This window comes from Bradyrhizobium sp. 192 (assembly GCF_023100965.1).
GTDB classification, from domain to species: domain Bacteria; phylum Pseudomonadota; class Alphaproteobacteria; order Rhizobiales; family Xanthobacteraceae; genus Bradyrhizobium; species Bradyrhizobium symbiodeficiens.
Window position 1 is genome coordinate 5,475,669 of sequence record NZ_CP064690.1, and the last position, 109,489, is coordinate 5,585,157.

Consider the following 109,489-nt stretch of genomic DNA (forward strand, 5'->3'; position numbering starts at 1 on the left):
ACGGCTCGATGCCGATGATTTTTTCCCGCGCGGCGATCTCGCCCTTGATCACCCAGTAGAGCGACCCGCCCGCGAGGATCTCGGCGTCGCGCTTGGGCACCATGCGGGTGATGTGGATGTGATGTTGCGGCAGACCCTTCTTCTTGGCGGTCTGCATCCTTTCGGCGATCCACTCCTTCAATTCCTTGACGGATTCGCAGCCAACGGCGAGCTTGATCAGATGTAGCGGCATGCCCAAGCATTAGCCGGGCAGCACCGCATTTGGAATGCCGATCTACTCGTTATCCGCAGCCGCGGGAGCCGCAACCGACGCCGGCGGCGGTACGAGCGGAACCGGTGCTGCAGGGGCACGCGCAGCCTTCGGAGCCGGCGGCTTCTTCGCGGCCGGCGCGGCGGCTTGTGCCGAAGCGGCTGCCGGCGCGCGCGGTGCCGGCGCCGCCTGACGCGTCGTCGCGGTGGGCTCCGGATTCATGATGCTCACCGGCGGTGTCGACGCGGCGCTCGGGAACTCAGCGCTGGTCGGCTTGCCCGTCGGCATCGAGGGCGGCAGCCCGGCGAACGCGGCAGTGGCCGGCACCGTTGCAGGCGCGTTCCAGGTCGGCGCATGGCGCGCGACCAGCGTGTCGTAGAGATGGGAATCCATGTTGGCGGCAACCTGCTGCTGGTCGGTCAGCGAGCGGAACGCGGCGCAGTCGAACTGCGTGCAGCCGTCCCGCACGACCAGCACCTGCGCCACGAGGCCGTAGCGATCGTGCTCCAGCGCCTTGCGCAGCACTTTCAAGTCCGTCGTCAGGCTCTTCTCGGCGGTCGCGGCGTCACCGAGCGCGGTCAGCCGGTCGATTCGGGCCGCGGTATAGGAGACGGCCGCAGCCGCGGCATCCGGCGAGCCGAACAGGGCCTTCTCGCAACCAATGGCGACCGTATCGCCGGCGAGATCGTCGAGACAGGACAGAGCCGGCAGGCTCGCGATGACGGTGTTGTTTTGCGCGCGCGCCTCGGTCGGTGCGTCCTGCCCCGACGGTCCGTAGACGCGCATGGTGGCCGCTCCGGCGATCGCGATGGACAGCAGCGTGATCACCGTCAGCGCACCATTGGCGATCGACCTGTCGGCGCGCGACAGCGTGATCAGCAGGATCAATCCGAAGAATCCCGCAGCCGCCAGCGTCATCCACATCGGAAAGGCCGGCGAGCGCCAGATTTGGTCGAGCGAAGTGGCCCAAGCCCAGTTCATGCGCGACGTCCCCTCACGCGAGCAGAGAGCAAATGGTCAAGCGAGCACCGCGAGTCGGCAACTGCCCCCACGCCCACCTTGCGAAGGTGAAGCTGGCCTTTTGACGGCGGCAGAACACAATTTCCGCAGGAGGCGCGAATGCGCGGGGCGCATCAGTCTTCAGGAGAGCGCGAGCTGGCTTTCCTTGGCGACGCGTTCGAAGGCTTCGGTCGAGCTCTTGATCCGGTACTGGCAGTCGTCGCCGTCGGTCGGCAGCAGGCGGATGACCTCGTACGAGCCGCTGGCAGCTGGGCGCGCGACGTTGCTTGCCGTGAACAAAACGCGCGTTCCAATCGGAAATTTGTGCTTCAACACCCTCTCCATCACTCAAACAGCGCCTGCCTCGCCCATGGTCCCACTGCGACGGCCGACTAGAAACCCACGTGCTGTATAGCACGCAGCCAGCCGTTTTGGCCAGTGCGATGCCAGCATGGCAAACGCGCAAATCCTGCAGTCTTTTCAGAATGATAGGGATGCAACCGGCGGGCCGATGATACCGTCGGGAGCCGCATGTTAAGGCCGCATGTCGCAGGGCCGGTCGCAGCCCGGGTATCCCATGGCACCGTCGATGTCTGGAACCCGAGCGCCGCCAGCGGGCACACAGCCAGCGGCCTCGTTCGGAACCGGCGGTCAGGCGTCCTCGAACTTCGCGATGACGAGGGTTTCGGCCAGCCCGTCGCGGGTCCATTCCTGGAACGCCGGCAGCGCCATCATCGTCTCCATGTAGGCCGTGGTGTCGGGCGCGACGTCGATCGCATAGGTGCGCAGGCGATGCACCACCGGCGCGTACATCGCGTCCGCCGCGCCGAAGCGGCCGAACAGGAATGGACCCTTGGCGCCGTAGCGCGTGCGGCATTCGCGCCAGATCTCCTCGATACGCGCGACGTTGGCCTTGGCGTCGGCCGACAGCGCCACGGGCCGGATCGGCCGGTGCAGGTTCATGCCGCATTCATTGCGCAGGGGCACGAACCCGGAATGCATCTCGGCGCAAACCGACCGTGCATGCGCGCGCGCGGCGACATCGCCGGGCCACAGCTTCACTTCGGGATAGCGCTCGGCGATGTATTCGATGATGGCAAGCGAGTCCCACACCGTGACGTCGCCGTCGACCAGCACCGGCACCTTGCCGGCACGGCTGAAGGACAGGATCTGCTCCTTGTCCGCGGGGTCGTCGGTGTAGAGCGGGATCAGCGTCTCCACGAACGGGATGTCGTTGGCGCGAAGCGCGAGCCAAGGCCGCATCGACCATGACGAGTAGTTCTTGTTGCCGATCGCGAGTTTCAGCGCAGCCATGTCATCAGTCCTTCCCGAAACGTGCTGGAGCGAGCCGCTTTTAACGCCATCGCCTGCCGCCAATCAATCGTTGCTGCGCCCCGCCGTGCGTGGCAATCGTTGCCGTCCTCGCCAAGAGACGGACATGAGACAGACATGAGCAGGCATTGGGTCGACATCACCGCCGTCGGCTTCTTCATCATCGAATGGCTGGTCTATGCCTTGACGCTTGAGCATTCGGCCTACGGCCGCGACAGCCTGTCGGCGCGCATGAACCGCTATCGCGAGGTCTGGGTGCGCCGGCTGCTCGATCGTGAGACGCGCATGGTGGACATGCAGATCATGGCCTCGCTGCAGAGCGGAACCGCCTTCTTCGCCTCGACCAGCCTGATCGCGCTCGGCGGCGCGCTGGCGCTGCTGCACGCCACCAACGACGCCATCATGATTTTGAGCAAGCTGCCTATCGACCTCAGCACTTCGCCGGCGATGTGGGAACTGAAATGCGTCGGCCTCGTGCTGATCTGCGTCTATGCCTTCTTCAAATTCGCCTGGGCCTATCGCCTGTTCAACTATGTCGCGATCCTGTTCGGCGGCATGCCGCCGGCCGAGCGGCGCGACACACCGGAGGCCGAGGCCCATGTCATCCGCACCGCGCGCCTGTTCGAATCCGCCGGCCGCCATTTCAACCGCGGCCAGCGCGCTTTTTTCTTCGCGCTCGGCTATCTCGGCTGGTTCGTCAGCCCCTGGCTGCTGTTCGTGACCACGGCCGCCGTGGTGGTGGTGACGTGGCGGCGGCAGTTCGCGTCCAGCGCATGGGCGGCGATGGCGCCGGAGGTGGCGGATGGCGATGCGGGAATGAAGCGCGGTCATTGAGGCGTCCGTCGCGCACGCGTTCTCCACATCGTCATTGCAATGCTCCAAATGCAGATCCCAGCAGCAATTGCCGTAGGGGGCAAAGGCGCATAGCGCCGTGCCCACGATCTCCCTCCATAGGAAACAAAGACGTGGGCACGCTTCCGCTTTGCCCACCCTACGAGATCCGGCTTGTGACAAGCAGCTCGGCTTGCAGACACGCCTTCGCGTCCTCGCGGCGCAATTCGCCCGAGCTTTGTTTCATTTTTCACCCTCTAAATCCAAGAGGGCACAGGGAAGGCCGGGTGCCGGCTGGCACCCGCGGTCCGCTGCGCGAAAGGCACGCGCAAAAAAGACCGCACAGCAGCATACAGGTGTCGCCGATCACTCGGCCTTCCCTGCGCAGTGGTCGGACGGCTTATGCCGTGATCTCCCGGGAGCCGACCATTCCTTCTGGCCTCCCTCGCCGTTCGAATTGACGATGCCGTCCACCCGGTTGGGCTCGCGCACATCTTCGAACAGCTTGACCGTGGCAACGACGGCCAGGACCACACGGTTTTGCCGTACGCACGGCCCGCCATGTCGCCGCAGTATTCCCGAACTCCGTCGACAGAGCCGGAAACTTACGAGCGAGACGAAGCCTGACAGCGCCGTCGTCCGCACGCGGTTACGGACTCACAGGGACTACCCGCCCTGCCCGCACCTCTCGTGCCGACGCTGCCGCGTCCACCGCAAGCCCGGCTCGCGAACATGACGACGACAAGTCGCCCCTCTTGGGTGAGCCGGGATGAGCGACACATACGCCGAAACCGAATTTCGGTAAAGTGGAATATTTTTGCGCGCGTGGATTGACAGCGGGCGACACAGGCAACGGTCAGTAGCCCGGATGAGCCAACGGGTCGGCGCGAAGCGCCGCCCGATGACAGGCTCCGCGACATCCGGGATTTCGACGGGCACTGTCCCGGGTATCGCTGCGCTCACTCGGGCTACGGGAGCTACCCGCCGAAATCGCGCGGGCTGAACGGCAGGTCCATGACCTTCCATTCGCCGTACAGATTGGCGGGCAGCATCTTGTAAGGCTGGCAGTCCTGGAGCGCGCTCATGGCGGACTTCATGAGCGCCACGCCTTTCGCGGACGGCGGCGCCTCGATCAGGATCGGCTCGCGCGCCAGCGTGCCGTCGGTCGCAAACACCGCGCGCAGCTTGATGCGAACGGCGTCGGTGGGGCTTAGTCCGGCCGGCAATTTCGCACAGCTGCGCAAATGGCGACGAAGCTCGGCGATGACTTCAGCCGGCAGCTTGGCTGCGATTGAATCCTTGGCATCGCCGCCATCGTCCTTGGGGGATTCCTTCGGCAGCTCCGGCGGCAATTCCGGCGGCAGGCCTAGCATGACGCCGTACTTGACGGTGACGTCAGGTTGCGCAGCCTGATAGGCCGGCGGTGGCGCGGACTGGGGCGGCGGTTGCTGTGCCTCCGGCTGCGGCATCGCCTGAGGCGGTTGCGGCAGCGGCTGAGGCTGTTGTTGCTGCGGCGGCTGCTGTTGCGGCGGGGACTGTTGCGGCTGCGCGGCGGCCTCGCGCAGCTTAGGCGTCTGCGCGGGCTGCGGCTGCTTCTGCTGCGCCGGCTGCTGCGACGATTGCGGCGAAGCCTGCGGCTTGTCCGCGGGCTTCGCCGCCGGGTCTGCCTTGTCGGTGACGTCCAGCTTCGGCAGCTTGAACTCGGGCTCCGGCGGCTTCTCCTTGGCCGCCTCCTTCGCCTCCTGCTGCTTGATCTCTTCCTTCACCTGCTCGGGCGTGACGATGTCGACGGTCACGGTCTCCGGCTGCTGGCTGCGAAACGGATGGACCTCGCTGATCACGATGATCAGCGCCACCAGCGTCAGATGCGCGATTGCTGACGCCGCAATGTCCGTCCGTATGATCTTCCGCAGTTCCATCGACCGATCTTGGGTTGCCGTCGCGGTCCTAGCATACCCCAGCCCCCTCTCAATCCCATTTTGGGGCGAAGCCGAAGTCGGTCAGGCGCCCCTTCGGACTGGCGAGTGCGGCGATCCGGCTCATCTCGTCTTCCGACAGCTCGAAATCGAAGATCTCGATGTTCTCGGACAGGCGTTCGACGCGCGAGGTGCGCGGGATCGCAGCGACATTCTGCTGCACCAGCCAGCGCAGGCAGACCTGGGCCGGCGATTTGTGGTGGGCGCGTCCGATCTCGGCGAGCGTCTGGTCGGACTTGATGCGTCCCCTGGCGATCGGGCTGTAGGCGACGAGTGCAAGCCCGTGCTGGTCGCAGGCCGCCCTCACCTTCGCCTGGTCCAGATAAGGGTGGTATTCGACCTGGTTGCAGACCAGCGGCTCCGGCGACAGCGCGACCGCCTGCTCGATCAGCGCCACCGTGAAATTGGAGACGCCGATGTGACGGGTCAGGCCCATCGTCTTCGCATGCGACAGCGCGCCCAACGTCTCCGCCAGCGGCACGTGCGAATTGGGCCAGTGCAGCAGCAACAGATCGACGGAGGGAAGCCGCAACCGGGCCAGGCTCTCCTTGACCGAGCGCTCGAGATCGTGCGGCGCGAAATGGTTGGTCCAGACCTTGGTGGTGAGGAAGACATCGTCGCGGCGCACGCCCGAGGCGCGCAAGCCGTCGCCGACCTCGCGTTCATTGTCGTAGGCCTGCGCGGTGTCGATGTGGCGATAGCCGAGCCGCAGCGCCTGCTCGACCACGCGGGCCGCAGGTCTTCCGCTCAGCTCCCAGGTCCCGAGCCCGATCGCCGGGATCCGTGCGCCATTGGCCTCGACGAACAGCATGAGGGCTCCTTTTCTGTTGCGCAGCCCCTGACGTCATCAGGCCTCACTATGGACCCGGCCCACGACGCTGCCAACGGAAGGCCGCGGCAGTTCAGCGGGATATTTGCCGCAATGCTAACGGGAGGTTCGCGTCGGGCCTGGCAGCCCTCAACGTCAGGGCTTTGGCGTCAGGCTTTGGCGAGCGCCTGGAACACCGTATCCGGGGCGTGCGCGATCACCGCGAGCAGCGCGCGGGCCGGTCCCCGCGGAGCGCGCTTGCCCTGCTCCCAGTTGCGGATGGTCTCGACGGGAACGCCGAGCTTGGCGGCGAACTCCATCTGGGTCAGGCAGGCGCGGCGGCGCAAATCGCGCACCGCGAGCGAACAGGTGTCGGCCGGCGCTGCAGTGACCGTGGGCTCGACCGGAGACGGCTGGACCGGAAATTCCTGTCCGTTCCGCATCTCGACGACCCGTCCATCCGCCTTCAACCGCAACCGCATGTCCAGTCCCCCAAGCGCGGGCGATGATGCGGCAGGTCGCTTAAGTTCGGATTAAAGATAGTTGGCGTCATTCCGGGGCGCGCGGAGCGCGAGCCCGGAATCCATCGTGAACCGGAGTACGTCGACAAATGGATTCCGGGCTCGTGCCAAGTGGCGCGCCCCGGAATGACGGTGGGGTGAGACCTACCTCAGCCCGAACCAGAGCGTTGCAATCCCCAGGAACGAGAAGAACCCGACCACATCCGTCACCGTGGTGACGAACGTCCCCGACGCCACCGCCGGGTCGGCCCTGACGCGTTCGAGCGCCATCGGGATCAGGATGCCGCCGAGCGCGCCGGCGATCAGGTTGCAGACCATCGCAAGCCCGATGACGATGCCGAGGCCCGGAATCCTGAACCAGGCCACCGCCGCGATCCCCGTGATGACGGCAAAGGCGAGCCCGTTGACGAGACCGACCATGCCTTCGCGCATCACCACGCGCCAGGCGTTGGAAGCGCCGAGTTCGCGCGTCGCCAAAGCCCGCACCGCGACCGTCATGGTCTGGGTGGCGGCATTGCCGCCCTGGCTCGCGACGATCGGCGCCAGCACGGCGAGCGCGACCATCTTCTCCAGCTGCCCCTCGAACAGGCCGAGCACGGAGGACGCCAGGAAGGCGGTGGCGAGATTGACCAGCAGCCAGTTGAACCGCGCGCGCGCAATGGTGAACACGGTGTCTGACAATTCTTCGTCGCTGGTGACGCCGCCGAGCGCCTTGAGGTCCTCGTCCGCCTCCTCCTCGATGACGTCGACGACGTCGTCGACGGTGATGACTCCGACGAGGCGGTCCTGGGTGTCGAGCACGGGAGCCGCGACGAGATTGTACTTGCCGAACATGCGCGCCACCTCCTCCTGGTCCTCCAGGACGGAGACGCGTCGGCGGTCCTCGTCGGTCAGTTCGGTGAGCGGCACCGGGCGGCGCGCCCGCAGCAGCACGTCGAGCGAGACCGCACCCTGCCAGTGCTGGTCCTTGTCGACGACGTAGATCTCGTAGAAGCGGTCCGGCAGATCCGGCGTCTCGCGCATGTAGTCGATCGCCTGGCCCACCGTGAAATCCTGGGGCACCGCGATGAACTCGTTCTGCATCCGGCGTCCGGCCGAGTTCTCCGGATACAGCAGGCTGCGTTCGAGCGCGACACGCTCCTTGAGCGGCAGCTTCTCGAGGATCTCCTCCTGATCCGCCTGGTCGAGGGTTTCGAGCAGCTCCACCGCGTCGTCGGATTCGAGCTCGCGAACGCCTTCGGCGACGGTCTCCGGCGGCAGTTCCTCGAGGATGTCCTCGCGCACGCCCTCGTCGAGCTCGTTCAGTGCGGAGAAGTCGAAATCGCGCCCGGTCAGTTCAACCAGGCGGACCCGGTCGTCGGGCTCGAGGGCGCCGATGAGATCGCCGAGATCGGCCTCGTGCAGCTCGGCGACGCAGGCGCGCAGCGAGGCGCTGTCGCCGGCCTCGATCGCATGGGCGATTTCCTCGACGAATTCGTGCCTGATATCGCCGTCTTCATTGCGCATCGGCACGTGGTCGAGTACCGAATCCGCAGCGGTCGGGGCACCGTCCATATGTTCATCCATGGTGCGCCTCGCCGTTTGACAGGTTGGATCTGGTGGCCTGAGCTGACGGTCAGGCAATACCCACAAGGCAAAGCCGAGCGCAATGACAAAGATGCTTCGACGGAGGTGGACCTCGATGTCATCGGGCGCAGCCCTCGCTGTCTTGATCGGCATCGCTTCGGCCGTGGCCGCCGAGTGTCCGCGCAAGGACGCGCTCGGCACCTCGCGCGTGCTGAGCGTCGATGCCAGGACCACGCCGCGCGTGGGCCTGAAGAGCTTTCCGCAGACGCTGCCCCTCGCCGATCACGAGGTCGTGCTGACCTTCGACGACGGACCGAACCCGCCGACGACGTCGAAGGTGCTGGCGGCGCTGGCGCAGGAATGCGTGCGCGCGACCTTCTTCCTGATCGGCCTGCACGCCAGCCAGCAGCCGGACATGGTCAAGCGCATCGCCCGCGAGGGCCACACCATCGGCCACCACACCTTCTCGCATCCGTTCATGGCGCGGATTCCGTTCGACAAGGCCAAGAGCGAGATCGACCGCGGCATCGCGGCCGACGAGATGGCGCTGCACGGCGCCTCGACGACGACGCCCTCGACGCCGTTCTTCCGCTTCCCCTATTTCGATGCGACGCAAGCGCAGCTCGACCTGCTCCAGTCGCGCGGCATCGTGGTATTCGGCGCCGACCTCTGGGCCAGCGACTGGAACGAGATGACGCCGGAGCAGGAACTGAAGCTGGTCACGGAGCGCCTTGCGGCGGCCGGCAAGGGCATCATCCTGTTTCACGACCCCAAGGCGCGGACCGCCGCGATCATGCCTGCCTTCCTGCGGTATCTGAGGGAGAACGGATATCGGGTGGTCCACATCGTGCCGGCCGGCGCGCCTCAGAAGAACGCCGATGCGCGCTGATGCCGGAAAGTCACGCCGTCGCAAAATGGGGTGATCCGAGCCCTATTAACACTCCGTTCATGCTACCCGATGCAAATGGAATGGGACTTTGCAATGGGAAAGGCTCTTGGTGCCTGAACCGTTTCATGCTGTCTCCGACCTACTATGGTGGCAATCGCGTATGAGGCAGACGGGTTCATGATCGGAAGTGGCGTTGTCTTGCGGACGCGATCGTGGATCGTCCTTTGCCTCGGATTCTTGACGGTCGGTGCACCGGCGGCGCTTGCGGCCGACTGTCCCGGCCATCCAGACGCGCTCGGGACCTCCCGCACCCTGGTGGTCGATCCGCGCGAGCATCCGCGGATCGGCACCATGCAGTACCGCGAGACGCTGCCCCTGAAGGACCATGAGGTCGTCCTGACCTTCGACGATGGTCCCCTGCCGAAATATTCCAATCAGGTCCTCAAGATACTCGACGACGAGTGCATCAAGGCGACCTTCTTCATCATCGGCAGCCAGGCCAAGGCGAACCCCGAAGGCGTGCGCAAGCTGGTGGCGGCGGGCCACACCGTCGGCACCCACAGCATGAACCATCCGCTGACCTTCAACCGGATGCCGGCCGAAAAATTCGAACCCGAGATCAACGGCGGCATCGAGTGGACCTCGGCCGCGATGACCGATCCGTCCAAGCTGGCGCCGTTCTTCCGCATTCCCGGCCTGATGCGCGCCGAGGGCGTCGAGGACTATCTGATCTCGCGCGGCGTCCAGGTGTGGAGCGCCGACTTCCCGGCCGACGACTGGCGCCATGTGTCGTCCGACCGCGTCTATCAACTCGCGATCCAGCGGCTGGAGGCCAAGGGCAAGGGCATTTTGCTGCTGCACGACATCCAGGCCCGCACGGTCGCGGCGCTGCCAAAAATCATCCGCGACCTCAAGGCGCGCGGTTATCGCATCGTCCATGTTGTGCCGGCGACCCCCGAGCGGCCGGCGACGCCGACCACGCCGGTGGAATGGCTGCTGCACCCGCCGACCGAGACCGTGCCGATCGCGCGCTGGCCTTCCGTTCCGAGCTTCGTGTTCACGCAGACCAGGACGCTTCCGGCGCCCGCGCTCGCCGACCTCAATGCGCAGACCGGGCATCAGCCGCTGCTGCCGCGCCGGACCAAGGGTCAATTAGACGTCGCATCCGCCCTGCCCGTGCCCGGCCGCGCCCTGTTTGCGATTCCGGAAGGCTCGGTCGAGGTGCTGCTGTCGACGACATTGTCGCGGCGTGCCGCGGCGCGGCTGGCAATGGCCGCCGAGACGCCGCATGCGGCCAGGGGCAAGACGGCAAAGGGTAAGATAGCCAGGCTCCAGGGCCGGCACATCGCGCATGCGGCAGCGGCCGCGCCAAAGCCTGCCGCGCCGGCCAAGAGCGCGACGCCGCGCTCGATCCGCGTCGCCACCAGCGCGAAGAAGCGCGCTTAAACCCTCACTGCCGCATGATGGCGGCAACGCAGAGCAGCACGATCAGCGCCAGGAAGAACAGATCCATATAGGATTTGAGCTCGCCGTCGCGGCGCAGCCGGGCAACGTCGGCGATCACCTGCTTGCGCGCGTTCGTTCCTCCGGAGCCGTCATTGATCGGGCCCTGAAGGCGCCGCGTCTCCGCTTCCAGCTTCTCGATCTTCTGGAAGAAGTAGAACGCGCGCAGCGTCGAGGCGGCGCGCATCGCGGCATAGACCAGCACCAGGATCGCAAGTATGGCCCGGTTGGGATACTTCTCCATGAAGTTCAGGCTGAAATAGACCACCGCCATGAACGCGAAGTTGGTGAAGAAGCGATAGACGAAGCTGAGGAAAACCATGCTGGCTGGGGCCTTGAACGGTACGCAGCCGGATGGTGCTGCGAATGCGGGATCGGGACCCAGACCGGGGGCTGGGTTGAGACGGCCCGTCTACGCCAACTTTGTTTCAACAAAGATACTGCATGTCGCCGCCTTTTAGCCACACGTCGCCATAATGCAAGCCGGAGATGCCTTGCAGCGCGCCCGCGACCTCTCAATGGCGATTTGGCGGAAGTCGCGATAGACTGGACGTTGCAGCCACATCCGGGGTCCGCCGATGCCGAAGAAGGGAATCACCGGCCACGACGACTGGGTTCTGACCGAGGCCCTCGCGACCGCCCTGGTCGCGCTGGAGCAGCTCGAACCGAAGCACCAGCCGAACGCGCATATGGACGACATCCGCAAGATGCTCGCGAACGGCAAGGAGCCCGCGGCGGTGAGCCTGCACCTCGCCCAGGCCAAATGCCGCCTGTTTCCCGACCTCGACCCGCTGGAGATCTACCGGGAATACGGCATCGGCGAGGAATATGGCTGACGGGGCCGGCCGCCCGCCCTGTCCTTATGCTAGTTTCGTGACGTCTTGAGCAACGGGCATTCGCTCTCGCTCAGCGGCATGAAGGCGTCCGCGGCAGGTATCTTCTCGACGACGTTGTAATAGTCCCAGGGCGTCTTCACGTCCGCGGGCTTCTTGACTTCGACGAGATAGAAATCGTGCACCAGCTTGTTGTCGGCGCGCAGCCGCGCGCCGCGGGCGTAGAAATCGTCGACCGGCATCGCGCGCATCTTGTCGAGCACCGCGTTGGTCTCGTCCGTTCCAGCGGCCACAGCCGCTCTCAGATATTGCAGCACGGCGGAATAGACGGCGGCCTGCGGCGCGGTCGGCATGGCCTTGTGGAGCTTGTAGAATCTCTCGCCGAACGCGCGCGTCTCGTCGTTCAGGGCCCAGTACCAGGCGGTCACGGTCGTCAGCCCCTTGGCGGTTTCGACGCCCATGGCGTGCACGTCGGTCAGGAACATCAGCTCGGCGACCGGCTTCTGCGTCCCGACGTTCATCCCGAACTCGTGCCATTGCTTCATCACGGTCACGAGCTGCTCTCCGGCATTGGCAAAGGCGACGACCTTGGCCTTCGAGGCCTGGGCTTGCAGCAGGAAGGAGCCGTAATCGGCGTTTCCGAGCGGATGAAAGACGGCACCAAGCGACTTTGCCTTTCCTTCCGCAAGCACACGCTGGGACACCTCCACCATATTGCGTCCGAACGCGTAATCGGCCGCGATGAAGAACCAGCTGTCGTAGCCTTGCGACACCAGCTTTCGGACCGATCCGGAGACGAGATTGTAATTGTCGTGCAGCCACATCAATCCGGTCCGCGCACATTGCTTGCCGCCGATTTCGGTGGTGCCGACCGCCGAATAGACGACGATCTTGTTCTTGTCGCGCGCGATCGACTGGATGGCGAGAGCCACCGCCGAATTGCCGACGTCGGCAACCATGTCGACGCCGTCAACGTCGAACCATTTGCGGACGATCTGGGCCCCGATGTCCGGCTTGTTCTGATGGTCGGCGAAGACGATCTCCACCTTGACGTCCGGGCTCGCCTTCTGGAAATCCTCGATTGCGAGCTTTGCGGCGACGACGGAGCCTGGTCCGGAATTGTCCGACAGTGGGCCCGACTGATCGTTGACGATGCCGAGCTTGATGACCCCGCCGGAGAAGTCGGCCGCTGCACCCGGCTCCGCCAGCGCGGCCGAACCCAGCGCCAGGATGAGGCCGAAGCTCATGCGGCAAAGCCAGCCGCGCGACGATAGCAATTCTCCAACACGACAAGGCGCCATTGCCCCCTCCGCTGTGACATCGCGACGGCATGTCGACGATGATCGATCGATGTCCCCTCGCCGACAGCGCACCGTGCGCCGATCCCGCGGCGGCTCGGCCGGTCGAAGCTGGCTCGCTATCCCTGCCGCTGGAGGGCCTTCCTGACGAACTCCAGCCGCCGCGCCTGCGCAGGCGCAACCCGTTCCTTCATGGCAGCGACGATCGCGGCCGGCGCCGTATCAGGCGAGCCGGCGGCAAAGGGCGGTGCGGGATTGTACTCCATGCGCAGCTGGATCATCTCCGCCGCGTCACGGCCGCGCAGCATCGCCACCAGCGTGAGCGCGAAATCGATACCGGCGGTGATGCCGCCGCCGGTCATGCGATTGCGATCGATGCAGACCCTCTCCAGCGACAGCTCGGCTCCGAACAACGGCAGCGCATCCCTCGCCGTCCAGTGCGTCGCCGCGCGATATCCCTTCAGCAGACCGGCCGCACCCAGCACGAGCGAACCGGTGCAGACCGAGGTCACGTATGTCGCACCCTTCTCCTGCTTTCGCAGAAAGGCGAGAACGTCGTCGTCCAGCATCAGCTCGTCAGTGCCGTAGCCGCCGGGAACGCAGATCACGTCGAGCTGCGGGCAATCGGCAAAGGTGACGGTCGGCGTCAGCGCGATCACGGAATCGCTCGGCACGGGCTCGATGCGTTTCCAGACCAGATGCACTGTCACGTCGGGCAGGCTGGAGAAGACCTGGGCGGGACCGGTGAGATCGAGCTGGGTGACACGCGGAAAAACCAGAAGACCGATCTGCAACGGGCCCGACATGTCCAACCTCGACAACGCGCTTGACGGTTGCAGCCTGCCATGTTGGCCTTGCGGTCGAAATGGCTTAATTCCCTCAATTCTGGACACGCCCATGATCGGCTTCCTGATCTTTCCCGAATTCCAGTTGCTGGATGCGGCCGGTCCGATCTCGGTGTTCGAGATCGCCAGGCGTCACACGCCGGACGCGCCGCGCGTGATCACGGTCGCAACGAAGGCGGGCGCCGTTCGCAGCTCGTCGGGCATCGAGATGCTGGCGCGCAATCTGCGATCGGCAAGCGCGGTGACGACGCTGTTCGTCGCGGGTGGAGAGGGTGTTGAGGCCGCGGCACGCTGCAAGACGACGATCGCCTTCATTCAGCGATTGGCGAGCCGCGGCGTGCGCATCGCCAGCGTCTGCAACGGCGCCTATCTGCTCGCGCAGGCCGGACTGCTCGACGGCCGCTGCGCGACCACGCACTGGTCCTGCACCCGCGACTTCATCGGACGCTACCCGAAGGTGAGGCTCGAACCGGACCAGATCTTCATCCGCGACGATCGAGTGTGGACGTCGGCCGGCATCACGGCCGGGATCGATCTGGCGCTCGCCATGATCGCACAGGACCACGGCGAGGAGGTCTCGCAAGCGACCGCGCGGCAGCTGGTGCTCTATCATCGCCGCAGCGGCGGACAATCGCAGTTCTCGACCTTGCTCGAGCTCAAGACGCCGAACGGCCGCTTCGGCAGCCTTCTTTCATGGGTGCGCGAAAATCTGGACGCGCATCTCACGGTCGAGGCGCTGGCCGAGCGCGCCGGATTGAGCACCCGCCATTTCGTCCGCTCCTTCATCGCCGAGACCGGATCGACGCCGACCAAGGCGGTCGAACGGCTGCGGGTCGAAGTGGCGCGCGAGCGGGTGCAGTCCTCCGGAGAGGCCATCGAGCGCGTCGCCCAGTCCACGGGCTTTCGCGACCCCGAGCGGATGCGCAGAGCCTTCATCCGCGCTTTCGGCCAGCCGCCGCAGTCGCTGCGACGCTCGGCGCGAAGCGCAGGAGAAGCGGCCGGTCGAACCTAGGGTCACGCCAGGCGGCGCGGCAGGCTGTGGTGGATCGTGCAGGCGGCAAGCGCGGCGTGGCCGAATGCGACAGAGATCTGGTGCAGGTCGGTGACGACATCGCCGATGCCGTAAAGACCGTCAACCGAGGTGCGCAAATGGTCGTCGACCTTCAGAAAGCCCTCCCCGCTATGCTCGGCGCCCAGCGAGACCGCGAGCTGCGAACGCACCTCGGCCCCCATCGCCGGATAGACCACGTCGAACTGCATCGTCCGGCCACAGGCCAGGACAGCCTCGAGGCCTCCCACCCTCCGCCGCAGACGCAGGTCGGGCGCGGACACGATCTCGACGCCGGCCTCGGCCAGCTCCGATCTCGCGCTCTCGTCGTGGTCTTCTCCGGTTGCGAGCAGCGTCACCTCGCGCGAGTAGCTGCGAAGGAACAGCGCCTTGCCGGCGGCCCGGCGAAGCGGACCGACGATGCCGATGCGGCGGCCGATCGCCTCAAAGGCGTCGCAGACGGGACAATAGCGCAGCAGTCCGTCCGCGACCGCGGCGCGCCACTGCTCGAACGGAGGATGGATGTCGACGATGCCGCTGGCGAGGATGACGGTGATGGCTTCGTGCGCGCCGCCGTTCCAGATCGCCTGAAAGCCGCCGTCGCGTCGCTGCAGGGCGGTGACCTCGGCTTCCACGCGCACAACAGCGAGCTCGCCCAACTGCGCCGACATGCGCGCGATCAGGTCCGTGCCTGATAGTCCGTGGACGAAGCCCGGAACATTGTGGCTGCGCGGGATCAGCGCAGCCCGGCTGGCGCCGGCGTCCACCACACAGACGCTGCGGCGGAAGCGCGCCAGATAGAGCGCGGCCATCAGCCCCGCGGGGCCGCCACCGACGACCAGGCAGTCAAACCGCGCGGGCATCATTTGGGATTCGGGTCCGCGAGACCGCGGCCGGGCTCCTGCAGGTGTCCGCCCCGCGCCAGCCGGACGGCGTTGCCCAGCGCGCGCGCCGCGTTCTGCACCTCCTGCTGGAATTCGCAGTCTTCATCAAGTGCGTGATGCGCGGTGGCGTAGGGCTCCATGTAGCCGACATAGCCGTCGAGTTCGGCGAAGCGGCCCGCCGAGATCAGCTGCATGTCGGTCAGCCAATCCGACAAGCCGCGGCGCACGCCCTCGGCACCGACGGCATCGCCGTGAACGACGACACCGAAATGACGGCCGGCGAGATGACGCGGATAGGGCCATCCCTTCAGCTCCAGCGCCTGGGCTTCATCGGCCTTCTTGCCGTGCGTCGAGGTCGGGTCGGGATTGCCGCCATCGGCACAGACCATGCGGTCAATCATCGCCTTGAGCCCCGAGGGCACGTGATACCAGTTCACCGGCGTCACGATCAGGATGCCGTGGGCGGCGACCCACAGCGGATAGATCTCGTTCATCCAGTCGTCGGTCTGCCCCAGCGAATAGTTCGGATAGCAGCTGCAGGGCCAGTGGCAGAGCGGCATCGCGGTCGAGACGCAGGATTTGCAGGGATGGATCCTCTTGCCGAACTCCGAGGCGAGACGCGACAGATCGAGGATATCGACGGCGAACCCCATCTCGACGAACACAGGTTCGGCCAGCTTGACCAGGCGCCAGGTCTTGGACATCTCGCCGGGACAGGTGTGCTCGCTGCGGGCCGAGCCGTTGATGATCAGGATTCGCGGCGTCTCGTTCGCATCGTCGTGCCGTCGCTGTGCCTGGAGAATCCTGGCACGCGCGTCGAGCCAGTCGATGGCGATGTCGTAGTCGGGATCGGAAAAGCCTGCGCCCGCCTTCCGCGTCAACGGCGCCTTGCGCGAATGGCTGTAGTCGTCCCAGGCGGCTTCGGTGATGGCATCGAGCTCACGCTGGAGCGGGGCGAAGGCGGGATCGACGAACTGGCCCTTGTAACGCTGTTCGAATTCACCGCGCGACAGCTTGACGGGCGGCATCCCTTTGCGAATTTCGGCATCCGTCATGCTGGCTCCCGGCAAGGTGGGTCCTGCGACCAACCCGGGGCGCCCCGCGCGGTTCCTTGGCCTTACTGGCGGACCGCTTCCAGTGGCGCGTCGAATTTCGCGATGCGCTGGTCCAGCCGCCACAGCTCGATGCGGTGCGCCAGCACGAGTGCGGCGGCCTCGCGCTTGGCCTGCTCGTCGTCGTCGCAGACGAGATTGATGCATCCGAACACGTGCCCGTCCGGATCGATCTGGAACGCGCGGTAGTGCTTGAAGCTCTGCATCGTCATCATCCGCGTTTCGGGCAAACCGGTGCGCTCAGCCAATCCGTCAGGTTCGAGGTCACTTCGTTCTGCTTGGCGCGCTGCAGCAGCAACTCGCGCTCCTTGCCGGGCGGCAGGCTGAGTGCGCGCTTGCGAGCGTTCTCGGCGAATGCGGCCAACCGTTCCTGAAGCGATTGGGTCTGTTTCCTGCGGTTGCGTGTGGCGGTCATGGTCTTTCACGGCTTTGCTTTTTGATGGGCGGACAGCGGCAACCCGCTGCTGATGTCCGTAGCTTCCGCCGCGCCCGACGGTTCCGGCATTTCAATATGATAACGCCGCGGGATTTTGCCCGAAACGCGCTGCGACGGAACCGAAATACCGATTCGTATGTTCAAGAACGAGTTGCAGAAGCGACTTGAAGGAGAAACGTCATGGCCAAGACAGCATGGAAACGGCCGGGATCACCGATCGGCCGCAAAGGGCCACGTAAGGCCAACCCCGAATACAAGCGCCGCTCGCGCCAGCCGTGGACGCCCGCGGATGTGAGCAAGCTGAAGCAGCTCGCGAAGGGCAACACGCCGACGGGCGTCATGAGTCTCAAGCTGCAGCGTCCGGTCGCAGCCATTCGCAGCAAGGCGCAGCGCGAGGGGATTTCGTTGCGTCCGGTCAACCGCTCTCCCTACAACCGACGGGCCAAGACGGCAAAGCGGCGGTGACGGAAGTGGCCGCCGGGCCGGCTCCCACGGCGGCCGCCTAGTCCGGCGGCTGCAGGCCGGGCGAGCGCAGCCACTCGCTCATCTGCGACCCCGTTTCCGCCTGACGCGCCCTTCGCAACATCTCGTCGCGAGCTACTCCGGGCGGAAGCGACTTGGCTTCTTCGCGGAGTCTCTCGGCCTCAGCGGCGAGCCGCACCTCGAGAACGTCTCTCTGCTTGAATCGATGGCGTGTCGTCACGAAGCGTCCTCCCCTGTGCATGAGGCCGAGCGCGCCGTTGCGTTGCATTCCGTTAAACTGGCTCTCGGCCAATCCGAGCAGACGAACGATAAACGTCTCCGACGCCGGTCGGTTGCGCGGCGGCGACGAAAAAAATCATCGCAGCTCGTCTCGACGCACTGCTTGACCCCAGTGCAAATCACCGAACATTGTCGACGAAATGGCGCGCCGCGAAGAACGCGACCGGTATTGCCCTAGGACTTCGCCGTGCCCGGCTCCGCCATCTCGCGGTGCTGCCTGGCCAGCAGCTCGTTCGGCGTGACGTTGGCGACCGTGGTCTGGATCTTGTTCTTCAATCCGGTGACGATATCGGACTCCCCGCGCAGCATCGCATCGAATCCGGCCTTGGCGACGCCGTAGGCGCCGTCCTTCTTCTCGGTGCCGACCTTGGTGTCCATCATTCCGGCGCGGCGGAAGAACTCGGTGTCGGTGGCGCCCGGCATCAGGCAGGTGACGGTGACGCCGCTGTCGCGCAGCTCCTCGCGCAGCGCGAACGAGAATGAGTCCAGGAATGCCTTGCTGGCATTATAAGCCGCCTGGAAACTCCTGGGCACGAAGCCGGCGATCGAACCGGTGATCAGGATGCGCCCCGCCTTGCGCCGAAGCATCTCGTTGCCGGCGCGATGGATCAGATACAGCGTGCCGGTGATGTTGGTATCGATGAGGTGCTTGATGGCAGCGAAGTCCTGATCGAGGAATGCCTTGCCGAGACCGACGCCGGCATTGGCCAGGAGCGCATCGATCGGCCGGTCGCCGACCGCGGCGCAGAGCTTGTCGACGCCTTCGGTGGTGGAAAGATCGGCTTCAACGGCCTCCACGCCGACGCCGAGCCTGCGCAGATCGACCGCCACCCGCTCGATCATCGGCTCGTCAGCGGCGATGACGAGGTTGAAACCCGCCTGGGCACAGCACCGTGCGAGTTCCAGGCCGATACCGGTGGCGGCACCGGTGACGATTGCGAGTTGATTGGCGGACATGAGCTATCCTTGCGATTGGGATGATGACGCCCAATCATCGCTCGGCGCTCTCGTTCCTATTTGCTTTGCCGTTTGCGCGAGCCGGTGCAGTGCGAAGAATTGCACATCGCCTAGCAACCATCGTCTACCCCTCGACTTAGATGCCAACTGGTTCAGTCGGGAGAATGCAAGATGAAGGCGCTGGTTTGGCACGGCAAGGAGGATATCCGCTGCGACACCGTCACCGATCCGGAAATCCAGGACCCACGCGATGCCATCATCAAGGTCACGAGCTGCGCCATCTGCGGCTCCGACCTGCATCTCTTCCACAATTTCATTCCGGGCATGCTGCCCGGTGACATCATGGGGCACGAGACCATGGGCGAAGTGGTCGAGGTCGGTTCCGGCGTCGACGGCAAGCTGAAGAAGGGCGACCGCATCGTCGTGCCGTTCACGATCATCTGCGGCGAATGCGACCAGTGCAAGCGCGGCAATTTCTCGGTGTGCGAGACCACCAATCGCAAGCGCCATCTCGCCGACAAAGCTTTCGGTCACACCACCGCGGGCCTGTTCGGCTACACCCATCTGACCGGCGGCTATCCCGGCGGCCAGGCCGAATATCTCCGCGTGCCCTATGCCGACGCAACCCACATCAAGGTGCCGGCAGGGATCCCCGACGAGCAGCTGCTGTTCCTCAGCGACATTTTCCCGACGGGCTGGCAGGCCGCGGCGCAATGCGACATCGAACCGACCGACACGGTCGCGATCTGGGGCTGCGGCCCCGTGGGGCAGATGGCAATCCGCAGCGCCATCCTGCTCGGCGCCAACCAGGTGATCGCGATCGATTGCCTGCCCGAACGACTGAGCATGGCGGAAGCCGGCGGCGCCACCACCATCAACTTCGAGACCGAGAGCGTGCTGGAGCGGCTCAACGATCTCACCGACGGCAGGGGACCGGAAAAGTGCATCGACTGCGTCGGCATGGAATCGCATGTGATGGCCTCGCTGCCCGACACGCTGCTCGACCGCGCCAAGCAGATGGTGATGGCCGAGAGCGACCGGCCCCACGTGCTGCGTGAGATGATCTATGTGTGCAGGCCGGGCGGCATCATTTCGGTGCCGGGCGTGTACAGCGGTCTGTCCGATATGCTGCCGATGGGCGCCTTCATGAACAAGAGCCTGACGATGCGGACCGGCCAGACCCACGTCAATCGCTGGACCGACGACCTGCTCCACCGCATCGAGGAGGGCGAGATCGATCCGTCCTTCGTCATCACCCACACCGTCCTGCTCGAGCAGGGTCCTGAGATGTACCAGGTGTTTCGCGACAAGCGCGACTCCTGCGTCAAGGTCGTGCTGAAGCCCTGAAGGAGCAAGCCATGTTTCATTTCTCCAACATCGTCCGCACCAAGGGTGACCCGAAGATCGTCGAGGGTGGACCGAGCCTGAAGCGGCCGGAAGACCAACTTGCCCGCGCGCTTGGCTGGTTCAGCATCGGCCTTGGCGTCGTCGAATTGTTCGCGCCGCGGCGCGTCACGGAGACGCTGGGCATGGAAGGCCATGAGACCATGGTCCGCGCCTTCGGCGTGCGCGAGATCATGGCAGGGATCATGTCGCTGTCGGTCGACAAGAATGCAGGTCTGTGGGCCCGCGTCGGCGGCGACGGGCTCGATGCCGCCGCGCTGCTATCGGGGCTGACGGCCGACAATCCCAAGAAGGGCAACATCGCGCTGGCGCTGCTGGCGGTCGGCGGCATCGCGCTGCTCGACTATCGCGCCGCCCAGGATACCAAGCCGAGGCGGCCGGCGCGGGATGCACGGCGCAAGCTGTATCCGAACCGCAGCGGCTTCCCCAAGGGCATCGAGGGCGCGCGAAACGCGGCCAGGCGGATCGCAGCGCCCGCCAAGGCGTGACCTCAGGCTCGATCCGCGCAGAGGCCGCGAGGAACCATCCGCGCGTCGGCGCGTCTGATCATCACCTCCGACGTCCCCCCTGCCGGAGGCAGACTACGCGAAACCGCGACCCCGGCGTCACCGCCCCTTCAGGCGCCGGGGTCAGCGGCGTGGGTCGGGAGGCAGGTTCACGACATGCTCGCCGACAACGTCAATTAGACACCCCTACTCGCGCCAGAACTCCGCAAGCTCTTCCGCGGTCATCAGGTCGACCTGGCCGTGAAAGCGGGTGCGATACATCGTCATGAGCGCGTCGTGCCCGACGTCGGACGAGCTGCACAAAGCGTCCTCGACGATGACGATCCTGAAGCCGAGATCGACCGCACTCAGCACCGTCGAGAGCACGCAGACGTCCGTCTCCGCGCCCGAGATCACGACCGTGCCGACGTTCTTGTCGACCAGCAGGCTGGCGAGAGCCGGATTGCTGAACGCGGAATAGGCGGGCTTGTCGATGATGGCAGCCGGCGGAACGAACTTGCTCAGAGCGGGCACGAGCTCGAGTGCGGATGGCGGAAGCTGCCTGCGGGTCGCCTGGCTCCAGCGGCGAAAATAGTTCTGCCACTGACCGGGCCGATCTTCCGGATCCTGCGGCGTGATGAAACGCGTAAAGATCGTCCTGGCCCGATGGTGCGCGACGATCGAGGCGATCGTCGGCAGAACCCGCTCCATCCACGGCGTTGCCCACAGACCGCCGGGGGCGAAAATGTTCTGCATGTCGATGCAGAGGTGAACCGCCTCCCTGATCTCGGCCACTTCCGACGTGCTATCCCTCATCGTCCTCCACCGTCAGGCGCATTCGGCTGTTCATAGCGAATGCGAAGGCGAAGGTTTTGGTTCCGAACCGCCGCCGCGGCCGGGATCGAGCCGCAATAGGCCAGCGTCAAATCATGGAGCTGGGAGCGGAGCGATCCGAAGGTGTGCACGCTGTTCGTCGAGCAGGGCAGACCTTGAAATTGATGCACACGGTCAGCGTATTGGATCCATTCGACGCGCGAACCGCTGGTGTTATTGAAGTGATCGGCAGGCAGATCAGAGCAATGCCACCACATCGTATCTTTGCGCCGGACACCGAGGTTCTCGGACGCGCTGCGCTGTTGTCGGGGATACTCTGCCGTCTCCAAGGCTACGAGAAGGACGCCAAGCTTCGCGCGCTCCAGGATTGCGTGCTATTCCTTCAAGCGCAAAAGCTAGGTCTGGTTGTCCTGACCGCGAACGTCGGCGACTACGATACTCTACTAGCTCATTCCAGCAGGGCGCGCGCTGTTCTATCGCGCGAAATGAACTCTTCTCCGAGCGAGAAGCCGCCGAGCTTGTGACGCGTGCCAAGGTGTACTTGCCGCAATCATGCGCAACCGGCTTGACGTTCAATTCGATTTCTACGCTGGGCTGCTCCGCCCGTCCTTCGGGCGCACCGCGGGTCCGGAATTTTGCCTGCCACGACCGCTCCGTACGGGGCAAAGAACAATCACTTGAACGTTCGTAACTCCGGCTGAAGCGCAAAGCGGCTTGACGACGCCGCCGATAACGAATGTAATGTTATAACATTACATATCCGGTGCCAATGCCTCGCCCTCCCCGTATCCCCTTGAAAAGACTGTTCGATCTCCATGCGAAAACTCCCCGTCACCGTCTTGTCCGGCTTCCTCGGGGCTGGAAAGACCACTTTGCTGAACCACGTCCTGAACAACCGGCACGGCCTGAAGGTGGCGGTGATCGTGAACGACATGAGCGAGGTGAACATCGATGCGGATTTGATCCGCGATGGCGGTGCGAACCTGTCCAGGACAGATGAGAAGCTGGTCGAGATGACCAACGGCTGCATCTGCTGCACGCTGCGCGACGACCTCCTGAAAGAGGTCCGCGCCCTCGCCGAAAACGACCGGTTCGATTATCTGCTGATCGAATCCACCGGCATCTCCGAGCCGCTGCCGGTTGCGGCGACCTTCGACTTCCGCTCCGAGGATGGCGAAAGCCTCTCCGACGTGGCACGCCTCGACACCATGGTCACCGTGGTCGACGCGGTGAATTTGCTGAGGGATTATTCATCGACGGATTTCCTTGAGCAACGCGGCGAAGCGCTGGCGAACGACAAGCGCACGCTGGTCGATCTCCTCGTCGAGCAGATCGAGTTTGCGGACGTGATCGTGCTCAACAAGGTCGATGACGCCTCGCCGGCGCAACGCGAAGCCGCACGAAGGATCATCCGGGCGCTCAATCCGGAAGCAGAGCTGATCGAAGCCAACCACAGCCGGGTCCCCTTCGATCGCATTCTCGACACCGGCCGGTTCGACTTCGAAAAGGCGCAAGCGCATCCGCTCTGGTTCAGGGAACTCTACGGCTTCGCCGATCATGTGCCGGAGACGGAGGAATACGGCGTCACCAGTTTCGTCTATCGCGCGCGCCGGCCGTTCGACCCCGAAAAATTCGACAAGTTCGTGCGAGAACCCTGGCCCGGTGTCATTCGCGGCAAGGGACATTTCTGGCTGGCGACGCGCCCGCAATGGCTTGGCGAGATCAGCCAGGCCGGCGCGATCACGCGCACCGAGGCCCTCGGATTCTGGTGGGCGAGCGTGCCTGCGGAACGCTGGCCGGACGACCCGTTTTGGCGCAAGCGGTTGCGCGAGAACTGGAACGACGTCTATGGCGATCGTCGCCAGGAAATCGTGTTCATCGGCGCAGGCATGGACGAAAGCGCACTTCGCGCACGCCTGGACGCCTGCCTGGTCCCGGGCAAGCCGGCCATGAACGTCGCGGAATGGGCGAAGCTTGCGGACCCGTTTCCAGTCTGGCGGCGCGCGAACGAAGTCGTGGGCCGCGAATGACCAAAATCGTCCGCTTTGCCTCCAAATCAGAACTCGAACGGCAGCGCCTCATCCGCGAGGCGCGCGCGATCTACGACAGCATCTTCCCACCGGACGTCCCTGCCGGCGACTGCGCGCATGATCGATCGGATCAACCGGCGGCGCACGAGGCGGCCGCCGAAATCCAGTCCAAACAACGATAAAATGAAGGTGGTGCGCTCGGAGGGACTCGAACCCCCACGATTTTACTCACTGCCACCTCAAGGCAGCGCGTCTACCAATTCCGCCACGAGCGCTTTGGGGATGCCGGCTTGAGGCCTGAAGGCCAGCCGGATCAACGGCGCCGATCTAACAAATCCATCAGAGGGGTACAAGCCTGCAAAGGCCCTGAATTCCACAGCTTTGCAGGAAAGTTCCGGCTCCTCCCCCGAATCGGCCCTTGCTGCAGGCCCAGGCCGCTGCCGTGCCCTATCGGATCCCCGGGCCGCTACCGCGTGCCCCGGCCGCTACCGCGTGCCCCGGCCGCTACCGCGTGCCCGGCGTGCGCGGCAGCATCTGCTTGACCTCGACCGCGATCCGGTTGCGGTCGACCAGCACGACGCCGGAGGCGACCGGCAGATTATTGGCCAAAACCTTGACCTCGTCGGCCTCGGTTGCGTCCAGCTCGATGATGGCGCCGCGGGAAAGACGTAATACCTGATGGATCGGCATGGTGGTCGTCCCGAGGACGACCATGAGATCCACGGTGACTTTATCGAGAGTAGGCACTGTCAGCACCGCCGCAACAGGGACTAAGGACCAAGGACTTCGGACAAGGACTTGGCATTTGCACCTGCAATGATCACCACGTTATGGTTAGCCAATGGTTAATTTACCCCAAAACCCGCGCCAAGAGCTGGATTTGACGTCGTTTTCGGCGTCCCACGGCCAGCCCGTGGAGTGGCGGATCTCGGACGCGCCGGTGCCCTATCCGGAGGCGGTGGCAGCCATGGAAGCCCGGGTCGCCGCCATTGCGGCGGGCGAGGCCCCGGAGCTGGTCTGGCTGCTCGAACACCCCCCGCTCTACACCTCCGGCACCTCTGGGAAGGAAGCCGACCTGCGCGATCCCCGATTCCCGATCTTCGCCACCGGGCGCGGCGGCCAGCTGACCTATCACGGGCCCGGCCAGCGGGTGGCCTATGTCATGCTCGACCTCAAGCGCCGCTGGCCGGACGTCCGGGCCTATGTCGCGAGCCTGGAGGAGCTGATTCTGCGCACGCTCGCTGCCTTCAACGTCCGCGGCGAGCGGCGCGAGGACCGGGTCGGCGTCTGGGTGAAGCGGCCCGACAAGGGGGTGGAGCACGAGGACAAGATCGCGGCGATCGGCGTGCGGCTGAAGCGCTGGGTCTCGTTCCACGGCATCGCCATCAATGTCGAGCCGGAGCTGTCGCATTTCGACGGCATCGTGCCGTGCGGCGTTACTGACGCCCGCTATGGCGTCACCTCGCTGGTCGATCTCGGTCAGCTCGTGACCATGGCCGACGTCGACATCGCGCTTCGGCAGGCGTTCGAGGAGCTGTTCGGACCGACCAAAGCGTTAGTGCCGGAAGCGGCCGTCTAACAATTTTCTCCCCGAGCCTGATCGCGCCTGCTCTCCCCTCCTCGCGGAATCGGCTATGCTCGCCTCAGGCGTCGCCCACGCCTCCCCCCTCCGCCGGGAAAGCAGAATTCATGCCGGGCGAGTTGATCATCGGCCGACTGTTCGAGCGCCAGGCATAAGGAGGGATTGCGCTTTCTGCTCGCATGGGAGGTTTCGACGATGAGATTGTCTGCACCGATCTACCAACTGAAGCGCAAGGCGAAGCGCCTGTCCCGCGAGGAAGGCATTCCGCTGCACGATGCACTTGACCGCATCGCGACGACGGAAGGGTTTTCCGCCTGGAGCATGCTCGCAGCGAAAGCCGCTGCCGTCACGCCGGCCAACAGGCTGTTTCCGCAATTCCGGCCGGGCGATCTGGTGCTGGTCGCCGCGCGGCCCGGCCATGGCAAGACGCTGATGAGCCTCGAACTTGCCGTGGAAGCCATGCGCTCGGGCCATCGCGCTGCGTTCTTCTCGCTCGAATACACCGAGAAAGATGTGCTGGAGCGCATCCGGGCGATCGGCGCGAGCCCTGCGCAATTCGCTGACATGTTCGAGGTCGATTGCTCCGACGCCATCAGCGCCGATTACATCGTCAAGGAGATGGCCGCGGCGCCACGCGGCACAGTCGTGGTGATCGACTATCTGCAACTGCTCGACCAGCGGCGGGAAAACCCCGACCTCTCCGTTCAGGTCCGCGCGCTGAAGTCCTTCGCACGCGACAAGGGGCTGATCGTCGTCTTCATCTCGCAGATCGACCGGTCCTACGATCCCGCAGTCAAGCCCTGCCCCGATCTCGACGATGTCCGCTTGCCAAATCCGCTCGACCTGAAGCTGTTCGACAAGACGTGCTTCCTGAACAATTCCGAGTTCCAGTTCCGGGTAGCAAGCTGACGGTCAGGCCGCGGGTGAGATGTCTCACCCGCGGCTTGCAGCCTCACGCCGCCTGCAGCGCAACGTCGAGCTTGCCGGCGATGTAGCGGCGCTCCTGGGTGAGGCCGCCGAAACCGTAGGCGTCGCCCTTGACCTCGTCGACATGCAGATAGGTCTCGGGATGCAGCGGCCCCAAAATCTCGGCCATGCGCTTGAACATGGCGGCGAGATAAGCGGCCTTCTCGTCCTTGGTGTTGGTGCCTTCGGTGACGTGGATGTCGATCCAGTAGCTTGCAAGCTTCTGCTCGGCGAGCGACTTGCCGCCGGCGAACCAATCGCCGGCCTCGACCGACTTCACGATGATGGCGGTCACCTTGGGATCCTTGTGCAGAATCTTTGCGGTGAGCTCGGACACGGCGCTGGCGATGTCGGCCCTCAGCGAGGGCGACTGGCGGGACGAGGTGTAGGACACGGTGATCAGGGGCATGGTGGCTCTCCTCGAGATGCAGCGCGGGATTTGCGCGGCGTTGATGAGAAGCTAGACCTCCTCTCGTCATTTTGGTATCTTATGTATGTTGATACCAGTGATAACTATTCATAATGACAGCCACCCTCGACATCGCCACGATCAAAGCCTTCCTGCTGGTCGCCGACCTCCACAGCTTCACCCGCGCCGCGGAAGCGCTCGGCACCACGCAGGCCGCGGTCAGCCTCAAGCTGCAACGGCTGGAGACGTTGCTGGCAAGACGCCTCGTCGAGCGCTCGCCGCGCGCCGTCAGGCTCACCGCCGACGGCGCCAGCTTCCTCGACCGCGCCCGCGCGCTGATGGCAGCGCACGATCGCGCGCTGTCGGGCGAGGCCCCCGCCGCACAGTCGCTCTCGCTCGGCATCTCCGACCACGCGGCGGGGCCCGAACTGGTGCCGCTGCTCGAACGGCTGCACGCGATGTCGTCAAACCTCACCCTTGCCGTGACCATCGGCTTCTCGCGCGAGATGCAGGACGCCTATGACGCGGGCGAGCTGGATGCCGTGATCGTCCGCCAGGAAGGCAGCCGCCGCGGCGGCGAGAAGCTCACCGAGGACGATTTTGGCTGGTTCGCATCACGACGCCTCACCTTGCCGAAGGGCGAGCCGCTGCCGCTCGCGACCCTCGCCCCGCCCTGCGGCGTCCGCGCCGTCGCCGTGCGCGCCCTCGACAAGGCCGGCATCGCCTGGCGCGAGCGCTTCGTCGGCGGCGGCGTTACGGCGGTGGTCGCCGCCGCGCTTGCCGGACTTGCGATCGCGCCGCTGGCGCGGCGGATCGCACCTTCCGGGCTGATCGACATCGGGCCAGCGCATAAGCTGCCAAAGCTCGGCAGCTCGAAAGTGATGCTGCATTCCAAGGTCAGCGATCCCGCAAAGCTCGCGGCGCTGCGCGCGGTGGCGGCGACGTTCCGGAGCGCGGCGACCGCCTGATACTTCACAAGATCGCTTCGAACGCGCTCCGCAGCGTCTCGTGCCGGAACACAAATCCACGACTCAGCGCCTTGTTCGGCAGCACGCGCTGACCGCCGAGCAGGAGTTCGTCGGCGAAACCGCCGCCGATCCGGCGGAGCAGACCACCGGGAATGCGGAACACCGCGGGCCGACGCAGGCGGCGGCCGAGCTCTTCGGTGACCACTCCCTTGTCAGGTTGGCTTCGCCCCGTATACGGAGGCGGACATATGCCTAAAAATGTTCCACCGTCGGGGAACCATCTCCCCCTTGCGGCGTTTGCCCCCGTTGAGGCAGGGTCCGGGAATGGTCGAAAAATTTAGTCAACAGAGAGACTTGTTCGAGAGCGAGCGCAGTTTCCGGCTGTTGGTTGAGGGAGTTGCGGACTACGCCCTCTATATGCTCGATCCCAGGGGGATCATCACCAGCTGGAACATCGGCGGCGAACGCATCAAGGGCTACTCGCCAAACGAGATCCTCGGCCAGCATTTCTCCCGCTTCTACACCGAGACCGACCGCGCCAACGGCAAGCCGGCCCGCGCGCTCGGCATCGCCAGGGAAAAGGGCCGCTACGAGGAGGAAGGCTGGCGGGTCCGCAAGGACGGCACCTTCTTCTGGGCGAGCGTGGTGATCGACCCGATCTACGAGGGCGGCGAGCTGGTCGGCTTCGCCAAGATCACGCGCGACATCACCGAACGCCGCAATACCCAGCTCAAGCTCGAGGCGATGCAGAAGCAGCTCGCCGAGTCCCAGAAGTTCGATGCGCTGGGACAGCTCACCGGCGGGGTCGCCCACGACTTCAACAACCTGCTGATGATCATCAGCGGCAGCCTGCACATGCTGAAGCGGGGTGCCGACGACCCGACCAAGCTTCAGCGCGCGATCTCGGCGATCGAAACCGCCACCAAGCGCGGCGCTGCGCTCACCAACCAGCTCCTCACCTTCGCGCGGCGGCAGAGCGTCAATCCGCAGGCGATCGATTTTGCCGAACGCATCGCGGCGATCCGCGAGGTGCTCGATGCCGGCGTCGGCAGCTCCGTGCGCCTGGACTTCGAGATCGGCGGCGACGTCTGGCCGCTCAAGACCGACGCCTCAGAACTCGAGACCGCGCTGCTCAACCTCGTCATAAATGCCCGCGACGCGATGCCCGACGGCGGCACGGTGACGATCGGCGCGCGCAATGTCGTGCTGGACGAGGCGCCGCGCGCCGGCGACTTCGTCGCAATCGACGTCACCGACACCGGGCTCGGTATTCCCTCCGACGTGCTCGGCAAGATCTTCGAGCCCTTCTTCACCACCAAGCCGATCGGAAAAGGCACGGGCCTCGGCCTCTCCCAGGTCCACGGCTTCGCCCATCAGGCCGGCGGCACGGTGAAGGTCGCAAGCGAGCTCGGCAAGGGCACGACGTTCACCATCCTGTTGCCGCGCGGGAACGAAGCACCATCACAAGAGATGACGGGAGAACCGGCATTCCACGGCAGCGGCACAGTGTTGCTTGTGGAGGACAATCCGGACGTCGCGCTGGTCAGCATCGGCCTGCTCGAACAGCTCGGCTACCAGGTGCGCCGGGTCGCGGACGCCGAAGCCGCCTTGCGTGAGATCGAGAGCAACGGCGTCGACTTCGTGTTCTCCGACATCGTCATGCCCGGCAAAATGGACGGCCTCACCCTCGCCCATCATCTCCGCGAGATCCGCCCTGGCCTGCCGATCCTGCTCGCCACCGGCTACAGCGAGGTCGCCGCCGGCGTGCGCGGCGATTTTCCGATCCTGCGCAAGCCGTATGAAATCCACGAGCTGAGCGAGGCGATCGCCAAGCTGCCAAGGTGAGGTTCTCGAGAGGTGAACCCTTCGTAGGGTGGGCAAAGCGAAGCGTGCCCGCCATTTTACGACGATCGCGAAAGTCGTGGTGGGCACGGCGCAAGAGCGCCTTTGCCCACCCTACGAGACAAACTTAGCCGCTCGGCATTTACCTGTCCCATACGGCCGGAGCACAGACAGCACCTACACCGTCGGCAACACCGAAAACGCTTCCCCTGCCCTGCGCAGGTTCAGCTCATCCGCGTTCGCCGTCTCGCTCGTCACGCTGTCCACGCGTGAGGACGGCGGGCCGTGGCGGCACAGCGCGACCATGTCGGCAACTTGCTTCGGCGCTCCCGCGAACAGCGCTTCGACGCAGCCGTCGCGGCGATTGCGCACCCAGCCTTCGAGGCCGCACGCAGTCGCCTGGTACTCGACCCAGGCCCGATAGCCGACGCCCTGCACGCGGCCGCGGATCATGACCTGGAGGATCGCCCGGCTCATTTTTTCAGCCCGAGCAAGTCGGCGCTGCGCGCCTTGACCTCGGCCTCGCGCATGACGCGGTTGGTCAGGTCCGCCGACGGCAATCCCTTCAGCTCCTTCGGCGCCGTGCCTTCGCGCAACGCTTTCAACGTGTCGTAGACGGCCCGCGTTGCCGCCGCGATCGGCGCGTGACCCTGAAGCGCGATGCGCACGCGCTGGCTGGCGAGATAGTCGAGCGTATTCAACTCGTCCGGCGCACCACCGAGCACGATGGGGAGACGCGTTGCAGAGGCGATCGCCTCGAGTTCGGCGCGCGACTTGATTCCGGTGAAGAACAGCGCATCGACGCCCGTCGCCTCATACGCCTTGGCACGCTTGATCGCGTCCTCGATCGAGGTGATCGAGGCAGCACCCGTGCGACCGATGATGACCAGCGAAGGATCGCTGCGACCATCGAGCGCCGCCTTCATCTTGCCGACGCCTTCCTCGAGCGAAATCAGCTGCGCCTTGGCCTCACCGAAGGCCGCCGGCAGCAGCGTGTCCTCGATGGTGAGGCCGGCGGCGCCCGCCGCCTCCAGCTCCTGCACCGTGCGGCGGACATTGAGCGCATTGCCATAGCCGTGATCGGCATCGACCAGCACCGGCAGGCTAGCTGCGCGCGACATCCGCCGCATTTGCTCGCAAAGCTCGGTGAGCGTGATCAGCGTGATATCGGGATCGCCGAGCACCGCGAGCGAAGCGACCGAGCCGCCGAACATGCCGAGCGGAAATCCGAGATCCTCGGCGATGCGGATCGAGATCGCGTCATAGACCGAGCCGGGATGGACGCAGGCCGAGCCCGACAGGATGAGGCGCAGTTTCTCGCGGCGGGTACGAAAGGCCATGGGTGCCTCACTCTCAATTCCTCATCCTGAGGAGCGCGCTCTTGCGCGCGTCTCGAAGGATGCAGGCCCGGCTGTGGCCTCGCCCTTCGAAACGCCGCGCAAGCGCGGCTCCTCCGGGTGAGGGTCGACTGTCGTACTTGGAGCGCTTTACGCAAATTCCAGGATCAGCGCGTCCACCGCGAGCGTCGCGCCGGCACTGGCATGGACCTTCTTCACGGTGCCGTCCTGCTCGGCGCGCAGCACGTTCTGCATCTTCATGGCTTCGACCACCGCCAGTGTCTCGCCGGCCTTGACCTCCTGCCCTTCCGTCACCGCGATCGAGACGATGAGCCCGGGCATCGGGCACAGCAGCTTCTTGCCGGTGTCGGAGGCCGTCGTCACCGGCATCAGCCGCGCCGAAGCCGCCTCCGCTTCGGTCCAGACATAGACCGGGACCTCGACGCCCTGATGCGCGAGGCGGATGCCGTTGGGTATCGGACGCACCTGCACTGCGACCAAATGGCCGTCGATCGTGCCCTGCCAGACCGGATCGCCCGGCTTCCACGGCGAGGCCAGCAGATGCGAATTGCCGGCCTTGCCCTCGGCGTCGATAAAGCGCACCGCGATGGCGTCGCCCTCACGAGCGACCTCGAGCTGGATCTCCTGACGGTCGAGCCAGACCGCGCGGCGGCGCTCGCGCTGCACGACGCGGCCGCCCATCTGGCCCGAGATCTGCCGCTTGCGCTCACCCAGCACGTGATCGATGGCGGCGCCGACCGCGGCGATGCGCCGGGCGACCTCGCCTTCGGGTACGCGCACCGCAAAGCCCTTGGGGAATTCCTCGGCAATGAAGCCGGTCGACAGCCGCCCCTCGCGCCAGCGCGGATGATGCATCAGCGCCGACAGGAACGGGATGTTGTGGCGGATGCCGTCAACGTAGAACGAGTCCAGCGCGGTCGCCTGCGCCTCGATCGCGGCCGCGCGCGACGGAGCATGCGTGACGAGCTTTGCGATCATCGGATCGTAATGGATCGAGATCTCGCCGCCCTCCTGCACGCCGGTGTCGTTGCGCACGGTGATGCCGTCCTTGCTCACTTCCGCCGGCGGTCGGTATTTCACCAGCCGCCCGATCGAGGGCAGGAAGTTGCGGAACGGATCTTCGGCATAGAGGCGCGATTCCACCGCCCAGCCGGTCAGCGTGACGTCCTTCTGAGCGATGCCGAGCTTCTCGCCGGCGGCAACACGGATCATCTGCTCGACGAGGTCGATGCCGGTGACGAGCTCGGTGACGGGATGCTCGACCTGAAGGCGCGTGTTCATCTCCAGGAAGTAGAAACTCTTGTCCTGCCCTGCGACGAACTCGACGGTGCCGGCGGAATCATAGTTCACGGCCTTGGCCAGCGCGACCGCCTGCTCGCCCATCTTGCGGCGGGTGGCCTCGTCGAGCAGCGGCGACGGCGCCTCCTCGATGACCTTCTGGTTACGGCGCTGGATCGAGCACTCGCGCTCGCCGAGATAGACGACGTTGCCGTGCTTGTCGCCCAGCACCTGGATCTCGATGTGGCGGGGATCGACGATAAACTTCTCGACGAAGACGCGGTCGTCGCCGAACGAGGCTTTGGCCTCGGCCTTGGCGAGGTTGAAACCTTCCGCGACCTCGGAGGTCGAATGCGCGATCCGCATGCCCTTGCCGCCACCGCCGGCGGATGCCTTGATCATCACGGGATAGCCGATCTCGTCGGCGATCTTGACCGCGTGCTTGTCGTCCTCGATCACGCCGAGATAGCCGGGCACGGTCGAGACGTTTGCTTTGGCGGCGGCCTTCTTCGACTCGATCTTGTCGCCCATCGCCGCGATCGCGCCCGGGTTCGGGCCGATGAAGACGATGCCGGCGGCTTCCAGCGCGCGCGGAAACGCCTCGCGCTCGGACAGGAAACCGTAGCCGGGATGCACGGCCTGCGCGCCCGTCTTACGGCAGGCCTCGACGATCTTCTCGATGACCAGGTAGCTCTCCGCCGCGGCCGGCGGGCCGATCAGCACGGCCTCGTCGGCCATCTCGACATGGAGGGCGTCGCGGTCGGCTTCGGAATAGACCGCAACCGTCTCAATTCCCATGCGGCGCGCGGTCTTGATGACCCGGCAGGCGATTTCGCCGCGATTGGCGATCAGAATGCGTTTGAACATGCTTCTCTTGAGTCTCGACCTTGGGCGGGACCCTTCCCTGGCCGTTGGGGCCTATGGGGGACGGGCCGTGTGGCTCCCGTGGTACATCAAAATGGGCTGGAGGCAACGGTCTAAATCCGGGCCATCTGGCGTACCAGCGCAAGACCGAAACGGGCTCGGGAACGGGCTGGCGGCGCCCGGGGCGCCCTACCCCTTCCCGATCGCGGACGCCGATTTGGCCACGTCCCGAACCAGGCTGTGAATGAAGTCCAGCTTGGCGACCACGGCCTGCGACAGGATGAAGGGATAAAGGTCGCGCGCGCCCATGGCACGGTTGACGCTGTTCATGGCGAAGGTGAAAGGCAGCCATGCGTTGACCAGGGCCTGGACGTCCCTCGCCTCGTAAGGGTTGAACCGGATGCGGGCCGTCAAGTCCCCGTCGCGGTCGACCTTGGGACGCACCTCCATGCCGAACTCGGCCGCCATCTCCAGGGTGTCGACGATGTGGAGGTAGTGCGCCCAGGTCTCGGCGAAGTCTTCCCAGGGATGCATGGTGGCGTAGGCCGAGACGTAGCTCTGCTGCCAATCCGGTGGCGCGCCTTCGGCATAGTGACGCTGCAAGGCCTGGCCGTAATCGGTGGAATCGTCGCCGAATACCGCGCGGCATTCATCGAGCTTGCCGCCGCCCTGCACCAGTACGTCCCAGAAATAGTGCCCGACCTCGTGGCGGAAATGCCCGAGCAGTGTCCGATAGGGCTCGCCCATCTCGAGCCTGCGCCGCTCGCGCTCGATCTCGTCGGTCTCGGTCAGTGCGATCGTGATCAGGCCGTTGTCATGGCCTGTCATGACCCTCTCGCCGCTCTGCGGATCGTCGGCGAGGAAATTGAAGATCAGGCCATGCTCGGGGTCGTCCTGCCGGGTCCGGAGCGGCAGCTTCCAGCGGATCAGGGAGTAGAACAGGCGGTGTTTCGCCACCTCCAGCTCGCGCCAGCCGGCAAGCTGGGCGGGATCGGACAGATCCGGCACGATGCCGTTGTGACGGCAGGCGCGGCAATAGCCGGTGGTATCGCCCGTGTCCGTCAGCCAGTTGCAGGCATCGTACTCGGCATTGCGGCACAGCATCCGGCTTTCGCCCTTCTCGGCCAGGATCTTCCAGGCCTCGCCGTCGGGCTCGATCGCCGACATCGTCTCCTTTTCCGGCAGGAAGGCAACCTGATGGCCGCAGCGTTCGCAGGCACGGTTCTCGAAATAGAGAACGTTGCCGCAGGACTGGCAGACAAAGAGCTTCAAGATCTATCCTCTTCGGAAAGGGAGCCTTTATCAAAAAAGGCATTGGTGGCGCCTCGCGAAAGACGCGCCCGCCGGCCGATCGTTCCAGTCTCCGGAACAAATTGCCAGACGCGGCGTTTGATTGATACGCATCGCCGCCCGTTCAGTGGTGTCTTTCCATACCAATCCCTTTAAGCAATGGCCATCACGCTCTGTCTGTGTGAATATCGGTCCGGCACGTGCGCTCCCGCATGACAACGGCCGATGCCTTGAACGATCCCCTGCCCGAGACCATCGCCGCCGAAAGGCTGCGCCAGCACCTCGAAGACGTCGCGCGCGAGCGCGACAACGCCTATCGCGCGCTCCAGGAGCGCGAGGCCGAGCTGGCGCGCATCCAGCGCATCGCCAAGGTCGGCGGCGTCGAGGTCGATTTCCGCGACGGCTTCAAGAACCGCCGCTCGCCCGAATACCTCATCATCCACGGCCTGCCGCCGGAGGCGGCCGGGGAATCGCACGAGGATTGGGTCAATCGCATCCATCCCGACGACCGCGACGCCGCGGTCAAACACTTCATCGATGCGCTCGCCGGGACCAGCGAAGACTACACCGCAGAGTACCGCATCGTCCGCCCCAATGACGGCGAGACCCGCTGGATCCGGGTCGTCGCCAAGATCGAGCGCGACCAGGATGGCCGCGCCATCCGCCTCGTCGGCGCCCACATCGACATCACCGACCAGATGCTTGCGCGCGAGACCCTGCGCGAGAGCGAGGAGCGATTTCGGCTGATCGCCGACAGCGCGCCCGTGCCGATCTGGGTGACCAAGCTCGACCGCAAGCGATCCTTCGCCAACCAGGCCTATGTCGACTTCGTCGGCTTGCCCTACGACCAGGCGATCGACTTCGACTGGCGCAAGGTGCTGCATCCCGACGACCTGCCGCGCGTACTGCAGCAATCCGTTCAGGGCGAAGCGTCGCTCAAGCCTTTCGTGCTGGAGGCGCGTTACAAGAACGCCGACGGCGAATGGCGCTGGCTTCGCTCGGAATCGCAGCCGCGCTGGGACCCGACCGGCAGGCATATCGGCTTCATCGGCGTCGCCCACGACATCACCGTCGCCAAGCAGGCCGAGATCGAGCTGCGGCAGCTCAACGAGACGCTGGAAGAGCGCATCGCCGAGCGCACCGCCGAGCTCGAATCCAATGAAGCGCGGCTGCGCGCGATCCTGGAGACCAGCAACCAGTATCAGGGCCTGGTCAATCTCAGGGGCGAGCTGCTTTACGCCAACAAGACCGCACTCGACGGTATGGGGGCGAGCTCTTCGGATGTCATCGGAAAGCCGTTGTGGGAGACGCCGTGGTTCAGCGCGACGGAGGGCATGGGCACGCTGGTGCGCGAGGCCTTCCACACCGTGCTGAAGGGCGACGCCGTGCGGCTGGAGATGCGCCTCCGCCTTCCCGTCGGGGAGCGCGATTTCGACTTCGGCATGCGCCCCGTGCTCGACCGCCACGGCAACATCACCGGCGCCGTGCCTGAAGCCGTCGACATCACCGAGCGCCGGCGCGGCGAGGAAGCACTGCGGCAGTCGCAGAAGATGGAGGCGATCGGGCAGCTCACCGGCGGCGTCGCGCACGACTTCAACAATCTCCTCACCATCATCCGCTCGGCCACCGATTTCCTGCGCCGCCGCGAGCTGCCGGAAGAGCGCCGCCGCCGCTATGTCGATGCCATCTCCGATACCGTGGAGCGCGCCTCAAAGCTGACCGCCCAGCTGCTGGCGTTCGCGCGCCGGCAGCCGCTGAAGCCCCAGATCTTCAACGTCGGCAGCCAGGTCGAGGGCGTCGCGCAGCTGGTCCGGCCGCTGGTCGGCGGGCGTATCGACATCGCGGTGGAGATTCACGATCCCGACTGCTTCACGGTGGCCGACATCGCCCAGTTCGAGACCGCGCTGATCAACCTCGCCATCAACGCCCGCGATGCCATGGACGGCGAAGGCCGCCTCGTGATCGGCGTGCACAAGGTCTCCGGCATCCCGAGCCTGCGCGCGCAATCGGCGCGCGGCGGCGACTACGTCGCGATCTCCGTCACCGACACCGGCAGCGGCATCGCGCCGGAACATCTCGACTCGATCTTCGAGCCCTTCTTCACCACCAAGGAAGTCGGCAAGGGCACCGGCCTCGGCCTCAGCCAGGCCTTTGGTTTCGCCAAGCAGTCCGAGGGCGACGTCGCAGTGACGAGCACCCAGGGCAAGGGCGCGACCTTCACCATCTATCTGCCGCAGGCACAGAGCCCCGTCGCCGAAAGCCAGGCGGCGGCACTCACCAGTGAGACCGCGACCACCGGGCGTGGATATCGCGTACTCGTGGTCGAGGACAATGACGATGTCGGCCAGTTCTCGACCGAGCTCCTGGAAGATCTCGGTTATATCGTTCGCCGCGTCGCCAACGCCAATGCGGCGCTGGCGATCCTTGGTGAAAACGAATTCGCCGTCGACCTCGTATTCTCCGACGTCATCATGCCCGGCATGAACGGCGTCGAGCTCGCCGGCATCATCCGCGAGCGCTATCCCGGCCTGCCCGTGGTGCTGACGTCCGGCTACAGCAACGTGCTCGCCGAGAACGCCCATCGCGGTTTCGAATTGATCCAGAAGCCGTATTCGGTGGAATCGCTGTCGCGGATTCTGCGAAAGGCGATCAGCGAGAAGATTTCGATGGCACGGTGATTCACTCGCCACCTTCGTCCCGGACAAGCACAGCTTCAGACAAAGCGTAGCGCCGGCAGATCCGGGACCGATACTCCCGGGAGGGAGTTGTATCGCCGGCTGATAGGCGCATGTCATCGTAAAATGTGACCCTGCGGTCATGAGGCCGGGTCCGCGTTAGACTTGTCCGCGACGGCCGCTGAGTCTTTGAAAGGCTATGGTCTACACAAAGGACGATCGAGAAACTGATGTCGACCCAAGACCCCGATCTGACCAGGCGAGCCGGCCGCGCGCTGGATGCGGCCAATTTCTTCCTCGCCGACGTCCGCGACGGGCTCGGTCCGTACCTTGCCGTCTATCTGCTGACCGAGCAGCACTGGGACGAGGCGCGGATCGGCCTCGTGATGTCGGTCGCGACCATCGCAGGCATCCTCGCCCAGACCCCGGCCGGTGCGCTCGTCGACGCAACCCGCGCGAAGCGGACAGTGATGGCGGTGGCAGCGATCCTCGTGACGCTCGCGTCATTATCGCTGCCCTTGTTTCCGAGCTTCCTGCCGGTCGCGATCTCGCAAGGGATCGCGCAGGCGGCCGGCGTCATTTTTCCGCCGGCGATCGCCGCCGTCTCGCTCGGCATCTTCGGACATCGGGCCTTCACCAGACGGATCGGCCGCAACGAGACCTTCAACCATGCCGGCAACGCCGTCGCGGCGGGCCTGGCCGGATTGTCGGCCTACTGGTTCGGACCGACGGTCGTGTTCTATTTGCTCGGCGGCATGGCCATCGCAAGTCTCGTCAGCATCCTCGCCATTCCCGAACGGACGATCGACCACGATCTCGCGCGCGGGCTGGACGGAGCGAACGATGCCGAGCACCACGACCAACCTTCGGGGCTGAAAGTGCTGCTGACCTGCCGCCCCCTGCTCGTCTTCGCGATCTGCGCGTTGCTGTTTCACCTCTCCAACGCTGCGATGCTGCCGCTGGTCGGGCAGAAGCTGGCATTGCAGGACAAGAATCTCGGCACCAGCCTGATGTCCGCCTGCATCGTCGCCGCGCAGCTCGTGATGGTCCCGTTCGCAATGCTGGTTGGCGCCAAGGCCGACACATGGGGACACAAGCGCTTCTTTCTCGCCGCTCTGCTGATCCTGCCGATCCGCGGCGCGCTCTACACGCTGTCCGACAATCCGTTCTGGCTGGTCGGCGTGCAGCTTCTCGACGGCGTCGGCGCCGGCATCTTCGGCGCGATCTTTCCCGTCATCATCGCCGACCTCATGCGCAACACCGGCCGCTTCAACGTCGCGCAGGGCGCCGTCATCACCGCACAGAGCATCGGCGCTGCGCTGTCGACCACTCTGGCGGGCTTCGTCGTTGTCGGCGCGGGCTACAGTGCGGCGTTCATCACTCTCGGCGTTGTCGCCGCGATCGGCGCCGTGATCTGCCTTCTCGCGCTGCCCGAGACACGACATGGCGGCCCACGCCGACGGGGGGAGACAGCGGCGCCGGCATCCGCTATCGCTGCCGAATGACCACACTTCACGTCAAGGACTGACCGTGCCGTCTGACGCCATCTGGGCCTGGAGCATCATCGTCGTCGCGACCGCTTGCGTCATCATCCGGCCGTTCCGCCTGCCCGAGGCGATCTGGGCCGTGATCGGTGCGGGCGCCCTGGTGCTGTCAGGCCTGCTGCCGTGGCGGGACGCGCTCACCGGCATCGAGAAGGGCCTCGACGTCTACCTTTTCCTGATCGGCATGATGCTGATCGCCGAGCTTGCACGCCTCGAAGGCCTGTTCGACTATCTCGCCGCGCTCGCGGTGGAATATGCGGCCGGCTCGCCGCAGCGGCTGTTCCTGCTGGTCTATCTCGTCGGCACGCTGGTCACGGTGCTGCTCTCCAACGATGCCACCGCGATCGTGCTGACGCCCGCCGTCTACGCCGCGACACGCGCGGCCGGCGCCAAACCGCTGCCCTATCTGTTCGTCTGCGCCTTCATCGCCAATGCCGCGAGCTTCGTGCTGCCGATCTCCAATCCCGCCAATCTCGTGGTGTTCGGCGCGCGCATGCCCGAGCTCACCGAATGGCTGCGCATGTTCGCCCTTCCCTCAGCGGCGTCGATCCTGCTGACCTACATCGTGCTGCGCCTGACTCAGCACCGCGCCCTGAAGGAGGAGACGATTGCGTCCAGCGTGCCGCATCCCAAGCTCGGCCGCGGCGGCAAGCTGACGGCAATCGGCATCGTCGCGATCGGCATCGTGCTGGTCACGGCGTCCGCGCTCGACAAGCAACTGGGCTTGCCGACCTTCATCTGCGGCGGCGTGACGGCTGCGATCGTGCTGCTGATCAGCCGCCAGTCGCCGCTACCCGTACTGCGCGGCGTGTCTTGGAGCGTGCTGCCGCTGGTCGGTGGTCTGTTCGTGATGGTGGAAGCGCTGGTCAAGACCGGCGTGATCGCGCAGCTCAGTGCGCTGCTGCATGAAGCGGTCGCGCAGTCGGTGCCGAAGGCGGCCTGGAGCGTCGGCATTGCCACCGCGATCGCCGACAACATCGCCAACAACCTGCCCGTCGGCCTCGTCGCCGGCTCGGTCGCCGCCAGCGACCATTTGCCGGCGCCCGTCGTCAGCGCCATCCTGATCGGCGTCGATCTCGGCCCCAATCTGTCGGTGACAGGCTCGCTCGCCACCATCCTCTGGCTGGTCGCACTGCGCAGGGAGAAGATCGAGGTCGGCGCCTGGCCGTTCCTCAAGCTCGGCCTGCTGGTGACGCCGCCCGCCCTGGTCGCGGCGCTGGCGGCGGCGATCCGATAATCTTCCGCTTTTTGCGGCGCATCAATGTCGCCGCTGGTGCGGGAGCTAGACTTTACCTTGTCGCGCGGCTCCATCGCGCGTGGCAAGGAGGTTCATCATGCAGATCCAGTCGAAGGCGTTGCCGCAGAGCTTTTCCCTGCGCCGCTCGTTTCAGAGCTTCATCGCACCGAACCGGAGCCGGACGGAAACGGCCCACCCGTTGCTGCTCGTTGCGGCCGTGGTGCTGCTGACCCTGTTCGCAATGGTGGAGGTCGATGTTCACAGCGCCCAACTCCAGGCGATCGGGCTGCTCGGCCACGGCACCGGGATCGATCCCGTCTTCCTCAGCCCGTAGCCCGATCGGGGACAGCCCCGATCGCGGCCATGGCCGCGCCGGGGCTGCGCGTTATCAGTCGTTCTCGTAGCCGTAGACTTCCGGCAGGATGAAGATTGCGGCGAGCAATCCGATCAGCGGGAAGATCGCGACGAACAGCGTGGCGTTGGCCTGTCCGATCGCCGCGAACAGCGACGGGAACAGGAAGATCGCCAGGAACGACGGCAGCTTCACGAACATGTAGGCGAAGCCGCTGGCGGTGCCGCGATATTGCGGCTTGGCGACCATGGTCGGGATCGTCATGCAGTTCGAGGCGTCCCAATAATGCCCCCACAGCATGGCGGCCGCCGCGAACGGCAGCAGGATCTTGTTGTCGGTGTAGAGCGCGAAGGCTGCGACCAGCAGCGAGACCAGAACGATCGAGAAGCCCGCGATCGAGATGCCGCGGTGGCCGATCTTCGGTGTCAACAGCGGACCGACCCAGCCCGACACGGCGGCGAAGGAGAATAGCGCCATCGTCACCAGATTGATGCCGAGCACGCTCGACACGCCGACCATGACGAAAAGCACCGGCAGATAGAACGCGAAGGTCGAGAACTCGCTGGCTTGCGCGAAGCAGGCGATCCAGCCGTAGATCGTGGCGCGCCAGCGGATCGGATCCTTCTTGAGGTCGGCGAGGAACGCGCGGGTGGAGACCTTGGGCACCTTGACGTCATGGTCCGGCAGCATGGCGAGATCGTCGTTGAACATCTCGCGCGCGACCTGCTTGGCCTCGCGGTAGCGTCCCTTCTGCACCAGCCAAACCGCCGTCTCCGGTACGTCGTGGCGCATGATCAGGATGATCAGCGCCGGCACCGCGCCGAGGCCGAGCGTCACGCGCCACAGCGTCTCATGGTGGATGTCGAGCAACAGGAAGATCACGATGACGCCGATCGTCAGCACCTCGCCGACGGCGAACATGAACTGCCAGCGGTTGCCCATGACCTCGCGCTCACCCTTGGCCATGGATTCCATGATGTAGGTGTAGCCGGTCGAGATGTCCGAACCGAGCGGAATGCCTAGCAGGAAGCGGACCACGACGAGCCAGAACACATTGGGCACGAAGGCCTGCGCCAGTGCGAGCACGATGAACAGCACCATCGTGGCCAGGAACATGACGCGGCGGCCGATCTTGTCGGAGAGCCAGCCGCCGAGCAGCGCGCCGATCAGGGCGCCGCCTTGCGTGCCGGCAGCGGCGAGACCGAGCATCAGCGGATCGGGATTGTACTGCTCCTTGATGAAGATCAGCACGAAGGCGATCGAATAGAGGTCCCAGGCTTCGACCAGGATCGAGGCCATCATCAGCCAGCCGACCTTGTTGCCCTTGGGACTGTAGTTGGTGATGAGGTAGCGGACCGCAGCTTCGCTCGCGGTCGGTTGTGGCATTGCCATCGTTGACATTTTCTTGGGTCCTCTCTTCGAAACTCTCTATGCACCCAGCAGCGGCTCGATGCTGCAATCGAGCAGGCGCGGATCGATCCCCGCCTCCATGCCCGTGAACATCTGGTCCATGTAGTCGATCAGCGCATCGCTCGCCGTCACCGCGTCCTCGACGTGGCGGCCGGCGACCGCACTGAGAATGGCGAGATGACGGTCGATCGTGCCCGACAGGTCGGTCTGTCCCGGCATGAAGCGGTGATGGATGTAGCCGATGCGGCGGTACAGCGTGTGCAGCGGCCGCAGCGTATGCACCAGGAAGGGCTCGCCGGCAGCTTCCAGCACCAGTGCGTCGATGCGGCGGTCGATGCTGTTGAATTCATCGAGAGTCAGGCTGGCACGGCGTTCGCGCAGGACGCGCTCGATGTGAAGCGCCTGGTTGCGATGCGAGAGGCTGGCGCGATCGGCCGCAAGGCGGACGACGAAGCGCTCCATGTCGCGGCGCAGGGCCAGCAGCATGCGCTCACGCGCGAGATCGATCGGCGCGATGTGCAGGCCGTGACGCGGACGGATGATGATGAGCGTGTCGGCGGACAGACGATTGATGGCGTGATGCACCGGGGTGCGTCCGAAGCCGGTGATCTGCTGCAACTCCAGCATCGTCATGAATTGTCCGGGCTTGAGCTCGCAGTGCACGAGCAGTTCTTCGATCTTTTGATAGGCCAACTCGAAGAAGTTGAGCCGGTTTCGTCGCGAGGGCTTGCCCTCGACGTCTTCGTCGTTTTTGACCACCTCGAGTGCGCGCTTGCGTGCCATGCCGTTCTCTCCCCGTCTGCCCGCGCTCTCGTTGCTTGATGGCGCTTTGATTGTCGGCTCCTTAAAACATGTTGTGATATATTACAAGCAGCGGTAAGACGTCCGCGCGTTCTGCAACATGTTGCAGCGCAAAATGAGACGGCGGGTGCGAGGCGCCTGTGACGGGAGGAAATTGCCGTGAAGATCACGTCGATCGAGACGCTGCGTACCGAGGAATTCTCCAACGTCATCTGGGTGCGCGTTCACACCGACACGGGCACGATCGGTCTCGGGGAGACCTTCTACGGCGCGGGCGCGGTCGAGGCGCAGATCCACGACACCTTTGCCGGCCGCCTGCTCGGCCGCAATCCCCTGCACATCGAAGCCATCCACCGCGACATGCTGAACCTGCCGATGGCGCAGTCCTCCACCGGCGTCGAATATCGCGCGGCGTCCGCGATCGACATCGCGCTGTGGGATCTGTTCGGCAAGGTCTGCAATCAGCCGGTGCACCAGATGCTCGGCGGCCTCTGCCGCGACAAGCAGCGCATCTACAACACCTGCGCAGGCACGCAATATGTGCGCTCGACCAATATCAGCCCGGTCGCGAACTGGAATCTCGGGGCGGCCAAGGGTCCCTATGAAGACCTCGACGGCTTCATGCACCATGCCGATGCGCTCGCCGAAAGCCTGCTGGAAAGCGGCATCTCCGCGATGAAGATCTGGCCGTTCGACCCCGCCGCGCAGGAGAACAAGGGCCTCTACATCACCGCCGCACAGATGAAGCACGCGATCGAGCCGTTCGAGAAGATCCGCAAAGCCGTCGGCGACAAGATGGAGATCATGGTCGAGCTCCACTCGCTCTGGAACCTGCCGACCGCCAAGCAGATCGCGCGCGCGCTCGAGCCCTACAAGCCGACCTGGTACGAAGACCCGATCCGCATGAACTCGCCGCAGGCGCTGGCCGAATATGCACGTTCGACCGACGTCTGGGTCTGCGCCAGCGAGACGCTGGGCTCGCGCTTCCCCTACAAGGACATGCTCGACCGCGACGCCATGCACGTGGTGATGGCGGATCTGTGCTGGACCGGCGGCCTCACCGAGGGGCGCAAGATCGCGGCGATGGCCGAGACCTACCACCGGCCCTTCGCGCCGCACGATTGCATCGGCCCGATCGGCTTCATCGCCGCCATCCACATGTCGTTCAGCCAGCCCAACACGCTGATCCAGGAATCGGTGCGCGCCTTTTACAAAGGCTGGTACAATGAGCTCGTCACCACGATGCCGACGATCAAGAACGGCTTCGTCTATCCGATGGAAGGACCCGGCCTCGGCGTCGACCTTCTGCCCGCGGTATTCGACCGCTCCGATCTGACCGTGCGCCGTTCCAACGTCTGAGGATTTCTCGAGATGAGCACCGCCTTGTTCGACCTGTCCGGCCGCACCGCCCTCGTGACCGGCTCCTCCCGCGGACTCGGCCGCGCCATCGCCGAAGGCATGGCCAAGGCCGGCGCCAAAATCATCGTCAACGGCGTCGATCCCAAGCGCGTCGAGCAAGCCGTCGCCGAGTTCCGTGCCTTCGGTCATCAGGCCGAAGGCGCAGCCTTTGACGTCACCGACGAGCCCGCCATCGTCGCAGCCTTCGAGCGCTTCGACCGCGAAGGAATCGAGGTCGACATTCTCGTCAACAATGCCGGCATCCAGCACCGCAAGCCGCTGGTCGAGTTCACCACCGACGAATGGCGCAAGGTGATCGAGACCGACCTCACCAGCGCTTTCGTGATCGGCCGCGAGGCCGGCAAGCGCATGATCCCGCGCAAGCACGGCAAGATCATCAATATCGGCTCGCTCGGCAGCGAGCTTGCGCGCCCAACCATCGCGCCCTACACGGCGGCAAAAGGCGGCATCAAGAACCTGACCCGCTCGATGGCGGTCGAATGGGCCCAGCACGGCATCCAGGCCAATGCGATCGGCCCCGGCTACATGCTCACCGACATGAACGAGGCGCTGGTCAACAACACCGATTTCAACAATTGGCTGATGGGCCGCATCCCCAGCAAGCGCTGGGGCAAGCCGGACGAGCTGGTGGGCGCGGCAATCTTCCTGGCGTCGGACGCCTCGACCTATGTCAACGGCCAGATCATCTATGTCGATGGCGGCATGATCGCCGCGATGTGATCGCAAACAGGGAGCAAGCCATGCGCGCCGTCGTCATCCACGCCCCGAAGGATCTGCGGATCGACAACTACCCCGATCCGGCCCCCGGCCCAGGCGAGGTCCGCGTCAAGATCGCCAATGGCGGCATCTGCGGCTCCGATTTGCACTACTACCACCACGGTGGTTTCGGCGTCGTGCGCATCCAGCAGCCGATGGCGCTGGGGCACGAGATCGCCGGCGTCGTGGCGGCCGTCGGCGACGGCGTCACAGGCGTGAAATCAGGCACGCGCGTTGCGGTCAATCCGAGCAGGCCTTGCGGGGCGTGCCTCCATTGCCAGGAAGGCATGCGCAACCAGTGCCTGGACATGCGCTTCCTCGGCAGCGCGATGCGTTTTCCCCATGTGCAGGGCGGCTTCCGCGAGTACATCACCGTCGATGCCACGCAAGCCGTACCGATTGCGGACAAGCTCTCGCTGGCGGAGGCTGCGGTCGCCGAACCGCTCGCGGTGTGCCTGCATGCCGGCAGGCAGGCCGGTCCCCTGCTCGGCAAGCGCGTGCTGATCACCGGTTGCGGCCCGATCGGCGCGCTGATGATTTTGGTCTCGCGCTTCGGCGGTGCGGCCGAGATCGTGGTAACTGACGTGGCCGACGCGCCACTGGCCGTCGCCCAAAAGCTCGGCGCGACGCACGCCATCAACGTCGCGACGAACGCCAATGCGCTCGATCCCTGGCGCGCCGGCAAGGGCGTGTTCGACACGCTGTTCGAAGCTTCCGGCAATCAGGCCGCGCTGCGCACAGCTCTCGACGTGCTCAGGCCCGGCGCGACGCTGGTACAGCTCGGCCTCGGCGGCGAGATGACGCTGCCGATCAATACCATCGTCGCCAAGGAATTGCAGCTCCGCGGCACCTTCCGCTTCGACCCCGAGTTCGAGCTGGCGGTACGGCTGATGGGCGAAGGCCTGATCGACGTCAAGCCGCTGATCACGGCGACCATGCCGTTCGAGAACGCGGTCGCCGCCTTCGAGCTCGCCAGCGACCGCTCGCAATCGATGAAGGTCCAGCTGACTTTCTAGGCTGTGAACGCATAGATCTGCTGGATTGACCGTCTGCCGGAGTCCGGTCAGCTCCGAACAAGCGGACGCATTGCTGCGTAGTGACGTAAGCTTTCCGCCGAACAAATCGATATCGAGGCATTTCGCAGCCATGGCATTGAGCCGCTGAACTATCAGCGGGCTCGCCAGTACACATCGAAAAGCGATTACTGGACCTACTTCTCCTGAATCTGAGCTAAATACCCAACGACATCGAGGATGCGATTTCGGATCATCTGCTCGGAATCGCACGGCATATCCAACAGCGCATCGACGGGTTTGGGTTGACTTGCTTTTCTCTGCGAACTTGGTGGCGGACTTTGTCGACAGCCCCAGATCGGCATTGCGGAACCACCGTGCGACTTGATGGCATTTCTTCCATCCACAATCCGGGCGACCGCATCCGCTGAAAACTCCCCGTTGTTTCTCTTGGCGAGGAGCGTCAAGTCGGCTGGCTTGATCTTGAGCCTGCCGCTGGCCGGTCCGGCCCCCTTGCCATCAACACCATGGCATACCGCACACTTCGACAAAAATTCGGACTGTCCTTTGCCGGGATCTTGCGCCCACACCGACGCATTCGTGGCGATCCCGACAAGAGCTGCCAAGGAATGTCGCACGAATGAAGCCTGGCGCAACATCTCTCACCTATCGATAGTGGTCGAGTTCATCAGGAGCAATTGGGGTCACCCAGGCCAGGCCATCTTGATCTGCATCAAGTCAATTGCGACTCTGGAGTGGTCGCGCGCGTGTCGCGACCAGATACGACAAACTCGCGGCCAACTATCTGGCGTTCGTCAACTAATGAGTCCACTACTTAAGTGCGTCGGTGGCCTGCCGGCTCTCGGTCAGCCGGTCCTTGACCAGCCGCACGGCGCCGCGCTTCCAGGAATAGTCTGCACCCAGGCGCAAGCCGCTGTCGCCGCGCGCCAGCACCGCGCCGGTGCTGGCATCGCGAACCTGGAAGCCGAGCGTGTATTCGGTGCGGCTGACCCGGCGCACCACGCCGATCAATGACTGATCAGCACCGAGCCCTTTCGCAATCGCAGCCTCGCATCCGCCGCAGTCACGCAGCGCGCCCGCCGTCGCCGCCTCCCGGCCGACATCGACGATCCGGTAACGGCCGGATTGGCCGAGCGCCTCACGGACGCCGCCGGTGACCTCGGCGAGGTGTGATGCGTCCGACGCGGCTGACGCGCCCACCGAGGCCGCGGTCGTGTCCTCGAGCTCGAACTCGAACACTGCCAACGTCACCGGCGCGGGCGTCGCAAGCGCCGCCATGACCTCGCGGGAGACGAATATCTCGGCGCGCTCCCAGGATTCGTCGTTGTCGCCGCGGAACGTGTAGAGCTTGTCCATCAAGAGCTTCCTGGTGCCGACGTCGATCACCGCGACCTTGGCCCATTGCACCAGCGTGCTCGTCTTCTGGATGCCGCCGATGACCTTGAACGCGGCGCCGTCCTTTGCCGAGGGCACCAGCCGATAGCGGCCGCTCTGCCCGATATCCCGCCTGAGCGCGGCCATGAATGCCGACAGCCGCCGCTCATGGGCCGCGGTCTGGTTGGCCGGCTCGGCCGACGTATCGGTATAGCTGAAATCGTCCATGGCAACGCCGATGGCCGCCTCGGCTGCAGCCGGCGAGCAGGACAGGACCACCAGCAGAACAGCCGAGAGAGCCAGCCGGGAGAAGAGCATGCGCGGTGCCTCGCGAGATGGAGCAGTGCGCAAATCTCGGCGGCAGCCCTCGGCCTGGCAACGGGGAGCATCCCGGCGAGCGCCGGGAAAATTTCACGCCATTGCACTGCAGTAAAGCCTGGCGCTATCCGAGGCCGGCGTTCTGCCGTTTAATGCGGCGGCGACAAACCCGTTCGCGCAAGGTGCCCGCCCGATGTGGAACCGCCCGAGATTCGACCTCAAGGTCCGCTTGACGTTGCGCGTGGCCGCGATATCGGCCGCCTGCTTCGCCGCAATCTCCGCCTATTTCCTGATCACCGCCGATCGCGAGGCTCATGCGCGCATCGATAGCATCGCGGCGATCGTGGCGAAGTCGCTGGAGCTGCAACAGGGCAAGATCCAGTGGGCGGCGAGCCCGCGCGACTTTCCCAACCTCGATCCCGTCGCGGCCTATGTGATGACGCCCGGCCTCTGTCTGGCATTTCGTGGCCCGAGCGGCGAGATGCTGCAGCGGTTCTGCAGCGGTGCGCCTGCCCCGGCGAGCCCGTCGCCGCAGGTCTTCGCGGCCTTCTATCGCAGCCTATTCGATCCCGGCCGCGAAGCGACACGGCCCGTGATCGTACGCGGCACCAGGCTCGGCGAGACCGTGGTCTCGGTCGATCCGGCGGTGCAGACGGCGGAGGCCTGGCACGAGGCCGGCCGGCTGATGATCGCGCTTGCGATCGCGCTGCCGCTGTTGTGCTTGCTGGTTTACGCCGCGCTGGCGCGCGCGCTGCGCCCGACCCGCCTGATCCGCACCGGACTCGAGCGGATCGCCGCCAACGACCTCTCGGCGCGGCTGCCGCCGTTCGATCTCGCCGAACTCTCCGCGATCCGCGACGGCTTCAACCATCTCGCCGAAAGCCTCGACAATGCGCTCGCCGAACGCAGCGAGCTGACGCGCAAGTTGATCGCGCTGCAGGACGACGAGCGCCGCCATCTGGCGCGCGAGCTGCACGACGAGTTCGGCCAGTCGCTCGCCGCCATCCGCGCGCTGGCCTCCTCCGCCCGCCAGACCGCGGTGCAGGACTGCCCCGCTTTGCTTTCCGAGTGCGACGGTATCGCGCGGACAGCGACCGGCATGATGGAGACGCTGCGCGGCACACTGTTCCGGCTGCGCCCGCCCGACGTCGAGGAGCTCGGGCTGGTTGCGAGCCTGGAAGGCCTCGTCGCGGGCTGGAACGGACGCAGCCGCGGCGAGACGCGCTTTTCGATTCGATTCGACGGCGCGTTCGAGACCCTGCCCGCCGCCATCAGCGCCAACCTCTACCGCATCGTCCAGGAGGCGCTCACCAACGCCGCCAAGCATGCCGGCGCCACCAAGGTCGACCTGCATTTGACGATGGGGGCAAACGAGATCGCGCTTGCCATCGACGACGACGGCCGGCCGAACGATGCCTCCAGCAAATCCGGCATGGGCCTGCTCGGCATGCGCGAGCGCGTAGCGGCCTTGCGCGGCCGGATGAGCTTCGAAGTCGGCGCCAACGGCGGCTCGGCGCTGCGCGTCGTCATTCCGCTCACCGCTGCCGAGCGACACCCGCTGGAGCATGCGGCATGAGCGCGGCCGATGCCTCGATCCTGCTGGTCGACGACCATTCCGTGGTCCGCGAGGGCTATCGCTCCGTGCTGCAGAAGCAGCCGGGCCTGCGCGTCATCGCCGAAGCCGCCGACGGCGAGGAGGCCTATCGCCTGTACAAATCCGAGGCGCCCGACCTCGTCATCATGGACCTGAGCATGCCCGGCATCGGCGGCATCGAGGCCGTCAGGCGGATCCGGCAGTGGGACAAGGGCGCAAGGATCCTCATCTTCACCATGCACCAGAATGCGGGCTTCGCCGTGCAGGCGATCCGCGCCGGCGCCAGGGGTTACGTCACCAAGACCAGCCCGCCGGAAACGCTGGTAAGGGCCGTGATGGACGTGCTCGCCGGCAAGATCGCCATCAGCCCCGACATCGACCACGAGCTGGCGCTGAGCCGGCTCGGCGGCGAAAGCTCGGCCGCCGACGTCCTCACCGCCCGCGAGTTCGAGGTGCTGCGGCTGCTGCTCGCCGAGAAGACCACCGACGAGATTGCGGAGACGCTGCACGTCAGCCCGAAGACGGTGGCGAACCTGCATTCCCTGATCAAGGACAAGCTCGGCGTCGGCTCCGACATCGAGCTGGTCCGCCTCGCGTTGCGCCAGGGACTGTTGACGGAGCCCGATCTCGGCGAGGCCTGATCGCGCACCTGCCGTTAAGGCGCAAGATTCGTTCCGTCAGGCGCAAATGCCTCAACCATATCGCCGATCCTGAACGACATCATGTCACGGCCGACGAGCAGAGGTCCTTTATAAGTCGCGCGTGTGCGCAGGATCAGCGGCTCTTCCGGAATGTCGGGCGCAGGCTTCACCGTTCCGAACACGATGTGGGAGTAAACGGCGAGTTTCGGCCTCGCGGTCGCAAAGATCCGGCCGGCCTCCTCGGGCGAGGTGTGGTGCGCCTGAATGTCCTTGTAGACAGGATTTTTGACCAACAGCTCCGGCTCGATCACCGCGACCTCGTGGATCAGCAGATCGGCGCCTTCGGCCGCCTTCGCGATCCGCTCGTCATATTTGGTGTCGCCCGACAGCACGACCTTGTGGCCGCCATATTCGACGACGTAACCGAACGACGGCTTGATCTTCTCGCCGTGATTGACCTCGATCGCGGTGACCTTGACGCCGTTGCTGTCGTAGACGGTCCCGGCCTCGATATCCTTTGCGGCAAATGTGATCCCGACGGGATCGAGGTGCTCATCATCGATACGAATGCGGATGTCGTCCGCAAAGGCCTTCGTCAGGTTCTCCGTCATCGCAACGGTGCCCTTGGGTCCGTAGAGCTTCATCGGTCCTTTGCGGGACGCCCAGGGCGTGGCGAGCCAGCCGGTCAACCACATGTCGGGAAGGCCGACGAGGTGGTCGGAATGCAAATGGGTGATGAAATTGGCGGTGATCGCGCCGAGCGGGATCTTCAGCTTGTAGAGCTGCATGGTCGAGCCGCGGCCGAGATCAAACAGCAGCTTCTCGCTCCCCGCCTCCACCAATGTCGACGCACTGAAGCTGGTCGGCCGCGGCGTCGGCACGCCGGTGCCGAGCAGCGTGACCTTCATCGGTTCGGCCAAAGTAGACGTACTGAACGCGAGCAGCACGAGGCCTGCCCTCACGAGGGTTGTGAGCATGTCTTTCTTTCCTTCGATGTCAGATCATTGCCGTGCGGCCGCGGATCATTCGCGCGCGATCACCTGGTCCAGCCACGCGCAGTTGAGTGGCGGCACGCGGGGATCGGCGACGCGCACGCCGCGCGCTGCTGCATCGAGCCGCATGTCACGCAGGCGCTTGCGCTGCTCTTCCGGCATATGAAGCCGCTCGTGACCCCACAGCGACGGCCCATCGAACGTCTCATGCGGCTGCCAGGTCTCGGGATCGATCACGCGCGCGCCCCAGCCATATTCGATGAAGAAGCCAGAGGGGGTGTTCACGTAGAACGAGGTCATGTGGTCGTTGGTGTGTCGGCCCAGCGTATAGGCGATACGGCCCTCGTCCAGCTGCGCGAGGTCGTAGCCTTGGCCGACATCGTCGAGGCTACCGAGCTCGACCATGAAGTGATGTATTGCCTTGCGCCCCGAGCCGACCATCGCAAAGCTGTGGTGGCGGCCGTTGACGTGGAAGAAATACAGCCCATAGGGCTTCAATCCGAAATCCGAGACGTGGAAGCCGAGCACGTCGCGGTAGAACGGCAAGAGCGGCTCGACATCCTCCACATTGAGCACGACATGCCCCATGCCGAGCGCGCCGGTGCGAAAGCCCGAGATCGGCCGGCCCGGGCTGAAGGGCTCGCTCGCAAGCTCCGGCTTGCAGAAGGCCTCGAGCCGGTTGCCGGCGGGGTCGGCAAACGAGATCAGCTCGGCGACATGCCGCTCGTCGGCGAGCGCGCGCGAGCCGCGCTTCACCTCGACGCCATGACTTTCCAGCCGTGCGGCCAGTTGGTCCAGTGCGGTCAAGGAGGGAACTTCCCATCCCATCACCGCAAGGCCCGCGTCGCTGCTGCCGTCGACGATCAGCCGCTGCTTGCGATCGTCCATGCGGAAGGCGCGCATCTTGCCGCCGCGATCGACCTGCTGCATGCCGAGCAGCCCTGTCGCCATCCGGCCCCACTGGTCGAGCTGCGATGAGTTGATCCCGATATAACCGAGCGCGGTGATTTCCATCGAATTTCTCCCGAAAGCATCGCGTGTGCCGCAATGCGGCGAACTTGATACCGGCCGCGCACGATCTTAACGTGGCGTTCCGCAATCGCTTCGCGTTCGCAACGATAATCGCGAGACCGTGCGCCACAAGGGAGGAAATGCGAAGTGTCCAAGGAGCGGACGGACAAGACTGTCCCCCGGCAGTCGGAAGGCGTCCGCGCCTTCAAGCGCGGGCTCGACGTGCTGCGGGAGGTCAACCGCTCGGGCGGCATCCGTGCCGGCGACGTCGCCCGCGCACTCGACCTGCCCCGACCCACCGTCTACCGCCTGCTCGAAACGCTGGAGGAACTCGGCTATATCGCCCGCAGCGCCAGCGACGACCGCTTTCGCGTCACCCGGCGCGCGCTGAGCCTCGGCGACGGCTACGATCCCGGCGTGGTGATCTGCCAGGCGGCGGCGCCCTATCTCGCCGAGCTCAGCAAGACTCTGGTCTGGCCGGTCGATCTCTCCACGTACGAGAACGCGGCGATGGTCGTGCAAGAGACCACGCATTCACGCAGCCCGCTCTCGATCGACCGCGGCATGATCGGCAAACGCCTGCCGATGCTGCGGACCTCCGCGGGCCGCGCCTATCTCGCCGCCTGCCCCGCCCGCGAGCGCGAACTGATCCTCAATCATTTGCGCCGCATCGACGAGGCTGACGACCGCCCCTTTCTCGACGAAGCCCGCCTCGACCGCATGATCGCCGAGACGCAGGCGCGAGGTTACGCGATCCGCAGCGAGGGCGAATTCAATCCCAAGACGGCTTCGATCGCCGTGCCCATCGTGCGCAACGATGCCGTGTTCGGCTGCATCTCCATCATCTGGATCCGTTCGGCATTGGGAATCGAGGAGGCCGTCGCCACCTTTGTCGAGCCGATACGCAGCGCCGCGGCAACCATCGACGTGGGGAGCTGAATTGGTGCCTCACTTGGCCAGGGGTCGACAATCGCGCCCGGCGTCAGCTACGCCCGCACGACCTGGACCGGTAGCGACGCCAGACCGCGCAACACGTTGTTCATCGCGAGCACGGGTTCGCCAATCCGGAAACCGGCGACGCGTTCCACGAGAACCTCCAGCAGCGCCGTCATCTCCAGCCGGGCCAGATGCAGGCCTGCGCACATATGCGTGCCGTTGCCGAATCCGAGATGATCGTTGGCGCGGCGTTTCACGTCGAATTGCTCGGGATCCTGCCATTTTCGCTCGTCGCGATTGGCTGACGCGTAGAGCAGCAGCACCCGGCTGTCGCGCGGGACCGTCAGACCGCCAATCGTCGCGTCGGCCACGAGGTGCCGTGTAAAGCCGCGGACCGGGGATTCCAGCCGCAATGCCTCGTTGATCGCGTTGGGGATCAGGGCCGGATCGTTGCGAACGATATCCCATTGCGCGGGATGGCGGCCGAACAGCAGGATGAGGTTGGCCGTTGCGAAGATGGTCGTATCCAGACTTGGTCCGAGATAATCCCGCATCAGGACCGGACAGCGTTCAGCTTCGACCTCGCCCCGATCCGCCGCTGCAAAGATCCGGTCGCCCCAGCTGCCGGGCCGCAGACGGGTCCTGATCTGCTCTCCGCCGAGATAGGCTCGCATATCGTGAACATCCTTGAGCGCCGCGCACGCCCGTGCGTTCATGCCACCCAGCACGTTGAAGGTCGCCGCAGCCCATCGCAACATGCTGCTGCGGCCGTAATCCTCCAGACCGACGAGTTTTGAGACGATCGTCAGGGGCAGGTGCTGGGCCAGATCGGTGACCGCATCGAACTCGCCGCGGGCGACGAGATCGTCGATCAGCAGGCCGGCCTCCGCCCTGATCTGCGGTCCGATGTCCTCCAGGGCCCGCGGCAGCAAGGGCGCCGCGATGATGGCACGCAACCGGTCATGCAGAGGCGCATCGCTCGCCAGCGTCGTGCCTCGCGAGATCTCGTTGACATGATCGTTCGCCGCAACCCCCTGGGCCGACGAGAACACGGACGGGTTCCGCAACGCGGCACGGACGTCGTCGAAGCGGGCGACCACATGGAGCCCGTTTCGGGGCAACCAGACCACGGGCCCCAGTTCGCGCAGGGCGCGATAATGCGGATATGGGTCGTGCAAGACCTCATCGCTGTAGAGATCGACGTCATAGACCGGTTGTCCGGGAACGGCCGGCATCCTCTATCCTCCCTGATCAGCCAAGAGCATGCCTCGGGGCACGTCCCCGGGCATGCCTCAGTGCACCGCGACCCATTCGCCCTTCTCGAGCCGACCGAGCGTCAACGCGCTCTGGTCGAGGCCGGTGTGGTCGTTGGCTCCGTAATTGTAGACGCCACGCGAGCCGGCGACGCCCTTGAGCCCTTCGATGGCACTGCGGAGTCCTTCCCGGAATTCGGCGGTGCCGGGCTCTCCCGCCTTGAGCGCAGCGGGAGCGGCGCGCTCGATCAGGAGCAGCGCGTCATAGGCGGAGCCCGCAAAGATGTTGCGGCTTCCCGGACCGAACCTGGCCTCGTAGCGCCGAATGAATTCCAATGCAGCCTGCTTGGCGGGATGCTCATCCGGCAACGAGGCCGCCCCGACCGCCGGGCTCAGCGGCACGAAAATCCCGTCGCCCTGAGCGCCGGTCAGCTTGCGAAAATCGCCGAAGGTCGCACCGAGCGTGCCGTACACCTTGCCCTCATATCCCTTTTCGCGAAGCTGGAGCAACGGCAGCGCCGCAGGCGCGCCGGAGGCTGCAATGAGAACGGCGTCGGGATTGGCGGCGACGATCTTGAGCACCTGTCCGCTGACGGTGGTGTCCGTGCGTGCATATTTCTCGTCGGCAAGCAACTTGATCCCATGGGCCGCAGACATGTCCGCGCCGACCTTGCTCCAGGCATCACCGTAGGAATCGCCGAAGCCGATCAGGGCGAGCGTCTTGACGCCGTTCTTCTTCATGTGGGCGAACAACGGTGTCGCTTCGTGATCGTCGTTGGTGGTCGTCTTGAAGATCCAGCGCTTGCGCGCATCGACCGGCGCGACCAGCGCGTTGACGGGCGCCAGAGTGATGACGGGAAGACGGTATTCGACCGCCGGATCAATCACGGCAAAGGACCCTGGCGTCGCGGTCGGTCCGACGAGGATGTCGATCTGGCTGCCTTGGAACAGTTTGCGCAGCGCGGCGACCGCCGCGGTGCTGTCCGAGGCCTCGTCGAGAAACAGATAGTTGACCTTGTGGCCCGCAATTTCGGTCGCGCCAAAGCTGGTCCCGTTGCGCTCGGCATTGCCGATCGCCGCGGCCGGGCCGGTGGCAGACAGCAGAATTCCAACATTGATGTCCGCGGCCAGAGCCGGCGACACCAACAGTCGGATCGCAAGACAGGCCGCTCCCGCGTATTTCAGCATCGTCGTTCCTCCGCGGCTGCCTCATTCGACAACCTGCACTTTTTTTCCTGCCGTTAGGTAGCCGGGCCGAACCTGTTCAAGACAGCCCAATTGCCGAAATGTCCGGCTGGCGGACAGGGTGTGTTCGCAGCTCGTCGTCCGCAGGGCGGACACTTGGCGCGGCGGCGTTGATGCTGCGGCGCGGCTCGGCGAAGAGATACCCCCATGCAAGATATATCCGCCCCTGAAGATTATGACGTCGTGATCGTCGGCCGCGGGCCGGTCGGCGCCACGCTCGCCAATTTGCTCGGTCTTTGCGGCGTTCGCACGCTGGTGCTGGAGCGCGAGGCGCGGACCTATCATTTGCCGCGCGCGGTGCATTTCGACGACGAATGCATGCGGGTGTTCCAGACCATCGGTCTCGCCGAGGCGATCCTGCCGCAGACAATCCTCAGCCCCGGGATGCTGTTTCTGGATGCCGACGGCAAGATGCTGCTGGACTGGTCGCGGCCGCAGACCCCTACGCCGATGGGCTGGAATCTCAGCTACCGCTTTCACCAGCCCGACCTGGAGGACGTGCTGATCGGCGGCCTGGCCCGCTTTGCCCACGTCACCTTGCAGAGCCGCTGCGAGGTCTTCGCGCTCGACCAGGACGAGCACGGCGTGCGCGTCCGCTACGAGGATCTGTCCAACGGCAAGCTGCGTGAGGTCCGCGCGGCCTATGTCGTCGGCTGCGACGGCGCGCGCTCTCTGGTTCGCCGCTTCATCGGCCCCGGCATGGACGATCTGGGATTCCACGAGCGCTGGCTGGTGATCGACGTGCTGCTCAAGCGCGCGCGAGAGGACCTTGGCGACTACAGCATTCAGCATTGCGACCCCGCCCGGCCCGCGACTTACGTGCGCGGCACCGGAACGCGGCGGCGCTGGGAGATCACGGTGCTACCGCATGAGGATTCCCAGGACGTTGCCCAGCCGGCGAAGGTGTGGGAGCTGCTGTCGCGTTGGGTCACGCCTGATGACGCCGCGCTGGAGCGCGCCGCGGTGTACACGTTTCATTCCGCGATCGCGCAGTCCTGGCGCGGCGGACGGCTGCTGCTGGCCGGCGATTCCGCGCACCAGACCCCGCCCTTCCTCGGCCAGGGCATGTGCGCCGGCATACGCGATGCCGCCAACCTTGCCTGGAAGCTCGCCGCGATCATTCAGGGCGGCGCCGCGCCCGATCTGCTCGACACCTATCAGAGCGAACGTCAGCCGCATGTGCGCGAGTTCATCGAGCTCGCCATCCGGCTCGGCGGCATCATCAACACAAGGGCGATCGAGGCCGGCCTTGCCGTGGGCGAAGCGCGTCCGAATGCGCCGGCTAAACTGGAGGTGAAAAAGCCCCTGCTCGGCCCTGGACTGGCGCTGGGGGACCTGCCGCTGTCTCGCCATCTCGCTCCCCAATTCGTGCTCGGCAATGGAGAGCGCAGCGATGACCGCACCGGCTACCGCCACGTGCTGCTCGTCGAGACCGCGGCCGCCCTGCCGTCGCGCCCCGCTCTGGCGCAGGCCGGAATCGAGATCCTGACCGCCGACGATGCCGATGGCATCGGCAACTGGCTGCGCGAACACGGCATCGTCGCCGCACTGGTTGGTCCCGACCGCTACATCCGTGGCACCGCCCGCAACGAGATCGAGCTTGAACGGCTCGCTGCCGCCGCCATTCCCCCCAACCCCGTGCCGTCCGCGGCCTGATCCTAGGGATACCCCATGAAACTGCTCTCTTTCATCGCCGACGGCCGCGTCTCCTTCGGCGCCGTCAAGGACAACGGTGTCGTCGATCTCGGCGCGCGCATGGCGCCCTGCACCTCGCTCCGGCAGCTGCTCGAAGCCGGTCGCCTCGCCGAGGCGGCGAAGCTGGTCGCATCCGCTGCGCCTGACCATCCGCTCGACAAGATCAGCTTCGCCCCCGTGATCCCCGATCCCGGCAAGATCATCTGCGTCGGCCTGAACTACCGCGACCACGTCGCCGAGACCGGACGCACCGTCACCGAGAAGCCGGCGTTGTTCGTGCGCTTTCCCTGCAGCCAGGTCGGCCATCTCCAGCCGATCGTGAAGCCCAAAGTGAGCGACGATTTCGATTATGAAGGCGAGCTCGCGCTGGTTATCGGCAAGCAAGGCCGGCACATCCCGGCCGGCCACGCGCTCGATCACATCGCCGGTTATTCCTGCTACAACGAGGGTAGCATCCGCGACTGGCAACGCCACACCAGCCAGTTCCTCTCCGGCAAGACCTTCGCGGAGAGCGGCAGCTTCGGTCCGTGGCTGGTGACGGCGGACGAAATTGCCGATCCGTCGAAGCTCACCTTGCAGACCCGCCTGAACGGCGCCGTCGTGCAGGATACCACCACCGATCTCCTGATCACCGGCATCTCCGAGCTGATCGCCTACATCTCCACGATCTGCCCGCTCGTCCCCGGCGACGTCATCGTCACGGGCACGCCTGGCGGGGTCGGCGCCAAGCGCACGCCGCCGCTGTGGATGCGTCCCGGCGACACCGTCGAGGTCGAGATCTCAGGCATCGGAACCTTGCGCAACAAGGTCATCGCCGAACCGGCCTGACCAAATCCTCGAACAATCAAAAACGACAAAACCGGGAAACGCCATGGCCAACCTCCGCACGACATCCGCCGCCACCCTGCTGGTCACGCTGGCGCTCGCGGGCCCGCCTGCGCGCGCCGAGATCAAGGGCGACGCCATCCGCATCGGCGTGCTCACCGACATGAACGGTGTGTTCGCAACCGCGATGGGCCCGGGCTCGTTCGAGGCCGCCCGGATGGCCGCGGAGGAGTTCGGCGGCAAGATCAACGGCAAGCTGATCGAGATCCTGCAGGCCGACCACCAGAACAAGCCGGACCTGGCGGCCTCGCTCGCCCGCAAATGGTTCAGCGAGGGTGTGCAGGCCATCGCCGACGGCGGCAGCTCCGGCGCCGCGCTCGCCGTGCAGGAGCTGGTGCGCGGCAACGGCAATATCTTCCTCGTCTCCGGCGCCGGCGCCAATCAGCTCACCGACGAGGCCTGTGCGCCGACCAGCGTGCAATGGACCCAGGACGCCTATTCCACGGCGACCGCCGTGGTGTCCGGCATCATGCAGACCAGCAAGGAGCCATGGTTCTTCATCACCGGCGACTACGCCTTCGGCCATTCGATCGAGGCGACCGCCCGCGCGCACATTGGCGAACTCGGCGGCAAGGTCGCTGGCAGCGTCAAGGCGCAGCTCGGCACGCCCGATTACTCATCGTTCCTGCTTCAGGCGCAGTCCTCAGGCGCCAAGATCCTCGCCCTCAACGTCGCCGGCGACAACGCCACCGCGATCAAGCAGGCCGAGGAATTCGGCCTTGCCGACCAGGGCATCAAGATCGTGCCGATGTCGTTCCAGAACGTCGACATCGCGGCGGTCGGGCTGAAGGCGACGCGTGGCGACCTCATCGTCACCTCGTTCTTCGAGGACGTCTCACCGGCCGCGCGAAAATTCTCCGATGCCTTCTATGCGCGCCGCAAGGCGATGCCCTCGCAGATCCAGGCCGGCGTCTATTCCGCCGTGCGCCATTATCTGCAGGCGATCAAGGACACCGATTCCGACGACAGCGCGACCGTGATGGCCAAGATGAAGGTGACGCCGGTGTCGGATGCCTACACGCCCAAAGGCCACATCCGCGAGGACCAGCGCATGGTGCACGACCTCTACCTGGTGCAGGTCAAGACGCCCGAGGAATCCAAAGGCCCCTGGGATTTCGTCAAGCTGGTCGCGACGATCCCGCCCGACCAGGCCTTCCGTCCGCTCGACCGCAGCAAGTGCGGTTTGGTGGGGAAGTAGTGCCGAGCGTGGACTCGTGAATCCAGATCACACGCATTCGATGCCCGCTGGGCGCATGACTGCGCCGCGAAAGCCGGAATTTGGCAGGTGCGAGAGGGCCCAACAGCTGCTGACGATCGTACGGCTCCTCTCGCTCGCATCGCCAACGGGGCGGCCACCCCGCCCAGTCCGCTACCGACGGATGGCAGTTCGCTCCCGTCAAGACCGCGAAGGAGGCTTCGGTCGGAGGTTTGGAATTTGCCAACCGCCGGGCCATGCGTATCGCCCGCTTCCTGCCTCAGGTTGATCGCGGCCCGAACTGTTCCTCGAGTTCGATGAGAGCCAAAGCCGACAAAAGGAGCAATCCTGCCTCATCGGTGACGTCGATCGCGATTGGGCCTGCCTGCCCGGATAGCGTCACTTCGCGGGCAGCTTCGCCCAACGCAACCAGCGCCGCGCTGCGTGCTGCACTGACGCTCCCGAATTCCACTCCGACCTCGTCTCGCGTGAGGCCTTGTGAGTTCCTGAAATTGAAGTAGAAGCGCGACATCGGCAGTAAAGTGAGTGCGGCGCCAAGCGTTCCTATGTGATGGGAAAGTTCCAAACGCTACTCGTGAGGCCGGTCAAGTCCATGAAGATAGGCGGCGTCGAATTCAGCAACCTCTTCGAACTCTTGGCGCTGCAGCAGTTCCAATGTTCGGCCGCGCCAATCGATGAGTCCGCGGCGCCTCAGTTCTTGGATGGTCCGGTTCACGTGCACGATGGAGAGCCCGCAGGCGTTGGCGACGTCCTCTTGGGTCAGAGGACAATTGAAGGAGTTCTGCTCGACAAGACCGACGAACTCGAGGCGCGTGGCGATCTCACAAATGAGGTGAGCAACTCGTGGCAGCGCCTGCCGCGCGCCTAGATTATCCACCCATTCCCTGTAGACGGCCCCCTGAATCAGGGTTTCGCGCCAAAATGCGTTCAACAGTCCCGTCGATTCTTGAAGCATCGCCCTGACGTCGGAGTGCTTCACTAAAGCAATCGTTGAGGGGCCCACGCTGCAAAGGTCATGATCCATGACTGGCAAGTGCAGGGAGGGGAGATCCGGCATATCCCCAGCCAGATAGAAGGAAGAAATTTGCATTCGGTCTGACACAACCCTCTGGCGAGATAGAAAGCCCGCCAACACGATGGTGCAACTCGATGGCCGGTCCCCCACCCGCACTGCGTACTCAGCGTCCGCCAAGTTCCTTACGCTATAGCGCATGTTTCTGAGGGCGTCGCGGTCCCGCTCGGAAACCGGACCAACGGCGAGTAGACGGGCGATCAGCTTGTGATGTGGCATGGAGGCTCCCCGGGTTAACGGCGGGAGCACTGTCATCTCTCAGCCATCGGCGCCTTGCTGGACCTGCCCGATGATGAGACATTGTGCATCAATCTGGCTGATGCACCTAGCTATTTCGAGCGCGTAGGCGCCCGCCGGGTTTGGTCCATTTCCATCAAGGCACCGTTTCTTTAGCCGATGGAGCGGGATGCCAAGTCTCCGGCACCTGGCATGTGCGAAGCAGCTCGTAGGCGTGCGCGAGCTGCTTCCTTGACTGCTCGATCATTTGCTTGGTGAGATCGCCGCGCTGTCGTCGAAAAATCGGCTGAGCAGCGGCGTAAGCCTCGAAAGCCTCTCGCTGTTCAGGTTTCATGAGAGTTACTCATCGAGCTTGGAATTCTGATCAATGAGAAGAGGGTACTTTGGTTCCAGTACGCTCCCCATCTGCTGGCTTCAGGGGCGCCGGTCCGCTCCCGTCAAGGGAGTGGCGTTCCGGTCAATCTTCCAAGCCCCGTAAAACGTTAGCCGCTACGATGTGAAAGAGGATGCCTCCGCTGATGCCCGTACCCATGACAATCAGCGTTGCCCGCTGAAAAATCAGGTGTAGGTAAGACGAGGTGAATGACGTCATTTCGGCGTTAGGCTCAGCGGCTTTGGCGACAATGGCTATTAGAGGCGTCGCGTATGCTGCCACCAGCAATGCAACACCGACATTGTTGAGGAAGGTAGCAAGGAGCTTGCACGTTTCGTTACGCGCCAATTTTCCTGAAACACTAGGCATATCGAGCAATTGCACGCGACGCCAAAAAGTGTTGGCTGTCGTGCGGGTAGGCTCTGGGCCTGCGAGTAGAAACCACAGCGATGCCAATACGCCGAACGTCCAAAGAAATCCTGCCATCCTCGCATCCCAAAAATCCGGATCAAATCTCCACAGGGAGCGGAGTGTCCGCTAGAGCAGCCGTCGAGGACAGAACGGCAGCCGCAATGATGGACATCAAGTACTTATTCAATGGAATCCTCCCTGGACAAAAAGGCAAATAGCTTCCTGTGGTATGGCACAATCGTCAATTGTGCGTCGTCGACTTATCCACTCCCTTCAGGGTGGCTGGCACACACCACCAACCGTTAGGCGTTGCTCCCGGCGATCATCTATTTGGCTTTAGCGGGTGGCGGTCTTTTCTGACTTATGCGGCGACTAGCTTTACGTCCCGCATTTGATCTCGCAAACGTATGATCCCGACGCCGATATCTGCGCTCCTGCCCTACGCCAGATACCGCACCACATAACCTTCCATCGCATAGAGCGCGCAGAGCGCCAGGCTCGACCACACCGCGGCGCTGAAATACAGGAACATCCAGGTCAGCTCGCCCTTCCAGTGTGCGATGTCGTGGGTCACCACCCAACGCGTCGAGACGTCATGCAGGCCTTCGAGGAAGCCCAGCAACCTGTTGCCCTCGGCGTGCCCGGCCCGCCAGCGGCTGAGATACATGGGAACGTCGACGGTGACGAGGAAGGCGAGGAAGCAGGCGATGCCGACGATGCCCGACATCAGCGCCCAGCGCACCACGCCCTGGAATTCCGGCATCAGGCGGCACAGCGCGAGGCCGGCGAGGAAGAAGGTCACCGCCCACAGCGAGTTCTCGATCGCGTTGTAGAGAAAATTCGTCGTCACCACCGCGTACCAGGAGAAGCACTCCGCGATGATGATGATGGGCACGATCACGAGCGCGATGTTCACCGCGGTCTCCGCGCCCGTCATCTTGCCGAGCTGATGCAGGATGATGGCCCATTGCGCGACGAAGCAGAGCTCGGCCACGGTCGCGACGGTGCGGCCGACGACGACGCTCGACAGCCAGGTGTCGAACAGGCAGATGCGCTGCACGTCGGCGCGCGGCAGGAACGAGCGGAACGCGCAGCCGAACACATAGCCGGCGCACAGCAGCAACATCAGCCCGATGTCCGAGCCGCCGCTGAGGCTGCCCGCAGGCGTCGGGTAGAATTCGCGGTACAGCATGAACCACACCAGGATGTTGGCGCCGCTCACGAGCGTGAGGGATCCCCACCACCACGCGAGGGGATTTGACCGCGCCTGCCACTGCAACATGAACCGCTCCGAAAATTATCGATCTGACATGTCGTCGTAATAATCCTGTCACAGGAAGACATGCAATCACGACAAAAATCCGTGTGTTGGGCGCGCCCGGCGCGTCCTCCAACGGAAATATCGACGCGATACTGATGTCCACATATCGGACAATTTTTTGATTTCTGTCGAATCTATTGGACAGACGCAATTTCGCCGTCTGATATTCGGGAATGGCCCCGAGAGATCTATCCAGACCGCGACATCCGCCCTCCTCCGCCGCCGCAGTGCTGGCAGAAAGCGTCGATGACGCCGCCTTCGCCACGACGCTGGCGAAGGGGCTGGTCGTGCTCGAGGCGTTCAAGGCGGGCAGCACGCTGCTGGGCAACATGGAGCTATCGACGCTGACGGGCATCCCGCGGCCGACGGTGGCGCGGCTGACCCACACGCTGGCCGAGCTCGGCTATCTCCGTTACGACGCCGAGCGGGCCAAGTACCGCGTCGGTGCGCGGGCGCTGCGGATCGCCCATCCCCTGCTTGCCGGAATGCAATTCCGCCAGATGGCGCGGCCCATGATGCAGGAACTGGCGCTCAGCGTCCGCGGCACGGTCTCGATCGGCCTGCTCGACGCGACATCGATGATCTATGTCGAGACCGCGCGCTCCGGCGACGTCGGGCCGCACGCGCCCGACATCGGCATGCCGATTCCCGTGGTGATGACCGCCATGGGACGCGCCGCGGCAGCGACCTTGCCGCCGGCCGATGCGGACCGGCTCGAACGGGTCATCGCCGCCGAAGACGGCGAGCTGTGGTCGGCGTTTCGCGACAAATACCGGGCCGGGATCGCGCAATGCAAAAGCCGCGGCTTCGCCACCTGCTGGGGCGAGTACATGGCCTCGATCCATGCCGTCGCCGCGCCGCTGTTTCACGCGGGCGAATCGAGGCAGTCGTTCTCGATCAATTGCGGCATCCCCGCCTTCCGGCTCCAGCCGGGCCAGCTGGAGGCCGAGATCGGTCCGCGCATCGCCGCGCTCGCCGACAGCATCCGCGCCATCGTCGGACAGGCAGAGCTCGCGCCGCCGCGCAAGGCCAGGAAAATCACGAGCGGCAGGGCATAAGATGGCTGGTCCGCTCGAAGGTTTGAAGGTTCTCGATATCGCAACCATCATCGCCGCGCCCTTTGCCGCGACGCTGCTGGCCGACTACGGCGCCGACGTCCTCAAGATCGAGATGCCCGGGAACGGCGACGGCGTGCGCTCGTTTCCGCCGTTCAAGGACGGCAAGCCGCTGTGGTGGAAAGCAGCCAACCGCAACAAGAAGTTCGCCACGCTCGACCTGCGCATGCCGGACGGACTTGCACTGTTCAAGCAGCTGCTGCCGCGCTTCGACGTGCTGATCGAGAATTTCCGTCCGGGAACGCTCGATCGCTGGGGCCTGTCGAGTGAGGTACTGTGGTCGATCCAGCCGCGCCTCGTGATCCTGCGCGCCACCGCCTTCGGGCAGAACGGGCCCTATCGCGAGCGGCCCGGCTTTGCCCGCATCTTCGAGGCCATGGGCGGGCTCACCTACATCACCGGCGAGAGCGACGGCGAACCGACCCATCCGGGATACCCGATCGGGGATTCGATCGGCGGCCTGTTCGGCGCCGTCGGCGTGCTCGCAGCGCTGTGGAAACGGGCGCGCGACCCCGATGCGCCCGGCGAGGAGATCGATCTTTCGCTCACTGAGGCGACCTTCCGCCTGCTCGACGTCCTCGCCATCGAGCACGATCAGCTCGGCACCGTTCGCAGCCGGATCGGCAATGCCAACGGCTATTCGGCGCCGGCCGCCGTGTTCCGCACCAGCGACGATCACTGGGTGACGCTGGCGGGGTCGACCAACGCGCTGTTTGCCGCGAACTGCCGGGCGATCGAACGGCCCGACCTGATTACCGATCCGCGCTTTGCCAGCAACGACCGGCGCGTCGCGCACGCTTCCGAGCTCAACAGCATCTTCGCCGGCTGGTGTGCCGCCCATCCCCTCGAATTGGTCCTCGCGCGATTCAATGCCGCGCAGGGCACGCTCGCTCCGATCTATTCGATCGACCAGATCGCCGACGACCCGCAGGTGAAAGCGCGCGAGGTCATCACCCGCGTCCCCGACCGGGATTTCGGCACGGTTGCGATGGCCAACGTCGTCCCGCGCTTCACCAATGATCCCGCGCAAATGCGCCACGCCGCCGGCGACGTCGGCCAGGACAATGACGAGGTGTTTCGCAACTGGCTCGGCCTTTCCGACCAGGAGGTCGAAAGGCTCACCGAGCGAAAGGTGATCTGAGCGCAACAACAAGACCAATAAAAAGCAGACAAGAAAATAAGGGAGGAAGAAGACAGTGACATCATTCAAGGTCACACGCAGAACCCTGCTGGGCACGCTCGCAGGCGGACTGGTCGCGGGCTCAAGCCTGACGGCCCAGGCCGAAGACGCATGGCCGACGCGCCTGGTGCGGCTGATCTCGCCCTATGGACCCGGCGGCTCCAACGACATCTCGCTGCGCCTGCTGGCCGAAGAGTTCGGCCGCAGCCTGCGTCAGCAGTTCATCGTCGAGAACAAGCCGGGTGCCGGCACCCGCATCGCCAACGACATGGTCGCCCATGCACCGGGCGACGGCTACACCCTTCTCTACGTCGCGGCCCCCTATGCGACCGCCGAGGCGCTGTTCGGCAAGCTGACCTATGACCGCAAGGATCTGCAGCCGGTCGCGATGGTCGTGGTCGCGCCGCTGTTCCTCATCATCAGCGCCGATGCGCCGTTCAAGACACTCCCCGAGCTGATCGCCTATGGCAAGTCGAAACCGGACGGGCTGACCTTCGCCTCTCCCGGCGCCGGCTCGCAGCCGCACCTCGCCGGAGAGCTGCTGTTCCGAGACGCCGGGGTCAAGGGTCTCAACATCCCGTTCCGGGGCGATGCCGCCTCCTACACCGAACTGCTCGCCGGCCGCGTCGACGCCACGCTGACGGCGCTGCCGACCGCCCTGCCCTATATCCAGAGCGGCAAGTTCACGGTGCTCGGCGTCGCCTCAGCCGAGCGCAGCGCGCTCTATCCGCAGGCCCTGACCCTGCGCGAGCAGGGGTTTCCCAACGTGGCGGCGGCGGGCTGGTACGGCTTCATGGCGCCCGCCACGACGCCGCGCGCGATCGTCGACAAATTCCAGGCCGAGATTTTGCGCGCGCTCGCCGAGCCAGCGATCAAGGACAAGCTGACCGCCCAGGGCCTCGAAGTGCGTGCTGGCACCGGGGCCGAGTTCGGCCAGTTCATCGACGCCGAGACCAAGAAATGGACCAAGCTGATCCGCGATGCTGGTCTCAAGGGCGAATGACAATCGGGAAGGACCGGACATGACAAGCGTTTCTCTCAGACACATCGCAGCCTCCGCCTTGCTTCTCGCGCTGTCGATCCCAGCAGCGCAGGCGCAGAAGAAATACGATGTCGGCGCGTCCGACACCGCGATCAAGGTCGGCCAGACCGTGCCGCTCAGCGGCCCGGCCTCGGCCTATGCCGTGATCGGCAAGACCCAGGCCGCCTACATGAAGATGATCAACGACGAGGGCGGCGTGAACGGCCGCAAGGTCGAGCTGATCCAGTACGACGATGCCTATTCGCCGCCGAAGACCGTGGAGCAGACCCGCAAGCTGGTCGAAAGCGACGAGGTGCTGCTGACGTTCCAGATCATCGGCACCGCGCCGAATGTCGCCGTGCAGAAATATCTCAACGCCAAGAAGATCCCGCAGCTGTTCGCGGCGACCGGCGCGGCGCGCTTCACCGATCCCAAGAACTTTCCCTGGACCATGGGCTTCAACCCCTCCTACCTCGTCGAGGGCCGGATCTACGCGCAATATTTGCTGAAGAACCATCCGAACGCCAAGATCGGCGTGCTCTACCAGAACGACGACCTCGGCAAGGATTATCTCGCCGGCCTCAAGGTTGGCCTCGGCGACAAGGCGGGGAAGATGATCGTGGCCGAGACGTCCTACGAGATCACCGAGCCGACCATCGACTCGCAGATCCTGCGGCTGAAGGATGCCGGCGCCGACGTGCTGTTCAGCGCCACGACGCCGAAGCAGGCGGCGCAGGCGATCAAGAAGGTCGCCGAGATCGGCTGGAAGCCGCTGCACATCATCGACATCAACGCCTCCTCGGTCAGCGCCGTGCTGAAGCCGGCGGGCCTGGAGAATTCCAAGGGCGTCGTCAGCGTCGGCTACGTCAAGGATGCCGCCGATCCCGAATGGAAGGACGATGCCGGCATGAAGCGCTACCTCGCCTTCATGGCGAAATACTACCCCGAGGGCGACAAGGATTCGAACCTGAACGTCTACGGGTACATCACGGCCCAGCTCCTGGTGCAGGTGCTGAAGCAATGCGGCGACGATCTGACCCGCGACAACGTGATGCGGCAGGCCGCCAACCTCAAGAACGTCGTACTCGACCTGACACTGCCGGGAATCTCCGTCACGACCTCGCCGACCGACTACCGCGTCAACAAGCAATTCCAGATGGTGCAGTTCGATGGCCAGCGCTGGCAGAAGCTCGGCGACATCGTGACCGACGAAGCCAGGGAGTGATGCGGCGCGAGGCCTAATTCCGCTGCGGCGCTCATCGCCCTCTCGCGAGGCGGCTGCCGCTGCGGATGTCGCCGTCGCGTTGATCGACATGGCGCTGATATTCGGAGATGGCTTGGTTGGCCATGCGGATCCGGTTCGTGTGCCCCTGCTCGACCATCGCGCTGATGCGTTGCGCCAGGAACACACAAGTCTCGAACTCCTCGCCGACGGCACCCGTGCGCAGCAGGAAATCCCAGGCGATCTCGTAGGCCTGTTCGGCGGCGGGGTTGCGGTAATCGCTGAAGATGATGTGCGTCATCATCGGTAAAGCCGGAGCAGCGCGATCGTTCCTTTTACGAGCGCCTTGCCGCACCGGGACATAAGAAACCACCGGCCGCCCTGGCGTGCCGGTGGTCCGTGTTGACAAGGATTGCGTGGCTATGCCGCCTGGCGCTGATGCGACAGGAACACCGGAAGCGCCTTGTTCGCCGCGCTCGGTATGGGTGATGCCGCCACTGCCGCGCTCAAACGGCACCACACTGCAGCGCTAAAGCGGAATTGGCTTCAAGTGTGCGAAGGCGGTCCCGGTCGCCGGGACCGCCCGGCTCCTCAACGCTTCATGCCCGCTACATAGGCCGCCAGCTTGTCCAGCGTCTGATAGCCGTATTCGACGGCGCCGAAGCCGATCATGCCGTCGCGTTGCGCGGTGCTCGATGCCAGCTGGCGCATCATCAGCACGGTCTTGCCGTTGCTCTGCTCGGCAAAGGTGACGGTGAAGCGGAACATGCCGGGATCCTCGTCCTGGTCGACGCCGTGATCCATCTCCATCAGCGACGGCCGCTCGATGCGGCGGAAGCGCATGCGGTTCGGATAGACCGTGCCGTCGGGGCCGATCATGTTGAAGCGCCAGACGCCGCCGACGCGGACGTCGATCTCGAAGGTCTCGACCTTGAACCCCTTCGGCCCGAACCATTGCGGCAGATGCTTCGGGTCGGACCAGGCCTCGAACACCAGATCGCGCGGCGCGTCGATCACGCGCGACATCACGATCTCGCGGTCGAGCGACCATTGCGCCAGAGCGGGATTGGCAGAACTCGTCATCATCAAGAACCTTTCCGTTTGGTTGTACGGGACGGCCGCCTGGCGGCCGCCCTCTCCTTCTCTTTCTTGAGCTTCATCACATAGGCCTCGAACCGGTCGAGCCGCGCCTCCCAGATCGCGCGCTGCTGCTGGAACCAGTCCTCCGCGCCGAGCAGCGCATCCGGGCTGAGGCGGCAGGTGCGCACGCGGCCGGATTTCTCCGACAGCAGGAGCCCGCTCGTCTCCAGCACATGGATGTGTTTCATGAAGCTCGGCAGCGCCATGTCGAAGGGATCGGCGAGCTCGCCGACGGAGGCCTCGCCGCCACACAGCCGCATCACGATCGCCCGCCGCGTCGGATCGGCAAGCGCTGCGAAAACCTGGTCGAGGCGGGACAATTGGTTAGCCATGAAGCTAACTATAGACCCGTCGTGCACCCGCGTCAATAATTGTTAGCCGGCCAGCTAAGTGAATTCCGGATAGTGCATAATTCCAAGCTCCGAGTCTGCCAGCTTGGACCATAGGCTCTGGCCTCCACAACGGTCGCGGCTTGTCATTCCAGCGTGCGTTTTGTGAGCTGAACCAAGAAAGCCAGGCGCCTTAGTTTGGCTTGTCAAGCTGCCGCTTGATCTCCCCGATTAACGCTCCCAGATTCCGGTCCTCCGGCGTAATGATTGCGAGCCTTTTGGCGTAGCCCAGTGCCGCCTTCGCATCGCCTGTCGCGCGGTTGAACGAAACCAGAGCCGACAGCACATCCCTATCATTGGGATGGCGTTCCAGAGCTTCCTTTGGGACCTTCATTGCCTCGTCGGCACGCCCGCCGGAATGCAGTGCCACGGCGTAGACATAGGCGTAGCGCGAGCGATCAGGCTCTAATTCGGTTGCTCTCCGCAACTCGGCGAACGCCTCGTCGGGTCGTCTCATCCGGGTCAAGGTCAGGCCGAGCGCGTGATGCGCCGCCGCGTCGGCTGATGATGCCGCAATAGCCTTGCGGAGAACGCTTTCGCCGTCGCCGTCGCGGCCAGTTTGGCGATAGAGGTCGGCCAGATTGATCGCTGCGGTCGCGTATTGCGGGCTGAGTTTCAGCGCCGCCTTGTACTCGGCTTCGGCATCGGCGGTCTGCCCCCGTTGAGATTCTCGTTCCGCAGGTCAGAGCAGCGGCCCCTACCGAAGCGGTTCAACCTTCGCAGCCATATCGGGCGCACGGCTCACCCGATAATTCGCGTTATTGCATTTGAGGACCCAGACGGCATGATCGGGTTTGGAGCGCCTTGCGTCTCGCGTCGCTCCGAGCGACTTCTCGCAGACAAAGCCTTGCGACCGGATTTGCGCGGCGAGCATGCTTCGCACGGTCTCGCCGTCACCCTGCGCGCAAACTGCGCCGGGAGCCAGGACGGCGGCCAGCATGAGTGCCGGGATGCCCGTCGGACGACCGATTTTCATGATTTCCTCCAAATGCGGCATCGAGTGAGAAGGGGCTCCGAAGCGCCCCTTCCGAGCCGTTACGCGATGCATCACTGCAAGCACGTTTTTACGAACTGGATACGTTCAATCGGACCGAGCTTTTTCGCATCAGCCTGCTTGCGGCAATCCTCTCTCTTGTCGAACCGCGCTTCCAGTTTCTGCACGACGGTCAGGTCTTCCGAGACCGGACCGTCCGCCGCGGCCCTCATTGCGCCCTCGAACTTCTTGATGTCCTCCGGAGACAATTTCGGCCGATCGAGCTTGAGCGTGAGCTTGTTCAGCTTCGCAGTCAGCGCGAACGGCGGCTTGTAGTCGGCGTCGTTGACGCCCGTCAGCGTGTCGGAACCGATATCGAAGCTCTCGTCCCATTGAAGGATCATGGGCAGGGTCTTTTCCATCTTCTTGGTGTCGACAACCTTGCCGTCCACCTTCAGAGTGCCGGTGCCGGAGGCGCCGACGCCGGAGAAATTGTTGAACGCCAGCGTGCCCGGGCCCAATCCGTCGTATTTGAACTCGAACTCGACCATGTGCTTGCCCGGCGCAAGCGTGTCCGCGCCTTCCCATTTGACGCGCTTGAGATCGACCAGATTCCACAACCAGACCGGCTTGCCGTTGAGCAGGTAAAAGCCGTAACCACCGAAACGTCCTCCCGAGGTAAGGATCATTCCCTCTGCACCAGCTTGCGGCACCTCGATATCGGCCGTTACCGTGTAGGATGTGTTGAGCAACAGCGGCGAGTCGCCCTGCGGCAGGCCGACCATCGGCTGGGTGTACACGAACTCCGTACGCCCCGCGGTGATGTTTGGTCGCGGCGCAACGATGCGTGCCGCGACCGACGCGTCCATCGGGAATACCTGGTACTTCTTCGCCTCACCGAGGAACTGAGCCCTCATCTCCTTGACCTTGTCCGCGTTCTTGGCGGCAATGTCGGTGGATTGACTGAAGTCGGCGTTCAAATTGTAGAGTTGGAACACCTGGTTGTTCAGCGGATCCGGATTGGCTGGACCGAACGCTTCCCATGGTGCTCGATTGACCTTGGTGCTGAGCATCCAGCCATCCTTGTAGAGCGCCCATTGGCCCATCATTTCGAAATACTGGGTCGAATGGCGCGACGCCACCTTGGCATTCTTCGCATCGAAGGTGTAGATGAAGCTGGTGCCCTCGATCGGCTTTTGCTTGATGCCGTCGACGACTTCGGGCGCATTGATGCCCGCCGCTTCGAGAATGGTCGGCACGACGTCGATGACGTGCACGAACTGTTCGCGCAAACCGCCCTTGTCCTTGATGCGCGCAGGCCACGACACCACCATGTTCTGATTGATGCCGCCGAGCCTCGAGGCATTCTGCTTGAACCAGTCGAACGGTGTGTCGAACGCCCACGACCAGCCGGCCGACATGTGGTTGTAGGTCTGCTCCGTTCCCCAGACGTCGTACCACTTCAGCTGGACTTCGGCGGACAATTTGTTGAGCCCGTTGAAGAACGCAACCTCGTTCGGCGTGCCCATAGGTCCGCCCTCGGCGCTGGTGCCATTGTCGCCGTTGATATAGATGATGAGCGTGTTTTCGAGCTTTCCCAGGTCCTGGAAGGACTGGATGACGCGACCGATCTCGTGATCGTTGTAGGCCGAGTAAGCGGCGAATACCTCAACCTGACGAATAAACAGCTTCTTTTCGTCGGCGCTCAGTTGGTCCCACGGCTTGAGCATGTCCGCGGGCCAGGACGCCAGCTTGGTGTCCTTCGGGATGACGCCCAACCGCTTCTGGTTCTCCAAGATGCGCTCGCGCAGCTTCTCGTAGCCATCGTCGAACAGGTGCATCGCGCCGATCTTGTCGACCCACTCCTTGGTCGGGTGGTGCGGTGCATGCGTGGCACCAGGCGCGTACTTGATCAAAATCGGCTTGTCCGGCTGGATCTGGTGCATCCGCGTCATGTAGTCGATGGCGTCGTCGGCCATCGCGGTAACCAGATTCCATGTGCCCGGCGGCTTTCCCAGGAACGGATAGATCTGGGTGGTATTGCGGAACAAGTTGGGCTGCCATTGGTTGGCATCGCCGCCGATGAAACCGTAGAAATATTCGAACCCCATGCCGGTCGGCCACTGATCGAACGGCCCGGACTGGCTGGCCGCAAAAGCCGGCACGTTGTGGTCCTTGCCGAACCACGCGGTGGCGTAACCATTATCCTTCAACATGCGGCCGATCGTGACCTTGTCGCGGTCGATGATGCTATTGTAGCCGGGGAAGCCGGTGGATTGCTCCGAGATGACCCCGAACCCGGCCGAATGATGATTGCGTCCGGTAATCAGCGCGGCGCGCGTCGGCGAGCACAACGCGGTGGAGAACATCCGATTGTAGCGCAAACCCTCATTGGCGATCCGATCCATTGTTGGCGTCGGAATCACGCCGCCAAATGTGCTCGGTACGCCAAAGCCGGAATCGTCGGTGATGATCAGCAACACGTTGGGCGCACCCTTCGGCGGGACGACACGCGGGGCCCACCAAGGCTTCGACTGCAGGGCATCATCCTTGATCTCCCCGCCGAACTTCTGGTCGGGCGGCGGAAGCTGCTTTCCATCGATCGGTCTCGTTGCGCCCGGCGAGCCCTGCGGTGACGCAACTTGTTGCGCGAATGCTGGCGCTGAAATGGAAAGTGCAAGTGCAAGCGCAGCGACCAACGATCGAGTGGTGTTCATTGCAATGCCTCCCCTGGAAAACGTCGGCCGCTGTCGCTCTATCGCTTTTCCGTAACGTTGACGCAGATCAATACTGTAGTCGATGGATCGATGGCCCGCTAGAGCCATGGTTCGACAAGCCGTGGCGACTTGGGAAAATCGAAATTCAATAGTAGATTGAATTCATTACCAGCGAACCAAGCTCCGGTTTCAACGCCGGGGCTTCGCGGGGAGCGATATGTCACTTGCTGGATGGCGCACATTCATTGCAGCGGCCGCTGCTGTTGCTTCGGTCTCGCCTCAAATCGCCCGCGCAGACGAGAGCGGCATTTCGTTCTGGCTGCCGGGCTTATTCGGCAGCCTTTCCGCGACGCCGGCCACGCCGGGCTGGTCGTTGGCTACCATCGACTATCATACGAACGTGAACGCCTCGGGCGGCGCCGCAGCGGCGCGCGAGTTCAGGTTGGAAGATTTTCCCCGACCGTGAACGTCGATCTCAACCTGTCCCTGCGCGGCCAGGCCGATCTGATGTTCATCGCACCGACCTATACCTTTGCGACGCCGGTACTCGGTGGCCAGTTGTCGGCAACGCTGGCCAGCGTCTATGGCAGAAATTCCGCGAGCATTGCCGGCACGTTGACGACCGCCGTTGGTCCGATCGTCACTACACGCAACGGATTCCTCGAGGACGCGCTCGTTTCCTACGGCGATCTCTATCCGACCCTGAAGCTGAAGTGGAATAACGGCCTTCACAATTACATGGTCTAAGGCGCCGGTGATATCCCGTCGGCGACTATAATCCGAACCGGCTGGCCAATATCGGCATCGGTCATGGCGCCATCGACTTCGGCGGCGGCTACACCTATTTGAATCCGACGTCAGGCACGGAATTCTCAGCCGTCGGTGGCCTGACCTATAATTTCAAGAACCCCGACACCTAATACCAAAGCGGCATCGATTTCCATCTGGACTGGGGCGTGTCGCAGTTTCTGTCCAAGCAGGTTTTCGTCGGCTTCGTTGGTTACGCCTATCAGCAGGTCACTGACGATTTCGGCCAGCCGGCCGTTCTCGGCAGCTTCCGCTCGCGCGTTCTCGGCGTGGGTCCGCAGATCGGGTACATTTTCCCGATCGGCAGCAATCAGGCGTTTCTCGGTCTGAAGGGCTATGGCGAATTCGACGCGGCGAACCGGCCGTCGGGCTGGAACACCTGGCTGACGTTCTCGATCTCTGAAGCCGCGCCCGCAAGCGCGGTGGCTCCGACCCGCCACAAGGTGTCGAAGTAGATAATCATCGACCTCTCGCCTGCCTCAGACCGAACGCGTCAGCCCGCCGTCGACGCGGATGTTCTGGCCGGTGATGTAGGCAGCGCCCTCGGAGGCCAGGAACGCGATCGTCGCGGCGATCTCCTCGACCTTGCCGTAGCGCTTCATCGGCACGCTGTCGCGGCGCGAATCCTGCTGCGGCAGGCTGTCGATCCAGCCCGGCAGGACGTTGTTCATGCGGATGTTGTCGGCCGCATGGGCGTCGGTGAAGATCTTGGTGAAGGCGGCGAGCCCTGCGCGAAACACCGCCGAGGTCGGGAACATCGCGCTCGGCTCGAACGCCCAGGCCGTCGAGATGTTGATGATGGCGCCAATCTTTTGCGCCTGCATGATCGGCGTCACCAGCCGGGTCGGACGGATCACGTTCAGGAGATAGGTGTCGAGGCCGGTGTGCCACTGCTCGTCGGTAATCTCGGTGATGGCCGCACGCGGCCCGTGACCGGCGCTGTTGACGAGCACGTCGATCCGTCCCCACTTGGCCATGGCGCCGTCGACGAGGCGCTTCACAGCGTCATTCTCCTTGTTGGAGCCGGTGACGCCGAGCCCGCCGAGCTCGGCCGCCAGTGCCTCTCCCTTGCCGGAGGACGACAGGATGGCGACGCGAAACCCGTCCGCCGCCAGCCGCCGCGCAGCCCCTGCCCCCATGCCGCTGCCGCCGGCGGTAACGAGCGCAACCTTCTCTGCTGCCATGACCGATCATCCCTTCAGTTGAGGCGAGCCGCAGGCTCGGCCTATCATGCGGCCTTCTACAGCCAGACCTGTCGGCAGGTCCATGGTCGAAAGCATCCGTCATGAGCAACCGAGATGAGTGATTTGCTGATCCGCAATCTGCGCCCCGAGGACATCTCCCTCGCCGTCGACTGGGCCGCGGCCGAAGGCTGGAATCCGGGCCTCTCGGATGCCGCCTGCTTTGCAATTCCCGACGCGCAAGGCTTCTTCGTCGGCGAGATCGATGGCGAGCCGATCGCGACCGTCTCCTGCGTCAATTACGATGATCGCTTCGCCTTCCTCGGCTTCTACATCGTGCGTGCAGATCTTCGCGGCTCCGGCCACGGCCTGCGCATCTGGAACGCGGCGATCGCGCATGCGGGCGCGCGGGTGATCGGGCTCGACGGCGTCGTGGCGCAGCAGGACAATTACAGGAAGTCGGGCTTCCAGCTCGCTTACGCCAACATCCGTTACGGCGGCATCGTAGCCGCGCCATTGAGGTCGCCCGCTGAAATCGTCGCGCTCGATACGATTCCGTTTGCGCTGGTGGAGGCCGACGATGCCACCGTCTTCCCGGCCCGGCGTAGCGCCTTCCTGCGCGCCTGGATCGGCACATCAGGGCATGTCGGCCGTGCGCTCGTGCGTGACGGCAGGCTCGCCGCATGGGGCGTGATCCGGCCCTGCCGGACCGGCCGCAAGATCGGCCCGCTCGTCGCCGACGATCGCGCAGCGGCGGAGGCGGTCGTTCAGGCTTTGCTGGCGAGCGCCGACGGTGGCGAAATCTTCCTCGACGTTCCCGCCGTCAATCCCGAGGCGATCGCGCTCGCGGAAGCGCTTGGCCTCAAGCCGGTGTTTGAGACGGCACGGATGTACACCGGCGCGATCCCGCCGTTGCGCATCGATCGCGTCTTCGGCGTGACCAGCTTCGAGCTCGGCTAGTTCAGTAGCAGCGCATGATGTTGACGGTATGCTCGCTGCCGCCGCGGCCGGGCACCGTCACCTGCTCCGTCGGGCAGCTCGGCACATAGGGCCGGTCGGACGGCACGACGTTCGGCGGGAAGCGATGCGACCAGTCCCAGGGGACGTCATAGGTGTAGGTGTAGCGCACGTCGGTGGAGACCGGCGGCCCGGCATCGACGAAGGGCTGGCTGTAGCCGGCGCCGTCATAGAACCCGCCGCCGCCCGGCCAGTAGACGAAGGGGTTATTCCGCCGGTGGAACCGGGCGCCCGGCCCGATCGGCGCACGCGCCATGGCGCCGGAAGGCGCAGCGGTCACCCCATGCGGCGCGCCGCCGCCGGCTCGGGCAAAACTGTCGTTGGGATGAAGGAGCAGCGCGGCTGCGCTGAGCGAGGCGAGCAAGGCCCCATGAATTTGATAGGTCATGTTACGCACCAACTCGTTTGACTTAAGCGGATCGCGGCCCCCCCGGGGCCACGCTAGGCCGGCCCGGCGCCCACCCGCAAACCTATAATTAATTATTGGTTAAGACACGGTCCTGGCGCGGGAACCGGTGCGACAAGAGCGCCCGGAATCGTCGGAAACGCGTCCCTCTTCATCACGCACACTTCATAACCAAGTGATTGGAGTTTGATCGCGTCGCCAGACGCCACCCGGAACGCTCCCGCAGTGCAACCGTTGGCTCCCGACACAAGAAGGAGCATCTCCATTGCAAAACACGTCGAAACTCCTCGGCCTCATCACCGCATCCCTCATTGCCGGTACGGCGGCAGCCTCGGCGCAGGGCTATGATTGGAACGGCCCGCGCGCCGGCTGGGACCGCACGGCGCCTGCCTATGAACCGGTTCAACCGCGCGCCTATTATCCGGATGTTGTGGGACCTTATGGCGCGCTCAACGGCACCAACCATCCGACCCCGAGCTCGACGCAGGGCGACGTCGGCCCTGACGGCAACAATAACGGCACGCTAACCGGCGCTTATCGCTGGTAAGCACCGCCCGCGATCAGGCCCACCGTTCATCACCAACGGTGGGCCTTCATGCGTCAGCGTCCTTGCTGCTTGTGCAGCCAGTCGAGCATGTCCTGCGCGTTTCCAGTGCCCTGCGTCACGATGGCAGTGTTGCCGCCGCTTCGGCGGTAGACCGTCGTACGCCCGGGTTCCTTCTCGATTCTGACCTGGGCCTGCGCGGGATCACCACTTTGCGTGATCACCGATGTGCCGTTCTCGTCCTGGACCACCGTGGTGTGACCGTCGGCAGCGCCCGCCGGCGCCGCCGCGATCACGCTCATGAGTCCTATTCCGGATGCGAGCAGGAGCAACTTCATGTCTCACCTCCATCAGCGGCCGAACTGAAAGATCGCCAGCCAGTTGAAACGCCCGAACTGTCTCACCGCTCCACTGTTCATGTCGCCGACCTGAAGCAGGAGCGCGTTGGTGGAATTGCCGATCTGGGTGATGTCGGCGGTATTGCTCACACCGGACTGGCCGATGATCGCATTGGTGGTGCCGCCCACCTGGATCACATTGGCATAGTTGCGCGTGCCGTTCTGGATGATGGTCGCATCCACCGTCCCGGTCCCGCCGATCTGGATCACCCGCGCGATGTTGATGCGGCTGCTCTCCTCGATCGTGACGGGCTGAACATTGTCGCCGAACTGCACGACCGTTTCGATGCTGACGTTCCGGTTGGTCACGCTGCGCTGGACCGAGCCGGCCGACGCCGGCGTCGCCGTGCAGGCGGCGACCAACAACGCTGCCACGGCCAGAACCCGCTTCAAGATCTCTCTGCCACGCCGCATCGCGCTTCCCCGCTGATTCCCGACGACGATGAGTTCGCTCGCGGCTTACGGGCCGGTCTGCATGATCGTCGACGCGTTAACCGTGCCGAATTGCGCCACCGTGCCGGCATTCATCGTGCCTAGCTGCGATATCAGGCTGGACGCCGACTGGCCGATCTGACCGACATAGGCGAGATTGTTCGCTCCCGTCTGCCCGATTGATGCGGAATTCGTTCCGCCGAATTGCAGGACGCCCGTGGCATTGTTGGTACCGTTCTGCGTCACGGTCGCGCTGGTGCTGCCGCCGATCATGAACACGCCCGCCATGTTGAGCTGGCTACTCTGGTTCAGCACGACCGGCGGACCGCCGATCGAGACGATGGTCCTGATGTCGGCGGTCTGGGCATCGGCCGACCCGGCGCCGACCGAGCAGAGAGCGAGCATGACGGCGCCCGCGCATCCCGAAGAATATTTCATGACATGCCTCATCACGTCGCGCCTGCCTACGGCGCCTGCTGCAGAATGGTCGAGCCATTCAGGATTCCGAGCTGGCCGACGCCGGCCGTGTTGTTCGCTCCGATCTGACCGATCAGGCTCGAATTGGAGCCACCGACCTGGCCGGCGAGCGCCATATTGATCGCCGTCGCGGTCGTGCCGCCCTGCCCGATCACCGAATTGTTGACGGTGAGAAGCGAGCCGGACTGCAACGTCGTCGCGGTATTGGTCGCGCCGAACTGCAGGGTCGTGGCGGTGTTGCTGGTGCCGCCGCTCTGCGAAATGAACGAAGTGTTGGTGGTTCCGAATTGCAGCACGCTGGCGCTGTTGCCGGCCTGTGCATCGGCAGCCGTCAGCGCACAGAGCGCCGCGGCGGTTGCAATGAAATAGGTGATCCGCATGTCATTTCCTCCGCGAGAAGAAGCGAGCCGTCGCAATTGATCGGCCGGCCGGTTGCGGTACTTCGAGAACGGTCCGGACGCACCGTGTCAGGTGCGTCCGGCCGAACGATACGTGCCTCAGTGCGCCGTCTGCGTGACGGTGCTGCCGTTGGTGCCGAACACGCTGAGCTGACCGACGCCGGCCGCGTTGTTCTGCAGCACGGCAGGCCCGAACGAGTCCTGGGTGATCCCGCTGGAGTTGTTGCCGAACGCCACCTGGCCGGTGCTCGCCGAGTTCTGCACGCCGATCTGGGTCACGGTGCTGCCATTGTTCAGCGAGGCCGAGCTGGTGCCCTGCATCGTGGTCGCGGAGTTCACGAGGCCGAGCTGGCTGGTCGATGAGCTCGAATTGGTGAAACCGTTCTGGGTGACGCTGGAGCCGTTCACGAGACCGACCTGCACCGTGGTCGAGGTGTTGGCGGCCTGCGCTGCGGAGGACAGGGCGAACAATGCAACGGAAGCAAAAAACAATTTGCGCATGGAGAATCCCTTTCTGGCAAAAGTTGTCTGACTAAGTTCGGATGCCGTCTTGGAAGAGCCCGACATCGTAGGGACAACTTTGAACCGATCCCGGCCTGCGCGACAGACTGCAGTTCATGCTAAGCGGTACGGACTAGACGTTGCGAGAAATGCCGGCACATGAAAGTTCGGGAGCAGCGCTATCCCGCACCGGCTCGCGTCGTCTCCGTTTCGCGCCCCATGCTGTCGATCAGCCGCACCACCTCGATCGGCGTGCGCAGCTCCAGCTTTCGCATCATCCTGGCGCGGTGCACCTTCGCCGTCACTTCGCTGACGCCAAGTCGCGCCGCGATCTGCTTGGCGACGAGCCCTTCGGCCATCAGCAGCATGATCTCGCGCTCTCTCGCCGTCAGCGTCTCGACGCGCCGGCGGGCTTCACGCACCGTATCTTCGCGCTCCAGCCGCCTGCGGTCGCGCTCGATGCCATGCCTGATCGCGTCGAGGATCTCCTGCTCCCGGAAGGGTTTTGGCAGAAACTCGACCGCGCCGCGCTTCATGGCCTCGACCGAGACGCGGACGTCTGAATGACCGCTGATGAAGACGATAGGGATGGGCACGCCCGTGTCGGCGAGCCGGCGCTGCAGCTCGAGGCCGGTCGGCGACGTCCCGGGAAAGCGGACGTCGAGCACGAGGCAGGATGGCCCGCCGGAAATGTTCTCCGTGAGAAACTCGTCCGTCGACGCAAACAACTTCACCTGATGACCGGTCTCCTCGCAGAGACTTCCGATCGCGGTTCGGATCTGGACTTGGTCATCAACGACCGCTGGTCTATTGCGGCGTAGGTCGCAGGGAACGCCTGGCGCGCGCCGAAGAGAGCCTTCAGGCCGTCGGCATGCTGCACCGGGCCCATCACTTCCCGCGGCAGCTCTCCGGCGGCGAACAGCAGCGCGTCGCGATTGGGCGCGCACTGATCGCCTCCCCGCTGATCGTGCTCGCTGACGAGCCGACCGGTGCGCTCGACAGCCGGACCGGCGCCGAGATCCTGGCGCTGTTCGCAGCGCTCAACCGGACTGGCCAGACCATCGTGATGATCACGCATGATCCCGGCATCGCGACGCAGTGCCGCCGCACCATCCGCCTGCATGACGGCGAGCTCGTCGCCGACGAAAAGCAGGCCACGATCCTGCCGAAGCGGAGCGCCGCGCCATGACGATGCTCCAGGGCTTTCAGATCGCGCTGCATGCCTTGCGCCTCAATCCGTTACGCAGCTTCCTCACCATGCCCGGCATCGTGATCGGCGTCGCCTCCATCGTGACCGTGTTTGCTATCGGCGCCGGCGCACAGCTGCGCCTGCAGGAACAGATCCGATCGATCGGCGCCAACGTGCTGATGATCATCCCCGGCGCGGTATACCAGGGCGGCGTGCGCCTCAAGGACGGCAGCAAGCTCACCATGACCGAGAGCGACGTGCAGGCCATCCTGGAGCAGATTCCGGAAGTACAGGCCGCGGCCGGCTCGATCGCCGGGACGGCCCAGGTCATCCACGAGGGCAAGAACTGGAACACGACGATCAACGGCACGACGACGGCCCATTTCATGGTGCGCGACTGGCAGCTCGCCGCCGGCCGTTATTTTTCCGGCCCCGAGGAGGCAGGAGCCGGCAAGGTTGTGATCCTCGGCAGCACGGTCGCCCGCGAGCTGTTCGCGGCCGGCGACGACCCGATCGGCGCCCAGATCCGGATCATGAAGGTCCCGCTCGAAGTGGTCGGCGTTCTCGATCGCAAGGATCCAGCGCAGGACGACGTCGCCTTCGTGCCGCTCACCACCGCCAAGCTGCGCTTCCTCGGCAGTGCCAGCAACATCAATCGGGATTCGGTGGCCTACATCATCGCCAAGGTGGCTGGCGATGGACAGATGGCGGGCGCGCGATCGGAGATCGAGAACCTGCTGCGCCAGCGCCACCGGGTCCCCGCCGGCCAGGAGGACGACTTCAAGGTCCAGGATCCCGCCGCCGCGATGGAAGCGCAGCAGGGTGCGATCCGCACTGTCGCGCTGCTGCTCGTCGCCATCGCCTCGGTCTCGCTGCTGGTCGGCGGCATCAGCATCATGAATGTCATGATCGTGTCGGTCACGGAACGCACGCGGGAGATCGGAATCCGCCGCGCGCTCGGAGGGCGGACGCGCGACATCCGTCTGCAGTTTCTCTGCGAGGCGCTGGTGCTCTGCCTGCTCGGCGGCGCCATCGGGGTTGCCGGCGGAGTCACGCTCTCGATGACGGTCGCCCGCATGGCGGGATGGGTGACCTCGATCGACGGTCAGGCGATCGCCCTCGCCCGCGTCTTCTCGATCGCCACCGACCTCATCTTCGGTTTCTATCCCGCACACAAGGCATCCAGGCTCAGCCCGATCGAGGCGCTTAAAACGGAATGACGACATGCTGGGGATGGCCACAATAACCCGCAGGCCACGGAGGAGTCAGCCATGAGCCGAGATCAAAACGACTCGATCACACCGACACCGCGCGAGCGTGAGCTGATGATGCTGATCGCGCGCGGGCTGCAGAACAAGAACATCGCCTACGAGCTCAAGATCTCGGAAAACACGGTCCGGGCGCATATCGGCAACATCATGCGCAAATACCGGCTTCAGAACAGAACCCAGATCGCGATCGCATTTGCCCTGCACGCCGCGCCATTGTCGCTACGCCGCGATCTCGCCAGGGCCGACCGCCATCCGCCGGCGCCGAAGCCCGCGCAGGCCCCCGCACAGAATCCAGGGGTGCAAACCGCGCCGGATTGAACGTCCGGCCACAATCCCTTGCGCTGCCCGACGGCAAAACACACAAGATGCCGGTCGACGCGCTGGGTCGAAAATATTCCACTTTACCGAAATTCGGAAAATACGCATGTATCGCCTCAACCCGGCCCAAGGAAGAGGGGCGTATCGCGATCGTCACGAACGCGGGCCGGGCGGCGGTGGACGCTGATGGCATCGGCGCGAAGGGTTTTGCAGGGCAGGCAACTGTGAGCAAGGCCATCGCGCACACGACCGGTGTGATCGGCGTACGGCAAAATCGTGTGGTCCTGGCGCCCGGGGTCTGTGCGCCAAGTCTTGTGGTGATGTATGTCGTCCAACCGGGCGCACGCGTCAGCCATCCGCAAGGCGACGGGGGCAATAGCGCAACGCTCCCCGGGGAGCAACTGTGAAGTAGCTCGGCGACCGGCCGGCCTCAAGGCTGGCGCTCGCGCGCCACCGCCTTCGGCGGCTGACGGCCTTGACCCCGTCCGCTCACCGATCTTCAGGCTGTGCATGCGCTCGGCGGAAGCCGAGCGGTGCCGCCGACTTCGTACCGCTTGGCATCCCATTTCTCGCCGCGTGCGATCATGACGTTGAGGATCACGATCAGCTTACGCATGCAGGCAGTGAGCGCAACCTTCGGCTTCTTGCCTTTGGCGATCAGGCGATCATAGAAGGCCTTGAGCACGGGATTGTGCCGTGTCGCGGCTCCCATGCACGCCATGTAGAACAGGTTGCGGACTTTGCGGCGCCCGCCCTGGATATGACGGACGCCCCGACGTTTGCCGCTGTCGTCGTCATAAGGCGCAGCACCCAGCAGTGCCGCAGCAACTTTGTCCCCGATCTGGCCGAGTTCCGGCATCGCCCCGATCAATCCGGCCGACGTGCCCCCGCCAAGACCCGGCACGCTCTCGATGATCTCGGCGAGTTCGGCAAAACGCGGCGTGGCCTTGATTAGAACTGCGATCGCTGCTTCCAACTTGGCAACTTCCAAGGTGATCTGCTTCAGCAGGCGGCCCTGCATTTTCTGCACGACGTCAGGTGTGGAATGCTCATTCCTGCTTTGCAAGCTGGTCCGCATGTCGATCAGAGCCTGGCGCGCATTCACGATCTGCACCAGTTTCTCACGTGCCGCATCGTACGTTTGGCCCTTTGCCTCGATGAAGGTCTCGGCGAACCAGGCAATCATTTCCGCATCGATTGGATCGTTCTTGGCGAGCCGTCCGGCCGATCTAGCGAAGTTGCGCACCCGCTTCGGATCCACGATCAGGGCTTCGATACCAGCCTCGCGCAGCGCTTTGGCCCATTCCCGCTCATAGCCGCCGGAAGCCTCCATGGCGGCCTTGCCGACCTTGTGCTTTCGAAGCCAGCGGATCAACGCTCGCCGCCCCTCCGGCGTGCTTGGGAACGCCTGCCGTTGTGACAATGAGCGAATGCACACATCCACCTTGTCCTTGGCCACGTCGATGCCAGCGACAACCAGACCGTCTTGTGCCATCATCCAATCCCTTCCTTGCTCGGTCCGGGCTCGAAGCCCATGCAACTGTTCGGGTTGAGGAAGACCACCGGATCTGTCCCTAGCTCCCCGACAGGCTCAAGGCCTTCGAGCACGATCGGGCTCAGATCCAGCGACGGGCGGTTTTACGAGAACCGCCCGTTCGCACATTCTGGCAGATTTTCCAGACACAAGAGCACGACATAAGCCGTAAAGCCACTGCGCAGGGAAGGCCGGGCTGTCCTGGCTACACCTGTATGCCGCTGTGCAGCTTCTCGTTACGCAGAATTCGCACAGTGGACCGCGGGTGCCAGCCGGCGCCCGGTCTTCCCTGCGCCCTCTCCATTCAAGAGGGCGAAGAGATCAAGCAAAGCTCGGGCGAAATGCGCCGCGAGGCTGATCAATCATGCGTGTCGTTGAACAAAGGTCTCGTGCCCCCTCCCCAACCCTCTTGCATCGGCGACGGGCCTTGTAACAAAACGGTCATGCAGCGAAACTAAACGAACCTGGGGACCGCGGGTTGCGGCCCCGGGGGCCGCGGGTTGCGGCCGAGCCGCCTTCGCAGGGAGATTTCGATGCGCCGTTCACTGGTGTTGCTGTCCGCCGGACTGACAGTGCTATCCACCGGATTTGCTTCCGCCCAGAACAACACGCCGCGCAATCTGATCCTGTTCATTCCGGACGGTCTGCGCGCGCTGAAGGTCACGCCCGAAACGGCGCCCGCCATGGCCGAAATCCGCGACAAGGGCGTCAACTTCAAGAATTCGCACTCGCTGTTCCCGACCTTCACCATGGCCAACGGGTCGGCGATGTCGACTGGTCATTATCTCGGCGACACCGGGGTGTTCTCCAACACGATCTGGACCAGCTACACCTCGGCTCCGGCCGGCAACACCGTGGTCCCCTTCATCGAGAACGACGCCGTGCTCGGCGACATCGACGAGCATTTTGGGGGTAACTACATCAACGAGGACACCATCCTGAAGCTGGCCCGCGACAAGGGCCTCAGCACCGCCGCGATCGGCAAGGTCGGCCCGACCTATCAGTTCGACCACACCGACAAGCCCGAGAAGACCGGCCTGCACTCCGTCGTGTTCGACGATTCCACCGGCGGCAAGAACGGCGTGGCACTGTCGGACGAGGTGAAGGACGCGCTGACCAAGGCGGGCCTGCCCCTCGCCACGCCGCCGCGCGGCGACAATTCCAAGGCGGGCGATGCCAAGACACCCGGCACCATCGTCGCCAACGTCGCGCAGCAGGCCTATTTCGCCGACGTCGCCGCCAAGGTGGTGCTGCCGATGTTCAAGGCGCGCAACAAGCCGTTCGTGCTGGTGTTCTGGTCGCGCGACCCCGATGGAAGCCAGCACAACACCGGCGACAGCCTCAACCAGATCCTGCCCGGCATCAATGGTCCGACCTCGATGGCCGGCATCAAGAACGCCGACACCAACCTCGCCGAGATCCGCAAGGCGCTGGACGAGCTCGGGCTTGCGGGCACCACCAACATCATCGTCTCGGCCGATCACGGCTTCTCGACCATCTCGAAGGAAAGCAAGACGAGCCCCGCGGCCAAGGTCAGCTATGATGACACGCCGAAGGACTTCCTGCCGATGGGCTTCCTGGCGCTCGACCTCGCCAAGGCGCTCGACCTGCCGCTGTTCGACCCCAACGACAAGAATGCGAAGATCGAGGGCAACAAGCATCCCAGGGCCGGCAACGGCGTGCTCGGCAAGAATCCGGAAAAGCCCGACCTCGTCGTCGCCACCAATGGCGGCTCTGACCTCGTCTATCTCCCGAACAAGGACAAGCAGCTGGCGGCCAAGACCATCAAGGCACTGCTCGCGCAGGACTACGTCTCCGGCCTGTTCGTCGAGGACTCGCTCGGCCGCTTCCCCGGCACCCTGCCGCTGTCGAGCATCAATCTGCGCGGCAAGGCGGCGACGCCGACGCCGTCGATCGTCGTCAACTTCCGCTCCTATGCCAGCAATTGCGGCGAGGCACCGACCAATTGCTCGGTGCAGGTCGCCGACACCGTGCTGCGCCAGGGCCAGGGCATGCATGGCAGCTTCAGCCGCGGCGACACCATGAACTTCATGGCGGCGATCGGCCCGGACTTCAAAGCCGGCTATGTCAGCGCGATCCCGGTCAGCAATGCCGATGTCGGCATGACGGCCGCCCGGCTGATGGGACTGCGCGCCTCGGAGAAGGGAGACCTGGTCGGCCGCGTGATGTCGGAGGCCATGCCCAACGGCACCGTGCCGAAGGCCTATGCCGGCACGATGAAATCCAAGCCTGCCGAGGGCGGTCTGACCACCGTGCTGAATTTCCAGCGCGTCGGCAGCCAGCGCTATTTCGACGCCGCCGGCTTCCCGGGCCGCACGCTCGGGCTCGAGGCGGAAGCCGGCAAACAAAAAACGGCGGGGAAATAACCCCGCCGCTTTCGCTCGCGCCCCGCACGGGGCGCGAGAATATCCCGGTTGTTACATGCCCGGATCTTTACATTCCAATGTCGAACACGTTCGGCAATTGGCCCGCCAGGGGCAGCGCGGTGGCGCCGAGGAAGGTCGCCACCATCGCCATCAGGCGGCGGTTGTTGTGGCGCTTGCCGCGCATCTGGCCCGCGATCCACTCCAGCATCTCGCTGTTGACCTTGGAGGCATAGGACGGCGCCCAGCTCTCGATGTCGGTGTCGGCCGACAGCGCGACGCTGCGCGGCGGCACTTTCAGGCCCGAGGCGCTTGCGGCATAGTGCGCAACCGCCTTGGCGAGCAGATCGTCGAAGCGGCCGCCATCGGTGCGTTCGGTGGCGGCTTCGTTGATCTCGAACAGGACCTCGGCCTCGGCGCGGCTGACCGGCTGGTCGTTGACGGCGGTGGCGGTCAGGATGCGCGTGCACCAGGCGGTGTCGTCGGCATCGAGCGAGCGGGAGAAATGAACCCTTCCCTTTGTGGTCGGGCCTTCGCCCGTGATCACACCATCGCGCACGATGGAGAGTGCATGAGCCGCGGTGTCGCGGCAGGACGGTTCGAGGGACGACGGTTCGACAGATTTAGGCGCAGCGGCGGACATAGTTCACTTCCAGATTTCTTCTGACCGGTCAGCATTTTCATGCCGACGTAAAGGGGTGGTTAACGATTCGATACGGGAGTCGCGACTTTTCGAGATGGTTGCCAATTGGTCGCTGTCAGGACCTCTTAGGTTCTAGGACGCGCCGGGCGAGCGTGATGGAAGTCATAAAAGGCATTATCGGGGCGAGCGAGACCGTGTGACCCCGGATGGGGATGTTTCGCCGCAGGTGCTGCTGTAACAATAAGTTGCTAGGAAATCGGCCCTTCAAGCAAGGAATTCACATTTTACTTGAAGCGGTTCAGTTGGCGTTCACTTGGGCCCGCAAGGCCCCTATACTGGGATCGACGGCAGAAACGAATTATCCAGTCAATTCAATGTGATGAGGTAAAATCATGACACTTCCGATCGGCGCCACCGCACCCGACTTCGAGGCCGAGACCACCGAGGGGAAGATCAAGTTTCACGACTGGATCGGCAACAGCTGGGCGCTGCTGTTCTCGCACCCGAAGGACTTCACGCCGGTGTGCACGACCGAGCTCGGCGCGCTCGCCAGGCTGAAGCCGGAATTCGACAAGCGCGGCGTCAAGCTGATGGGCCTTTCGGTCGACCCGGTCGATCGTCATGCCAAATGGTCGGAGGACATCAAGGAGACGCAAGGGGCGGCTCCGAACTTTCCGATGATTGCCGATACCGATTACAACGTCTCGAAGCTGTACGGCATGCTGCCGGCCGCGATCTCGGGCGATCCCCTCGTCCGCACCGCCGCCGACAACCAGACGGTCCGCAACGTCTTCGTCATCGGCCCCGACAAGAAGGTCAAGCTGGTGCTGGTCTATCCGATGACCACGGGCCGGAACTTCCAGGAGATCCTGCGGGTCATCGACTCGCTCCAGCTCACCGCCAAGCATCGCGTCGCGACGCCGGCCGACTGGGCGCAGGGCGACGACGTCATCATCGCGGGCTCGGTCTCCAACGATGAGGCCAAGACGATCTATCCGCAGGGCTGGAAAGAGCCGAAGCCCTACATCCGCATCGTGCCGCAGCCAAAATAAAGACCTGCCCGTTGCGCCAGTGAACGATCCGACATCCCCGGAGCACGCCAGGCGCGTCCTCCGGGGGCAACCGGGGCATGAAACTTCGCGGCGGTGTCCCGTATATTGAGGACCCGCCCCGCGAGACCCATCCCCGATCATGCCCACTCCACAGCCGGTCATCGTCTGGTTCCGCGATGACCTTCGCGTGTCCGACCATCCCGCCCTCCACGCCGCCGCCAAAACCGGCTCGCCGGTGATCTGCCTTTATGTGCTGGACGATACAGCCGGACGGCCGTCCGGCGCGGCTGCGCGCTGGTGGCTGGCGCAGTCGTTGCGGGCGCTCGGCGCCGAAATTGCTGCGCGCGGTGGATCGCTGGTCCTGCGCAAGGGACCGGCGGCCAAGGTCGTCGCTGAGCTCGCACGCGAAAGCGGCGCCTGCGCCGTCCACTGGAATGAGATAGCGCAAGCGCCCCATCAGGCGGTTGAGCGGCAGCTCGAAGCGGCGCTGGCAAGGCTCGGCATCAATTCGCAAATCTTCCCCGGCGATCTCCTGGTCCAGCCCTCGGCAATCCGTAACAAGGAAGGCCGGGCCTTGCGCGTATTCACGCCGTTCTGGCGGCGGGTGTTGTCGCTCGGCGATCCGCCAAAGCCGCTGCCTGCGCCGAAAGAGCTGCGCCCTGCGCCGAGGCTTGCGAGCGATGCGCTGGAGAGCTGGAAGCTCGAGCCGACCAGGCCGGATTGGGCGGGCGGTCTCCGCGAGACATGGAGCCCGGGCGAAACCTCCGCGCGGGCACGCCTGCGCGACTTTCTCAAGCGCACCGCGCGCGTCTATGTCGGCGACCGCGACCGCCCGGACCGCGAGGGCACCTCGAGCCTGTCACCGCATCTGCGGTTCGGCGAGCTCAGCCCGCGCCAGGTCTGGCATGCGGCGCGGTTCGCGGCGGCGGAAGAGCCGGCCCTCGGGCCCGGCATCGAGAAGTTCCTGAGCGAGCTCGGCTGGCGCGAGTTCTGCCGTCACCTGCTGCACGACCATCCCAACCTCGCCACCGAGAACCTGCAAACGAACTTCGACGGCTTCCCGTGGAAAGGCGACAAGACCGCGCTCGCCGCCTGGCAGCGCGGGCATACCGGGTACCCCATCGTCGATGCCGGCCTGCGCGAGCTCTGGCACTCCGGCGTGATGCACAACCGGGTGCGGATGGTGGTGGCGTCGTTCCTGGTCAAGCACTTGCTGATCGACTGGCGCGATGGCGAGAGCTGGTTCTGGGACACGCTGGTCGATGCGGATGCCGGCAGCAATCCCGCCAATTGGCAGTGGGTCGCCGGCTGCGGCGCCGACGCCGCGCCCTATTTCCGCGTGTTCAACCCGCAACTCCAGGGCGAGAAGTTCGATCCGGATGGAACCTACGTTCGGCGCTGGGTGCCGGAGTTGAAGGACATGCCAACCAAGCTGATCCACCAGCCGTGGCAGGCCACGCCGATCGAGCTTGCGAGCGCCGGCATCACGCTCGGCAAGACCTATCCGCAGCCGATCGTCGATCATGCCAGGGGACGCGAGCGTGCGCTCGCCGCCTACGCAAAGATCCGCAGAAGTTGAGCGCTGCTTTGACACAAATTCGAAACCGGATATCGTCATCGCTCCGTACAAACCGTGGGGGACGATATGGACGACGACAAGCCGATCACCGAACAGGCGATGGAGACGATCACCAGCGCCGTGGAAGCGACCAAGGACGCGGCGATCACCGCCGTCAAGAAGGTCAGGAAAGCCGCCAAGAAGGTCGCGAAGAAAGTAGCGCCGAAGAAGGCTTCGAAGAAGAAGGCCTCGAAGAAGAGCTCGAAGAAGGCTGCAAAGAAGTCGTCGAAGAAAGCGGCCAAGAAGGTGACCAAGAAAACTGCGAAGAAGTCCGCGAAGAAGACCGTCAAGAAGTCCGGCAAGAAAGCCGCCAAGTCGAAAAAGAAGGCCGGCAAGGCCAAGCGCTGATCGCAACGCGCGAGCAGGTCTCCGGGTGCGGGCGCGCCCGGAGACCTGCTCCCGGGATACCCTGCCCTCACGGCTTGGATGCGCGCCGGCCCGGATGGTGCTTCACGTCAGGGATGGATTCCGTCGCCTACGAGCGCCGGTTGACCACGAACACGGCGGCTGCGCACATCCCCATTCCGGCAATCGCCAGCGCGTCGAGCTTCTCTCCGAACAGCAAATAAGCCATCAGCGCGGTCACCGCAGGCACCAGATAGAACAGGCTCGCGACCGACGTCGCCGCGGCGTGGCGGATCAGCCAGTACAGCAGCCCGATCGATCCGATCGAGAGCGCGACCGCGAGCCAGCCGAGCGCGAGCACGAACTCCCGCGTCCAATGCACCACGCGGTCTTCGAACAGGAAGGCGCCGATCGCGAAGAAGACGGTGACGGCGACATATTGCACGAGATTGCCGGCGCGCCAGTCGATCTGGTTGCAGTAGCGGCGCTGATAGAGCGTGCCGAGCGTGATGCTGATCAGCGAGACCACCGAGGCGAGCCAGCCGAGCCCGGCTTCACCCGTCATGGGACGGTTGTGCAGGATCATGACCACGCCGCCGAGGCCGAGCACGAGCCCGGCCCATTGCACCGGCGTTACCTTCTCGCCGAGCCAGCGGTTGGCGATGGTCGAGGTCAGGATCGGCTGCAGGCCGGGAATTAGCGCCGAGAGCCCGGCCGGAATCGAATGCGCGATCGCGATCGCGGTGCCGCCGAGATAGAAGCCGTGCACGAGAATGCCGGCGACAGCGCTGTGCGCGATGCCGGTTCGATCAGGCCATTTCGGCCGCGCGATCGCAGCGATCATCGCCATCAGGCCGACCACGATCGCCATCCGGATGGCGAGATAGGTCAAGGGATCGGCATTGTTGACGACGTATTTGGTGCCGATGAATCCGGTGCTCCAGAGCAGGACGAACAGGATCGGCGCAATGCGGGCGGTCAGGGCTTCTTGATTATGGTTCATTGCCGCCCTCATTGCCCCACCAGGGGCTATGCGGCAATGCGAATTTCGCCCGAGACGATGCTGCGCTGCGACGGACGATGCGGCTCAGTTCAGCCGCTCACCATTCGTCCGGACAGGGATTGATGATCTTCCAGAGCTCGACGCCGTTCTTGATTTTCTTCATGTCGGTGGTGAGCCCGCCATTGCGGCGGATCCAGTCCTTCACCGTATCCGGATAGTAGGACATCAAGTCGGACGTGCCTTCCGAGCTCGTGACCTTGATGCCGAAGGTGAAGGCCTTGTCGTAATAAGCCTGATGAAAGCCGAGGCTGGCGCGGGGCGTCACGCAGATCTTGTTCATCGGCACGATGCCGAGCACCAGCGTGCAGGCCGAATTGCAGATGCCGTCGATGATGACGCGCTCGCCCTTCTCGCGGACGCGCTTGTACTTGGTCTTGTATTCCTCGACATAGCCCCCGTGGTCCCGGGTGATATGCAGCTCGGCCCGCGCCGGCGTGGCGGCGGCGAGGCAGAGCAACAGCAGGCTCAGAAGCGTGATGCGCATGGCGGCGTGACGGCGAAGCCTTCAGGAATGGACCGGCCTCGAAGGGAGCCCCAAAAGCCGGCGGCAGGATTTTTAACCGAATAGTCTTTGGTCATACTTGTGTGGGGAATCCGTTAAGCATCCCGAAAAGGCCAAAAATGGGCAGGCTTCGGCCGCATCTCCGGCAATTCTGTCACACCCACCCGGGAATCTGCGGGATTGGCCCGGATTTGCCGGTGCCGGACGGGTGCCCCGGGCGTCCGAAGTAGCTATAGATGACTGACCATTACGCGGGTTCCGGAGAATCAAGATGAGCAAGTTGACGCTTGTAGCCGCGGTTGCTGCCCTGTCGGCCGCAATCCTAGCCCCTGGCCTCGCGGAGGCGCGGGGACATCACCGGTACCACCGATCTTACGCCAATCCGCTGCCCTACCCGATCAGCTATGTGCACAATTACGGCCCCGGCATCACCCCCGGCACATTCGCCTTCTATGATGGCCCGTCGACCAACCATTGCTACCAGAGCGCGGCCGCCTATGTCGGCCAGGACCGCCGCCGGCACCCCTGCTATTGAGGGACGCTACCGCGTCCCCGGGGACGCCGGCACGGTCTCTGCGAGGGTGCCACTTATTCGGCGGCGCCCGACAGCAGCAATTGCTTCTCGATCTCGTAGACCGGCAGCTTGACGAGATCCTTGCCGACCTCGCCCCGCAGCGCCTTGCGCATGACGTCGGAGTAATCGGCGCGGATCATGCCGAGCGCGCGCGGTGAGGCCACCATGGTCAGGGCCGTGGTCTCGCCGGAGCTGACGGCGGCATCGAGCCGGCCGGCCAGGCTTCGCAGGAAGGCGCGCTCGGCCTCGTCGTGCCAATCGGTCTGTTCGACCGAGCTGCGGGCGCCGCCGGCCGCGGCGTGCAATCGCCCCGGCGCGTCGCTCCCTTGAGCGCTGGTCGAGGGATTGGGCTGCTCGTGCACCTCCCTGGTGTGAAGGTTCGGAAACATCTCGTCGCCGAGGTTTTCCAGAATGAGCGCCTTGCGCCCATCGCACACGACCAGCCAGTCGCCCTTGTCTAGTCTCATCTTGTCCATTGCACAGCTCCAAGCAACCTGTGAGCCAGCCCTTCGAATTCGTCGAAGCACCGGCCACCTGACAAGACTACGAACGATGCATCGACGGCGAATTGCGCAGGATCAAGAACGCATCGGATGTCCTGTGGGACAAGTGCCGCGCATGCACAGCCTTGGTCACTCGCTCGAACCTGGGCTACTCGGGCAGGGTTGAGGTCGGATCTGCGGCGGACCGGCTGAAGATTTGTTCATCAGCATTACATTTCGGTTCCGCCACAATTTGATCCGAACAAGTTCGATATCCTGGATCGCGTAAGCAGAGGAAGACTTCATGAATCTCAAGATCGGCCTCGTCGCCGCAGCCCTGTCCGGCGCCATGTTTGGTGCTTTGGCGGCGTCGCCGGCGGCGTCCGCCATGCCCATCGCGCCCCCGCCTGCGACGCCGCAGGCCTCCGGCATCGAGCAGGTCCGCATGGTCTGCGACGCCTGGGGACGCTGCTTTTGGCGCCCGAACTACTATGGGTATTACGCGCCCCGGCCGTATTACGGCCCCCGGTATTATGCGCCGCGCTATTACGGTTACGGTCCACGCTATTATGGCCCGCGCTATCGCCGCTGGTGACATCTGAAGGGGCCCCCGACAGGCCCCTTCGCTATTGCGAGATACTTCCTTGCACGGTCATCGCCGTCCTGGAGCGTCCAAAACTGATCTAGATCAAAGATGAATGCGCCCGCAGCGTCATTCTACCGCGATGGCGGAGTTGATCGTTTTTCGATGCCCTCAGACGGGCATGAACGTACAGACGCATCTCGAGAAGCAGGTGAGACAGGAGAGACGGAGCCTTGTATCCTTCGCCTGTCCCGCCTGCACGAGTCTGCATTTGATTGACCTCGCCTCCGGCCAGCCGATGAGCCGGGAACGTTGACGGTGACATTGATCCGGCGGACGTCATGGCATGATGTCCGCAATACTACGGCCTGGAATTCGGTTTACTGACACGCGATGTTTCGCCATTGATGGCGGTGGATCGACGTTCATTTGATTGTCACTTTTCGGCAGCCGGCCAGACCCATGTTGTTCGACGCCCTCGCTCCGTCCTCCGCCCTCCAACTGATCGGCTTTTCCGACATCGATGCGTTTCGGCCGATCGAGACGATGGAAGACGCGAGAAGCATTCCGCTCGACATCTCGAACTTCGCCGCGGTCCGCGCCGTCGTCGCCCTGCCGGCGTGCCGCATCATCATGATGAGATCGTTCGCGCGCATCCTCGACACCGCCTACCGGATGCCGGGCGGGATGGTGATCCTGTCCATGACCGACGACCTCCGGGTCAACCTCAATAGCCTGGATCTCGACGCCCGCTATTTCGTGACGCTCCGCGGCAACGATGAATGCCATTTCGTCGAACCTCAGACCAATCGTCATGCAATGATCATCTTGTCCCCGGCGCTGAGAGACCGGGGCTGGTTCGATCAGGGCGACGATTTGCGGGCCCATGTCGCGAACCGGCCTGCCCTGCTCCACACGCGGCAGCTCCTGCTCGACATCCTGCGAACCGCGTCAGTGCAGCCGCTCCTGTTCGAATCCACCGAGGTGGCAGCCCATCTCCAGGAGGGCTTGCTGCTCGCACTCGATGATCTGTTTCGGATCGATTCGATGTCGGATCGGAGCACCTCGGGCCAGGGCGAGCGCTCGATCAAGCTGGTACAGCGGATCGACGATTACGTCGCGGCCTACCCCACAGCCCCGATCTACACGGCCGATCTCGCCGGTGAGTTCGGCGTCTCGATCCGGACGCTCGGCGGCGCGGTCAGCAAGGTGCGTGGCATGAGCCTGCACCAGTACATTCGCCTCAAGAGATTGTGGGCGACCCGCGCCCGCCTGCTCAAGGGCGGCGGCGCCACCGTCGCCACGTGCGCGCGCGCGCAGGGCTTCCATCATCTGGGCGAATTCGCCGCAGCCTACCGCGCGACGTTCCACGAGGCGCCTTCCGATACTCTGGCGCGGGGACGGCAAGGCGGCGTCCCGTCACGCTGACTGACGGACATCCTGCACATCAAAGCGGCCAGGGAACCGGTTCCCTCAAACCGCGTTACCCGTCAGAGTAGTGCGCCGCCGGCCCGCCCGGAGCGCATGGAGGCACCCCCGCGCGACCGCCGCGCGGGGTTTGCATGCAGGGGTTCAGGGAAACGAATGTCCATCAACCGTAACGTACTGTTTCTGATTATCGGCGCTCTGGTCGTCACCGCAGGCGCGCTTGGCTACAATCTCTACCAGGAGAAGAAGCAGCCGGACGGACTGCAGATCAATGTCGGGCCGAACGGACTGAAGATCCAGGGCAAATAGACGGGGGCTCCAGGCAGTTCAGTTCGAAACGGGGAAGCCTCTCGTATCGAGTGCGATGGCCCATATTGGCAATCCAATGAACTGGCGTGCCATTCAGAATAACAACGCGAATTCTCATGCCGTTGAAATTTTGTTGTAAGGCCGGCAAGGCAAGGGACGCGGGTACCAACCTAGACAGCCGACCATTTGGCGGAATCGGCGACAAGGAAATCGGCGAAGGTCCTTGCGGAGGGTTTCGCACCTCTGCCGTCCGGAAACACGGCGTGCAGTTCGACCGAACCCATATCCCAGTCGGCTAACACCCGAACGAGAGAGCCGTTCTCGATCTCGCCTCTGCAACCGACGCTTGCCATCGAGGTCAGGCCGAGGCCGGCAACTGCTGCTGCTGTCGCGACTTCATTGACGGTCGCCGTCAGTCGGCCACCCACTCGCACCGACGTCACCTTGCCGTTCTTGCGGAACGTCCAGGCGGGGCCGAGGCGCGACGGTCCCACGATGACGGAATGTGCCGCGAGGTCGGCCGGCGTCTGGGGGACGCCGAACCGTTCGAGATAGGCCGGCGAAGCGACGATCACGCGTGGCCATGCCGCGATACGACGCGCCACGGCCGTCGAGTCCGGAAGCGACCCAAATCTCAGCCCGATATCGATGCTTTCACTCACGAAGTTCTGCCGCATATCGTCGGCCACGAGTTCAACCCGCAGCGCCCGATGCTGGTCCATGAAAGTTGGAAGGCGCGGCGCGATCTCCCGGATCGCGAAGGTGGATGAAAGACCGACGCGTAAAACGCCGCGCAATTCGCCGGTCCCGCGCACCGCGTATTCGGCTTCGTCGAGCGCGCTGAGGATCGGTTCGACCCGTGCCAGAAAGTCGGCGCCGGCCTCGGTCAGGGTGACGGCGCGCGTCGTGCGTGTGAACAGAGCAACGCCCACCTTGCGCTCGAGGGCCGCGACCATGCGGGACACCGTCGGCTGCGGGATATTCAATTCGCGGCCTCCGGCCGAGAAGCTCCCCCGCCGGGCGACGCGAACGAACAGACGCAACGACGAGAGGTGATCATTCATGGCTATTATGAATAATTCAAAGCCATATTCTCCGTCTACCGCCTTCGACTTGAATAGATCACTTTCCCGGTCACCGGACGCAAATGCGTCGCAACCGAGGAAAAAGCGATGTCCCTTCAAGACAAATTGGATGCCCTCAAGACAAAATTCGAAACCGAAATGGCTCCGCCTGATGTCGTGGCGGTCATGCACCGCGTCACCGACGAACTGATCGCCTCGGGTCAGGCTGGCCGTGCTCTACACGCGGGCGACCGCGCCCCGGTGTTTGCGCTGCCCGATCCGGACGGCAAGCTCGTGTCTTCGCAAGACTTGCTGGCCAGAGGTCCGCTCGTCCTGACATTCTATCGCGGCGCCTGGTGCCCGTTCTGCAATCTCGATCTCCAGGCGCTCGAGGAGGTTCGGCCTGACATCGAAGCGCGCGGTGCGCTGCTCATGGCCGTGTCCCAACAGACGGCCGCCAACAGTCGCAAGTCTCAGCGCAACAACCGGCTCGGATTCCCCATTGTCGGCGACAAGGGCGGCGAACTGGCCGCAAAATTCGGGATCCGCTGGCACCTGCCCGAAGACCTGCAGGCGATCCACAAGCAGCTCGGCGCCGACCTCGTCGCCTTCAATGGTGAGGATAGTTGGACGCTGCCGATGCCGGCGCGATACGTGATCGGGCAGGACGGTGTCATCGCCTATGCGGAAATCAATCCGGACTATACGCGCCGGCCGGAGCCTTCGGACGTGTTACCCGTCCTCGATGAACTGAAGCGTTCGGGCGCGACTTGACGCGGCATTCTCATTCTCGAACCTCAATCGAGGAACGAGTTGTATCTCCGGCTCTGCAGCAGATGGCATTCCCAGGCGAATACGACCGATCCTTTCACGCCAAGCGGCCGGCGCCTGGGGCATCAAGAGGACCCGTTCATGTCAAGAACTGCCTTGAGTTGCAACCTTGGGTCGAGAAGCTTGAGACTCTCGTACCGAAATGGCGCGCTCGGAGAGATTCGAACTCCCGACCCTCGGAATCGAAATCCGGCCAGTCCCTGAGCATCACCAAGGATCATTCTGAACTTTCCCGGTCCGTTCACGCATTGACGGGCTTAGGGAATTTCTTGCGTTCAGAATGCGAAATTGGAGATGACCGTGCCTGAGATCCGATTGGATAGCGCCCGCATTGAGCGCATCGTCTCGCAGATATTGCGGGATGATGCAGGGCTCTCGCCCCTCAGAGCGAACCAACTGGCGGCGCGAATTTGCGTCCGGCTGAGTACGTCCATGGCTATGCCAACGAACCCTCCCCTGAGTGGGTATCGGATCATCCGAAGCTCGCCACCCTACGGTGACGCATTCACAAGAGCAGTTTCTGCGAAGATCGCCCGCGTTGATGATGCTGTCGCGCGGGAGCTTTGGGATGTGGTCTACGAGCGGGGGCACGACCTTCCGCCGGCTATCGCGGATACGCCATCGTGGTTGCGATAGAAGCCGCCAAATGAGGCGGCTTTAATCTTTGCCGAGCAGTTCAACCTCTAAAGCCAGTATCTGCATTAGAAGTTGCGTTGCGGCTTCCCGATCTTCCATGCCCTCGGCGACTTGCCTCAATCGTTCGATCCTGGCTTCAAGTTCTTTCCGTGCGGTGGGGGAGTCCTCCCCGATGCCATCAATTTTGTCTGACATGGTTCTTGCTTTTTTTGTCAAAATCGATGGGCGGATTATGACTAGAAATTGGGCAAGTACAATTCCTGCAACGTGGGTCCGAGGTCTAAAATCAATTAAGCCACTGCTGATTTCAAACTAGGCCACTGCGATCGGAAACGGGCCGGCGCCAAGGCGCTGGGTGTGGCTGACAAAGCTTGGGCCATTGTGCGCAGCTTGTGGACGCGGCGCTCGCTGTGGCGCCCGCGCTGCCCACTGAGAGACACCACCGGACGACCGGCGCCGGAAGTTCACGGTAATTCAGGGCGGTCGAGGCTGAACCAATGAGATCGGTGCGCACACCAATTGGTGAGTCTTCTGTGCAACAGTCGATTTTTTTGGAACCGGGCCTCTTGACGCACATTGACTCAGAGCCGGACTCGCAAGCATAGATTGCAAATGGCGGTTTTCTGATTCTTGAGTAACTTCAACGGGATCACAGATTCGTTAACTGTCAAGGGCTTTCTTGTTGACCATCCGGTAAATCTCTATATCGTGCCGGTGACGGCGCGAAGGCGCGGGGGGCATCCCGCGTCATAATTCTTTGCGAATCATACATTAAGTATTTTGCGCAAGGATACGACGCTAAGACCTTGGAGGGCATTGTGAAAAAGACAGCGGAAAAGACCACGGCGCCGACCCCTACGGGCGACGACTTCGTCCGTATGTACCCGTGTAATCACCTGAATGAACAGCTTCGCGATCCGGACGACGCCCTCAGCGCGTTCAAGGTCGTGAAGGAGGCGTTCTTCGACAGAAAATAGCCTATATATTAACCATTTAGTTGGGAGAAGGCCTTGCATTTCGCAGGGCCTTTTTTTATGGCTGAAATCTTGGTTCACGGGAACCCCCGGGGACGATTCGCCGCAAGGTTGCGAACATGAACGGTGTTTTCAAGAGTTTGGAAGATGAGGCTTTCTTCGTGACATACGTCACGAACCATTTCCAGAAAGCCCCCGCAGCCGCCATCCAGGATTTCCCATGCCACCACACCATTGATGAGGCGAGGGTCGTTTTTGCCCACGGTGAGTATGCCCAAAACATCAAGCAGTACGCAGTGCTTCTGGATTCCGAAAATCCAGACCACTACAAGCGTGCCGGGGCGATGCTCCATGCGTTATACAAAAGCGACATCGTCACGGGCATCGAGTTTGATGCCAGCCAGTGGGGGACGATGGAGCAGGTTGAGAGTGGAGAGATTCTTGGTCTGAGCTATGGCGATAGCCAGCAAATGATCCGCTTTCCGATCTTCTATGACGCATTCCACAACGAAATGCTGGCCTTCGATCTGTCGTACCGGCTCTGCTGGTCATACGAGCCAAAGCCGCGCGAGTACGACTTCGGATACCTGTACAACGTCTGCCACTACCTGAAAAAGAATAGGGACCTAACGGTCGATTCGTTGTCGATGCTATTCCGGTCACTCATGCATTGAGTGGCCTACTTTGAAATCCCGAGCGGCCTATTTCGGCCAGTACCCTCGGTCTTGGGCGTCTTTGTCTGTCGGGCAATCGAGCTCGTAAGCTGCGCGAGCAACACCGGACAAATCGACCGCGTACACCACATATCGCATGGCATTCCACAAGCGCGGAAAGCTGCCCCTGACGCTCCCCCTAACGCTGACCGTTCCAGCGATCAACAAAAAACGGCCCCAGCGATTGGCGGCGGCTGGGGCCGTTCGAATTTACTCCGACACGCAGGGGGGGCATGGAGCCGGAGCACAGCATCAAGCCAGACACTTGCCGGTAGTTCCTAGGGAAGAGACTGCGAGAGCCGGCCCATCGCCAAACGCGCGTCTGACGACGGACCGTCCCGGGTGGATGGCACGTCTAGAGGGCGCCACAGACCGAAATCACAATCCTGTCGGACGGAGAATCGTTCCTTTGTGCCGAGCGGGCCGGGAGGCCGTTCCATTTTCGGAACTTGCGAAAATGATTCGCTTTACCGATTTTTCCCGCCTAGGCTTCTGCTCACCGGGGCTGGCTCCATATTTCACTTAGTATTTTTCACCCGGATTTTTGACACGGCGCGGGCCGCAGCGAAATGAACCTCCGCTGCGGCCTTCGTGTTTTGGCCCCCCGCGGGCTTTGGCCGAGTGGGGGCACTCAGCCCACAATGGCCGTGCTTGTCTGCTACGACCAATCGCCAATGCTAATCGTTTCAACTAGCGATGTATTGCCGTCGCGAAATGCAGGTGCATCCAGCGAGATAAGCCGCCGATCCACGCTGTTCTCCTTCCACGCTGCGCGCACAAATATCTTGCCCGCTTGCACAACGTCCTCGGACCTCACTTCGCCCAACCAAAGGGCGGCTGCCAGCATGACAACGGCATCCCGTCGAATATGGGTCGGCATTGATCGAGAGATCGTCTGATCGGCCAGCGTGAACAGCGGATCTGCCGGCGCCGCAATGACGCCGGTCAGTATCGGCTCCCGCAGGTTAGTGGAGCGAATGATGGCTGGTCGCGAAACTAGAAGGCGTGGCCGCTGCGAGTTGCGGTCGATCGTCTCCGCTATGTCTTGGTGGAGACGACGGATGGCCCTGATCTGGCGAAAGTCGCAAACGAACGTCGCGCTATGCCGATCCGTCAATGCACTGACCCGCGTGCCGGCAATCACAGCCGCGCGCACCCTCTCGACCAACTCCGGCTTAGGTATGTGGGTCGGGTTACTATGTCGGAAGCTAACGCACGCCAAACACTGCCGATGCCACCGACCATCCCCCTGCAAGTAGCTCTTGCCATAGATGGCATATGAATGCCCATGTGCGCAGAACTCTCGACCGCCGCGATGTCCTTTCTTCCTATCAGCCAGTTTGCGATTGCGCTCGACCAAAGCCAGCGCCCAGGCGCCCCAATTTCGATACTTGGCGCAGTGCTTTTCGAATTTGTTTGCGGTCGCGATGGCCTTTGTGCCTCTGACGTAACCCGTCAGCCATCGTTTGCTCATCCCATTTTCGAGTGCTGAGATACACGCGGCAGCCTGCGAAGGCCTCATGTATTCTTCTTGATGGGGGATAAGGGCACGCGCGTTAATTGTGTCGAGGCATTCACCTAGCGTAGCGCAGTCGGCCGGATGTGGGCAAATTGTACAAGATTCAGCAGCGGCGTGGGCTGGGATGCTGAAGTTCCGAGCTTTTAATTCTGGGAATGTCGGAATGTCCTCTTTAACATTCTTTGGCTGCACCGGAAGATTAGGGTCACGGCGCCCCTTCCTCTTGTCTGCCAGCTTACGGTTGCGCTCAACAAGGCCTAGCGCCTTCGCCCCCCAATCCGAGTGCAGCTTGCAATGCTTTTGAAAGGCACTAGCGGAGCAAATCGGAGCGCCGTTGGCGCCTCCAACGATCATACGGAGAGTCTCGCCATTTTCGAGGCGTGTCATAAAGAACTGGGCTTCACCCGCGTTCATCGTAAACGCCGCTTTGCCCGAGAACAAAGGTTGAAGGCAGGGATTACATATCCGCGGGGCCGTTCTTCCAGCACGGAAGCTCGACAACGGTAAGTCTTGCTCACATCGACGACACTGTTTCCTCACGACCGTCTCCATTCTTTGGCGCGGAATGCGCAACGCGGAGCCGAATGCTGAGTCGCGGCTAGTAAGTGACGTCCGGCGCCATCCTGTTTTCACATTGAGATCGTAGCGCCATGATTCGTTGTTAGTTTCGAATGAATGTTGAACTTAAGTCCGAGCCCCCCGCTGGACGGACGCCATCCGGCATACCAAAGCACACGCTTGCCGGAGTAGGAAACGAACGGCAGCCGAGTCCAGCCGCATTTGATGATTGACCAATGCCAGCCGTAGCGGGGCGGCTTGTCGTCATAGAGCGTCGTCAACATGACGGGCGCCGGCCCTGTCACCGTGTAATCGTAACCCTCAACACCGAGCACGAAGCCCATGAGGTTGCCCATGGGGTTACGGCAGAACCAATAGAAGTTGCGAAGCCATGACGCCTTGACGTTCGGCAGGTACGGCAGCCCGTTGTTTATTTCGGGCGCCGACCAACTATCGCTATTGCGGAGAAACCAAAGAAAGCCTTTCGGCCATGGCGTCGCGGCAACCGAAACGGTCTCGATCATGCTCAGAGTATCCGAATGATGTAGCTTAGAATTAGGGTCGGTTGGATAATACCGAACGCGTTGGTTGTTCCGCCTTGGGCCGTGCCGGCAAAGGTTGAAGTGCCCTGCGAAGCACTGATTGAGGCGCCGCTGGGTCCGCCGCAAGTAAATCCGCCGCCGCCCGTCGTGGACGTTCCAGCAATCGCATTGTGCGAAATGGAAATCGAGCCGTTGCTGATCGATCCGGCGGGCGTGTATGGCGGCAGGTTGGCGGTTGCGAGCTGCCGCGACTCCGAACCACCCGCGCTGCCAAGCGTGGTCGGGGACGTGATGAAACTGCCCGTGAGACGGCTTGCGGCGCTGCCGCCCATGTCGTCCTTGCCAGCGGCAACGCGTCCGCGAAGATCCGGAATGTTAAACGTGGTTGTTCCGTCGCCGCTGCCGTAATTGGTACTGGTCAGGCCGTAGAGCGTCGCATAGGTCGATCGCGAAACCGCCTGTCCGTAGCACAGCGCAAAATTCGAATTGGGCGCGCTGGAGCCGGCATATGGCAGAATCGTTCCGACCGGGACGAGCGCGGGGCTGTTATAGAAGCCGTGCAGATAGAACGCGCTGTCCGAATTGTTGTAGAGCGCAACATAGGGCGAGCCTGCCACAAGCACGCCGGCCGGCAATTCGACGTTTGGGGCGGACCGCAACGCCTTGGCGCCCAAGCCGTCCACGTTCAGCGTCACCGTTCCGCCGTTGGTCGTGTGCGGCGTGAAGGCAACTACCTTGCCGCTCAGGTTGGCGAGGGAATTGAATGTTTGATATGAGGATAGCGTGTAGGCCGTCGAAGTGCCCGAGGTCGCAATTGCGCCCATCACGTCGTCGCGAAATTTCGCAAGCGCCGCCATTGCTGCCCGCGCTGAATCGTTCAGCGAGCTGGGCGCCTGGCCTTCCTGGTAATTGATGCTGCTATCGGCGGTAGCGTTGGTGGCCGGATCTTGGGACCACTTATAGAAGGTCATTCCGCGCTATCCTTTGCTGACAAAAAAGCGCCGGGAAACCGGGGCTAAAGCTGCTTGCAGTTTCGAGAGATCGGGAGCGCGCCGCGGGGCAAAGAAGATAGGCGCCGCTTGCGCTACCTCCTGAGCTGGCATGGCACCGACGCCGCCCGGAGGAGCGCCAGCAAAGATTGGGGGCATGGCCTGAGTATCGAGGCGCTGCGGCATCTGACGCGGGGCTGCGCCTGGTTGGGCGACTTGGGGAGGCGCCACCGCGCCACCTTGCGTAGGAGGAGATCCACCCGCATATTTGGCATAGGCTGCCGCGGCGTATTGGGCGCGCTCCGGATGGGCTCCGGGCTTATTCCAGTCCTTCGGACGCTCGAAAGCGAGCATTGCCCGTCCGGCATCTTCCGGTGTTTGGGCCGCAATTAACTGCTGATAGGCGGATTTCTCCGAGCCCTTTAGCTCCTGATGGAGGAAATCAAGCTGTATATTGAGGTCGGTCCACGGGGCGCCTTTGGAGGCTGCGTATTCCTTGAGGGCCTGCGCTCGCGTTCCGTTCCATTGGGCGATGCCGATACTGTCGCTTCCGTCGCGTCCGTCGCCCTTGTTCGTTGCGTAGGGATTGAGGTCCCGCCCCGACTCGCCCTGCAAGTTGCCGACAATGCCGGCGGCTTGATGCGGCTCCAGGCCTTGGCTCACATAGTATTCATAGGCGGATTGGCTGTTATCCATGGATGATCCGAAGTTGATTGATCTGGAGCCGCACAAGTGGCGTTCAGACAGGACGAAGCCCCGGGAGCCGATTTTCGGCGCCGGAGTTGTGAGTTTGATTGCGATCGGAATTAGCGTCGCGGTACTGCTTGGCTTGGCCTATTTCGTGCGCGGCCAAATTGACGCGTGGTGGCCGTCACGCCCCGAACAGTCTGAGAGATCCAAACCCCTGCCACCCGGCAACTACGTCTGGAGCCCTGAAAGGGGATTGCAGAAGTCGGACTAGCGCTGCGGCGAAACGTAGATGCGTTGCGGCGCCACGACATCAGGAACCGTTGCAGCCAATCCGCCCGCGGCAGCCCGCCCGGCGTTCTGTGCGAGAGCCTGGACGAACTCAATCCGCTTGATCGTGTCCGTCACCATTTTTGAGAGCTGGTCCGGCCGAATGTCGCGGCCGGACTGCAAGAGGATATCCGCGATTTGCCGGCGAACCTCGGGCGTGTTGCCGGAAAGCGCGTTCTGGCCGGCATTGATGACGCTCTTAACCGCGCCGTGCCAATCGCCCGAAAGCACCTTGGATAAAACGTGCGGATCAACACCCATTGCGGCGTGATCGTTGAGATTGTCCACCGTGCGGGAGCCGCCCAAGGCCTGGTTGCGCGTTTCAAACATGGTCTGTTCGCGGCCGATTTGCCGCTGCAATTGATCACCGCGGCCCGGGACCGTGAACGCGTCAAATTCCTGCCGCATCGCGTCCGATGTGAAGGGCCTCGCCTTGTTCGTGCCAAACTGTGTTTCGGCATGGAATAAGGACCCCGTTTTCGGGGTGATCGGCATCCAATCGGGACCCCGGGATAAGGGTCCACAGTGGCTTCCATCGAGTCATGGAAGCCGAGGTTGGGATGCTGGTGGTGGAGACGATTGGTAAGATCCGTCGCGCCTACTTTGTTGATGGTCGTCCGATCAAGGCGATCTGCCGAGAACTTGGCGTATCGCGGAAGGTGGTTCGCAAGGTCATTCGTTCTCAAGCGACGGAGTTCCGGTACGAGCGCGAGACGCAGCCGCTCCCGAAGATGGGTGCCTGGAGTGCCGAGCTTGATCGGTTGCTGGCAGGGAATGAGAGCAAGGCGGCGCGGGAACGGCTGACACTGATCCGGCTATTCGAGGAGCTTCGCGGCCTGGGTTATGCCGGCGGCTATGATGCGGTTCGTCGATACGCCAGGCGCTGGAGCAAGGAACGCGGGCAATCGACCGCGGCCGCTTATGTCCCGCTGAGCTTTGACCCAGGCGAAGCCTACCAGTTCGACTGGAGCCACGAGGTGGTCCTGTTGAGCGGCACCACGGTAATGGTGAAGGCCGCCCATGTCCGGCTCTGTCACAGCCGCATGCTGTTCGTGCGGGCCTATCCGCGGGAGACGCAGGAGATGGTGTTCGACGCCCACGACCGGGCGTTCGCCTTGTTCAAAGGCACCTGCACCCGCGGCATCTACGACAACATGAAGACCGCCGTAGAGACGATCTTCGTCGGCAAAGGGCGTCTCTACAATCGTCGCTTCCTGCAGATGTGCAGCCACTATCTGGTCGATCCGGTCGCCTGCACGCCAGCGTCGGGCTGGGAGAAGGGGCAGGTCGAGAACCAGGTCGGGCTGGTCAGGGAACGCTTCTTCACGCCGCGGCTGCGGTTCAAAAACCTCGAGGAATTAAACGCTTGGCTGCTCGACAAATGCATCGCCTACGCCAAGGCTCATCGCCATCCGGAGCTAGTCGATCAGACGATCTGGGACGTGTTCGAAGCCGAACGCCCCAAACTCGTTCCCTATGCCGGCCGCTTCGACGGCTTCCATGCGGTGACGGCATCGGTCTCGAAGACCTGCCTGGTGCGCTTCGACAACAACAAATACTCGGTCGCAGCCAGCGCAGTCGGACGACCGGTCGAGGTTCAAGCCTATGCCGATCGCATCGTGATCCGTCAGGATGGACGCATCGTTGCCGAGCACCCGCGATCCTTTGGGCGCGGCGATACCGTTTACGACCCCTGGCATTATGTGCCGGTGCTCGCCCGCAAACCCGGCGCCTTGCGCAACGGTGCTCCCTTCAAAGACTGGGTGTTGCCGGCCGCGATCGAGCGGATCCGGCGCAAGCTTGCCAGCACCGACGATGGCAATCGGCAGATGGTCGATATCCTCAACGCGGTGCTGACTGACGGTCTGCCCGCGGTGGAAGCGGCCTGTGCCGAAGCGCTCAGTCACAGCGTCCATTCCGCCGATGTGGTGCTCAACATCCTGGCCCGTCAACGTGAACCCGCCCCACCGGCCAACATCATGACACCGGCCGCACTGACGCTCCGTCATGCACCGATCGCCGATTGTGCCCGCTACGACAACCTCCGGAGGACCATCTGATGGAACGAACCCAAATCTTCGACCTCATGGGCGAACTCAAGCTCTACGGCATGAAGGCTGCCTTCGACGAGATCATGGCAACTGCCGTCAAGCGCCAGCACGAACCTCAGCGCATTGTCGGCGATCTGCTCAACGCCGAGATCAACGAGAAGCAAGCCAGGTCGATCAAATATCAGCTCACCATTGCCAAGCTGCCGCTTGCCAAGGACATCGCCGACTTTCAGTTCGACGGCACGCCGATCAATCAGACTCTCGTCAATGATCTCGCTGGCGGCGGCTTCATCGCCCAGCAACGCAACGTCGTGCTGGTTGGCGGCACTGGCACCGGCAAAACCCACCTGGCCATTGCAATTGCAAGAAGCTGCATCCGATCCGGTGCCCGCGGCCGCTTCTTCAACGTCGTCGACCTCGTCAATCGCCTCGAGACCGAGACCCGCAACGGACGGCAAGGACGGCTCGCCGAGCATCTGACCCGGATGAACTTCATCGTGCTGGATGAACTCGGCTATTTGCCCTTCGCCCAGTCCGGTGGCCAGCTTCTGTTCCATCTCGTCAGCCGGCTCTATGAGCGCGCCTCCGTCATCGTGACCACCAATCTTGCGTTCGGCGAATGGCCGAGCGTGTTCGGCGATGCCAAAATGACCGCCGCGCTACTCGACCGATTGACCCATCACTGCGACATCGTCGAGACCGGCAACGACAGCTGGCGATTCAAAAGCCGCGACGATGTTCAAACAACCCGCGCTCGCGCCGTCTCCGCAACCCCGACCAGCTCCGACGACCCGTAGCGCTACCAGCAGAGCACGCCGATCAAAGGGGTCCATTTTGGATGCCGATAGGGGGTCCCAGTCAAACGCCGATTGACACTCAAGGGCGCCGAGAGTGCCGAGGCCCGCGCTGCCGTCAATGAGCGCTATGCAGCCCTTCTGGCCGAATGGGACGTTCTGGAGGGAGCCTACAACAGCAAGAGGCCGCGAGGCCTCGTCCACGCCAAGCGGATGCTGAGCAAGGCGCATCGGGCCTGGAGCGTGGCCGAAGCCGATATCGTCAATTATCGGCCGCAGAGCATTGCGGAGGTCACGGAGTGGCTGGCCTATGCCGGTCGCACCGAAATGCGCGGCGTGTTCTTCACGCCCACCGAGGGCGATCTAAAGCAGATGATGGCCGTTGCCGCCGCCGTCCTTGCCGAACACGGCCTGAACTGAGGGGCGCGCAACATGACAAACCCGCCCGTCATCCATCTTGCCGAGCGCCGCAAGGCGCCGGCAGCGTCCGCGAAGATTGCCGGCAAGGCGCAAGATCGTCAGTCCGCCATCATTTCGCTTTGCGTCAAGTATTGCCAATTGCTCGCCTCTTACGATGCCGGTTTTGACGCCGATCCGACCGGGGACAATGAATTTGCCGGGACCGGACGGCAGACGTTTCGCGCCCGTCGAATACTCATGAAGCTCGTGGCGCTGAACCCGCACCAATCCAACGGCGCCGATCCTATCACCGAGAACGAGGCCCGTGCAATGACCGCCGTTCTTCGCTCACTCTACGGGCTGCGAAACGGGGAGGATCTGCTTCCGGAGGAAAAGACGTTCGTTGCGTTTTTCGCGGGCAGCCTTGCCGATCATTTCGGCCACCGCGCCAGCTATCGGACTTCGGAGGAGTGCCGTGCTGCGCTTGGTCATTGAGGAGCTGGCGGCCTTCGCCGCCCTCTCCTGTTTCATTTTGATGTTTTCCGTTTGGTCTGCAATCGCCTGCGGGGCGTGAGAGGATCTGAAATGCTGCAACTGCCACACACTGAAACCGGCGCCAACGTGGCGCCGCCAACCACCGAAGAATTTGCCTCGGCATTCCAAGAGCTGGAGGACAAGGTTTGCGACTGTGCCAATATGGCGAAGATTGCGGCTCAACTGCTCTCCGGGAGCGACCGGCGCCAGTATCCGGATGAAGTTGTCTTTGCGGTCTTTCACGCCTGCAACATGATCCAGGATTTGAAGAAGGCATATTACGCGCACTACAGGGGCGAACAATGAAGGGAAATATTTGCGTCGACGTCGGCAAGCTGGATCAGCTCGTCGCGCTGGCGAATGCCAACAGAGCCCTGATGGACGGCAGTCTGGCGCCGGTTCTGCAACTGATGCGGAGCCATGATGTTGCAGTCTGCATTTGGCAGGACCGCAGGAGCCAGAACGGAATCGGTCTCCGGATCGTCAAGGGGACCGATCTTGTGCGGCGATCCTTCACCGGGGATCCGACGCCGTACAAGCTGACGGCGATACCCTGCGAGAATCTTGAACAGGCCATGGCGTTGTCGGCGCTGCACGGCGACGACGCCGCCCCGTCGACCGCGCACTAGGGCGCCGGCATGAGCAAGCCGTCAGCAATCCCGGCGGGGTCTTGGCCCAGGCGAATGGCTGCCGAGCTCGCGGCCGGCTACTGCGGCGAGCGGACGGCGGAGGACTTCCTAAAGCGGGTTGGCAAAGAGTATCCTCAGCCGCGAGTGGCGGAAGGGCGTAGACGGCTATGGTTGAGGGACGATCTGGACAGGGCAATAGCCCCGAGCATCGCGCAAGGCGATCTCGCAGAGGATCTGTGAGCGTGGAGCTGCCGCGGCACGTTATCCCCAAGCGCCTCGCCAGCGGGGCGACTGCGTATTACTACAATGTGCCGACAAAATATCGCCCGCTAAAATGCCCGGTTTCGAACGAGCCGCTTGGGACCGACTATGGCAAAATGCACGGTCGCGCCAAGGTGCTGAACGAGCAGTTTGACGAATGGGACCAAGCCAGGAAGGGACTTCCGATCAGCGGCGTCAACGCGCCGAAATACGGCTCCGTTGATTGGCTGTTCCGCGAGTACAAGGCCAGCGCGGCCTATCTCGAAAAGGTCGCGGCGCGCTCCCGATCTGATTACGAATGGGCGATGGACGAGGTTTGCAACGTCCGTACTAAATCCGGCGATCGGGTTGGGGACCGCCTCGTCAAGACGATCAGCCCGCGAGCAGCGGATAAGCTCTATGCGATGTTTCTTGCTGGGAAGGGAAAGAAGCTCCCGGAAGGAAAGCAGCGATTGCGCACGGGAGAAAAGCTTGTGGGGCTATGCCGGAAGGCGTGGCGCGTCGTGCATCGGCTTTATCCCGCAGAGTTTCCGGCTGACCTTCCGTTCCCCTGGGATGGCGTTACCCTAAAGGTTCGGGCGAAAGCGAAAAAGCCGGCTGTCACGCGAGAGGAGGTCTATGCGTTCGCATGGGGCGCGATCGACAAAGGGTATCCCGAGGCTGCCGCTACTGCCGTGATCTGCTTTGAATGGCTCCAGCGGCCGGAGAACGTCGTTGCCGGATACATCACATGGGCCGATTACCGAGCCCCATCGGCGCCGTCGATCATTAAGGTAGCGCACCACAAGACAGGGACGATCGCGCCCCACCCGCTGGAGGAGACGGACGAGGACACGGGCGAGGTCCGGCTATTCTATGCCGACGCCGAAGAGGTCTTGGCAAGGCTCCCCAGGCGCGGCCTCGCCATGGTCCTGATGGACATCGGAGACGGCAAGGCCCGCCCATGGCGCTATTCATCCCTCAATCACGTTGTCACCCGGCTACGGAAATCGATCGAGGGCGTTCCCGCTCATTTCACACTGGACGCGTGCCGGCATGGGGGAATGACCGAGCTGGAGGAAGCGGAGTTGACGGACGGCCAAGGCCGGGCTCTGTCCACCCACAAGACGCAACAGTCTTACGAAGGCTATGCCAAGCGATCGACAAAGCGGATGCTCTCGGCAACACGGAAGCGCCACGCGCACGTCTTGGCGAACAAACTAGCGACATCTATTCAGAATGGAGCACCGGAAGGCGTTCAGAATGAAAATCAGCCCGAGCCAAAGAGCGCAGCAAATGCAAGCGGTTAAATGGCGCGCTCGGAAGGATTCGAACCTCCGGCCCTCGGAATCGAAATCCGATGCTCTATCCAGCTGAGCTACGAGCGCCCTGGCCCGGGGTACCGGGCCGTAAACCGAGACTTGCCGGACCTGGGCTGACGAGCCAGCACACCGGACGGCGGTTCGGATGGATTCGAATTAGCAGAGAGACCGACCAATAAAAAGCCCTCCCCGCTCGGTTTCGAGGCGGGTCGGAGATGCTCTCACCAGGTCGTGTCGAAGAGCCCGAAATGGGGCTGCTGGGCGACCAACATCATCGGTCGCCCCTGCTGCGGTGCCGGACGCGTCCTGGCGACTTTGCGCTTGGGCTGCGCCTGGACCGGAGAAGCCTGAGTGGAAACGCGCCCTTGGGATGTCTGAGCCTGAGCGGCCTGCGGCTTGGCTTCGGGCTTCCCCGTGGCGGCGGTATCCGTCCTCAGCGGCGGCGTGAACTGGGCGAACGTGTCGCGCACCCGCGCCTTGGCCGATATTTCGGCAAGCGCTGCCGACGTGCTGTCCTGCACCGGCGGTTGGGGTGAAACGACAGCAGCGGTCTTCACCGCTGGCGCGGCAATCGTCGGCTGGCTGGTGTCGAGGACGACGCGCTCAGGCAGGTGCCGATCGGACCGGATTCGGATCAGGGGCTGATCGTTGCTTGCGGTCGCAACGGCCTGCGCCACGGGCACCGCCGGGTAAACGAAATTCGCCGCGAAAAGCAGTGCGAGCAGGGCTCCACCAACAAAGACGAAATACCGAAGGATGGGCATCTGCCGCGCTCCGCCCCCCGCATCCGCGCGTGGGCTCTACGCCTCAACAGGCGATCTGCTAATTGGTTCCTGGCCCAGCCGTTCGGTTCAAATGGCGACGCGAGGTTTTTTTGCCAAGGACCAAAGAGGGTAACTTTTCCGCTACCGGAACGTGCCACCGCTATGCGCGGCGTGCGGCAACCAGCGAACATTTTGCCTGATCGGCGTTCACGTTGACGAAGCCGACGGGGACACGCGCAAAGGTCTTGCGGCTCTTCATGCTGACTGGATCCGCCAGCACACGGCTGCGGTCGGTGAGATGACTGCCGTCGCGCCGCGCAAAGGCGCAGACGATCTCGACATCTTTTACGGCATAGTCATTGTCGTTTCGCAGCGTGAACGTCACCAGGGCTCTCGAGCCAAGGCCTCCGCGGCGCCAGGTCTGCGATGAAATCCTGAGACGACCGAGTTCTGCCACGACAGGTGACTTGGCCGCTGCCGGGGCTTCCGAGACCGGCGACACCGCTGCGGCCGCATCGGCTGAAGGAGCTGCCTCGACGGCCGCCAACTCCGCCTTCGCGGGCTCAGCACTATTGCCCTTGGACAGGGGCAGCAGCATCCAGGCGCCGCAGCCGACGATGATGGCCGCCAGCAACCAAAGAAGGCTGCGGCCAAACGAGACGCTCGCGATCGTTATGATCCGCGCCAGTCGCTCGCCGGTCCCGGCGAAGCGCCCTAATCCGATCCGGTCGAGCCTGG

Annotated in this window: 122 protein-coding genes, 2 tRNA genes and 4 pseudogenes (2 of these 128 only partly in view); 60 read left to right on the forward strand and 68 right to left on the reverse strand. The window is 63.9% G+C overall.

Annotation, left to right across the window (positions count from 1 at the left end; genetic code table 11):
- From IVB24_RS25375 to IVB24_RS25390, 4 genes are all read right to left on the reverse strand, one after another.
- A protein-coding gene (locus tag IVB24_RS25375) for a DUF1489 domain-containing protein (protein WP_247769442.1) crosses the window boundary here: on the reverse strand, positions 1-232 show its 5' portion. 209 nt of this gene lie to the left of the window's left edge; 232 of the gene's 441 nt are visible here — the first part of the coding sequence; its start codon is at positions 230-232; its stop codon lies off the left edge, out of view.
- Positions 233-274: 42 nt separating this feature from the next.
- Entirely contained in the window at positions 275-1,231 is a 957-nt protein-coding gene (locus IVB24_RS25380; RefSeq protein WP_247769443.1) for a hypothetical protein, read from the reverse strand.
- Positions 1,232-1,390: 159 nt separating this feature from the next.
- Positions 1,391-1,594, reverse strand: coding sequence for a hypothetical protein (locus tag IVB24_RS25385; protein WP_018321158.1), 204 nt, complete (start codon positions 1,592-1,594; stop codon positions 1,391-1,393).
- A gap of 306 nt (positions 1,595-1,900) precedes the next feature.
- Entirely contained in the window at positions 1,901-2,563 is a 663-nt protein-coding gene (locus IVB24_RS25390; RefSeq protein WP_247769444.1) for a glutathione S-transferase family protein, read from the reverse strand.
- Between the two features lie 135 nt (positions 2,564-2,698).
- Between IVB24_RS25390 and IVB24_RS25395 the strand changes: the two genes are divergently transcribed.
- Positions 2,699-3,415, forward strand: a complete 717-nt coding sequence (locus IVB24_RS25395) for a DUF599 domain-containing protein (protein WP_094977471.1) — start codon at positions 2,699-2,701, stop codon at positions 3,413-3,415.
- A 974-nt stretch (positions 3,416-4,389) separates the two neighbouring features.
- Here IVB24_RS25395 and IVB24_RS25400 read toward each other — a convergent pair.
- The 4 genes from IVB24_RS25400 to mgtE form a co-directional block, all read right to left on the reverse strand.
- A complete protein-coding gene (locus IVB24_RS25400; protein ID WP_247769445.1) occupies positions 4,390-5,331 on the reverse strand; it encodes a hypothetical protein in 942 nt (313 codons plus the stop codon).
- A gap of 49 nt (positions 5,332-5,380) precedes the next feature.
- Entirely contained in the window at positions 5,381-6,199 is an 819-nt protein-coding gene (locus IVB24_RS25405; protein WP_247769446.1) for an aldo/keto reductase, read from the reverse strand.
- A 167-nt stretch (positions 6,200-6,366) separates the two neighbouring features.
- On the reverse strand, positions 6,367-6,684 hold the full coding sequence (locus tag IVB24_RS25410; protein ID WP_247774172.1) for a helix-turn-helix domain-containing protein: 318 nt from the start codon (positions 6,682-6,684) through the stop codon (positions 6,367-6,369).
- A gap of 177 nt (positions 6,685-6,861) precedes the next feature.
- Entirely contained in the window at positions 6,862-8,283 is a 1,422-nt protein-coding gene (mgtE, locus tag IVB24_RS25415; protein WP_247769447.1) for a magnesium transporter, read from the reverse strand.
- 115 nt (positions 8,284-8,398) lie between these two features.
- On the opposite strand from mgtE, the gene IVB24_RS25420 reads away from it, so the two are divergent.
- Positions 8,399-9,172, forward strand: coding sequence for a polysaccharide deacetylase family protein (locus IVB24_RS25420; RefSeq protein WP_247769448.1), 774 nt, complete (start codon positions 8,399-8,401; stop codon positions 9,170-9,172).
- Between the two features lie 177 nt (positions 9,173-9,349).
- A complete protein-coding gene (locus IVB24_RS25425; protein WP_247769449.1) occupies positions 9,350-10,618 on the forward strand; it encodes a polysaccharide deacetylase family protein in 1,269 nt (422 codons plus the stop codon).
- Positions 10,619-10,622: 4 nt separating this feature from the next.
- Here the strand turns inward: IVB24_RS25425 and IVB24_RS25430 are convergent, their stop codons facing one another.
- On the reverse strand, positions 10,623-10,997 hold the full coding sequence (locus IVB24_RS25430) for a hypothetical protein (protein ID WP_247769450.1): 375 nt from the start codon (positions 10,995-10,997) through the stop codon (positions 10,623-10,625).
- A gap of 256 nt (positions 10,998-11,253) precedes the next feature.
- On the opposite strand from IVB24_RS25430, the gene IVB24_RS25435 reads away from it, so the two are divergent.
- A complete protein-coding gene (locus IVB24_RS25435) occupies positions 11,254-11,511 on the forward strand; it encodes a hypothetical protein (RefSeq protein ID WP_063194972.1) in 258 nt (85 codons plus the stop codon).
- Between the two features lie 29 nt (positions 11,512-11,540).
- On the opposite strand, the gene IVB24_RS25440 is transcribed toward IVB24_RS25435, so the two are convergent.
- Complete coding sequence (locus IVB24_RS25440; RefSeq protein WP_247769451.1) at positions 11,541-12,755, reverse strand: ABC transporter substrate-binding protein; 1,215 nt, start codon at positions 12,753-12,755, stop codon at positions 11,541-11,543.
- Positions 12,756-12,925: 170 nt separating this feature from the next.
- Positions 12,926-13,612, reverse strand: a complete 687-nt coding sequence (locus tag IVB24_RS25445) for a DJ-1/PfpI family protein (RefSeq protein ID WP_247769452.1) — start codon at positions 13,610-13,612, stop codon at positions 12,926-12,928.
- Positions 13,613-13,703: 91 nt separating this feature from the next.
- Here IVB24_RS25445 and IVB24_RS25450 point away from each other — a divergent pair, with 91 nt between their 5' ends.
- Positions 13,704-14,663, forward strand: coding sequence for a GlxA family transcriptional regulator (locus IVB24_RS25450; protein WP_247769453.1), 960 nt, complete (start codon positions 13,704-13,706; stop codon positions 14,661-14,663).
- Between the two features lie 2 nt (positions 14,664-14,665).
- Here the strand turns inward: IVB24_RS25450 and IVB24_RS25455 are convergent, their stop codons facing one another.
- The 4 genes from IVB24_RS25455 to IVB24_RS25470 form a co-directional block, all read right to left on the reverse strand.
- Entirely contained in the window at positions 14,666-15,565 is a 900-nt protein-coding gene (locus IVB24_RS25455) for an NAD(P)/FAD-dependent oxidoreductase (RefSeq protein WP_166469077.1), read from the reverse strand.
- Entirely contained in the window at positions 15,562-16,638 is a 1,077-nt protein-coding gene (locus tag IVB24_RS25460; RefSeq protein WP_247769454.1) for a flavodoxin family protein, read from the reverse strand. The genes IVB24_RS25455 and IVB24_RS25460 overlap by 4 nt, the downstream gene beginning before the upstream one ends.
- Before the next feature lie 62 nt (positions 16,639-16,700).
- Positions 16,701-16,910 carry a hypothetical protein gene (locus IVB24_RS25465; protein WP_244637424.1) on the reverse strand — a complete coding sequence of 70 codons (210 nt, stop codon included), beginning with the start codon at positions 16,908-16,910 and terminating at the stop codon, positions 16,701-16,703.
- A complete protein-coding gene (locus IVB24_RS25470; protein WP_094971885.1) occupies positions 16,907-17,110 on the reverse strand; it encodes a hypothetical protein in 204 nt (67 codons plus the stop codon). Before IVB24_RS25470 ends, IVB24_RS25465 begins: the two co-directional genes overlap by 4 nt.
- Before the next feature lie 201 nt (positions 17,111-17,311).
- On the opposite strand from IVB24_RS25470, the gene IVB24_RS25475 reads away from it, so the two are divergent.
- Positions 17,312-17,596, forward strand: coding sequence for a hypothetical protein (locus IVB24_RS25475; protein ID WP_247769455.1), 285 nt, complete (start codon positions 17,312-17,314; stop codon positions 17,594-17,596).
- 37 nt (positions 17,597-17,633) lie between these two features.
- Here IVB24_RS25475 and IVB24_RS25480 read toward each other — a convergent pair whose 3' ends face one another.
- The gene (locus tag IVB24_RS25480; RefSeq protein WP_094972480.1) at positions 17,634-17,834 is read right to left on the reverse strand and encodes a hypothetical protein; all 201 of its coding nucleotides are present in this window, start codon (positions 17,832-17,834) and stop codon (positions 17,634-17,636) included.
- 233 nt (positions 17,835-18,067) lie between these two features.
- Positions 18,068-18,850 carry an SDR family NAD(P)-dependent oxidoreductase gene (locus tag IVB24_RS25485; RefSeq protein ID WP_247769456.1) on the reverse strand — a complete coding sequence of 261 codons (783 nt, stop codon included), beginning with the start codon at positions 18,848-18,850 and terminating at the stop codon, positions 18,068-18,070.
- 171 nt (positions 18,851-19,021) lie between these two features.
- Here IVB24_RS25485 and IVB24_RS25490 point away from each other — a divergent pair, with 171 nt between their 5' ends.
- A complete protein-coding gene (locus IVB24_RS25490; RefSeq protein WP_247769457.1) occupies positions 19,022-20,197 on the forward strand; it encodes a zinc-dependent alcohol dehydrogenase in 1,176 nt (391 codons plus the stop codon).
- A gap of 11 nt (positions 20,198-20,208) precedes the next feature.
- The gene (locus IVB24_RS25495) at positions 20,209-20,742 is read left to right on the forward strand and encodes a hypothetical protein (protein WP_247769458.1); all 534 of its coding nucleotides are present in this window, start codon (positions 20,209-20,211) and stop codon (positions 20,740-20,742) included.
- Between the two features lie 204 nt (positions 20,743-20,946).
- On the opposite strand, the gene IVB24_RS25500 is transcribed toward IVB24_RS25495, so the two are convergent.
- Complete coding sequence (locus IVB24_RS25500) at positions 20,947-21,555, reverse strand: cysteine hydrolase (RefSeq protein ID WP_247769459.1); 609 nt, start codon at positions 21,553-21,555, stop codon at positions 20,947-20,949.
- A gap of 173 nt (positions 21,556-21,728) precedes the next feature.
- On the opposite strand from IVB24_RS25500, the gene IVB24_RS25505 reads away from it, so the two are divergent.
- From IVB24_RS25505 to IVB24_RS25515, 3 genes are all read left to right on the forward strand, one after another.
- Positions 21,729-22,097, forward strand: coding sequence for a DNA-binding protein (locus IVB24_RS25505; protein ID WP_247769460.1), 369 nt, complete (start codon positions 21,729-21,731; stop codon positions 22,095-22,097).
- A gap of 291 nt (positions 22,098-22,388) precedes the next feature.
- Positions 22,389-23,603: a zinc metallochaperone GTPase ZigA gene (gene zigA / locus IVB24_RS25510; RefSeq protein ID WP_247769461.1), complete on the forward strand. Its 1,215-nt coding sequence runs from the start codon at positions 22,389-22,391 to the stop codon at positions 23,601-23,603.
- Positions 23,600-23,785 (forward strand): hypothetical protein, encoded by a 186-nt coding sequence (locus tag IVB24_RS25515; RefSeq protein WP_247769462.1) that lies wholly within the window; start codon positions 23,600-23,602, stop codon positions 23,783-23,785. The genes zigA and IVB24_RS25515 overlap by 4 nt, the downstream gene beginning before the upstream one ends.
- An 8-nt stretch (positions 23,786-23,793) precedes the next feature.
- Here the strand turns inward: IVB24_RS25515 and IVB24_RS25520 are convergent.
- Together IVB24_RS25520 and IVB24_RS25525 are read right to left on the reverse strand one after the other, a co-directional pair.
- Positions 23,794-23,878 (reverse strand) — tRNA-Leu (locus IVB24_RS25520).
- Positions 23,879-24,107: 229 nt separating this feature from the next.
- Complete coding sequence (locus tag IVB24_RS25525) at positions 24,108-24,350, reverse strand: FliM/FliN family flagellar motor switch protein (protein ID WP_011088012.1); 243 nt, start codon at positions 24,348-24,350, stop codon at positions 24,108-24,110.
- A 94-nt stretch (positions 24,351-24,444) separates the two neighbouring features.
- Here IVB24_RS25525 and lipB point away from each other — a divergent pair, with 94 nt between their 5' ends.
- Entirely contained in the window at positions 24,445-25,182 is a 738-nt protein-coding gene (gene lipB / locus IVB24_RS25530; RefSeq protein WP_247769463.1) for a lipoyl(octanoyl) transferase LipB, read from the forward strand.
- Between the two features lie 198 nt (positions 25,183-25,380).
- Positions 25,381-26,094 carry a DNA helicase gene (locus IVB24_RS25535; RefSeq protein WP_247769464.1) on the forward strand — a complete coding sequence of 238 codons (714 nt, stop codon included), beginning with the start codon at positions 25,381-25,383 and terminating at the stop codon, positions 26,092-26,094.
- Positions 26,095-26,137: 43 nt separating this feature from the next.
- Here IVB24_RS25535 and IVB24_RS25540 read toward each other — a convergent pair whose 3' ends face one another.
- Positions 26,138-26,560 carry a 4-oxalocrotonate tautomerase family protein gene (locus IVB24_RS25540; protein WP_247769465.1) on the reverse strand — a complete coding sequence of 141 codons (423 nt, stop codon included), beginning with the start codon at positions 26,558-26,560 and terminating at the stop codon, positions 26,138-26,140.
- 113 nt (positions 26,561-26,673) lie between these two features.
- Between IVB24_RS25540 and IVB24_RS25545 the strand changes: the two genes are divergently transcribed.
- Complete coding sequence (locus IVB24_RS25545) at positions 26,674-27,528, forward strand: LysR substrate-binding domain-containing protein (RefSeq protein WP_247769466.1); 855 nt, start codon at positions 26,674-26,676, stop codon at positions 27,526-27,528.
- A gap of 4 nt (positions 27,529-27,532) precedes the next feature.
- Here the strand turns inward: IVB24_RS25545 and IVB24_RS25550 are convergent.
- Positions 27,533-27,727: pseudogene (locus IVB24_RS25550) on the reverse strand (DUF1731 domain-containing protein); the annotation flags it as partial.
- A 125-nt stretch (positions 27,728-27,852) separates the two neighbouring features.
- Here IVB24_RS25550 and IVB24_RS25555 point away from each other — a divergent pair.
- On the forward strand, positions 27,853-29,373 hold the full coding sequence (locus IVB24_RS25555; protein ID WP_247769467.1) for a PAS domain-containing sensor histidine kinase: 1,521 nt from the start codon (positions 27,853-27,855) through the stop codon (positions 29,371-29,373).
- A gap of 174 nt (positions 29,374-29,547) precedes the next feature.
- Here the strand turns inward: IVB24_RS25555 and IVB24_RS25560 are convergent, their stop codons facing one another.
- The 4 genes from IVB24_RS25560 to IVB24_RS25575 all read right to left on the reverse strand — a co-directional run bounded on the left by IVB24_RS25560 (position 29,548) and on the right by IVB24_RS25575 (position 34,142).
- Positions 29,548-29,847 carry an acylphosphatase gene (locus tag IVB24_RS25560; protein ID WP_247769468.1) on the reverse strand — a complete coding sequence of 100 codons (300 nt, stop codon included), beginning with the start codon at positions 29,845-29,847 and terminating at the stop codon, positions 29,548-29,550.
- Positions 29,844-30,710, reverse strand: coding sequence for an isocitrate lyase/PEP mutase family protein (locus IVB24_RS25565; protein ID WP_247769469.1), 867 nt, complete (start codon positions 30,708-30,710; stop codon positions 29,844-29,846). The genes IVB24_RS25560 and IVB24_RS25565 overlap by 4 nt, the downstream gene beginning before the upstream one ends.
- Before the next feature lie 147 nt (positions 30,711-30,857).
- The gene (locus IVB24_RS25570; RefSeq protein WP_247769470.1) at positions 30,858-32,873 is read right to left on the reverse strand and encodes an acetyl/propionyl/methylcrotonyl-CoA carboxylase subunit alpha; all 2,016 of its coding nucleotides are present in this window, start codon (positions 32,871-32,873) and stop codon (positions 30,858-30,860) included.
- A gap of 186 nt (positions 32,874-33,059) precedes the next feature.
- Positions 33,060-34,142 (reverse strand): putative zinc-binding peptidase, encoded by a 1,083-nt coding sequence (locus IVB24_RS25575; RefSeq protein WP_247769471.1) that lies wholly within the window; start codon positions 34,140-34,142, stop codon positions 33,060-33,062.
- A gap of 218 nt (positions 34,143-34,360) precedes the next feature.
- Here IVB24_RS25575 and IVB24_RS25580 point away from each other — a divergent pair, with 218 nt between their 5' ends.
- The 4 genes from IVB24_RS25580 to IVB24_RS25595 all read left to right on the forward strand — a co-directional run bounded on the left by IVB24_RS25580 (position 34,361) and on the right by IVB24_RS25595 (position 39,950).
- The gene (locus IVB24_RS25580; protein WP_166469067.1) at positions 34,361-36,838 is read left to right on the forward strand and encodes a PAS domain S-box protein; all 2,478 of its coding nucleotides are present in this window, start codon (positions 34,361-34,363) and stop codon (positions 36,836-36,838) included.
- 227 nt (positions 36,839-37,065) lie between these two features.
- A complete protein-coding gene (locus IVB24_RS25585; RefSeq protein WP_247769472.1) occupies positions 37,066-38,340 on the forward strand; it encodes an MFS transporter in 1,275 nt (424 codons plus the stop codon).
- A 25-nt stretch (positions 38,341-38,365) separates the two neighbouring features.
- Positions 38,366-39,616, forward strand: coding sequence for an arsenic transporter (locus IVB24_RS25590; protein WP_247769473.1), 1,251 nt, complete (start codon positions 38,366-38,368; stop codon positions 39,614-39,616).
- 97 nt (positions 39,617-39,713) lie between these two features.
- Entirely contained in the window at positions 39,714-39,950 is a 237-nt protein-coding gene (locus IVB24_RS25595) for a hypothetical protein (RefSeq protein ID WP_247769474.1), read from the forward strand.
- 54 nt (positions 39,951-40,004) lie between these two features.
- On the opposite strand, the gene IVB24_RS25600 is transcribed toward IVB24_RS25595, so the two are convergent.
- Together IVB24_RS25600 and IVB24_RS25605 are read right to left on the reverse strand one after the other, a co-directional pair.
- The gene (locus IVB24_RS25600) at positions 40,005-41,369 is read right to left on the reverse strand and encodes an MFS transporter (RefSeq protein ID WP_346771338.1); all 1,365 of its coding nucleotides are present in this window, start codon (positions 41,367-41,369) and stop codon (positions 40,005-40,007) included.
- A 27-nt stretch (positions 41,370-41,396) separates the two neighbouring features.
- Positions 41,397-42,161, reverse strand: coding sequence for a GntR family transcriptional regulator (locus IVB24_RS25605; RefSeq protein ID WP_094971904.1), 765 nt, complete (start codon positions 42,159-42,161; stop codon positions 41,397-41,399).
- A gap of 177 nt (positions 42,162-42,338) precedes the next feature.
- Here IVB24_RS25605 and IVB24_RS25610 point away from each other — a divergent pair, with 177 nt between their 5' ends.
- The 3 genes from IVB24_RS25610 to IVB24_RS25620 are packed head-to-tail and all read left to right on the forward strand — an operon-like array spanning position 42,339 to position 45,370.
- A complete protein-coding gene (locus IVB24_RS25610; protein ID WP_247769476.1) occupies positions 42,339-43,538 on the forward strand; it encodes a mandelate racemase/muconate lactonizing enzyme family protein in 1,200 nt (399 codons plus the stop codon).
- 12 nt (positions 43,539-43,550) lie between these two features.
- A complete protein-coding gene (locus tag IVB24_RS25615; protein ID WP_140480136.1) occupies positions 43,551-44,318 on the forward strand; it encodes an SDR family oxidoreductase in 768 nt (255 codons plus the stop codon).
- Positions 44,319-44,338: 20 nt separating this feature from the next.
- Entirely contained in the window at positions 44,339-45,370 is a 1,032-nt protein-coding gene (locus tag IVB24_RS25620) for an L-idonate 5-dehydrogenase (protein WP_247769477.1), read from the forward strand.
- 194 nt (positions 45,371-45,564) lie between these two features.
- On the opposite strand, the gene IVB24_RS25625 is transcribed toward IVB24_RS25620, so the two are convergent.
- A complete protein-coding gene (locus tag IVB24_RS25625) occupies positions 45,565-46,026 on the reverse strand; it encodes a cytochrome c (protein WP_247769478.1) in 462 nt (153 codons plus the stop codon).
- A 172-nt stretch (positions 46,027-46,198) separates the two neighbouring features.
- Entirely contained in the window at positions 46,199-47,080 is an 882-nt protein-coding gene (locus IVB24_RS25630) for a DUF3280 domain-containing protein (RefSeq protein WP_247769479.1), read from the reverse strand.
- Positions 47,081-47,273: 193 nt separating this feature from the next.
- Between IVB24_RS25630 and IVB24_RS25635 the strand changes: the two genes are divergently transcribed.
- Complete coding sequence (locus tag IVB24_RS25635) at positions 47,274-48,656, forward strand: sensor histidine kinase (RefSeq protein ID WP_247769480.1); 1,383 nt, start codon at positions 47,274-47,276, stop codon at positions 48,654-48,656.
- The gene (locus tag IVB24_RS25640) at positions 48,653-49,315 is read left to right on the forward strand and encodes a response regulator transcription factor (protein WP_094971910.1); all 663 of its coding nucleotides are present in this window, start codon (positions 48,653-48,655) and stop codon (positions 49,313-49,315) included. The genes IVB24_RS25635 and IVB24_RS25640 overlap by 4 nt, the downstream gene beginning before the upstream one ends.
- Positions 49,316-49,329: 14 nt before the next feature.
- On the opposite strand, the gene IVB24_RS25645 is transcribed toward IVB24_RS25640, so the two are convergent.
- On the reverse strand, positions 49,330-50,292 hold the full coding sequence (locus tag IVB24_RS25645; RefSeq protein ID WP_247769481.1) for an MBL fold metallo-hydrolase: 963 nt from the start codon (positions 50,290-50,292) through the stop codon (positions 49,330-49,332).
- Positions 50,293-50,337: 45 nt separating this feature from the next.
- Complete coding sequence (locus IVB24_RS25650; RefSeq protein ID WP_247769482.1) at positions 50,338-51,321, reverse strand: VOC family protein; 984 nt, start codon at positions 51,319-51,321, stop codon at positions 50,338-50,340.
- A 144-nt stretch (positions 51,322-51,465) separates the two neighbouring features.
- Here IVB24_RS25650 and IVB24_RS25655 point away from each other — a divergent pair, with 144 nt between their 5' ends.
- Positions 51,466-52,257, forward strand: coding sequence for a DNA-binding transcriptional regulator (locus tag IVB24_RS25655; RefSeq protein ID WP_247769483.1), 792 nt, complete (start codon positions 51,466-51,468; stop codon positions 52,255-52,257).
- A gap of 47 nt (positions 52,258-52,304) precedes the next feature.
- Here IVB24_RS25655 and IVB24_RS25660 read toward each other — a convergent pair whose 3' ends face one another.
- Together IVB24_RS25660 and IVB24_RS25665 are read right to left on the reverse strand one after the other, a co-directional pair.
- The gene (locus IVB24_RS25660; protein ID WP_247769484.1) at positions 52,305-53,489 is read right to left on the reverse strand and encodes a cytochrome P450; all 1,185 of its coding nucleotides are present in this window, start codon (positions 53,487-53,489) and stop codon (positions 52,305-52,307) included.
- Positions 53,490-53,546: 57 nt separating this feature from the next.
- Positions 53,547-54,695, reverse strand: a complete 1,149-nt coding sequence (locus IVB24_RS25665) for an ABC transporter substrate-binding protein (protein WP_247769485.1) — start codon at positions 54,693-54,695, stop codon at positions 53,547-53,549.
- A gap of 204 nt (positions 54,696-54,899) precedes the next feature.
- Between IVB24_RS25665 and IVB24_RS25670 the strand changes: the two genes are divergently transcribed.
- Genes IVB24_RS25670 through IVB24_RS25680 form a run of 3 tightly spaced genes read left to right on the forward strand, consistent with a single transcriptional unit; the run spans position 54,900 to position 58,530 of the window.
- Entirely contained in the window at positions 54,900-56,408 is a 1,509-nt protein-coding gene (locus IVB24_RS25670; RefSeq protein WP_247769486.1) for a bifunctional 3-(3-hydroxy-phenyl)propionate/3-hydroxycinnamic acid hydroxylase, read from the forward strand.
- A gap of 15 nt (positions 56,409-56,423) precedes the next feature.
- Complete coding sequence (locus IVB24_RS25675) at positions 56,424-57,275, forward strand: fumarylacetoacetate hydrolase family protein (protein ID WP_247769487.1); 852 nt, start codon at positions 56,424-56,426, stop codon at positions 57,273-57,275.
- A gap of 43 nt (positions 57,276-57,318) precedes the next feature.
- Positions 57,319-58,530: an ABC transporter substrate-binding protein gene (locus IVB24_RS25680; RefSeq protein ID WP_247769488.1), complete on the forward strand. Its 1,212-nt coding sequence runs from the start codon at positions 57,319-57,321 to the stop codon at positions 58,528-58,530.
- Between the two features lie 277 nt (positions 58,531-58,807).
- On the opposite strand, the gene IVB24_RS25685 is transcribed toward IVB24_RS25680, so the two are convergent.
- The 5 genes from IVB24_RS25685 to IVB24_RS25705 all read right to left on the reverse strand — a co-directional run bounded on the left by IVB24_RS25685 (position 58,808) and on the right by IVB24_RS25705 (position 61,923).
- On the reverse strand, positions 58,808-59,113 hold the full coding sequence (locus IVB24_RS25685; RefSeq protein ID WP_247769489.1) for a hypothetical protein: 306 nt from the start codon (positions 59,111-59,113) through the stop codon (positions 58,808-58,810).
- Between the two features lie 3 nt (positions 59,114-59,116).
- Complete coding sequence (locus IVB24_RS25690) at positions 59,117-59,839, reverse strand: Crp/Fnr family transcriptional regulator (protein WP_247769490.1); 723 nt, start codon at positions 59,837-59,839, stop codon at positions 59,117-59,119.
- A gap of 154 nt (positions 59,840-59,993) precedes the next feature.
- Positions 59,994-60,191 (reverse strand): hypothetical protein, encoded by a 198-nt coding sequence (locus IVB24_RS25695; RefSeq protein ID WP_247769491.1) that lies wholly within the window; start codon positions 60,189-60,191, stop codon positions 59,994-59,996.
- A gap of 123 nt (positions 60,192-60,314) precedes the next feature.
- Positions 60,315-60,716, reverse strand: coding sequence for a hypothetical protein (locus IVB24_RS25700; RefSeq protein WP_247769492.1), 402 nt, complete (start codon positions 60,714-60,716; stop codon positions 60,315-60,317).
- A gap of 364 nt (positions 60,717-61,080) precedes the next feature.
- On the reverse strand, positions 61,081-61,923 hold the full coding sequence (locus IVB24_RS25705) for a hypothetical protein (protein WP_247769493.1): 843 nt from the start codon (positions 61,921-61,923) through the stop codon (positions 61,081-61,083).
- A 212-nt stretch (positions 61,924-62,135) separates the two neighbouring features.
- Between IVB24_RS25705 and IVB24_RS25710 the strand changes: the two genes are divergently transcribed.
- Genes IVB24_RS25710 through IVB24_RS25725 form a run of 4 tightly spaced genes read left to right on the forward strand, consistent with a single transcriptional unit; the run spans position 62,136 to position 66,503 of the window.
- On the forward strand, positions 62,136-63,020 hold the full coding sequence (locus IVB24_RS25710) for an IclR family transcriptional regulator (protein ID WP_247769494.1): 885 nt from the start codon (positions 62,136-62,138) through the stop codon (positions 63,018-63,020).
- Between the two features lies 1 nt (position 63,021).
- Positions 63,022-64,218 (forward strand): CoA transferase, encoded by a 1,197-nt coding sequence (locus IVB24_RS25715; protein WP_247769495.1) that lies wholly within the window; start codon positions 63,022-63,024, stop codon positions 64,216-64,218.
- A gap of 55 nt (positions 64,219-64,273) precedes the next feature.
- Complete coding sequence (locus tag IVB24_RS25720; RefSeq protein WP_247769496.1) at positions 64,274-65,260, forward strand: tripartite tricarboxylate transporter substrate binding protein; 987 nt, start codon at positions 64,274-64,276, stop codon at positions 65,258-65,260.
- A 19-nt stretch (positions 65,261-65,279) separates the two neighbouring features.
- Positions 65,280-66,503, forward strand: coding sequence for an ABC transporter substrate-binding protein (locus IVB24_RS25725; protein WP_247769497.1), 1,224 nt, complete (start codon positions 65,280-65,282; stop codon positions 66,501-66,503).
- Between the two features lie 31 nt (positions 66,504-66,534).
- Here IVB24_RS25725 and IVB24_RS25730 read toward each other — a convergent pair whose 3' ends face one another.
- The 6 genes from IVB24_RS25730 to IVB24_RS25755 all read right to left on the reverse strand — a co-directional run bounded on the left by IVB24_RS25730 (position 66,535) and on the right by IVB24_RS25755 (position 71,719).
- The gene (locus IVB24_RS25730) at positions 66,535-66,801 is read right to left on the reverse strand and encodes a hypothetical protein (protein WP_181956838.1); all 267 of its coding nucleotides are present in this window, start codon (positions 66,799-66,801) and stop codon (positions 66,535-66,537) included.
- 290 nt (positions 66,802-67,091) lie between these two features.
- A complete protein-coding gene (locus tag IVB24_RS25735; protein ID WP_247774173.1) occupies positions 67,092-67,583 on the reverse strand; it encodes an SRPBCC family protein in 492 nt (163 codons plus the stop codon).
- A 2-nt stretch (positions 67,584-67,585) separates the two neighbouring features.
- Positions 67,586-67,972, reverse strand: coding sequence for a metalloregulator ArsR/SmtB family transcription factor (locus IVB24_RS25740; RefSeq protein WP_094971924.1), 387 nt, complete (start codon positions 67,970-67,972; stop codon positions 67,586-67,588).
- Between the two features lie 190 nt (positions 67,973-68,162).
- Positions 68,163-68,648: a tetratricopeptide repeat protein gene (locus IVB24_RS25745; RefSeq protein WP_247774174.1), complete on the reverse strand. Its 486-nt coding sequence runs from the start codon at positions 68,646-68,648 to the stop codon at positions 68,163-68,165.
- Between the two features lie 78 nt (positions 68,649-68,726).
- On the reverse strand, positions 68,727-69,026 hold the full coding sequence (locus IVB24_RS25750; RefSeq protein ID WP_247769498.1) for a hypothetical protein: 300 nt from the start codon (positions 69,024-69,026) through the stop codon (positions 68,727-68,729).
- A gap of 50 nt (positions 69,027-69,076) precedes the next feature.
- Positions 69,077-71,719: an arylsulfatase gene (locus IVB24_RS25755; RefSeq protein WP_247769499.1), complete on the reverse strand. Its 2,643-nt coding sequence runs from the start codon at positions 71,717-71,719 to the stop codon at positions 69,077-69,079.
- A gap of 217 nt (positions 71,720-71,936) precedes the next feature.
- Between IVB24_RS25755 and IVB24_RS40230 the strand changes: the two genes are divergently transcribed.
- From IVB24_RS40230 to IVB24_RS40240, 3 genes and pseudogenes are all read left to right on the forward strand, one after another.
- Complete coding sequence (locus IVB24_RS40230) at positions 71,937-72,185, forward strand: hypothetical protein (RefSeq protein ID WP_346771339.1); 249 nt, start codon at positions 71,937-71,939, stop codon at positions 72,183-72,185.
- Complete coding sequence (locus IVB24_RS40235) at positions 72,182-72,466, forward strand: hypothetical protein (protein ID WP_346771340.1); 285 nt, start codon at positions 72,182-72,184, stop codon at positions 72,464-72,466. The genes IVB24_RS40230 and IVB24_RS40235 overlap by 4 nt, the downstream gene beginning before the upstream one ends.
- A 71-nt stretch (positions 72,467-72,537) precedes the next feature.
- Positions 72,538-72,981, forward strand: a pseudogene (locus IVB24_RS40240) (transporter).
- Positions 72,982-73,005: 24 nt separating this feature from the next.
- Here the strand turns inward: IVB24_RS40240 and IVB24_RS25765 are convergent.
- Positions 73,006-73,710, reverse strand: a complete 705-nt coding sequence (locus tag IVB24_RS25765) for an SDR family oxidoreductase (RefSeq protein ID WP_247769500.1) — start codon at positions 73,708-73,710, stop codon at positions 73,006-73,008.
- A 114-nt stretch (positions 73,711-73,824) separates the two neighbouring features.
- Between IVB24_RS25765 and IVB24_RS25770 the strand changes: the two genes are divergently transcribed.
- Positions 73,825-74,667: a GNAT family N-acetyltransferase gene (locus IVB24_RS25770; protein ID WP_247769501.1), complete on the forward strand. Its 843-nt coding sequence runs from the start codon at positions 73,825-73,827 to the stop codon at positions 74,665-74,667.
- Between the two features lies 1 nt (position 74,668).
- Here the strand turns inward: IVB24_RS25770 and IVB24_RS25775 are convergent, their stop codons facing one another.
- Entirely contained in the window at positions 74,669-75,112 is a 444-nt protein-coding gene (locus IVB24_RS25775; protein ID WP_162406573.1) for a hypothetical protein, read from the reverse strand.
- 283 nt (positions 75,113-75,395) lie between these two features.
- Between IVB24_RS25775 and IVB24_RS25780 the strand changes: the two genes are divergently transcribed.
- Entirely contained in the window at positions 75,396-75,677 is a 282-nt protein-coding gene (locus IVB24_RS25780; RefSeq protein ID WP_247769502.1) for a hypothetical protein, read from the forward strand.
- Positions 75,678-75,730: 53 nt separating this feature from the next.
- Here IVB24_RS25780 and IVB24_RS25785 read toward each other — a convergent pair whose 3' ends face one another.
- The 6 genes from IVB24_RS25785 to IVB24_RS25810 form a co-directional block, all read right to left on the reverse strand.
- Positions 75,731-76,012, reverse strand: a complete 282-nt coding sequence (locus IVB24_RS25785) for a hypothetical protein (protein ID WP_094971929.1) — start codon at positions 76,010-76,012, stop codon at positions 75,731-75,733.
- 12 nt (positions 76,013-76,024) lie between these two features.
- On the reverse strand, positions 76,025-76,465 hold the full coding sequence (locus IVB24_RS25790) for a curlin (protein WP_276578213.1): 441 nt from the start codon (positions 76,463-76,465) through the stop codon (positions 76,025-76,027).
- Positions 76,466-76,531: 66 nt separating this feature from the next.
- Positions 76,532-76,942, reverse strand: a complete 411-nt coding sequence (locus tag IVB24_RS25795; RefSeq protein ID WP_247769504.1) for a curlin — start codon at positions 76,940-76,942, stop codon at positions 76,532-76,534.
- Between the two features lie 26 nt (positions 76,943-76,968).
- Positions 76,969-77,361 carry a curlin gene (locus IVB24_RS25800; protein ID WP_094971932.1) on the reverse strand — a complete coding sequence of 131 codons (393 nt, stop codon included), beginning with the start codon at positions 77,359-77,361 and terminating at the stop codon, positions 76,969-76,971.
- A gap of 117 nt (positions 77,362-77,478) precedes the next feature.
- Positions 77,479-77,880 (reverse strand): curlin subunit CsgB, encoded by a 402-nt coding sequence (locus tag IVB24_RS25805; protein WP_094971933.1) that lies wholly within the window; start codon positions 77,878-77,880, stop codon positions 77,479-77,481.
- A 179-nt stretch (positions 77,881-78,059) separates the two neighbouring features.
- On the reverse strand, positions 78,060-78,659 hold the full coding sequence (locus IVB24_RS25810) for a response regulator (RefSeq protein ID WP_247774175.1): 600 nt from the start codon (positions 78,657-78,659) through the stop codon (positions 78,060-78,062).
- A 20-nt stretch (positions 78,660-78,679) separates the two neighbouring features.
- Between IVB24_RS25810 and IVB24_RS25815 the strand changes: the two are divergent.
- The 4 genes and pseudogenes from IVB24_RS25815 to IVB24_RS25830 all read left to right on the forward strand — a co-directional run.
- Positions 78,680-79,069, forward strand: a pseudogene (locus tag IVB24_RS25815) (ATP-binding cassette domain-containing protein); the annotation flags it as partial.
- Positions 79,066-80,289: an ABC transporter permease gene (locus tag IVB24_RS25820; protein WP_247769505.1), complete on the forward strand. Its 1,224-nt coding sequence runs from the start codon at positions 79,066-79,068 to the stop codon at positions 80,287-80,289. The pseudogene IVB24_RS25815 and the gene IVB24_RS25820, both read left to right, overlap by 4 nt.
- 51 nt (positions 80,290-80,340) lie before the next feature.
- Positions 80,341-80,658, forward strand: coding sequence for a LuxR C-terminal-related transcriptional regulator (locus IVB24_RS25825; RefSeq protein WP_094971938.1), 318 nt, complete (start codon positions 80,341-80,343; stop codon positions 80,656-80,658).
- Between the two features lie 47 nt (positions 80,659-80,705).
- A complete protein-coding gene (locus tag IVB24_RS25830) occupies positions 80,706-81,065 on the forward strand; it encodes a hypothetical protein (RefSeq protein WP_247769506.1) in 360 nt (119 codons plus the stop codon).
- A gap of 92 nt (positions 81,066-81,157) precedes the next feature.
- Here IVB24_RS25830 and IVB24_RS25835 read toward each other — a convergent pair whose 3' ends face one another.
- Positions 81,158-82,156: an IS110 family transposase gene (locus IVB24_RS25835; protein ID WP_247768435.1), complete on the reverse strand. Its 999-nt coding sequence runs from the start codon at positions 82,154-82,156 to the stop codon at positions 81,158-81,160.
- A 569-nt stretch (positions 82,157-82,725) separates the two neighbouring features.
- Here IVB24_RS25835 and IVB24_RS25840 point away from each other — a divergent pair.
- Positions 82,726-84,579, forward strand: a complete 1,854-nt coding sequence (locus IVB24_RS25840) for an alkaline phosphatase family protein (RefSeq protein WP_247769507.1) — start codon at positions 82,726-82,728, stop codon at positions 84,577-84,579.
- A 67-nt stretch (positions 84,580-84,646) separates the two neighbouring features.
- Here IVB24_RS25840 and IVB24_RS25845 read toward each other — a convergent pair whose 3' ends face one another.
- Positions 84,647-85,219: a hypothetical protein gene (locus tag IVB24_RS25845; RefSeq protein ID WP_094971941.1), complete on the reverse strand. Its 573-nt coding sequence runs from the start codon at positions 85,217-85,219 to the stop codon at positions 84,647-84,649.
- A 392-nt stretch (positions 85,220-85,611) separates the two neighbouring features.
- Here IVB24_RS25845 and IVB24_RS25850 point away from each other — a divergent pair, with 392 nt between their 5' ends.
- From IVB24_RS25850 to IVB24_RS25860, 3 genes are all read left to right on the forward strand, one after another.
- Complete coding sequence (locus tag IVB24_RS25850) at positions 85,612-86,271, forward strand: peroxiredoxin (protein WP_094971942.1); 660 nt, start codon at positions 85,612-85,614, stop codon at positions 86,269-86,271.
- Positions 86,272-86,410: 139 nt separating this feature from the next.
- On the forward strand, positions 86,411-87,850 hold the full coding sequence (locus IVB24_RS25855; RefSeq protein ID WP_247769508.1) for a deoxyribodipyrimidine photo-lyase: 1,440 nt from the start codon (positions 86,411-86,413) through the stop codon (positions 87,848-87,850).
- A gap of 66 nt (positions 87,851-87,916) precedes the next feature.
- On the forward strand, positions 87,917-88,237 hold the full coding sequence (locus IVB24_RS25860; RefSeq protein ID WP_162406577.1) for a histone: 321 nt from the start codon (positions 87,917-87,919) through the stop codon (positions 88,235-88,237).
- A gap of 127 nt (positions 88,238-88,364) precedes the next feature.
- Here the strand turns inward: IVB24_RS25860 and IVB24_RS25865 are convergent, their stop codons facing one another.
- Both IVB24_RS25865 and IVB24_RS25870 read right to left on the reverse strand, forming a co-directional pair.
- The gene (locus tag IVB24_RS25865) at positions 88,365-89,237 is read right to left on the reverse strand and encodes a DMT family transporter (protein WP_166469029.1); all 873 of its coding nucleotides are present in this window, start codon (positions 89,235-89,237) and stop codon (positions 88,365-88,367) included.
- Between the two features lie 97 nt (positions 89,238-89,334).
- Complete coding sequence (locus IVB24_RS25870; protein ID WP_094971946.1) at positions 89,335-89,781, reverse strand: hypothetical protein; 447 nt, start codon at positions 89,779-89,781, stop codon at positions 89,335-89,337.
- Positions 89,782-90,070: 289 nt separating this feature from the next.
- Here IVB24_RS25870 and IVB24_RS25875 point away from each other — a divergent pair, with 289 nt between their 5' ends.
- Positions 90,071-90,334 carry a hypothetical protein gene (locus IVB24_RS25875; RefSeq protein ID WP_094971947.1) on the forward strand — a complete coding sequence of 88 codons (264 nt, stop codon included), beginning with the start codon at positions 90,071-90,073 and terminating at the stop codon, positions 90,332-90,334.
- Between the two features lie 53 nt (positions 90,335-90,387).
- Here IVB24_RS25875 and IVB24_RS25880 read toward each other — a convergent pair whose 3' ends face one another.
- Positions 90,388-90,849 carry a host attachment protein gene (locus tag IVB24_RS25880; RefSeq protein WP_094971948.1) on the reverse strand — a complete coding sequence of 154 codons (462 nt, stop codon included), beginning with the start codon at positions 90,847-90,849 and terminating at the stop codon, positions 90,388-90,390.
- 310 nt (positions 90,850-91,159) lie between these two features.
- Here IVB24_RS25880 and IVB24_RS25885 point away from each other — a divergent pair, with 310 nt between their 5' ends.
- The 3 genes from IVB24_RS25885 to IVB24_RS25895 all read left to right on the forward strand — a co-directional run bounded on the left by IVB24_RS25885 (position 91,160) and on the right by IVB24_RS25895 (position 93,175).
- Complete coding sequence (locus IVB24_RS25885; protein WP_247769509.1) at positions 91,160-91,450, forward strand: hypothetical protein; 291 nt, start codon at positions 91,160-91,162, stop codon at positions 91,448-91,450.
- 450 nt (positions 91,451-91,900) lie between these two features.
- The gene (locus tag IVB24_RS25890; protein WP_162308602.1) at positions 91,901-92,866 is read left to right on the forward strand and encodes an AraC family transcriptional regulator; all 966 of its coding nucleotides are present in this window, start codon (positions 91,901-91,903) and stop codon (positions 92,864-92,866) included.
- A gap of 156 nt (positions 92,867-93,022) precedes the next feature.
- Positions 93,023-93,175, forward strand: a complete 153-nt coding sequence (locus IVB24_RS25895) for a hypothetical protein (protein WP_162848662.1) — start codon at positions 93,023-93,025, stop codon at positions 93,173-93,175.
- 170 nt (positions 93,176-93,345) lie between these two features.
- Here IVB24_RS25895 and IVB24_RS25900 read toward each other — a convergent pair whose 3' ends face one another.
- Positions 93,346-94,431, reverse strand: coding sequence for a LysR family transcriptional regulator (locus IVB24_RS25900; protein ID WP_247769510.1), 1,086 nt, complete (start codon positions 94,429-94,431; stop codon positions 93,346-93,348).
- Between IVB24_RS25900 and IVB24_RS25905 the strand changes: the two genes are divergently transcribed.
- Positions 94,348-95,013, forward strand: a complete 666-nt coding sequence (locus IVB24_RS25905; protein WP_140480164.1) for a peroxiredoxin-like family protein — start codon at positions 94,348-94,350, stop codon at positions 95,011-95,013. The genes IVB24_RS25900 and IVB24_RS25905 overlap by 84 nt on opposite strands.
- Before the next feature lie 714 nt (positions 95,014-95,727).
- On the opposite strand, the gene IVB24_RS25910 is transcribed toward IVB24_RS25905, so the two are convergent.
- Positions 95,728-95,901: a hypothetical protein gene (locus IVB24_RS25910; protein ID WP_247769511.1), complete on the reverse strand. Its 174-nt coding sequence runs from the start codon at positions 95,899-95,901 to the stop codon at positions 95,728-95,730.
- A gap of 623 nt (positions 95,902-96,524) precedes the next feature.
- Between IVB24_RS25910 and IVB24_RS25915 the strand changes: the two genes are divergently transcribed.
- Both IVB24_RS25915 and IVB24_RS25920 read left to right on the forward strand, forming a co-directional pair.
- Entirely contained in the window at positions 96,525-96,683 is a 159-nt protein-coding gene (locus IVB24_RS25915) for a hypothetical protein (RefSeq protein ID WP_247769512.1), read from the forward strand.
- A gap of 116 nt (positions 96,684-96,799) precedes the next feature.
- Positions 96,800-97,354 (forward strand): hypothetical protein, encoded by a 555-nt coding sequence (locus IVB24_RS25920; protein WP_247769513.1) that lies wholly within the window; start codon positions 96,800-96,802, stop codon positions 97,352-97,354.
- Positions 97,355-98,051: 697 nt separating this feature from the next.
- On the opposite strand, the gene IVB24_RS25925 is transcribed toward IVB24_RS25920, so the two are convergent.
- From IVB24_RS25925 to IVB24_RS25940, 4 genes are all read right to left on the reverse strand, one after another.
- Positions 98,052-98,867, reverse strand: a complete 816-nt coding sequence (locus IVB24_RS25925) for a hypothetical protein (protein ID WP_247769514.1) — start codon at positions 98,865-98,867, stop codon at positions 98,052-98,054.
- A 674-nt stretch (positions 98,868-99,541) separates the two neighbouring features.
- On the reverse strand, positions 99,542-99,994 hold the full coding sequence (locus IVB24_RS25930) for a hypothetical protein (RefSeq protein ID WP_247769515.1): 453 nt from the start codon (positions 99,992-99,994) through the stop codon (positions 99,542-99,544).
- A gap of 2 nt (positions 99,995-99,996) precedes the next feature.
- Positions 99,997-100,983, reverse strand: a complete 987-nt coding sequence (locus IVB24_RS25935; protein ID WP_247769516.1) for a tail fiber protein — start codon at positions 100,981-100,983, stop codon at positions 99,997-99,999.
- Between the two features lie 6 nt (positions 100,984-100,989).
- Positions 100,990-101,697 (reverse strand): phage tail tip lysozyme, encoded by a 708-nt coding sequence (locus IVB24_RS25940; RefSeq protein ID WP_247769517.1) that lies wholly within the window; start codon positions 101,695-101,697, stop codon positions 100,990-100,992.
- Here IVB24_RS25940 and IVB24_RS25945 point away from each other — a divergent pair.
- Entirely contained in the window at positions 101,696-101,962 is a 267-nt protein-coding gene (locus tag IVB24_RS25945) for a hypothetical protein (protein ID WP_247769518.1), read from the forward strand. The genes IVB24_RS25940 and IVB24_RS25945 overlap by 2 nt on opposite strands.
- On the opposite strand, the gene IVB24_RS25950 is transcribed toward IVB24_RS25945, so the two are convergent.
- On the reverse strand, positions 101,959-102,513 hold the full coding sequence (locus IVB24_RS25950) for a hypothetical protein (RefSeq protein ID WP_247769519.1): 555 nt from the start codon (positions 102,511-102,513) through the stop codon (positions 101,959-101,961). The genes IVB24_RS25945 and IVB24_RS25950 overlap by 4 nt on opposite strands.
- 65 nt (positions 102,514-102,578) lie before the next feature.
- Here IVB24_RS25950 and istA point away from each other — a divergent pair.
- The 7 genes and pseudogenes from istA to IVB24_RS25985 form a co-directional block, all read left to right on the forward strand.
- Positions 102,579-104,069: pseudogene (gene istA, locus IVB24_RS25955) on the forward strand (IS21 family transposase); the annotation flags it as partial.
- 8 nt (positions 104,070-104,077) lie between these two features.
- Entirely contained in the window at positions 104,078-104,866 is a 789-nt protein-coding gene (gene istB / locus IVB24_RS25960; RefSeq protein WP_247769520.1) for an IS21-like element helper ATPase IstB, read from the forward strand.
- A 72-nt stretch (positions 104,867-104,938) separates the two neighbouring features.
- Entirely contained in the window at positions 104,939-105,283 is a 345-nt protein-coding gene (locus tag IVB24_RS25965) for a hypothetical protein (protein WP_247769521.1), read from the forward strand.
- Positions 105,284-105,421: 138 nt separating this feature from the next.
- Positions 105,422-105,757, forward strand: a complete 336-nt coding sequence (locus IVB24_RS25970; RefSeq protein WP_247769522.1) for a hypothetical protein — start codon at positions 105,422-105,424, stop codon at positions 105,755-105,757.
- A gap of 90 nt (positions 105,758-105,847) precedes the next feature.
- Positions 105,848-106,102 (forward strand): hypothetical protein, encoded by a 255-nt coding sequence (locus tag IVB24_RS25975; protein WP_247769523.1) that lies wholly within the window; start codon positions 105,848-105,850, stop codon positions 106,100-106,102.
- Positions 106,099-106,425: a hypothetical protein gene (locus IVB24_RS25980; protein ID WP_247769524.1), complete on the forward strand. Its 327-nt coding sequence runs from the start codon at positions 106,099-106,101 to the stop codon at positions 106,423-106,425. The genes IVB24_RS25975 and IVB24_RS25980 overlap by 4 nt, the downstream gene beginning before the upstream one ends.
- A gap of 242 nt (positions 106,426-106,667) precedes the next feature.
- Positions 106,668-107,975, forward strand: coding sequence for a hypothetical protein (locus IVB24_RS25985; protein ID WP_247769525.1), 1,308 nt, complete (start codon positions 106,668-106,670; stop codon positions 107,973-107,975).
- Position 107,976: 1 nt separating this feature from the next.
- On the opposite strand, the gene IVB24_RS25990 is transcribed toward IVB24_RS25985, so the two are convergent.
- The 3 genes from IVB24_RS25990 to IVB24_RS26000 all read right to left on the reverse strand — a co-directional run.
- Positions 107,977-108,053: transfer RNA gene (locus IVB24_RS25990), tRNA-Arg, on the reverse strand.
- Between the two features lie 155 nt (positions 108,054-108,208).
- Positions 108,209-108,751: a hypothetical protein gene (locus tag IVB24_RS25995; protein ID WP_247769526.1), complete on the reverse strand. Its 543-nt coding sequence runs from the start codon at positions 108,749-108,751 to the stop codon at positions 108,209-108,211.
- A gap of 160 nt (positions 108,752-108,911) precedes the next feature.
- Positions 108,912-109,489: the 3' portion of a hypothetical protein gene (locus IVB24_RS26000; RefSeq protein WP_247769527.1), read on the reverse strand. 7 nt of this gene lie beyond the right edge of the window; only the last 578 of its 585 coding nucleotides appear in the window; its start codon lies off the right edge, out of view — the gene reads right to left on this strand; the stop codon is at positions 108,912-108,914.

Bases quoted from the DNA above. Each gene is read 5' to 3' on its own strand.
- IVB24_RS25865 (WP_166469029.1), bottom strand. From the start codon at position 89,237: ATGAACCATAATCAAGAAGCCCTGACCGCCCGCATTGCGCCGATCCTG.
- IVB24_RS25620 (WP_247769477.1), top strand. From the start codon at position 44,339: ATGCGCGCCGTCGTCATCCACGCCCCGAAGGATCTGCGGATCGACAAC.
- IVB24_RS25400 (WP_247769445.1), bottom strand. From the start codon at position 5,331: ATGGAACTGCGGAAGATCATACGGACGGACATTGCGGCGTCAGCAATC.
- IVB24_RS25535 (WP_247769464.1), top strand. From the start codon at position 25,381: ATGAGATTGTCTGCACCGATCTACCAACTGAAGCGCAAGGCGAAGCGC.
- IVB24_RS25820 (WP_247769505.1), top strand. From the start codon at position 79,066: ATGACGATGCTCCAGGGCTTTCAGATCGCGCTGCATGCCTTGCGCCTC.
- IVB24_RS25715 (WP_247769495.1), top strand. From the start codon at position 63,022: ATGGCTGGTCCGCTCGAAGGTTTGAAGGTTCTCGATATCGCAACCATC.
- IVB24_RS25625 (WP_247769478.1), bottom strand. From the start codon at position 46,026: ATGTTGCGCCAGGCTTCATTCGTGCGACATTCCTTGGCAGCTCTTGTC.
- IVB24_RS25945 (WP_247769518.1), top strand. From the start codon at position 101,696: ATGGATGATCCGAAGTTGATTGATCTGGAGCCGCACAAGTGGCGTTCA.
- IVB24_RS25740 (WP_094971924.1), bottom strand. From the start codon at position 67,972: ATGGCTAACCAATTGTCCCGCCTCGACCAGGTTTTCGCAGCGCTTGCC.
- IVB24_RS25425 (WP_247769449.1), top strand. From the start codon at position 9,350: ATGATCGGAAGTGGCGTTGTCTTGCGGACGCGATCGTGGATCGTCCTT.
- IVB24_RS25385 (WP_018321158.1), bottom strand. From the start codon at position 1,594: ATGGAGAGGGTGTTGAAGCACAAATTTCCGATTGGAACGCGCGTTTTG.
- IVB24_RS25835 (WP_247768435.1), bottom strand. From the start codon at position 82,156: ATGATGGCACAAGACGGTCTGGTTGTCGCTGGCATCGACGTGGCCAAG.
- IVB24_RS25560 (WP_247769468.1), bottom strand. From the start codon at position 29,847: ATGAGCCGGGCGATCCTCCAGGTCATGATCCGCGGCCGCGTGCAGGGC.
- IVB24_RS25700 (WP_247769492.1), bottom strand. From the start codon at position 60,716: ATGGCAGGATTTCTTTGGACGTTCGGCGTATTGGCATCGCTGTGGTTT.
- IVB24_RS25515 (WP_247769462.1), top strand. From the start codon at position 23,600: ATGACCAAAATCGTCCGCTTTGCCTCCAAATCAGAACTCGAACGGCAG.
- IVB24_RS25390 (WP_247769444.1), bottom strand. From the start codon at position 2,563: ATGGCTGCGCTGAAACTCGCGATCGGCAACAAGAACTACTCGTCATGG.
- IVB24_RS25925 (WP_247769514.1), bottom strand. From the start codon at position 98,867: ATGAGCAAACGATGGCTGACGGGTTACGTCAGAGGCACAAAGGCCATC.
- IVB24_RS25950 (WP_247769519.1), bottom strand. From the start codon at position 102,513: ATGCCGATCACCCCGAAAACGGGGTCCTTATTCCATGCCGAAACACAG.
- IVB24_RS25680 (WP_247769488.1), top strand. From the start codon at position 57,319: ATGGCCAACCTCCGCACGACATCCGCCGCCACCCTGCTGGTCACGCTG.
- IVB24_RS25755 (WP_247769499.1), bottom strand. From the start codon at position 71,719: ATGAACACCACTCGATCGTTGGTCGCTGCGCTTGCACTTGCACTTTCC.
- IVB24_RS25675 (WP_247769487.1), top strand. From the start codon at position 56,424: ATGAAACTGCTCTCTTTCATCGCCGACGGCCGCGTCTCCTTCGGCGCC.
- IVB24_RS25705 (WP_247769493.1), bottom strand. From the start codon at position 61,923: ATGTTGCAGTGGCAGGCGCGGTCAAATCCCCTCGCGTGGTGGTGGGGA.
- lipB (WP_247769463.1), top strand. From the start codon at position 24,445: ATGGTTAATTTACCCCAAAACCCGCGCCAAGAGCTGGATTTGACGTCG.
- IVB24_RS25640 (WP_094971910.1), top strand. From the start codon at position 48,653: ATGAGCGCGGCCGATGCCTCGATCCTGCTGGTCGACGACCATTCCGTG.
- zigA (WP_247769461.1), top strand. From the start codon at position 22,389: ATGCGAAAACTCCCCGTCACCGTCTTGTCCGGCTTCCTCGGGGCTGGA.
- IVB24_RS25910 (WP_247769511.1), bottom strand. From the start codon at position 95,901: ATGTCAGACAAAATTGATGGCATCGGGGAGGACTCCCCCACCGCACGG.
- IVB24_RS25445 (WP_247769452.1), bottom strand. From the start codon at position 13,612: ATGTCGGGCCCGTTGCAGATCGGTCTTCTGGTTTTTCCGCGTGTCACC.
- IVB24_RS25570 (WP_247769470.1), bottom strand. From the start codon at position 32,873: ATGTTCAAACGCATTCTGATCGCCAATCGCGGCGAAATCGCCTGCCGG.
- IVB24_RS25855 (WP_247769508.1), top strand. From the start codon at position 86,411: ATGCCCACTCCACAGCCGGTCATCGTCTGGTTCCGCGATGACCTTCGC.
- IVB24_RS25775 (WP_162406573.1), bottom strand. From the start codon at position 75,112: ATGACCTATCAAATTCATGGGGCCTTGCTCGCCTCGCTCAGCGCAGCC.
- IVB24_RS25490 (WP_247769457.1), top strand. From the start codon at position 19,022: ATGAAGGCGCTGGTTTGGCACGGCAAGGAGGATATCCGCTGCGACACC.
- IVB24_RS25405 (WP_247769446.1), bottom strand. From the start codon at position 6,199: ATGCTGTTCGTCGAGGCCAATGGCGCACGGATCCCGGCGATCGGGCTC.
- IVB24_RS25870 (WP_094971946.1), bottom strand. From the start codon at position 89,781: ATGCGCATCACGCTTCTGAGCCTGCTGTTGCTCTGCCTCGCCGCCGCC.
- IVB24_RS25600 (WP_346771338.1), bottom strand. From the start codon at position 41,369: ATGTCAACGATGGCAATGCCACAACCGACCGCGAGCGAAGCTGCGGTC.
- IVB24_RS25635 (WP_247769480.1), top strand. From the start codon at position 47,274: ATGTGGAACCGCCCGAGATTCGACCTCAAGGTCCGCTTGACGTTGCGC.
- IVB24_RS25850 (WP_094971942.1), top strand. From the start codon at position 85,612: ATGACACTTCCGATCGGCGCCACCGCACCCGACTTCGAGGCCGAGACC.
- IVB24_RS25785 (WP_094971929.1), bottom strand. From the start codon at position 76,012: ATGAAGTTGCTCCTGCTCGCATCCGGAATAGGACTCATGAGCGTGATC.
- IVB24_RS25595 (WP_247769474.1), top strand. From the start codon at position 39,714: ATGCAGATCCAGTCGAAGGCGTTGCCGCAGAGCTTTTCCCTGCGCCGC.
- IVB24_RS25585 (WP_247769472.1), top strand. From the start codon at position 37,066: ATGTCGACCCAAGACCCCGATCTGACCAGGCGAGCCGGCCGCGCGCTG.
- IVB24_RS25450 (WP_247769453.1), top strand. From the start codon at position 13,704: ATGATCGGCTTCCTGATCTTTCCCGAATTCCAGTTGCTGGATGCGGCC.
- IVB24_RS25875 (WP_094971947.1), top strand. From the start codon at position 90,071: ATGAGCAAGTTGACGCTTGTAGCCGCGGTTGCTGCCCTGTCGGCCGCA.
- IVB24_RS25555 (WP_247769467.1), top strand. From the start codon at position 27,853: ATGGTCGAAAAATTTAGTCAACAGAGAGACTTGTTCGAGAGCGAGCGC.
- IVB24_RS25665 (WP_247769485.1), bottom strand. From the start codon at position 54,695: ATGCTGAAATACGCGGGAGCGGCCTGTCTTGCGATCCGACTGTTGGTG.
- IVB24_RS25885 (WP_247769509.1), top strand. From the start codon at position 91,160: ATGAATCTCAAGATCGGCCTCGTCGCCGCAGCCCTGTCCGGCGCCATG.
- IVB24_RS25670 (WP_247769486.1), top strand. From the start codon at position 54,900: ATGCAAGATATATCCGCCCCTGAAGATTATGACGTCGTGATCGTCGGC.
- IVB24_RS25890 (WP_162308602.1), top strand. From the start codon at position 91,901: ATGTTGTTCGACGCCCTCGCTCCGTCCTCCGCCCTCCAACTGATCGGC.
- IVB24_RS25770 (WP_247769501.1), top strand. From the start codon at position 73,825: ATGAGTGATTTGCTGATCCGCAATCTGCGCCCCGAGGACATCTCCCTC.
- IVB24_RS25475 (WP_247769455.1), top strand. From the start codon at position 17,312: ATGGCCAAGACAGCATGGAAACGGCCGGGATCACCGATCGGCCGCAAA.
- istB (WP_247769520.1), top strand. From the start codon at position 104,078: ATGGAACGAACCCAAATCTTCGACCTCATGGGCGAACTCAAGCTCTAC.
- IVB24_RS25880 (WP_094971948.1), bottom strand. From the start codon at position 90,849: ATGGACAAGATGAGACTAGACAAGGGCGACTGGCTGGTCGTGTGCGAT.
- IVB24_RS25485 (WP_247769456.1), bottom strand. From the start codon at position 18,850: ATGTCCGCCAATCAACTCGCAATCGTCACCGGTGCCGCCACCGGTATC.
- IVB24_RS25710 (WP_247769494.1), top strand. From the start codon at position 62,136: ATGGCCCCGAGAGATCTATCCAGACCGCGACATCCGCCCTCCTCCGCC.
- IVB24_RS25975 (WP_247769523.1), top strand. From the start codon at position 105,848: ATGCTGCAACTGCCACACACTGAAACCGGCGCCAACGTGGCGCCGCCA.
- IVB24_RS25690 (WP_247769490.1), bottom strand. From the start codon at position 59,839: ATGCCACATCACAAGCTGATCGCCCGTCTACTCGCCGTTGGTCCGGTT.
- IVB24_RS25395 (WP_094977471.1), top strand. From the start codon at position 2,699: ATGAGCAGGCATTGGGTCGACATCACCGCCGTCGGCTTCTTCATCATC.
- IVB24_RS25630 (WP_247769479.1), bottom strand. From the start codon at position 47,080: ATGCTCTTCTCCCGGCTGGCTCTCTCGGCTGTTCTGCTGGTGGTCCTG.
- IVB24_RS25725 (WP_247769497.1), top strand. From the start codon at position 65,280: ATGACAAGCGTTTCTCTCAGACACATCGCAGCCTCCGCCTTGCTTCTC.
- IVB24_RS25460 (WP_247769454.1), bottom strand. From the start codon at position 16,638: ATGACGGATGCCGAAATTCGCAAAGGGATGCCGCCCGTCAAGCTGTCG.
- IVB24_RS25735 (WP_247774173.1), bottom strand. From the start codon at position 67,583: ATGACGAGTTCTGCCAATCCCGCTCTGGCGCAATGGTCGCTCGACCGC.
- IVB24_RS25805 (WP_094971933.1), bottom strand. From the start codon at position 77,880: ATGCGCAAATTGTTTTTTGCTTCCGTTGCATTGTTCGCCCTGTCCTCC.
- IVB24_RS25565 (WP_247769469.1), bottom strand. From the start codon at position 30,710: ATGGCCTTTCGTACCCGCCGCGAGAAACTGCGCCTCATCCTGTCGGGC.
- IVB24_RS25470 (WP_094971885.1), bottom strand. From the start codon at position 17,110: ATGACCGCCACACGCAACCGCAGGAAACAGACCCAATCGCTTCAGGAA.
- IVB24_RS25840 (WP_247769507.1), top strand. From the start codon at position 82,726: ATGCGCCGTTCACTGGTGTTGCTGTCCGCCGGACTGACAGTGCTATCC.
- IVB24_RS25420 (WP_247769448.1), top strand. From the start codon at position 8,399: ATGTCATCGGGCGCAGCCCTCGCTGTCTTGATCGGCATCGCTTCGGCC.
- IVB24_RS25545 (WP_247769466.1), top strand. From the start codon at position 26,674: ATGACAGCCACCCTCGACATCGCCACGATCAAAGCCTTCCTGCTGGTC.
- IVB24_RS25895 (WP_162848662.1), top strand. From the start codon at position 93,023: ATGTCCATCAACCGTAACGTACTGTTTCTGATTATCGGCGCTCTGGTC.
- IVB24_RS25800 (WP_094971932.1), bottom strand. From the start codon at position 77,361: ATGCGGATCACCTATTTCATTGCAACCGCCGCGGCGCTCTGTGCGCTG.
- IVB24_RS25500 (WP_247769459.1), bottom strand. From the start codon at position 21,555: ATGAGGGATAGCACGTCGGAAGTGGCCGAGATCAGGGAGGCGGTTCAC.
- IVB24_RS25795 (WP_247769504.1), bottom strand. From the start codon at position 76,942: ATGAAATATTCTTCGGGATGCGCGGGCGCCGTCATGCTCGCTCTCTGC.
- IVB24_RS25935 (WP_247769516.1), bottom strand. From the start codon at position 100,983: ATGACCTTCTATAAGTGGTCCCAAGATCCGGCCACCAACGCTACCGCC.
- IVB24_RS25380 (WP_247769443.1), bottom strand. From the start codon at position 1,231: ATGAACTGGGCTTGGGCCACTTCGCTCGACCAAATCTGGCGCTCGCCG.
- IVB24_RS25980 (WP_247769524.1), top strand. From the start codon at position 106,099: ATGAAGGGAAATATTTGCGTCGACGTCGGCAAGCTGGATCAGCTCGTC.
- IVB24_RS25695 (WP_247769491.1), bottom strand. From the start codon at position 60,191: ATGAAACCTGAACAGCGAGAGGCTTTCGAGGCTTACGCCGCTGCTCAG.
- IVB24_RS25440 (WP_247769451.1), bottom strand. From the start codon at position 12,755: ATGAGCTTCGGCCTCATCCTGGCGCTGGGTTCGGCCGCGCTGGCGGAG.
- IVB24_RS25455 (WP_166469077.1), bottom strand. From the start codon at position 15,565: ATGATGCCCGCGCGGTTTGACTGCCTGGTCGTCGGTGGCGGCCCCGCG.
- IVB24_RS40230 (WP_346771339.1), top strand. From the start codon at position 71,937: ATGTCACTTGCTGGATGGCGCACATTCATTGCAGCGGCCGCTGCTGTT.
- IVB24_RS25465 (WP_244637424.1), bottom strand. From the start codon at position 16,910: ATGATGACGATGCAGAGCTTCAAGCACTACCGCGCGTTCCAGATCGAT.
- IVB24_RS25905 (WP_140480164.1), top strand. From the start codon at position 94,348: ATGTCCCTTCAAGACAAATTGGATGCCCTCAAGACAAAATTCGAAACC.
- IVB24_RS25615 (WP_140480136.1), top strand. From the start codon at position 43,551: ATGAGCACCGCCTTGTTCGACCTGTCCGGCCGCACCGCCCTCGTGACC.
- IVB24_RS25435 (WP_063194972.1), top strand. From the start codon at position 11,254: ATGCCGAAGAAGGGAATCACCGGCCACGACGACTGGGTTCTGACCGAG.
- IVB24_RS25540 (WP_247769465.1), bottom strand. From the start codon at position 26,560: ATGCCCCTGATCACCGTGTCCTACACCTCGTCCCGCCAGTCGCCCTCG.
- IVB24_RS25645 (WP_247769481.1), bottom strand. From the start codon at position 50,292: ATGCTCACAACCCTCGTGAGGGCAGGCCTCGTGCTGCTCGCGTTCAGT.
- IVB24_RS25845 (WP_094971941.1), bottom strand. From the start codon at position 85,219: ATGTCCGCCGCTGCGCCTAAATCTGTCGAACCGTCGTCCCTCGAACCG.
- IVB24_RS25825 (WP_094971938.1), top strand. From the start codon at position 80,341: ATGAGCCGAGATCAAAACGACTCGATCACACCGACACCGCGCGAGCGT.
- IVB24_RS25995 (WP_247769526.1), bottom strand. From the start codon at position 108,751: ATGCCCATCCTTCGGTATTTCGTCTTTGTTGGTGGAGCCCTGCTCGCA.
- IVB24_RS25830 (WP_247769506.1), top strand. From the start codon at position 80,706: ATGCCGGTCGACGCGCTGGGTCGAAAATATTCCACTTTACCGAAATTC.
- IVB24_RS25650 (WP_247769482.1), bottom strand. From the start codon at position 51,321: ATGGAAATCACCGCGCTCGGTTATATCGGGATCAACTCATCGCAGCTC.
- IVB24_RS25605 (WP_094971904.1), bottom strand. From the start codon at position 42,161: ATGGCACGCAAGCGCGCACTCGAGGTGGTCAAAAACGACGAAGACGTC.
- IVB24_RS25660 (WP_247769484.1), bottom strand. From the start codon at position 53,489: ATGCCGGCCGTTCCCGGACAACCGGTCTATGACGTCGATCTCTACAGC.
- IVB24_RS25920 (WP_247769513.1), top strand. From the start codon at position 96,800: ATGAACGGTGTTTTCAAGAGTTTGGAAGATGAGGCTTTCTTCGTGACA.
- IVB24_RS25495 (WP_247769458.1), top strand. From the start codon at position 20,209: ATGTTTCATTTCTCCAACATCGTCCGCACCAAGGGTGACCCGAAGATC.
- IVB24_RS25730 (WP_181956838.1), bottom strand. From the start codon at position 66,801: ATGACGCACATCATCTTCAGCGATTACCGCAACCCCGCCGCCGAACAG.
- IVB24_RS25765 (WP_247769500.1), bottom strand. From the start codon at position 73,710: ATGGCAGCAGAGAAGGTTGCGCTCGTTACCGCCGGCGGCAGCGGCATG.
- IVB24_RS25930 (WP_247769515.1), bottom strand. From the start codon at position 99,994: ATGATCGAGACCGTTTCGGTTGCCGCGACGCCATGGCCGAAAGGCTTT.
- IVB24_RS25940 (WP_247769517.1), bottom strand. From the start codon at position 101,697: ATGGATAACAGCCAATCCGCCTATGAATACTATGTGAGCCAAGGCCTG.
- mgtE (WP_247769447.1), bottom strand. From the start codon at position 8,283: ATGGATGAACATATGGACGGTGCCCCGACCGCTGCGGATTCGGTACTC.
- IVB24_RS25860 (WP_162406577.1), top strand. From the start codon at position 87,917: ATGGACGACGACAAGCCGATCACCGAACAGGCGATGGAGACGATCACC.
- IVB24_RS25430 (WP_247769450.1), bottom strand. From the start codon at position 10,997: ATGGTTTTCCTCAGCTTCGTCTATCGCTTCTTCACCAACTTCGCGTTC.
- IVB24_RS25750 (WP_247769498.1), bottom strand. From the start codon at position 69,026: ATGCCGCATTTGGAGGAAATCATGAAAATCGGTCGTCCGACGGGCATC.